The organism is Mycolicibacterium bacteremicum (genome assembly GCF_002086115.1).
GTDB lineage: Bacteria > Actinomycetota > Actinomycetes > Mycobacteriales > Mycobacteriaceae > Mycobacterium > Mycobacterium bacteremicum.
In genome coordinates this window covers 170,688-286,030 of sequence record NZ_MVHJ01000003.1, presented here as the reverse complement: position 1 = coordinate 286,030, position 115,343 = coordinate 170,688, and the positions used below count along the sequence as shown (strand labels likewise).

Here is a 115,343-nt window from a genome sequence, read left to right as displayed (position 1 = left end):
ACTGATCGGGGTGTCCAGCGGCAGGCTGCCCGCATCGACGCCCGCATCGCCGAGCGCGTGCAGGGCGATGCCCTCCAGATCGAGGTATCGCTTGAGCTCATCGTTGCGCCGGATCGCGTCGGCGTGGGTGTCGCCGATGACGAACGACAGTCCCTGGGCGAATGTGATGTCGGACGGGTCGCGCCCGTATTCGGCGGCCAGCGCCCGGGTTTCGGTGGTCAGCTGGTAGGCGTCCGCCGGCGACGGACTGCCGATGTAGACGCCTTCGGCATTGCGGGCGGAGAACAGCTGGCCGGCCGGCGAGGACCCGGCCTGGAAGAGCACCGGCGTGCGCTGCGGGGACGGCGAGGTGAAATGCGGCCCCTCGACGCTGTACCGCGGCCCGACGTGGTTGATCCGGTGGATCTTCGCCGGGTCGGAGTGCACGCTGCGCTCCTTGTCCTGTACCAACGCATCCTCGTCCCAGGAACCCTCCCACAGCTTGTAGGCGACGTCGACGTACTCGTAGGCCCACTCGTAGCGCTGGTCATGGGCCAGCGTGCCCTCATGGCCGAAGCTGCGGAACATGTTGGCGTTGAAGCTGGTGACGATGTTCCAGCCCAACCTGCCCTCGGTGTAGTGGTCCAGCGAGGACATCCGCCGGGCGAAGTTGAACGGGTGATCCTGGATGATCGAGCTGGTGAACACGATGCCCAGGTTCTCCGTCGCCGCCGCCAGCGCCGAGGCCAGCACCGACGGATCGTTCACCGGGATCTGGATGCCGGCTTCGACGGATTTGCGCCAGTTGCCGTTCCACGGCGCCCGCAGCCCGAAGACGTCGGCGAAGAACAACAGGTCATAGCCGGCCTTGTCGACCTCGGCGGCCAGTGACGTCCAGTGCCGCAACGAGTTGAACCGGTGGTTCTGCGCCTCCGGTGCCCGCCACAACCCGTGCAGCACATGGGAGGCGGTGTTCATCACGAACGCCGAGTAGTACAGCGGTTTGCGGTCGCGGGCCGTCATGAGCTGGCCCCGGGCCCCGCCGAGTCCGACTCGCCGATCGGGCCGAGGGTGTCGCGGATGAGCGCGTTGTCGGTGGTCTGCAGGAACTCCGCGATCTTGGGATCGGTGAAGGTGGCGATCAGCTTCTGCACATTCGGATCGTCGAGGTGCTTGTTGCTGACCACGAGTCCGCCTTCGCTGCCGACCGGCGCGGGATGCCGGTCCAGGATCTGGTCTTCGCGCAGCCCGGCGGCATAGACATCGGAGATGTGCACCACGACGGCGTCGACATCGGCGAGGCTGCGGGCCAGCTGACCGATCGGCACCTGGACGAACTCGTAGTTCTTCGGGTTGGTTGCGACATCGCTGAGCTGGGGCAGACCCTCGACGGTGTCCTTGCCGGGCTTGAGCGTGATCTGACCGGCCTCGGCGAGGTCCAGCAGGGCGATGGCCTGGCCGGCCGGGTCGTCGCGCAGCGCGATCTTGGCGCCGGCGGGCAGTTGGTCCCAGCTGTCGTACTTGTCGGAGTAGGTGGCCTGGTCCCAGGTGAACGTCGGTGCGGCCAAGGTCAACTCGAATCCGTTGGCGGCGATGGCGTCGTTGAGGAAGGGCTGGTGTTCGAAGAAGTTGCCGGCCACCGTCCCGGCATCGACGGCCCGGTTGATCTCGATCAGGTTGTCGATCTGGACCGGCTTGATGGTGATGCCGTGATCGGGTGCCACGTTCTCACTGATATAGGCCAGCAGGTTCTCGGCGGCGATGTCGGTGCTCCAGGTCGCCACTTCGAGTTCGGTGCCGAACGGCTGGTCGCGGTTGGACACCTGGCTGTAGGCGACACCGCCGGCCGCCACCACCACGGCCGCGGCGGCCACGGCGATCCACGGCCAGCGCTTGCGTTGCTTGATCTCGATGTCGACGCCGGGGGCGGCGCTGCTCTGGTCTGCCACAGTGTTCCTTCTGTTCTTGGTCGGGGTCAGCGGGTGAGGGTTTTGACGACACGATCACCGGTGAACTGCACCAGCTGGATGGTGAGGATCAGCGCGATCACGGTGGCGATCATGATGTTGTCGTCAAAGCGGTTGTAGCCGTACGTGATGGCCAGATGACCGACGCCGCCCGCGCCGATGGATCCGGCGATCGCCGAATACTCGATCATGGCGATGGTGTTGACGGTCAGTGCCCCGGCCAGGGCCGGCAGGGCCTCGGAGAGCTGTACCGACCGGATGACCTGGACATGGGATCCGCCCGATACCAGTCCCATGTCGGCGACATCGGAGCGGACTTCACGCAGCGCGTTCTGCACCAGGCGGGCGAAGAACGGGACACCGGCAACCGTCATCGGCACAATTGCCGCCGCGATGCCGATGGTGGTGCCCACGATGAACCGGGTGACCGGGATGATGGCGGCCATCAGGATCAGGAACGGCAGTGAGCGGCCGATGTTGACGATGGTGTTCAGTACGGTGAACACCCGCGGATTCGGGAACAGCCCGAACGACGAGGTGTTGTGCAGGACGATGCCCGCGGGTGTACCGATCAGCACGACGAGGGTCATGGTGACGCCGACCATCACCCAGGTCTGGCCGTAGGCGGGCAGCAGTAGATCGGGCACCCGCGACCAGGGGGTGCTGAAATCCTCGGCGGCGAGCAGGTTCACGCGGCTGCCTCGCCGCCGGCGGTGTCGACGGCACGCACGTGCAGGCCCCGGTCGCGCAGGTGCTCGGCAAAGCCGGCCGGCGCGGTGGGGGAGATGGCCAGCACCGCGCGCCCGACCGCGACCCCGCGGATGGATTCGACGCTGGCGCTGAGCACGCTGACCTGTGCGCCGGCCAGTCCCGGGGTGTATCCGATGGAGGTCAGCCAGTCCAGCGGCACGTCGCGCGAGGCATAGGACACCTCCCACACGTCACCTGCGTTGCGCACCGGCACACTGGGCCGGTCCGGCAGGAGTTCATGCGCCAGAGCGGAATTCGGGTCGAGGATGATGTCCTCGACCGAGCCGCTCTCGATGATGCGGCCGTTGTCGATGCGGGCCACCGAGTCGGCGATCTCGCGCACCACCTCCATCTCGTGGGTGATCAGGATGATCGACAGCCCGAACTCGTCGCGGAGATGGCTGAGCAGTCCCAGGATCGACTTGGTGGTGGCTGGATCCAGCCCGGAGGTCGCCTCGTCGGAAAGCAGGTTGGACGGTCCGAGCGCGAGCGCCCGGGCGATGCCGACACGCTGCTTTTGTCCGCCGGAGAGCTGGGCGGGGAAGAACTCGCGGCGGTCGCTCAGCCCGACCCGCTCCAGCAGCTCGTCGACACGTTTGGTCACCGAGGCCTCGGTCGCGTGCAGATATTGCAGTGGCAGCGCGATGTTCTGCGCGACGGTGCGGCGGCGTAGCAGTGGAGCGGTCTGGAAGATCACGCCGACGCTGCGGCGTGCGGTCAACAATTCGGCCCGGTCGAGCCGGGTGAAGTCCTTACCGTCGACACGGACGGTGCCGCTGGTCGGCCGCTCGAGGAAACTGACGCAGCGCGACAGGGTGCTCTTGCCGGCACCGCTGGGCCCGACCACGGCGAGGATCTCGCCGCTGCCGACCGACAGCGAGATGTCGTCGAGGACGGTGCGGTCGCCGAACCGTTTGGTCAGGTTCTCGATCTCGATCACAGGACTGCTCTCTCATGGGACGGTGTGGCCGTGCTCGTTGCACGGCTGTGTCACAACACACAGGTGCCGTGACACGCATCGAACCCGGCCGGGTGCACACCGAATGGCGTTGAGGTGGGGGAACGCCGGGCGGCGTCGGCCGGGGAACTCGCCAAAGGTACGCATCGCTGCGGCGCCGCGTAAGGGTAGCGATCTGGCTGATTCGAAATGCGTCGACGTTTTTCCAAAAGGCTTGTAGCTGATTACTTTTGTGTGGTGTCAGCGCAACGAGTGACCTCAGCGAAACCACGGTTCGGGGTGTGGGCCAATGTGCACGGCACGATGGCCGCGCTGGGCCACCCCGATGATCCGGTCGACGCGTCCTGGTCCCGGGTGCGCGACCAGATCCTGTTGGCCGAACGGCTGGGCTTCGACTCGACGCTGATCGCCCAGCACACCATGAACCCGTTGGGTGAGGACCTCGATCAGCTCGATGCCTGGAGTGCGGCCGCGGCCCTGGCGGCGCTGACCGAATCCATCGAGATCATCGCGGCTGTCAAGCCGTCGATCATCCACCCGACGATCCTGGCCAAACAGGCTCAGGGCATCCAGCAGATCAGTGGTGGCCGGTTCGCGGTCAACGTCGTCAATGCCTGGTGGATCCCGGACCTCGAACGTTCCGGGATCGGGATGTTGGAGCACGGGGAACGCTACGTCTACGGCACCGAATGGTTGCATGCGGTGCGCAAGCTGCTGTCGGGTGAGCGGACCACGCTGCGCGGGAAGTACTTTCAGATCGATGACTTCGTGATCCGGCCCGCTCACACGCGGCCACGGATCTACCTCGGCGGCGAATCCGAGCAGGCCCGCACACTGGCCGCCGCCGAGGCCGATGTGCTGTTCCTCAACGGTCAGGCACCCGAGCAAGCCCGGACGCTGCTCACCGATGTGCGGCGCAGGCCGCGAACGGGTGCACCGCTGCGATTCGGCCTGGCGGCCTTCGTCGTCACCGCGGCCACCGGCCGGGAAGCCGCCGAACTGATGCATCAGCACTGGGATCTGCAGCGTGCCGACAAGGCCGGCGCCGGTGACACCATCGACCGGTTCAGCCGTGACACCGATCCCGCCTCACCGATGTGGCAGCGCCTGAGTGCGCTGCCACATGTCGGCCCCAACGGCGGTACCGCGGCCGGTCTGGTGGGTGACTACGACACCGTCGCCCAGCGCATCGTGGACTGGTTCGCCGACGGGATCGAGACGTTCATGTTGGCGTTCCAACCGTTCGAGGCCGAGATGGAGCGCTTCGCCGGCGAGATCCTGCCGCGGGTCGATGCGCTGCTGAAGCGGGAGAGTCTGGCGTCATGACACTGAAGTTCCACTGGTATCTGCCCACCCATGGCGACACCACGACGATCGCGGACAACCGGGGTGACGCGGCGACCCGCGCGCAGTCGCATCTGCAGCCGACGCTGGAGAACCTGACCGCGCTGGTGCGTACGGCGGAGGATCTGAGATTCGAGGCGGCGTTGACACCGACCGGATCGCATTGCGAGGACTCGTGGTTGGCGACCGCGGCGTTGGCCCAGCACAGCGAGCGGCTCAAGTTTCTGGTGGCGTTCCGGCCCGGTGTGCTCTCGCCCACGCTGGCCGTACAGCAGGTCAGCACGTATCAGCGGTTCACCGGAAACCGCTTGGCGCTCAACATCGTCACCGGTGGTGACGACTCGGAGATGCGCCGGTACGGCGATGCGATCGACAAGGCCGCGCGCTACCGGCGCACCGCCGAGTTCCTCGCCGTTGTCCGCGGCGCGTGGAGCAATCCGGAGTTCACCTTCCGCGGCGAGTTCTATGACGTGCAGGCGGCCCGGACGGCCTACCCGGTGCAGACCCTACCGACGATCTATTTCGGGGGGTCGTCCCCGGAGGCGATCGAGGTGGCCGCCGAGCATGCCGATGTCTACCTGACCTGGGGTGAGCCGCCGGACCAGGTCGCCGAGAAGATCGGGCGGGTACGCGCCGCGGCGGCACGTCGCGGCCGCGAGCTGAGGTTCGGCCTGCGGCTGCACACCGTCGCGCGGGCCACCGAGGAGCAGGCCTGGCAGCGTGCCGATGAGCTGATCGCCGGCCTGGACCCCGCGGCCGTGCGCCGGGCACATGAGCGGTACCTCACCAGCGGTTCGGAGGGGCAGCGCCGGATGGCCGCGCTGACCAGCGGCGAGTTGGTCGACGCGCGGAGCCTGGAGGTGCATCCCGGACTGTGGGCGGGGCCGAGTCTGCTGCGCGACGGTGCCGGTACCGCGGCGATCGGCAGTTACGAGCAGGTCGCCGAGGTGTTCGCCGAGTACGCCCGGTTGGGGATCAGTGAGTTCGTGCTGTCGGGTTATCCGCAGGCCGACGAGATCCACCACGTCGGGCGGGGCGTGCTGCCGCTGGTCCGCGCGGGCGTGCCGGTCTGACTCAGAGCGCCTTCGCGGCGAACCTCAAGACGCCTTCGCGGAGGCGAACCTCAAGACGCCTTCGCGGAGGCGATGATCAAAACCACGAGAACTCGGCGCGCAGCCGGGTCGCGATCACGTCGAACTTCTCGCGCGACAGGATGGCGCCCTCGCGGCGGATCCCGTCCTCGGGAACGTCGAGTACCCGGTCCAGGCGCACCCAGCTCGGCCGGCCTTCGTAGTCCCAGCTGCCGGTCCCGATGCCGACCCAGTCCCCGTCCTCGGCGTGCCGGTCCTGGCTGGACAGCATCAGCCCGAGCAACATGCGGTGATCGCGGCCGACCACCAGTACCGGCCGGTCCTTGCCGCGGGTCGGGTCGTCCTCGTAGACCACCCAGGTCCACACGATCTCGCCCGGATCGGCCTGACCGTCCAGGTCGGGGGAGTATTCGATGCGCCGGGCCCGGTGCGCGGTCGGCACGCTGGCGCTGGTCACCGGGCGCCCGGCGGTGATCGCGGTGGGCTGCTGTTGGGCGGCCTGCGAGCCGGCCAACGCCTCCAGGCCGATCTTGAGACCCTGCTGCAGCACCCGCTCGGGCTTGGGCAGCTGGCGGATCAGCTTGGGGGCTTCCTTGAACACGATGTTCTCGGCCAGGCGTTGAAAGGCCTTCCATTGGGACGCCATGAGAACGAGCATAGGTCTTGCGATTGTGAAGCGAGCGCCTGCTGTCGATACGCTGGACCCACCTATCGCGCTTCGACCAGGAGATTCCCAATTAGTAGTTTCGCCGACAAGACGTTCACCGCGCCGGCGCAAATCCGGAACTTCTGCATCATCGCCCATATCGACCACGGCAAATCCACGTTGGCCGACCGGATGCTGCAGCTCACCGGTGTCGTCGACGACCGCTCCATGCGTGCCCAGTACCTGGACCGGATGGACATCGAGCGTGAGCGCGGTATCACCATCAAGGCGCAGAACGTGCGGCTGCCGTGGACGGTGTCGGCGGGCGACGATGCCGGCGGTGAATACGTCCTGCATCTGATCGACACCCCCGGCCACGTCGACTTCACCTACGAGGTGTCCCGCGCGCTGGAGGCCTGCGAGGGGGCGGTGCTGCTGGTCGACGCCGCCCAGGGCATCGAGGCGCAGACCCTGGCGAACCTGTACCTGGCCCTGGACCGGGACCTGACCATCATCCCGGTGCTCAACAAGATCGATCTGCCGGCGGCCGACCCGGATCGCTACGCCGCAGAGATCGCCCACATCATCGGCTGCGAGCCGTCCGATGTGCTGCGGGTGTCGGGCAAGACCGGCGCCGGTGTGCAGGAGTTGCTCGACGAGGTCGTCCGTCAGGTGCCCGCCCCGACCGGCGATCCGGACGCCCCGACCCGGGCGATGATCTTCGACTCGGTCTATGACATCTACCGCGGTGTGGTCACCTACGTGCGCGTCGTCGACGGCAAGATCACCCCCCGCGAGAAGATCGCGATGATGTCCACCGGCGCCACCCATGAGCTGCTCGAGGTCGGCATCGTCTCCCCGGAGCCCAAGGCCTCCGTCGGCCTCGGTGTCGGCGAGGTGGGCTACCTGATCACCGGGGTGAAGGACGTTCGACAGTCCAAGGTCGGCGATACCGTGACGACCGCGCGCAAGGGTGCGACCGAGGCGCTGACGGGGTACCGCGAGCCCAAGCCGATGGTCTACTCGGGCCTCTACCCGGTGGACGGCTCGGACTACCCGAATCTGCGCGAGGCGCTGGACAAGTTGCAGCTCAACGACGCGGCGCTGACCTATGAGCCGGAGACCTCGGTGGCGCTCGGGTTCGGTTTCCGGTGCGGCTTCCTGGGCCTGCTGCACATGGAGATCACTCGGGAACGCCTGGAGCGCGAGTTCAACCTCGACCTCATCTCCACCTCACCGAACGTGGTGTACCGGGTGGAGAAGGAAGACAACACCGAACTGATCGTCACCAACCCGTCGATCTGGCCCGAGGGCAAGGTCCGCGCGGTGCACGAGCCGGTGGTGAAGACCACGGTGATCGCGCCCAGCGAGTTCATCGGCACCATCATGGAGCTCTGCCAATCCCGCCGTGGCGAGCTGCAGGGAATGGACTATCTGTCCCCGGAGCGGGTCGAACTGCGCTACACCATGCCGCTCGGCGAGATCATCTTCGACTTCTTCGACTCGCTGAAGTCGCGCACCCGCGGCTACGCCAGCCTCGATTACGAGGAGGCCGGCGAGCAGGTGGCCGATCTGGTGAAGGTCGACATCCTGCTGCAGGGCGAGGCGGTGGACGCGTTCAGCGCGATCGTCCATAAGGACGGCGCATCGGCGTACGGCAACAAGATGACCACCAAGCTCAAGGAGCTCATCCCGCGCCAGCAGTTCGAGGTGCCGGTGCAGGCCGCCATCGGGTCGAGAATCATTGCCCGCGAGAACATCCGGGCCATCCGAAAGGACGTGCTGTCCAAGTGCTACGGCGGTGACATCACCCGTAAGCGCAAGCTGCTGGAGAAGCAGAAGGAGGGCAAGAAGCGGATGAAGACGATCGGTCGGGTCGAGGTACCCCAGGAGGCCTTCGTGGCCGCACTGTCCACCGATGCTGCAGCGGACAAAGCGAAGAAGTGACTCGGGCCGCGTCATCGGTAACAATGACGCGGTGAACACAGCTGTAGCGCCGCGCGTGCGGTATGCCCGTGATGCCCTTGTCGCCGTGGCCGTCGGCTGTGTGCTGCTCACGGGCTGCAGCAGCACGGTGAGCGGCCAGGCGGTCCGCGACCCGGATGCCACCGCCGTCGATGTGCCGCCGCTGCGGGAAAACGAGCTCGACGACGTGTTGCTGGCCATCGGCGACATCAACGACATCATGGGGTCCGACACCATGGAGGTCACCGGTGAGCTCGACCAGATGGTCGACCACTCCCGCGACGTGTCGAACCCGGATTGCCTCGGCGCGATCTTCGGTGCGGAGCAGCCGGTCTACGGCGACAGTGGCTACACCGCGGTTCGCGATCAGGTGTCCCGGGAACCCGATGCCGACAACGCGCACTGGGTCGAGCAGACCGCGGTGCTCTATCCCTCCGCCGATGACGCGCAACGCTTCTTCGATGATTCGCAGACGATGTGGGAGAACTGCGCGGGCACCTCGATCGGCATCGACGACGGTACCGACAACTACACCTGGCAGATCGGGGATGTGACGGTCGGCGACACCGTGCTCACCCAGGTCACGACCCAGGATGACGCCGATGGCTGGGAATGCCAGCACGCGCTGTCGTTCGTCTCCAACATCACCGTGGAGGCGTGGGCGTGCAGTTACGGCGCCGGCGACGAGGCGGCGGAGATCACGGCGAAGATGCTGGAGAACGCCGCCGGGTAACGGTCACCGGCCGCGCCCTCAGCGGCCCGGACGCTCGAAGTGCCGCTCGCATACCGGGATTGAGTTCGCGCCGCGTTTAACCCGTTTCAGATTGTGGAAGTGTCACTACCGTCTGCTCGGTGACTCGTGAAGTGCATCTGCTGGCCTTCGGTAACACCCGGTCGGCGGGGCCGTGGCGGCATCCCGATGCCGACCACAGCGTGGCGGGTGTACGGCGACGATTGATCGAGCGTGCCCAGATCGCCGAGGCCGGTACCTTCGATGCCCTGTTCTTCGCCGACGGGCTCAATTACGGTCCGCCCGCCACCTGGGCCTACAAGACCACCGAGGATTTCGAGCCGCTGACCACCACGGCGGCGTTGTCCTCGGTCACCGAACGGATCGGGCTCGTCGTCACCGGGTCGGCCACATTGGCCCACCCCTATCATCTTGCCCGTCAACTCCTTTCCCTCGACCACCTGAGCCTCGGCCGGGCCGGTTGGAATCTGGTGACCAGCTTCGCCCAGGCCGCCGCCGACAACTTCAGCGCCCGCGGTGTGGTCGACCACGACGAGCGCTATCAGATCGCTGAAGAGGCCATCGAGGTCGTCAAGAAGTTGTGGGACTCCTGGTCGGAGGACACCATCGTCGCCGACCGCGAGACCGGCGTGTTCAACGATGTCAGCAAGATCGCGGTGCCCGAGCATCACGGCAGGTACTTCGACGTCAAGGGGCCCATCGGCGCGGCCCGTTCCGCGCAGGGGCGGCCCGTCATCTTCCAGGCCGGATCCTCGGACACCGGAAGGGCATTCGCGGCCACCCACGCCGAGGTCATCTTCACCAGCCACGGCTCCCGCTCCCGCGGCCAGGAGTTCTACCGCCAGATCCACGCGCAGGCCCGCGCGCTGGAGCGGCCCACACCACCGCTCATCACCCCGTCGTTGCGCTATGTGATCGGGTCGACCGAGGACGAGGCGCGCCGCGCCGAACGCGAGGAGTACCGGTTTTTCAGCCCGGAGTATCAGGCCGGTTGGCTGCTGGAGGTCGACGTCGACGTCACCGGTGCCGATCTGGACGGGCCGGTGCCCGCATCGGCGTTCCCGGACAGCACCGAGACCCACCGGACGGCACTCGCCGGTTACCGGGCCCTGGCCGCTGAAGGAAACCCGACGGTCCGGGAGTTCCTGTACAAGACCGTGAACGGGTGGGGTGCCTCGGTGGTGGGCACGCCGGAACGCATCGCCGACGAGATCGAGGATTGGTTCGCCAACGGCGCCGCCGACGGTTTCGTCCTGCGGGACAGCGGCCTGCCCGGGCAGGAGGAGCTGTTCGTCGAGCAGGTGGTGCCGGTGCTGCGCAAGCGCGGCCTGTTCCGGCACGAATACGCCGGCAGCACCTTGCGTTCGCATCTCGGCCTGGACGTGCCGGTGTCGCATTCCCCGTCGGTTCGTCGGCCCGGCGCATGACAGACCCGTTCGTGCTGGCGGCCTTCACCATGTCGGTGCCCTCACACGGCAATTTCGGCCTGTGGCGGCATCCGGCGGACCAGACGTCGCGCTACACCGACATCCGTTACTGGGTGGCCCTGGCCGAACTGCTCGACGCCGGCGGATTCGACGCGTTGTTCATTGCCGACGCCCTCGGACAACTCGATGTCTACGGTGGGGACGCCGATGCCGCGCTGCGGCGCGGGGTGCAGACCCCGGTCACCGATCCGCTGCTGGCGGTCTCGGCGATGGCGGCCGCCACCACCGACCTGGGTTTCGGCATCACGGTGTCGACGACGTATGAGAGCCCGTACCTGCTGGCGCGCAAGTTCAGCACGTTGGACCATCTGACCGGTGGGCGGATCGGGTGGAACATCGTCACCTCGCTGCTCGACAGCGCCGCCCGCAACATCATCGGCCGCGACCGACAGATCCCGCATGACGAGCGGTATGCCATGGCAACCGAATTCCTCGACGTCACCTACAAGCTGTGGGAGGGATCCTGGGAGGACGACGCGGTACTGGGTGACCGGGCGAGCGGCGTCTACACCGATCCGGCGAAGGTGCACGCCATCGGTCACGAGGGAACATATTTCAGTGTGCCCGGAGCGCACCTGGTGGAACCGTCGCCCCAGCGCACCCCGGTGCTGTTCCAGGCGGGAACCTCGCCGGCAGGCCGCGAGTTCGCAGCCCGCAATGCCGAACTGGTCTTCGTCAGTGACCCGCGCCCGCAGGTGTTGCGCGCCAACATCACCGACATCCGGCGCCGTGCCGTCGCCCACGGCCGCCGCCCCGAATCCATCAAATTCCTCACCTCGGTCGAGATCGTCACCGACAGCACCGATTCGGCCGCCCGCGCCAAAGCGGCCGATCTCGCTCGATACCACGATCTGGAGTCGGGCCTGGTGCTGCTCTCGGCGTTGAGTGGCGTGGACTGGTCGGAATACGGCGTGGACCGGCCCATCGAAGAGTTCGACACGGACGCCAGCCGGTCCATCCTGTCCGCCGTCGACAGCGCAGGCGACCGACACCGGATCACCCTGCGCGACTATGTCGGCCAACTCGGCGGCTTCGCTGGCCATCTGTTCGTGGGTTCGGCGGTCACCGTCGCCGACGATCTGGAGTCCTACGCCGAGGCGACGGGTGTGGACGGGTTCAACATCAGCTATCACATCACCCCCGGCAGCTTCGCCGATGTGGCCGACCATCTGATACCGGAGTTGCGCCGACGCGGCCGAGCCCGCGAGGCCGCTGCGACAACCACCCTGCGACAGCGCCTGTTCGGGCGTTCGGCATTGTTGCCCGACGACCACCCGGGCGCCGGTTTCCGGGTGGTAAAAGAATCCCGCCGATCCGATGGGTGATGCCTGAGACCGTTCTCAGGCATCGTCTCCCTCATCTGAATCTCTCGTTGAAACGACTGTGCGTCAGATGATCTCGGGACGCGCGGCGCAGGAAGGCGGCATCATGGCCATATCCGACCGGGTCGAGCTGGGGGGCCGACCGCTACAGCAGGCCGAAGGACACGGGCTCGAACGTGACGCGCTCGGATTCTGGGGCGTCTTCGCCCAGGGCCTGGCTGCCGCGGCACCCAGCGTCGCGGTGGCCTCGGTGCCGTTCATGCTCTTCCTGGCCGCCGGTAAGGGAGCAGCGTGGGCCGTCATCATCGGTCTGGTGATCGTCGTGCTCATCGCCACGACCATCAGCTTCCAGGCCAAGCGCACGGTGTCCTCCGGATCGTTGGGCACCTACACCGGTAACGGTCTGGGTCCGGGCTTCGCGTACGCCGCCGGCTTCAGCCTGCTGGTTGGTTATATCGGCTTCGCCGTCACCGGCACCCTCGGTGGTGTGCTCTACCTCGACTCCTTCCTGGAATCCTTCGGAATCGGTTCGCAGGCAGTCTGGTTCAAGCTGATCCTCGTCGTGCTGATCGTGGGAGTCGGGGTCTACCTGCCCTACCGGGGCGCGTCCCTGGCGGCACGGTACGAGCTGATCTTCGAGATCGTCGCGGTGGCCACCATCCTGGTGATCATCGTCGCCTCCTACGCCACCTACGGTTGGCGGATCGATTGGGAGCAGTGGGATCTGGGACACCTGAGCACCAGCGCGACGTTCATCGCGGCGGTATCAGCGGTGGGGTCCTACGCCGGATTCGAAAGTGTCGCATCGCTGGGCGCCGAAGCCAAGGACGCCCACCGGACCATCGCCAGGTCGTTGCTGCGCGTGGTGCTGCTGCTCGGCGTGCTCTACATCATCGCGACCTACCCGCAGGTGCTGTTCTTCGACGGCATCAACGGTGACGAGGCGGTGTTGCCGCAACTCGCCGAGTCCAGCGGCGTCCCGTGGATCAACCATGTCATGAGTGGTGCGGTCGCCGTCGCGTTCATCGTCTTCGTCACCGCGGTCACCACCGCGGCCGCCCGATCGCTGTTCACCTTCGCTCACGAAGGTGCGCTGCCCAAGGTGTTCGCGAAGGTGCATCCGCGGCATCGCACCCCCTGGGCGGGAATCGTTTTCATCGGTGCGCTCGCATTCCTCTTCGCGGTGGTGGCCACCATCAGCTCGGCCGGCCGACTGGTCTTCGAGGTCTACGGCGGGTACGTGGCGACCTGGGGCTTCCTCGTCAGTTACCTGCTGGTGGTCATCGCGACGCCGATCTGGCTCTACAAGATCAAGGCGCTCACCCCGCTGCGGCTGATCGTGTCCGCCGCGGCCGCACTGGCATTGGGCTACGTCATCTTCAGCAACTTCTATCCGGTACCGGAGTTCCCGTTCAACATCCTGCCGTTCATCTTCGGCGGCATCCTGTTGGTCGGCCTGCTCTGGTACTTCTACCTCAAGGCCACCAACCCGGCGGTGGCCCGGCGGGTGGGTAGCATCCAGACCCTGTCGGAGGCCGAGCAACAGCGACTGGTGGACGCGGGCATCATCGATGTGCTGGCGCATCAGGACAGCGGGGATCCCGATACCGACGGTGATCCGCAGGCCCGCCATGACAAGGAACCGGTGGCGCCGTGACCATCGTGACCGATGCGTGGACGGTGCATCCGGCGACCACACTCGACCACCCGCAGATCGCCGATTTTTTGGCCACCACAACGGGTATCGCCGGCCGCAAGTTCGCCGCCGACTCCCGCGACGTGGCCGAACAGCTCGACGGCGCGTTCCCGCACGGGGTGCGGGTGGTGCGCGATGAGTCCGGGCTGGTGCGTGGCTACGCGGTACTGCACACACCACACGGTTCCGAACCCGAGATCATCGCGGACTTCGTCTTCGACCCGGCCACCCCCGATGTGGTGCTCGACGGTGTCGTCTCCGACACCGTCGACCGGTTCGCGGCCGAGGCCGTCGGAATTCCCGGAGCGTATCTACGGACCTTCATCGGAGCCGATCAGCAGGCCGCCATCGACGTTCTGGTCCGGCGCGGTGCACGGCAGGAGGGTCAGTTTATCCGCACCCGCAAGGAGCTCGGCAACGAGGACGCCGAACGTCTGTCGGCTGCCTCCATCACCGGTCTGACACTGTTGAGCTGGCCCGAGGTGATAGAGCGCGGTCTGGGTGAGCAGGTGCGCCAACTCCAGTTCGACACCTTCCGGGAGCACTTCGGCAATATGAGCAAGACGCCGGAGGTCTTCGCTCATCACATCCGAAGCCGTTCGTTCACACCCGATTTCAGTAATGCGGCGGTGACCGACGACGGTCGGGTGGTCGGCTACGTACTGGGCTCGACCTACAGCCATCTCACCGGTGGAATCGAGGAGCGCAGCGCGCACACCGACTACATCGGCGTACGCGCCGATCAGCGCAAACGCGGTATCGCCGAGTACCTGTTGGGCAAGGTCTGGTTGGCAGCGCTGCGCCGCGGCCTGCACCTGGCGTCGTTGGGAACCGACATCCACAACCGCAGCAACGCCCACGTCCTCTACGAACGGCTCGGCTATCAGGCCGTCGAGCACCAGTTCGCCTACCGCATCGACGCATGACAGGAATGACATGAGCACCGCCATCACTTATTTGGCCGCCCCGACCGCGGACCTCGACGAGCTGCGCGCACACTTCGAGCCGGTGTTCGCCAAGATCGCCGAGGGCAATCTGGAACGCGAACGCGCGCGGGTCTTCCCGCACGAGCAGGTCACCCTGCTCAACGAGGCCGGTTTCGGCCGGCTACGCATCCCCGTGGCGCGCGGCGGCTGGGGTGCGTCGCTGCAACAGGTCTTCCTGCTGCTGGCCGACCTCGGCACCGCCGACGCCAATGTCGCCCACATCTGGCGCAACCACCTCGCCTTCGTGGAGGACCGGCTCAACGCGCCGGTCTGGGAGTCCAACGATGTCTGGATCCAGCGGTTCCTCGACGGTCAGTTCGTCGGCGGGGGCTGGACCGAGGCGAACAATGTCACGTTGGCCAATCTGGTCACCACGGTGACCATCGACGGGGATGGCTACGCCGTCACCGGCGCCAAGTTCTACGCCACCGGCAGCCTGTACGCGGACTGGCTCGATGTGCTCGGCCGGGGCGAGGACGGCGAGCTGCTGACCGCACTGGTCCGAGCCGACGACCCGGGCGTTACCCTGGTCGACGACTGGGATGGCTTCGGGCAGCGCACCACCGCCAGTGGCACGGCGCGCTACGACAACGCCCGTGCCGAGGCCGGTGACGTATTCCCGGCCGTCGAGCGCTTCCCGTACCAGGGGCACTTCTACCAGACCGCGATGCTGTCGGTGCTGACCGGAATCACCCGGGCGGCGTTGCGCGACGGGTCGGCCGCGCTCACCGGACGCAAGCGCAACTATCCGCAGGGCCTGGCTCCGGTGCCCTCGGACGACGGTCAGCTGCTGGCGGTCATCGGTGAGGTGTCGGCCGACGCCTTCGCCGCCGAGGCCGCACTGTCGCAGGCCGGCGCGGCGCTGGACCGTATCCACACCGATGCCGCGAACACCAAGCAGCGCCTCGTCGACGCCGAGGTGGCTGTCACGCAGGCCCAACTGGTGGTCATCGCCGCCGCGTTGCGGGCCACCACTGCCGTCTTCGACGCCCTCGGTGCCTCCGGTGTCTCCGAACAGCGTGGACTGGACCGGCATTGGCGCAACGCCCGGACGCTGGCCTCGCACAACCCGCGGGTGTACAAGGCGCGCATCCTGGGCGACTACCTGATCAACGGCAAGGACCCGGTCTCGAACCTGGCGGCGATCGGCCGGGGCGGGCAGGGCAACTAGCCGGTCCGCTCCCCGCCGATGCGTTCGGCCCGTATGGGTGCCTGGGCATAGGCTGGGCCGGTGAGCGCGCAGGACCGCGACCGCTGGGATGCGGTGTACGGCGGACGGGCCACGCCGGCGCCCCCACGGCTGCCTGCGGTGTTCGCGGCATACCGATCTCACTTTCCCCGCTCGGGTGCGGCCCTGGAGATCGCCTGCGGGACCGGAGCGGCCTCGGTATGGCTGGCGCAGCGCGGGCTGCGCGTACACGGTGTCGACGTATCGGCGACCGCCATCGACGCGGCTCGCCGGCTGGCCAGAACAGCGGGCGTCACAGCACGATTCGACATGTTCGATCTCGATGGCGGGCTACCTCCGGGTGATCTCGTGCAGGTGCTGCTGTGTCACAAGTTCCGTGCCCCGACCCTGTACAACCCGATGATGGCCCGGTTGGCACCGGGCGGGCTGTTGGCGATCTGTGTGCTCAGTGCGGTCGGCGCCGAGCCCGGTCGGTTTCGTGCCGCGGCCGGTGAACTGCGTTCGGCGTTCGGCGGCCTCGATGTGATTGCGTCGGGGGAGGGCGACGGCCAGGCCTGGCTGCTGGCGCGTCGCCCCTGCTGACACCCCGGCCCACCTGCGACGAAACCCGCGTACCCGGGGGCCTCACGGCCGAATCAGCCCCGGGTACGCGGGTTTCGCGGGTAGGTCAGCCCGTGACCGCGATATTGGTGATGTCGCCGCTGTTGCCCAGCGACTGCCACGTCCAGTTGGTCACCCGATCGGAGGTGGGCACCGACTTGACCCGCTCGATCAACGGGAACCAGGCCAGGTCCTCGGTGGCGATCCGGTTCGCTTCCTGCCAATCCGGCGTGGGGTCCTCGGCCGCGAACGCCCGCGTCACCGCTGCGTTGAGGGCGGGATTGTCATAGGTCACGCCGTTCCAGGTGCCCCCTGGGGCGAACTCCGAATCCAGCCAGCCGCCGAGGGTCATCCGGGCGCTGTTGCCCTGCCAATCCGGGGTCCAGTTGGTGATCGCCAGATCCCACTGGTCCAGCTTCGACTCGTCGGCCAGGAAGGAACTGAACGCACCCCAGCCGTCACCCGGGATGGGGGTCAACCGCACGGTGATACCGGCCCGCTCCGCCGCCGCCTGCACCGAGGTGGCGATCTTCTCGAACTCCGGGGTGGTGCGATAGGCGACGTTGACCGTCAGATCCGACTTGCCCGCCTCGGCGAGCAGAGCCTTGGCCTTCTCCGGGTCACCCTTGTCCTCCGGTGTGGGGTAGGGGTTCTCGTCGTTGTAACCGACGATGGTCGACGTCAGGATCTCGTTACTGGGAATCGCCGAGTCCGGCCCGCCCAGTCCGCGCACCACATCGGCGCGGTTCAGCGCGTAATTGAAGGCCTGCCGCACCCTCAGGTCCTTGAACGCCTCCTGGGCAGGTGTTTTCGGTGCGTCCGGGTTGTTCCAGCTGATGAAGATCGCCGATCCACTGGCCGACTTGTGCAGATGATCCGGATCGGCCTGCTTGTACTGGGCGATGACGTTGGCGGGGTAGGCGCGCACGTACAGCCCGATATCGGCCGTGCCGGTCTGCAGCTGCTGAGAGGCGGCATCGGCGGAGGCCACCGTCGTGTCGAAGACGATCTTGTCCGCGTAGGCCTTCCGCGGATCGCCCTCGGCGTTGTAGCCCGGCACCTTGGCCAGCGTCAGTTGCTTACCAGGATCGTAGGACTCGATGAAGTACGGTCCGCTGGAGGCGTAGTTCTTCCGGAATTCCAGACTGTCGGCGAAGTACTTCGACACCACTTCCTGGGGCAGCGGTGTCACGAAGTTGAGCGTCAGGATGTCGAGGATATCGCTGGCCGGTTGGGTGAGCGTCAGCTGTAACGTCTTGTCGTCCAGCGCCTTGAGGCCGCTGATGTCGTGGGTGTTGATGAACTGGTCCACCGCGGCGAGATCACCGGTGGGCACCTTGGCGAACTCGTCGGAGTACTCGGTGAACCCCTCGAACAGCGCGTTGTAGTAGGTGATCGCACTGACCTGGGCGTTGGGGTCCGGGAACCGCTTCACGGCGTAGACGAAATCCTGCGCGGTGATCGGTCGGGTGCTGGCGCCGGAGAAGTTGATGTCATCGCGCAGATGGAAGGTGTACGTCTTGCGGTCGGGGCTGATATCCCAGCTTTCCGCCAGATCCGGTACCACCTCGGTGTCCTTGCCGATGCTCTCCTTGTTGCCGGCATAGGTGACCAGCTGACGCGTCGTGGCGCGGATCACCTGCCACGATTCGGCGGAGTACGCGATCAACGGGTCCAGCGCATCGACGTCGCCGACCGAGGCCACCTTCAACGTGCCACCCGACAACTCGGTCGGGTCGGTCGGGGATTGCGACTCCTGGTTGCCGCCGCACGCCGCCAGGATGAGCGCCGCGGTGCCGGCGAGCGCGATCAGCGCCCGCTTCGACGTTTTCATATGTGCTCCTTGCTATTTGCCGCTGCGGGCGTAGGTGATGATGTCGACGACCGAGGTGGCCACGACGAAGATGACGGCGCCCAGGAGGGTGCAGCCGATGACGACGGGGGCATCGCCGTTGTTGGCAGCGCTGACCGCAAGACGGCCCACCCCGTCGAGACCGAAGATCTGCTCGGTGATGATGGCGCCGCCGAGGATGGTGGCGAATTCGATGGCACCGAGCGTCAGGATGGGATTCAGTGCGGCCGAGAGCGCATGGTCGAAATACACACCGTTCGGGCCGACACCCTTGGCCCGCGCCGTCCGGATGTAATCCTTGCCGGCGACCTCCAGCACCGACGCGCGGACGACCCGCTGGAAGAGGCCGACCTGGGCGATCACCAGCGTCAGCCATGGCAGCAACAGATGTCGCGCCCATTCGGTCGGCGACTCGGTCAGTGCCACATAGCCACCGCTGGGGAAGAACTTCACCCCGGCCAGCGACAGCTGGTAGTACAGCACGAACAGCAGGATGACGCCGGTGACGAAGGTGGGAATCGACAGGAACAGATACGAGATTCCCGACGTGACGGTGTCGAACCAGCCGCCGGGCTTGCGCGCGGCGTACACCCCGAACAGGACCGACAGCAGGATCCAGGCCACCAGCGCGCCGACGGCCAGGCTGACGGTGGCGGGCAGCTTCTCCAGGATCAAGCCGGTGACGGGACGCTGCTCGCGGTACGAATAGCCGAGACTGGGCGGCCAGTTCAGCAACCCGGTGGGGGTGCCCTTGATGGCGGGTCCACTCACCACGTAATGCCACAGCTGGATGTACCACGGCTCGTCGAGGTGCAGGCTCCTGGTGATGGCGTCGACCGTCTCCTCGGAGGCGTTCTCCGGGGCCAGCATCCGGCCGGGATTCTGGTAGGCGACCTTGGTCAGGCCGAAGGTGACGAGCACGACGGCGAACACGGTCAACCCCATTCGGGACAGCCGCCAACCGATGAATCGGGTCCGGGTCACCTCAGCCCACCGATCCCGGGTCGAAGCGACTGCGCAGCCGAGTGCTCAGGATGTTGAAGCCCAGCACCGTGATGAACAGTGCCGCCGCCGGGGCGATGAGCATCAACGGCTGCGGTTGGTAGAGCGCCGAATCCTGCGCGTTGGCGATCATGGTGCCCCAGCTCGGGGTCGGCGCCTTGATGCCGACTCCCAGATAGGACAGTGATGCCTCGGCGATGATGTTGATCGGGAGTTGTACGGCCCAGTAGATGATGACCGTCGGCGCGATGTTCGGCAGAATCTCCCGGATGATCACCCGGCAATGCGAGGCGCCGGCACCGATGGCGGCCAGCACGAACGGTTTCGACTTGATCTCGATCACTGCATTGCGCACCAGGCGGGCGAAATAGGTCCAGGAGAACAACGCGACGACGCCGATCACGACCACCACCGGATCGACCAGTGTGGTGCCCGCGGTACCGCGGTTGAGGGTGACCACGCTCAGTGCGGTCACCAGGAATGGGAAGGCCAACGCGATATTGGTCAGCTCGGAGAGGACCGCGTCGATACGGCCGCCGAAGTAACCACCGATCAGTCCGACGACCACACCGACGACCATGGCGATGGTGGTGGCGGGAATGCCGATGCCCAGTGATACCCGGGCGCCGTAGAGGGTGCGGATGAAGACGTCGCGACCGCTGCCGTCGGCGCCGAGCAGGAATCCGTTGCCGCCGGTGATGGGTAGCCCTGCGGCGTCCAGGGTTACGTCCGGGAACTGCTCATTGGGGCCGTGTCCCACGATGGCGGCGATCAGCGGCGCGGCCAGGGCCGCGAGTACCACGAAGGCGACCAGTGCGGACCCGGCGACCAGCCCGGGATCGGCGAAAAAGGACCGCAGACGTCCGCGGCGCAGGGGCGGTGGGCCGGCCGCGCCGGTGGCGGGCCTGATCAGTAAATGGCTCACGAGGCGAAGGCCGTCACCCGGGGCACCGCATCGAGCAACGCGCGGGTGTACGCGGACTGTGGTGTGGTGAAAACTTGTGTGGTATCACCGGTTTCCTCGACACCATCGGGACCGAGCACGATGACCCGATTGGCGAGCGAGGACACCACGCCGAGGTCATGGGTGATGAACAGGAACGCCGTCTGCTGCTCTGCGACGAGTCGTCGGATGAGCTCGATGATCTCGGCCTGGGTGGTGACGTCCAGGGAGGACAGCGCCTCGTCGGCGACGATCAATTGCGGGGACAGCACCAACGCGCGGGCGATGGCCACCCGCTGCCGCTGTCCGCCGGACAGTTCGGCGGGCCGGCGGTCCAGAAGAGCGCCGGGCAGCCGCGCGGCATCGGCGGCCGCTGCAACCTTCGATCGGATCAGAGACCGGTCGGTTCCTTGAGCGAGCAGCGGCTCGGCCAACGATTGCGATACGGTGCGGCGGGGATTGAGGCTGGAGTACGGATCCTGGAACACCAGCTGCACGGCACGTCGGGTGGCCTGCGCCAGCGGCGGCACACCGTCATCGACGGCGGTCGGGTACCGGGTGCCGGCCAGCGTGATCTGCCCGGCGTCCGCGTACTGCAGTCCGGCAACGATCCGGCCCACCGTCGACTTGCCGGAGCCGGATTCACCGACAAGGCCGACGATCTCGCCGCGGCCGATGGTGAAGTCCAGTCCGTCGATCACCGTGCGACGCTCTTTGCGGGTGCGGTCGCGGTAGGACTTCCGCATCCCGGTCACGCGGAGCAGCGGCTCGTGGTGCGCCGGAGCGCGGTGCGGGATATCGGTGACATCGTGTAACCGCGACGCGGCCAGGAGCTGGCGGGTGTACTCCTCGTGTGGGGAACGGTAGATCCGGTCTCGCGGGCCCTGCTCCACGACGCGGCCGTCGCGCACGACGACGACGGTGTCCGCGATCTCGTGCACGACACCGAGATCGTGGCTGACGAACACGATGGCGGTGCCGTGATCGCGTTGCAGTCGGCTGAGCAGACGCAGGATGCCCGCCTGCACACTGACATCGAGAGCGGTGGTCGGTTCGTCGGCGATGATGAGCGCCGGGTTGAGGGCGATGGCGATGGCGATCATCACGCGCTGACGCATCCCGCCGGAGAACTCGGCCGGGTAGCTGTGGTAGGCGTTGTCCGGGTCGGCGATGCCGACCTCGTCGAGTAGTTCGACGACCCGGCGGCGCCGGGCCCCGCGGTCACCGAACCGGTGGATGCGCAACACCTCGTCGATCTGTGTGCCGACCGTCTTGAACGGATGCAGATTGCTCTGCGGATCCTGGAAGACGAAGCCGATGTCCCGGCCCAGCGTGCGCCGCAGTTCGCGCGGACTCAGCGTCAGCAGATCGCGGTCCCGGAACCGGACACTTCCTGCGACGTCGGCATTCTCCCCGAGCAGTCGGGTCGCGGCGAGCAACGAGACACTCTTGCCCGAGCCGGATTCCCCGACGATGGCCAGGGTCTCACCATCGTCGACGGAGAAACTGAAGGACTCGACGGCCCGCACCGCGCGCCGACCGGTGGCGCGGTTTCCGGTGTGCAGGGTGACGGCGAGTTCAGAGACGTCAAACAGAGCCATCGCACACCAACATGAAGAAGATGATCGCCCAACGTCGAAGCGCCGGCACCGGTTTGGCTCAGGACGAAGCTATTCGCCGGTTCAGAAATAAATGCCCGCGTACGGCGACTGGGGCACTGCGAACAGTTCGTCCGCCGCCGTCAGCGCGTCCGCGTCGTGCACCCGCACCAGCCCGGCCGCCGCGAGGTCGCGCCACGAGGTACCACCCAGCAGCGCGGCGCCCAACGCGGTGATATCGGCGTCCAGTTGTGCGGGTGCCGTAGTGATGTCGATGCCATCTGGGGAGATCGCATAGGTCGCGGAGTTGCGTGCCAACAGCGGATCTTCGATGCCGACGGTGACGGTGCGCGCGCCGGCATAGCTGCGGGCCCGCAGGGCGGCGGCCACATCGACAACCCGCAGCCAGGTTTCGTCACGCAATCCGGTGACCTGTGCGGCGCGCCGGTCCCGCAGCAACCACTGCAGCGGGCTGTCGGTCGGCGCTAGGGAGAACACCAGGCGGTCCACCAGATCCAGATCCAGCAGGAAGCGCAGCAGACCGATATGGGCCTGCTCGGTCGGGGCGAACAGGTCGTCGACGACGACGGTGCGCTGATCGCTGGTGAACCAGGCTTCCGTGTCGACCGGGTGGTAGCGCACGAACCCGGTCTCCTCGCCCGGGGACCCGTGCACGGCAACGAATTTCGCGCCCGGATTTGCCTCGGCGCGCAGCTGTTGGTTCAACCACCATGTCGCGTTGCGGTCGATGCTGCCGGGGCGGGGTCCGCGGTGGGTCGCGTAGATCCGGGGCAGCACGTCCCATTCCTGGCCGGGATCGAGCAGTCGCACCGGCCCGCCCGTGGCGACACCGGGGCGCAGGGCCGCGCGGTCGGTGCGGACCTCGATGGTGGCCGTGGTGGTGGCAACCGCGTAACCGAAGCGTTCGTAGATGGTGGCCTCGGAGGCGCGCAGGGAGGCGAGTACCTCACCGCGACCGGCGATATCGTGGAGTTGATGGTGCAACAGTTCGGTGGCGATACCGCGGCGGGTGTAGGACGGTAGCACCCCGACATGGGTGACCGCGGCGTGACTCACGCGGGCGCCACCGGGCACGGTCAGGGAGCTGGTGGTGGAATCCGCGGTGGCGGCCAGTCGGCCGTCGGCGAACAGGCCGAGGGTGCGGCCCGGCTCCAGAAGCTTGCCGATGAGCCCGCGCTGCTGTTCGTTGAGCGGCGGGAAACCGATCATGGCGGCGCGAAAGATGTTGCCCGCCTCGATGAGTTCGTCCTCGGAGGTCAGCACCCGGATATCGCGGCTCACACCAGACCCCGTTCGTGCAGCACGGCTTTCGCTCCCTCCGCGAACCAGAACGCCTCTTCGATGTGTGGTTGGCCGGACAGGATGAAGTGGTTGATGCCCAGCTGGTGGTATTCGGCGATCCTATCGGCCACCTCGGTGTGGCTGCCGACGAGTGCGGTGCCTGCACCGCCGCGTACCAGTCCGTAACCGGCCCACAGGTTCGGCGAGATCTCCAGGTCTGCGGTTCGGCCCCCGTGCAGGGCCGTCATCCGCTGCTGACCGACGGATTCCGTGCGGGCGAACATCTGCTGGGCCGCGGCGATGCGGTCGTCGCTGATCCCGGCGAGCAACCGATCGGCGTGTGCCCATGCCTGCTCGGAGGTGTCCCGGCTGATGACGTGCAGCCGGATCCCGAACTCCAGGGTGCGGCCGAATTCCGCGGCGCGGCTGCGGATGCGCTCGATACGTTCGGCGATCTGGCCGGGCGTCTCACCCCACGCGAGATACACGTCGACGTATTGTGCGGCAACCTCTTCAGCCGCCGGTGAGGCACCGCCGAAGAAGATCTGCGGGGGATCCCAGTCGCCGTAGTCGATATGCGCACCCTCGATGCGGTAGTGATCGCCGGCGAAGTCGAAGCTCGTGTCATCCGAGACACCGCGCAGCACGCGCAGGAATTCATCCGTGCGGCGGTACCGCTCGTCGTGGTCGAGGTGGTCACCGTAGCGGGCCTGTTCCACCGGATCGCCGCCGGTGACGATGTTGAGCAGCAACCGACCGCCCGACACCCGCTGGAAACTCGCCGCCTGGTGGGCCGCGAGGGTGGGGGAGATGAATCCGGGCCGGAATGCGACCAGGAACTTCAGCCGGGACGTGGTCTGACTGAGCGCGGCCGTCGTGATCCAGGCGTCTTCGCACCAGGTGCCGGTAGGGGTCAGCACGGCCTCGAAGCCGAGCAGTTCGGCGGTACGGGCCACCTGGCCGAGGTAGTCGATCGTGGGTGGGCGGATCCGGTTGGCCGAAGGGCCGGCAACCCGGTCCGAGTCATCGCCGGAACCGACGATCTCGCGGCTGTCGCCGTTGGTCGGTAGATACCAGTGCAGGTGGATACTCATCGCGACTCCACAGTATTGCGATACCGGGCGGCCGGATGGTCATCGCGTACCCGGGGCCGCCCGTACAGGCGTTCCCGCAGGGTGGCGCGGTGGTGCGGGCGCGGGCGCAACCGCCCGCGCCGGTCCAGTTCGGGGACAACGAGTTCGGCGAAATCCCGGTAGCTGTCCGGGTTGACGATATGGATGAGGTTGATGCCATCGGTACCGCTGTCGGCGAGCCAGCGCTCGAGCTGGTCGGCCACCGCGGCGGGCGTTCCGACCAGGGTGTGCGACCGGCCGAACTGGTGTGCCGGTGCCAGTGCCTGGCGCAGTGTCCACTGCCGATCGGCCCCGGCGAACATGTTCAGCAGAGACCTGTTGGAGTCGGTGTGGTGGTGGCCGATGGGCGTGTCGAGATCCTGGCCGGAGAAGTCGACTCCGGTGCTGGCCGAATAATGCGCCAGCGCGCCCTCGACGCTGAAATAGGACTGGTAGTCGGCGAGTTTGGCGCGCGCCCCGGGTTCGGTGTCGTCGACCACCACCGACAGCGCGCTGATGAAGTTCAGCGAGTCCGGATCGCGGCCGTGCTCGGCGGCCAACGCCTTCGTCCCCTCGACACTGCGGCGGATGCCCGCGGCGTCGGCGCCGGCCACGAAGACCGTCTCGGCGTGCTGTGCGGCGAACAACTGACCGCGCGGTGAACCGCCGGCCTGAAACAGCACCGGTGTCCGTTGCGGGCTCGGCTCGGACAGGTGGGCGTCGGGGACGGTGAAGTACCTTCCGTGATGGCCGATGCCGTGCACCTTGGCCGGATCGGTGTAGATGCCGCGGTCGCGGTCGCGCACCACGGCACCGTCCTCCCACGAGCTCTCCCACAGCTTGTAGGTGACCTCCAGGAATTCCTCGGCACGGTCATAGCGCTCATCGTGCGGTATCTGGCGGTCCAACCCGAGATTGCGTGCTGCACTCTCCAATTGCGAGGTGACGATGTTCCACGCGATCCGCCCGCCGGTCAGGTGGTCCAGCGTGCTGAACTTGCGGGCCAGCAAGTATGGATGCTCGTAGGTGGTGGACACCGTGACACCGAATCCGAGGTGGGTCGTGGCGGCGGCCATCGCCGACACCACCAGCAGCGGATCGCTGACCGGGGACTGGGTTCCGGTGCGCAGCGAGGCCGCGGCGCTGCCGGCATAGGTGTCCAGCAGCCCCAGCGCGTCGGCGATGAACAGGGCATCGAATCGGCCCTCGTCGAGGAGCCGGGCCAGCTCGGTCCAGTATTCGATGGTGTTGTACCGGTGGGTCTGATCGCGGGGATGCCGCCACAGCCCATAGTTCACATGTGACACCGCGTCCATCGAGAACGCGTTGAGGACGACGGGCTTCGAGGTGCTCGCCACGTCAGGAGACGACGGCGGCGGGCAGTACGCGTCGTCGCGTGACCAGGTCACCCCAGGCGGCGAAGGCCTCGTCGTGCCCGGCCGAGGATCCGCCGCTGGCGAGTGCGGCCAGTCCGGTGGCGATGGCACCGATACCGATCCCGGTATCGCGGACCACGCCGACCAACTCGTCGAAGGCGGCGCGGTCCGAGCAGCCACGCAACCCGACCAGAATGCCGACGGCGACGTCGATCTCCCGACGCGAGGTATGTGCGGTGGCGCGTTGACTCATGCGCTCCATGGTGAGGCTGCGGTGAGCAGCCGCCCATACTTCTGCGCGAGCAGACGCAAATACCCCCTATTTCTCGTGCAATAGGGGGTATTCACGCCTGCTCGCGGGTCCTAGACAGACCCCTGCGCGATGCGGCGGACCGCGTCGATGAAGACGTCGATCTCGTCGAAGGTGTTGTAGAACGCGAACGACGGCCGCACAGTCGCTTCCAGACCGAGCCGACGCAGGATCGGCTGGGCGCAGTGATGCCCGGCCCGCACCGCGATGCCCTCGGCGTTGAGCGCCTTGCCCACCTCCAGCGGTTCATGCCCGGCCAGCACGAAGGACAGCACGCTGGCCTTCTCCTCGGCGGTGCCGACCAGTCGCACACCCGTGATGTCGGCCAGTCGTGGTGTCGCGTAGTCCAGCAGTGCGTGCTCGTAGGCCGCGATGCGCTCGATGCCGATCCGCTCCACGTACCGCAACGCCTCGCCGAGACCGACGGCATCGGCGATGTTCCCGGTGCCCGCCTCGAACTTGTTCGGAATACCCTGATAGATGGCGCGATCCAGGGTGACATCGGCGATCATGTTGCCGCCGCCCTGCCAGGGCGGAGTCTCCTCCAGCGCCTCCTCGGTGCCGTACAGGACGCCGATCCCGGTGGGCCCGAAGATCTTGTGCCCGGAGAAGACGAAGAAGTCCGCGCCGAGCGCCTGCACGTCGAGCGGGATGTGCGGAATCGACTGCGCGCCGTCGATCAGCACCCGGGCGCCGTAGCGGTGCCCGAGCTCGACGATCTTGTCCACCGGTGTCACCGTGCCGAGCGCGTTGGAGACCTGGGTGGCGGCGACCAGTTTGGTCTTCGGTCCGAGCAGCTTCTCGAACTCGCCGAGCAGCAGATTGCCGGCATCATCGACCGGGGCGACCTTGAGCACCGCGCCCGATTGCTGCGAAAGCAACTGCCACGGAACGATATTGGCGTGATGCTCCAGGTGGGTGATGACGATCTCGTCACCGGGCCCCAGGTGCTTGCCGCCCCAGGAGTGGGCGACCAGGTTGATGGCCTCGGTGGTGCCGCGCACGAAGATGATCTGTTCGCTCTTGCCGGCGTTGATGAAGCGCCGCACCATGTCCCGGGCTTCCTCGTAGGCGTCGGTGGCGCGTGCCGCCAGCTCGTGCGCCGCGCGGTGGATGTTCGAGTTCTCGTGCGCGTAGAAGTAGGCCAGCCTGTCGATGACCGCCTGCGGCTTCTGCGTCGTCGCCGCATTGTCGAACCAGATCAGCGGTTTCCCGTTGACCGTTTCGCGCAGGATCGGGAAGTCGGCGCGGATGGCCCGGACATCGAAGATCTCATGGTTGTCGGGCAGCAGCGGAACAGGCTCGGCGGTCACGTGGTGCGTCTTCGTGGGCTGCAGGAAGTAGTACCCATCGGCATCGTGGGACGCCGGCGCGGCGCCCGTCCACCCGAGGTTCGGTATGTCCGGGACGGCGCCCGGCCAGGTGGGTGCGTGGCCGCGAGGTGCCACCGGTGCTGACGGGGGAGCGGCCAACACGCCGGGCGCCGTCGAAACGAGGCCGGTCGGGACCGCGAACCCTTCCAGTCCCCGGAAGGAGACGGCCGGGCTCGCGGCGTTGCCTCGCGGCGCCACCGGCGCCACGCCCGGCGGAAACGCTTCCGGGCCCGGCGAACTCGGTACCGGAATGTTGAACTCCGGCACCGTCACGAACTCGGCCGGGGTGCCGTGGTGCGCTGCCCCCGCGGCGGTGGAGCCCGCCGAGGCGGCCGTGGTGGTGTCCGGGGTGACCCCGCGCGGGGCGGGTTGCGTCACCACCGGCGGGCTGTCCGGGCCGGGCCGGATGCTCGTCGCGAACAGTTGGGTCGCCAGCGCCGCCAGCTCGGCTTCGCTTATCGGCAGGTCACTTTCGGCATCCAGCGATCGAATTTCGTGCCCGTCACTTGTACTCATGGAAGTGGTCCACTCCGACGTCCTCGAGAACCGCCAGCGCATCGTCGGTCAGCACTGCCAGCGACGAGTACAGGGTGACCAGGTAGGACGCGATCGCCGACCGGTTGATCCCGGTGAAGCGCACCGACAGGCCGGGGGCCTGTTCGCCGACCAGTCCCGGTTGGAACAGACCGACCACACCCTGGCGCTCCTCGCCGGTGCGGACCAGGATGAACTTGGTCCTGCCATCGGTGACCGGCACCTTGTCACTCGGGACGATCGGGATGCCACGCCAGGTGATGAACTGGGCGCCGAACAGGCTGACCACTGGCGGCGGCACACCCCGACGAGTGGCCTCACGTCCGAAGGCAGCCACGCCCAGCGGGTTGGTCAGAAAGAACGCCGGGGTCTTCCACACCTTGGTGATCAACGAGTCCAGGTCGTCCGGGGTGGGGGTGCCGCGCAGGGTCGAGATGGTCTGTTCCGGGGTGACCTGCGAGAGCAGGCCGTACTCGGGATTGTTGACCAGCTCGTACTCCTGGCGCTCCTTGATCGTCTCGATGGTGAGGCGCAGCTGCTGGGCGACCTGGTCGTGCGGGCTGGAGTACAGGTCCGAGACGCGGGTGTGCACATCGAGCAGGGTCGAGATGGACCGCAGCGTGTACTCGCGGGGACTGGTCTCGTAGTCGACGTAGGTCTCGGGCAGCGGGTCGTCGGTGCCGGCGCCCTCGTCGGCGTGGATCGCGACCCGGTCGGGGTTCACCACCCGGTTCACCCGGTAGATGCCGGCCTCGACGGGCACCCAGGACAGCAGGTGCAACAGGAAACGCGGGGTGATGGTCGAAAGCTGGGGAACGGTCTTCGTGGCGTTGGCGAGTTGCCGTGCGGCGAGATCGCCGAGTACCTGCGATTCGTTCTGGGCAGACGTCATGGTGCTACCTCCGACGGGGTTCTGTTGTGGTGATGCGGCGGCCACGATACGGCCTGAAAACGAAACTGACAGCCTTAGCGCGCACAGCGACGAAAAGTTCTCGGACTGGCATTTCGGCGGGTTTGCCGTATGGTTTGGGACATGACCCACGACGGATCGCTGCGCGCCGGTATCGCGTGCCGCTTCGTCGTGCCGTGTTGTTGTTGTTGATTTTCTGACGCCGGCCCCCGCGTCTCTGCCCGCCCATCTCCCGGCGGTGTGCGGATTCGCGTTGTTCACAGCCTTCAGGAAGCCAACAGCAATGCCCGTCCTCACCTTGCATGCACCCGCCGCCACACCGGTGGTCGTCCGCCGCAGCGTGCGTCGCACCGTCGACATCCCGCGGATGACCCGATACCGCGGCGGTACCTATTCACCGACCGTGGACACCGTCGTCTTCACCGATGGCAGCTCGGCGCGCACCGATCTGATCCGGCTGAACCCCGGCATCGACGCGTACTCCCTCGACTACGCCGGCGTCGCGCCGAGTCGGCCATCCCGGTATCGGCCGGCGAACTGGTCGGCCGTGCGCAACGCCGCAGCCCGCGCCTACGAAGCCGAGGTGGACTGGATCATCCGCAATTCGTTTCCGACGCTGGGGACGGCCGAGTTGAGTCGGCGGGTGCGGGCGGCCGGGCACCTGCGCGGCGGCTCGAACCTGGCCGAGCATGAGGCCATCGCCGCCACGCAGGCCGCCATCTGGCATTTCACCAACGGCCTACGGTTGGACAACCGGCCGCTCAACGTTCCGGTCGCGGTCACCGATGAGCCCGGCGTGCTGACCTTCGAGTTCGACGACGACCCGCAACTGGCCGGCTACGCGGTCGAGCTGACGACCGCGGGCGCGGTGTCGCTACAGCTGCAGAAGTCCCTCGACGGCACCACCTGGCGCGATGTGGCCGCATCGGGTCTGAACGTGCCGGCCGGGCACGGGACCTACCGGCGTCGGCTCGGGTTGGGCACCACCACCTCCGAGACGCGGCCGGGCCGGGCGCACCGCGGGTACCGGTTCTACCGGTTGGTGGTCGCCGGTGCCGAACATGACATCGAGATCGACGATGTGACCTTCACGCTGCACGGCTCGGGGCACTATCGCAACGCCGATCGTGTTGTCGCCCTTTACGATCACCTGGTCGCCGGCGCGGAGTCGGCGCGGCGATCGACCGTGGCACCCCGCTTGACCGCCGACCGTGTCGTCCTCGGAGGCGCGTCGATGGGCCCGTTCGGATTTCACGCCACCGACGCCGCCACGCTCACCGTGTCGACCGGCGAGATCGTCGATGACGCCGGCAGGCCCATCCAGGGACCGGTGTCACCCGGCACGGATATCCACCTGCGTGGCGCGGGACCGGGCACCGTCACCGTCACCGCCAGCGTCCCCGCCGCCCGGGACGGTTTCGGCGGGCGGGTCCTGACCGGCATCGCCTACGAGAACCATCGGCTGACCCCGGTGGCACTGGCCACCCCGACCCCGACCGTGGTCGACTTCGAGATCACCACTCGCACAACGTGATTTCGGTGAGGAAACGGGCGCTCACCGCCCGTTTCCTCACCGAAATCGCAAGCTACATGGGCGCGTTGGCGGGCTGGAACGTCCCGGTGCTGTCGGCTTCCTCCTCGGCGCGGATCACGTGCACCACCGCGTTGATGAGTGCCAGGTGGGTGAACGCCTGTGGGAAGTTACCCAGGTGCCGGCCGGTGCGCGGTTCGATCTCCTCGGCGTACAGGTGCAGCGGGCTGGCGAAGGACAGCAACCGCTCACACAGCCGCTTGGCCCGGCTCACCTCACCGATCTCGACCAGCGCGGACACCAGCCAGAACGAACAGATGGTGAAGGTGCCCTCCTCGCCGGACAGCCCGTCATCGGTCTCCTCGGTCCGGTAGCGCAGCACCAGCCCGTCCTCGGTCAACTCCTCGGCGATCGCCATCACGGTGGCCCGAATCCGCGGATCGTCCGAGGGCAGGAACCGGGTCAGCACCGCCAGCAGCAGCGACGCGTCCAGCGCGTCGTCGCCGTAACGCTGGGTCAGCACACCACGCGAATCGACACCGTGGGCCAGGATGTCGGCCTTGATCTCCTCGGCGAGCGCGCCCCACTGCTGGGCGTAGGACTTCTCACCCTGCAGCTCGGCGAGCTTGGACCCGCGGTCCAGCGCCACCCAGCACATGATCTTGCTGGAGGTGAAGTGCTTCGGTTCGCCGCGCACCTCCCAGATGCCGCGGTCGGGCTCCTTCCAGTGCTTGATGGTCTCCTCGACCTGATTTTTCAGCACCGGCCACAACGCCTCGGGGATCTGCTCGCGCGATTTGGCGTGCAGGTACACCGAGTCGAGCATGGTGCCCCAGATGTCGTGCTGCATCTGGTTGTAGGCGCCGTTGCCGATGCGCACCGGCCGGGAGTTGTCATACCCGGACAGGTGGTGCAGTTCCTCCTCGACCAGGCTGCGTTCACCGCCGACGCCGTACATCACCTGCAGCGGATGGCGTTCGCCGTTGGTGGCGCCCGACACGTCGGCGATGAACGAGAAGAAATCGTCGGCCTCGCGGTCCAGGCCCAGGGTGTAGAGCCCCCACAGTGCGAACGTCGAATCCCGGATCCAGGAGTAGCGGTAATCCCAGTTACGTTCGCCCTGAGGGGTTTCCGGCAGGGATGTACTGCTTGCGGCCAGCAGCGCCCCGGTCGGGGAGTACACCAGCCCCTTCAGCGTCAGCGCGCTGCGCTGCAGATAGGCCCGCCACGGGTGGTCCGGAAAGTCGCCGATGTTGATCCACTGCCGCCACGACTCGCTGGTCTTCCACATCTTGTCGGCGGCTTCCTCGAAGTTCTGCGGCGCCGGGTGCTTCGACCAGCTCAGCGCGACGAACACCTTGTCGCCTTCGGTGAGCCGGGTGCGGGCCCGTGCTTCATGGCCTTCCAGGCCGATGCGCAGATTGGTCGTCAGCCGCAGCGTCGGGTTGGCCTCGGGATCCTTACTGGCCCGCGCGATCGCCTCGCCGTAGGCCGCCGAGGAGTACTCCCAGGTGGCCGGGCTGCGTCCGTAGTCGAAGTTGGGTTCGCAGTTCATCACCAACTCGACGACACCGCTGACGCAACGCACCGTGCGCAGCAGGATGTGTTCGGCATCCCAGTCGGTGGGGGTGCGGCGGTGGGTGCGCGACCGGGTCTCGGTGTCATGCCAGGGCCCCATCACCAGCGCGTCGCGCACGATCATCCAGCCGGTGTGGGTCTGCCAGGTGGTCTCCATGATGAGGCTGCCCGGCAGATAGCGCCGCGCCGAGGGCACCGACACCCCGTACGGGCTCAACCGGAAATGGCCGGCGCCTCGGTCCAGGATGGCGCCGAACACACTGGGGGAGTCCGGTCGCGGCACACACAGCCATTCCACCGACCCGGCCGACGAGACCAGGCAGGTGTTCTCGCAGTCGGACAGGAACGCATAATCCGCGATGGGCGGGAACGGGTTTCGCAGGGCTCCGGACGGGGCGTACGCGATGGGAGCCGTCGCCGTGAACGGCGTCGGCGTCGGATCGTGCTCGGTGTGTTCCAGAACCATGCCGCCCATCATGAGTCCAGATCGCGCACACGTCTAGTCGCGGGCGTGCGGGCCTGCGCGCCGTGCGAACCCGGGGATGTGCTCGGGCAGCGGTCCGATCGCGATACCGTATCCGATGATGCTGCGCAGCAGCGCAATCCGGCTGACGATCCGCACCCCGGCCGGTGGTGACACCGGGCGGTCGTCGGCGACTGCGACGGCGATCACCCTGTTGTGGACGGTCTTCTGCACGCCCTGCACGATGACGGTCGGCAACCACCGGCGGATCTGCACGCGTCGCAGTTGTGTGGTCGACACCGAACCGGCGCGCAACGGAGCGGCCAGCAGGCGGGCGGCCGCCACCGCATCGGCGACGGCGAGGTTGATGCCGACCCCACCCACCGGCGACATCGCGTGCGCGGCATCGCCGATGAACAACAGCCCGTCGGTGTACCAGCGCGGCAGTCGATTCAGTTGGACGTCGAGCAGTTTCACATCGTCGAACGATGTGAGGGTGGTGATGCGGTCGGCGACCCACGGCACCACCGCGGTCATCCGTCGGTGCAGCGATTCGATTCCCTCGGAACGCAGTCGGGTATCAGACCCCTTGGGGATGACGAAGGCGCACTGGAAGTAGTCGCCCCGGTCGATCATCGCCACCACATGGCCCGCTCCCATCGCACCGGCCAGGCCCGCCGGGTCGGACTCGGAGCGCGGCAGCCGGAACCACCACACATCCATCGGTGCGCCAAAGCTCCGCGGTACCAGGCCCATCGCGTCCCGCAGTGTGGAGCCGCGGCCATCACAGGCCACCGTCAGCGGCGCGTGCAGCTCCCGGATCTCCCCGCCGGCGTCGCGGAACCGCACCCCGCCGACCGTGCCGCCGCGCAGTACCGGGCCCAGCACCTCGGCGCTGCGCAACAGCGTGAACGTCGGCTCCTGCTCGGCGGCCGAGGCCAGCAGTTCCAGGAAGTCCCATTGCGGCACCAGCGCGATGTGTTTGTGGGCTCCGGGCAGCCTGCGCAGGTCCACACTGACCGGGACGCCCTGCACCGAGAGCACCAGCGACTCGATGAGCCGGTGCGGTAACGCGGCGAACTGCGCGCCGAGACCCAGCTCGTCGAGCATCCGCAGCGTGCTCGCGTGCACGGTGTCACCGCGGAAATCACGCAGAAAATCGGCGTGCTTTTCCAGCACCGTGACATCCACCCCGGCCCTGGCCAGTAATAGACCCAGCATCATCCCGGCGGGTCCACTGCCGACGATCACGCATCCGGTGGACGGGGTGTTCTGCTGGGCCTGCGGCACCCACCAATGGTGGCACTACTGTGGGTCAGATGGGCGATTTCCTGAGCTGGTGGGATGGCGTCGAACTGTGGCTGTCGGGCCTCGGGTTTGTCGCGCAGACCGCCATCGTCATGCCGGTCGTGCTGATCCTGGCCTTCGGGACCGCGGTGGTACTCGACGGGGCGCTGGGCAACGGCATCAACCTGGTGCGGCGGGCCCGCCACAAGGAGGAGGAGCCGTCGTGAACCAGATGCCGCGCTCGCGGGTGACGCTGGCGCTGATCGCCCTGGTCATCCTGGTCATCGTGATGTGGTGGATCGCGCGCTGAGCGGGGCCGGCGCACAGCGACGAACTGCGGTTTTGCCTCGTCGGGCGGGGGCCGTCGATTCTGGTACTCTTCCGGCCATGCACGCAGCGACCGGCAACAAGAGCGGCCATGTCCTGGCCCTCATTGCCGTGAGTTTCTCCGCTGTTGCTGATGTCTGTTGTTGTCGCTGACTCCACACCCGTCTGCGGTTTGGCGTTGGTAGCGACATGAAATCGCGTCGCGCACTGATCCACCACCTTTCCGTACGTACGGGAGCCCTGCCCCCATCCCCGTCCTGGAAAGGTCATCAATGCGCAACCTCGGTACAACCACCCGGCGCGTACGTGCCATCACCGCACTCGCCCTGGCCTCCGCACTGGTCGCGGCGTGCGGCGGCGGCGCCAGCGACGTGGCCGGCGAGGGCGGCGTTTCCGACGCCGACACCACGCTGACCCTGGTGGCGTTCGCGGTGCCGGAGCCGGGCTGGTCCAAGGTCGCCCCGGTGTTCGCCGAGACCGACGAGGGCAAGGGCGTCGGCGTGACCGCCTCCTACGGCGCATCGGGTGATCAGTCCCGCGGTGTCGAGTCCGGCAAGCCCGCCGACGTCGTGAACTTCTCGGTCGAGCCCGATATCACCCGGCTGGTCAAGGCCGGGCTGGTCGACGAGGACTGGAACGCCGGCGCGCAGAAGGGTCTGCCGTTCGGTTCGGTGGTGACCTTCGCCGTCCGCGAGGGCAACCCGAAGAACATCCGCGACTGGGACGATCTGCTCAAGCCCGGTGTCGAGGTCATCACGCCCAGCCCGCTGAGCTCCGGTGCGGCCAAGTGGAATCTGCTGGCCCCGTACGCCGCCAAGAGCAACGGCGGCCAGGACCACGCCGCGGGCATCGCCTACGTCCAGGAACTGGTCAGCCAGCATGTCAAGCTGCGCCCCGGATCCGGTCGGGAGGCCACCGACGTGTTCCGGCAGGGCACCGGTGACGTGCTGCTGGCCTACGAGAACGAGGCGCTGCACTACAACCTGGAGCACGTGAACCCGCCGCAGACCTTCAAGATCGAGAACCCGGTCGCCGTCGTCAACACCAGCAAGCACCTCGACAAGGCCACCGCTTTCGTCAACTTCCAGTACACACCGGAGGCGCAGAAGGTGTGGGCCGAGGCCGGTTTCCGCCCGTCCGACCCGGCGGTCGCCGAGGAGTTCGCCGACAAGTTCCCGGCACCGGAGAAGCTGTGGAGCATCACCGATCTGGGCGGCTGGTCCGAGGTCGATCCGCAGCTGTTCGACAAGGACAACGGTGAGATCACCAAGATCTACAAGCAGGCCACCGGTTAGTCGAGGACGGCCGGAGAGCGAAGCGGATCGCCTATGACGACCACGAATCCCGAGACGAGTCGCCCGGAGCTCACTCCGGGCGACCCGCCTGTGAGCCGGCGGTCACCGGCCCGCCCCAGCGGCGCCACCCTGCAGGTCGGGGTGGCGGTGCTGTGGCTGTCGCTGATCGTGTTGCTGCCGCTGGCCGCGATCCTGCTGACCTCGGTCGAGGGCGGCGTGGACGCCTTCTGGTCGGCGGTGACCTCACCCTCGGCGCTGGCGTCGTTCCGGGTCACGCTGGTCATCTCGATCGGCGTCACGCTGGTCAACGTCGTGTTCGGTCTATTGATCGCCTGGGTCCTGGTGCGCGACGACTTCCCGCTCAAACGGGTGGTGGACGCGATCATCGATCTGCCGTTCGCGTTGCCGACCATCGTGGCCAGCCTGGTGCTGCTCTCGCTGTACGGTCCGGGCAGCCCGGTCGGCATCCACATCCAGCACACCGCGTGGGGTGTCGCGCTGGCCCTCGCCTTCGTGACGCTGCCGTTCGTGGTCCGCGCCGTGCAACCGGTGCTGCTCGAGCTGGACCGTGAGGTCGAGGAGGCCGCGGCCTCCCTCGGCGCCAACAACGCCACCATCTTCTTCCGGGTGATCCTGCCCGCGTTGGCGCCGTCGCTGTTCTCCGGCGCCGGGCTGGCCTTCTCCCGGGCCATCGGCGAGTTCGGCTCCATCGTGCTGATCGGCGGCGCCATCCCCGGTGAGACCGAGGTGTCCTCGCAGTGGATCCGCACCCTCATCGAGAACGACGACAGGGTCGGCGCGGCCGCGATCTCGATCGTGCTGCTGCTGATCTCCTTCGTGGTGCTGTTCATCCTTCGCTACTTCGGCGCACGGGCGGCCAAGCGCGAGGAGTCGGCCCGATGACACTGTCCCGTCCCACCCAGCTGATCCTGCGGATCATCGCCTCGGTCTACATCTTCGCGCTGCTGGTGGTTCCGTTGGGCGCCATCCTCTGGCGGGCGTTCGCACCCGGTATCGGCGAGTTCTGGGCGTCGATCACCACCCCCGCCGCCCAATCCGGACTGCAGCTGTCACTGCTGGTGGTGGCGATCGTGGTGCCGCTGAACGTCATCTTCGGTGTGCCGACGGCCATCGTGCTGGCCCGGCGCAAGTTCCGCGGCAAGAGTGCGCTGCAGGCCGCGATCGACCTGCCGTTCGCGGTATCGCCGGTGGTCATCGGTGTGGCACTGATCGTGCTGTGGGGCAGCGCCGGCCTGTTCGGGTTCGTGGAGAACAGCTGGGGCTTGAAGATCATCTTCGGCTTCCCCGGCATCGTGCTGGCCAGCCTGTTCGTCACCATCCCGTTCGTCATCCGGGAGGTCGAACCGGTGCTGCACGAGGTAGGCACCGACCAAGAGGAGGCCGCGGCCACCCTCGGCGCCAACTGGTGGCAGACCTTCTGGCGCATCACCCTGCCGTCCATCCGGTGGGGGCTGACCTACGGTGTGGTGCTCACCGTGGCGCGCACCCTCGGCGAGTTCGGCGCGGTGCTGATGGTCTCGTCGAACCTGCCGGGCCAGTCGCAGACGCTGACCCTGCTGGTGCACGACCGCTACACGCTGGGTAATCCGTACGGCGCGTACACCATCTCGGTGGTGTTGATGGCCGTCGCACTCATCGTGCTGGTGGCCCAGATTTTGTTTGACGCCCAACGTTCGCGCGTCAAGACTGAGGACTGAAGGAGACCGACCGATGAGCGAAACCGCTATCACGGTGAAGGGCGCGAACAAGCATTATGGTGACTTCGCGGCCCTGGACAACATCGACTTCGTGGTGCCCAAGGGTTCGCTGACCGCGCTGCTGGGTCCCAGCGGCTCGGGCAAGTCGACGCTGCTGCGTGCCATCGCCGGCCTCGACCAGCCCGATACCGGCTCGATCACCATCAACGGCCGCGATGTGACCGGGGTGCCGCCGCAGAAGCGTGGTATCGGCTTCGTCTTCCAGCACTACGCGGCCTTCAAGCACCTCACCGTGCGCGACAACGTGGCGTTCGGCCTGTCGATCCGCAAGAAGCCGAAGAACGAGATCAAGGACAAGGTCGACAACCTGCTGGAGGTCGTCGGGCTGGCCGGTTTCCAGAACCGGTATCCGGCCCAGCTGTCCGGTGGTCAGCGCCAGCGGATGGCGCTGGCCCGCGCTCTCGCGGTCGACCCGGAGGTGCTGCTGCTCGACGAGCCGTTCGGCGCCCTGGACGCCAAGGTCCGCGAGGATCTGCGGGCCTGGCTGCGCCGCCTGCACGACGATGTGCACGTCACCACCGTGTTGGTCACCCACGATCAGGCCGAGGCGCTCGATGTCGCCGACCGGATCGCGGTGCTCAACAAGGGGCGCATCGAGCAGGTCGGCTCACCGACCGAGGTGTACGACGCGCCGGCCAACCCGTTCGTGATGTCGTTCCTGGGCACGGTGTCGCTGCTCAACGGAATCCTGGTGCGCCCGCACGACATCCGCGTCGGCCGCAACCCCGACCTGGCCATCGCCGCGGGCGACGGCACCGCGGAATCCACCGGGGTCACCAAGGCCACCATCGACCGGATCGTGACGCTGGGCTTCGAGGTGCGGGTGGAGCTGACCAGCGCGGTCACCGGCACCCCCTTCACGGCGCAGATCACCCGTGGCGACGCCGAGGCGCTCGGATTGCGCGCCGGGGACACCGTCTACGTGCGGGCCACCCGGGTGCCGCCGATCGCCGGCGAACTGCAGAGCGCCGAGGTCCGCGCCGAGGCGCTCACCTAGCCGCGGGCGGTGCTACAGCGGCGCCACCCGGTCCGCCCACGGTGCGGCCTCCTCGAGCTGGGCGGCCAGCTTCAGCAGCAGGGGCTCACCGGCCAGCGGGGCGACGAACTGCACCCCCAGCGGTAGCCCGTCGTTGGTCCAGTGCAGCGGCAGCGTGATCGCCGGGCGGCCGGTCAGGTTGGCCAGCTGGGTGTAGGGCACCCAGCCGAGGTTCTTGTCGACCATGTCGTCGACGATCCTGGTGTGACGCAACAGCTTTGCGGTGCGGGTGCGGAGCAGCACATCGGCACCGCGTTGCAGCGGCGCGGGCAGGTCGAACTCGCCGATGCGCGGTGGCGGGGTGGCCAGCGTCGGCGTCAGCAGCAGATCGTAGGTCTCGAAGAAGGTGCTCAGCCGGCGGGTGTGCGCGTGCCGGCGCTGCACAGCGTCGACGTAGGCCACGCTGCTGGTGGCCCGCCCGAGCGCGGCCATGATCAGGGTGTCCCGCTCGAAGGCGTCATCACTGGCCCCGGAAAGGCGTTTGGCCTCGTCGACCTCCCAGGCCAGGTAGACGAACCAGGTGAGCAGGAAGTCGCGCGCCAGTTCGGCATCGTCGAACGGGGCCTGCGGTAACTCCTCGACGTGGTGGCCGAGGTCGGTCAGGGTCGCCACGGTCTTCTCGATCGCGGCGTAGGCCTCTTTGTGCGGTGTCGGGGTGATCGCCGAGGGCACCCGGACCCCGATGCGCAGCCGGCCGGGGTCCTGCCCGACGGCGGCGGCGTAGGACGACTCGGGCGACGCCGGCGAGTACGGTCCGAACGGTTCGCCGCCGGCGATGACGTCGAACATCGCCGCGGTGTCGCGCACCGTGCGCGATATGACGCCCTGCACGGCGGACCCGTGCATCGCCTCACCGTTGGCCGGGCCCATCGGGGTCAGCCCGCGGCCGGGTTTGAGTCCGACGAGCCCGCAGCAGGCGGCCGGGATACGGATCGATCCGCCGCCGTCGTTGGCGCCCGCGCAGGGCACGATGCCGGCCGCGACGGCCGCCGCCGAGCCGCCCGAGGAGCCGCCGGGGGTGTGGTCGGTGTTCCACGGATTGCGGGCCGGGCCCCACAGCTGCGGTTCGGACACACCCTTGGCACCGAACTCGGGCAGGTTGGTCTTGCCGAAGATGACCAGGCCTGCATCGAGCCAGCGCTCAACGATGGTTGCGTGCTCGGCGACCGGGATGTGCTGCAGCGACCGCGACCCGTTGGAACTGGGCAGGCCGGCGTAGTCCTGGGCGAGGTCCTTGATGAGAAACGGCACGCCGGCGAACGGACCGGTCAGCTCGTCGGTGGGCGTGGCGGGCACATCGCGGATGATGGCGTTGATCTTCGGGTTCACCGCGGCGGCCCGTTCGGTGGCCAGCTCCAGCAGCTCGGTGGCAGTTATCTGCTTGTCGGCCACCAGTTTCGCCAGCCCGGTCGCGTCGTGGCTGCGGTATTCGTCGAACCTCATGCCCCAAGACTAGGGGGAGGTGGTTGCGGTCGAAAGCTCTTTGGCCAGGGTGGCCGGCCGCTCGGTCCATCCGGGTGGTCGCAGCATGTAGCCGATCCGCCCCCGCCAGGTGGTGGCGCGCCACACGTCGCGGACCATCAGGGCGAACTCGTGGTAGTTGACCTTGACCGGGTTGTAGGTGTCGATGTTGTGGGTGAGCCCGTAGCGGATCTTCTCGGTCTCTTCGGCGTAGCTGTTGAACAGCCGGTCCCAGAGGATGAAGATGCCGCCGTAGTTCTTGTCGAGATAGGGATTGTTGGCGCCGTGGTGTACCCGGTGATGCGATGGTGTGTTGAACACGTATTCGATTGGCGCGGGCAACTTCCCGATGCGTTCGGTGTGCAGTGGGTATTGGAAGAGCAGGACGATCGCCTTGCTCAGGAAGATCATCCAGACCGGGATGCCGACGAGCGCCAGCGGGATGTACACCGTCGCGGTCAGGAACCGGCCGGGGATGAGCCACGGCAGGCGCACGGCGGTCGACATGTTGAAGTGTTGGCTGGAATGGTGCACGCTGTGCGCCGCCCAGAACAGCCGGACACGGTGTTGCACACGGTGTTCGGTGTAGTAGGCCAGGTCGGTGCCGACGATGGCCAGCACCCACACCCACCAGTCACCGGCGGACAGTGCGATGGGCGCCAGCAGCGAGGCCAGCACGATGATGGGTAGCTCGATGAAGTCTTCGGCCAGATTGGCGACCCGGCCGAGTCCATAGACGCCGAGGCTCGCCGAGGTGTCCCGCGCCGAGAAGCCGGCCTTGGCGCGGGGTTCGGCGCCGCGGCCGGCGCGTCGGTCCCGGCGCCGCTCCAGGTGATCGCCGAGGAACTCGATACCCAGCAGCAACGCGAATGCCGGGATCGCGTACAGCCCGATGTTGCCGATCCACTCCATGCGCGTTACCCCCCGCTCTCGTTCTTCTTGGGCATGCCGGCGATCTGCCGGCGCAGGGCCTCACCGAACATCTGCTCGGTGACGCGTTCCGGTTCGATGCGCCGTTGCCGGATGAGGCCGCCGAACATGGCCAGCGTGGTGGTGGCGAAATCGTCCACCGAGACCCGTTCGACGTCGACACCGTTGCGTTCCAACATGTTTGACAGAATTCCGCGGACGGAGTCCAGGGTCTTCGCCGACGCCGCTGCCTCGATCTTCATCAATTCCGGATTGCGCACCGCGTGCAGCCAGAACTCGGTGCGCAGCACCGCGACGTCGATCTCCTTGTCGGCCATCGCGATCAGCATCGCGCCGAGGGCGCGCAACGGATCCTGCGATTCGGCATGCGCATCGCCGATGATCTCGGCGACAGTGTCCATTCGGTTGACGGCACGGTCGGTCATCAGCGCGGAGAACAGGTCGTCCTTGCCCGCGAAGTTCGAGTACACCGCGCCCACCGAGAACCCGGCCGTCTCGGCGATCTCCTCGACGGACGCGGCGGCGTACCCGCGCCGGGCGAACACCTGCGCGGCGGCGTCGAGCAGTCGCTGTCGGGTCTGCTCCTTGCTCTCCGCGCGGGTCAGTCGGCGCGGCTTCGGATCATCGGCCATATCCAGATAGTAGCGGTTATTTGAATTGATGCCACTATCTCAGTGCTCGAAAGGGGGTTGACCTTCCCGTTACGGGAACCTGCACCGTGGTGCCATGACCACCACACCCATCCGTCCGACAATCGAAGGAGACGCCTGACGTGTACGAACAATTCGGCCGTTACGGCGCCTGGCTCAATCCCGTGCACGGCGATGCCGCCCGGATCGAATACGCGCCTGCACTCGAAGAGCTGGGTTATCAGACGATCTGGGTGGGAATCGGCGCGGGCCCCGTGGGGGACATGGCTCTGCTTGAGCAGATGATGGCCGAGACAACGACGGCGATCATCGCTTCGGCGATCATCAACATGTGGGACGACGACCCCCGTGACATCGCGTATCAGTACCACCGGATCGTCGACCGGCACGGACAGCGGTTGCTGCTGGGAGTCGGACTCGGCCACCCTGAGGGCCGGGACAGCTATGAACGGCCATTCGCACGGATGTCCCGCTTCGTCGATGCGCTCCTGGAGGGCGGCATCCCCGCTGAGGCGATCGTCATCGCCGCTCTGGGTGAGAAGACACTGCGGTTGTCCGGTGCGAAGACATTGGGTGCGCACCCCTATCTCACCGTCCCCGCACACACCCGCTATGCCCGTGAATTGTTGGGCAGCAATGTCTTTGTGGCCCCCGAGCACAAGGTCGTGCTGTGCGAAGACCCCGATCGGGCGCGCACGATAGGCCGGTCTCTGGTAGATGATCCCTACCTCGGTCTGCGCAATTACACCAACAACCTGCTCAGGCACGGGTTCACCCGGGCCGATACCGACCGTCCCGGCAGCGATGCACTCGTCGATGCCCTGGTTGCGCATGGTTCCCCGGAAACCATCTACGCCGAGATCGACAAGCACTTCTCGGCCGGCGCCGACCATGTCGGCATCCAGGTGCTCGCCGAGGATCTCAGCGGGTCGCCGGTAGCGGCCTTCCGCACGTTGGCCGCGCACCGGCCACCCCACCGACGCCAGGACGATCGCACTGCGTGATCGATGCGCGACAGGTGTTTGAGGCTCGGTGTCAGGCGGCGGCGGGCAGTGCCAGTGCGGCGTCGAAGCGGTCGAGCACCGTCTCGGCCACCAGGCGGTGTGCGCCCAGTGGGGCGGCCATCGGAATGCCCTGCGCTGCGGCGAAATCCGCCACCCGATCAGTGATCTTGCCGTGCGCCAGGAACCATGGCGCGATGACGATGCGGTCGGCGCCGCGCAGCCGCAGCCGCTGCACGGCCTCGGGTAGCGCAGGTTTGGGTCCGGTGGCGAACGCGGCGGTGACACCGGCCCAGCGGGTGTCCAGGCCCACCGTGGCAGCCACCGTCGCGGTGCGGGCATTGGCCGCCGGGCGTGACGAACCCACCGCCGCGACGATCACCCCGACATTCGAATCATGTGCGGACACACCGGCTTCGGCGATCCGTCGACGCAGCACCGCCAGCAGCTGATCATCTTCGCCGAGCACCTCGGCCTGGCGCGCCGCGACCCCGCTCTCGGCGATCATCGCCGGAATATCCACGCGGGCGTGATAGGCGTTGGCCAGCAGCAGCGGAGTGACCACCGCCCGGTCGCCGACCTGCCGCAGCACGTCGACCAGATTCGGCGCCGTCTGCTCACAGAACGCAGGGGTCACCTGCAGTCCCGGGCGCAGCCGTCGGATCGTGTCGGCCACCGCGTGGGTGGTCACCGCCGACCGGGGATCGGCGCTGCCATGGGCGGTGAGCACCAGGACCGGTGCGGTCACCTGCGAGCTCACGAGGCGTGCAGACCGCATTCGGTCTTCGACTGCCCGGCCCAGCGCCCGCTGCGCGGATCGGCACCCTCGATCGGCTTGCTGGTGCACGGTGCGCAGCCGATGGAGGGGTAGCCCTCATAGACCAGCGGGTTGACCAGGATGCCGTTGGCATCGATGTAGGCCTGCATGTCGTCGTCGCTCCAGGCCGCGATCGGGTTGATCTTCACCAGGCCGAACGCCTCGTCGAAGCTGATCAGCGGGGCGTTGGCGCGCGTCGGCGCCTCCACCCGGCGGATACCGGTGACCCAGGCCGAGTAGCCCTTGAGCGCCTTGCCCAGCGGTTGCACCTTGCGCAGCCGGCAGCATTCGCCTGCGTTGCGGGCGAACAGGTCCTTGCCCAGCAGCTTGTCCTGCTCGGCCACGCTGTGCTCGGGCGCGACGTTGTGCACCTTGACGTCGTAGACCGCCTCGACCGCGTCGCGGGTACCGATGGTCTCCACGAAGTGATAGCCGGTGTCCAGGAACATCACGTCGACACCGGGCCGCACCTTGGCGGCCATCTCGACGAGTACCGCGTCCTGCATGTTGGACGCCACGATGTAGTCGCCGCGGAAGTTGCGGTCGGTCCAGCTCAGCAGATCCATCGCGTCGGCGCCGTCGAGTTCGCGGGCTCCACGCTCGGCCAGCTGCCGTAGGTCCGTCTCCGATCGGGTCACTGTCGTCACCTGTTGATCACCTCAATCCACTCGTCGCGCGGGCGCTCATCGGAGATCGGCCTCCTCGGCGCGCACCGCCCACTGAGCGAAACGCTCATCGGGCTCGCGTTGTTTCACGAAGTTGCGAACGACCCGCTCGATGTAGTCACCGAGCTCGGTGGCCAGCACCTTGTGCTGGCGCAATTTACGACCGAACCCGCTGTCCAGGCCCAGGCTGCCGCCCAGATGCACCTGGAAACCCTCCTCGGGCCCGTTGCCGTCGTCGATCATCTGGCCCTTGAAGCCGATATCGGCGACCTGGATGCGCGCGCACGAGTTGGGGCAGCCGTTGATGTTGATGGTCACCGGCACGTCGAGCTGGGCGTTGATGTCCTCCAGACGCTTCTCCAGCTCGGGCACCAGCACCTGCGAGCGGCTGCGGGTCTCGGCGAAGCTCAGCTTGCAGAACTCGATGCCGGTGCAGGCCATCAGGTTGCGCCGCCAGTGCGACGGAGCCGACGGCAGGCCGAGCGCATCCAGGCCGGCCCGCAGCTCCTCGAGCTTGTCGTCGGGGACGTCCAGCACGATCAGTTTCTGATACGGCGTGAAACGCACCCGGTCGGAGCCGGCGGCCTCGGCCAGGTCGGCGACCTTGGTCAGGATGGTGCCGGTGACGCGGCCCGCGATGGGGGAGACCCCGACGGCGTTGAGCCCGTTCTTGAGTTTGGTCACACCCACGTGATCGATGGGCCGGGTGACCGGGGTCGGCGCCGGTCCGTCGAGCAGCGGGCGTTTGAGGTACTCCTGCTCAAGAACCTCCCGGAACTTTTCGACACCCCAGTCCTTGATCAGGAACTTCAGCCGGGCCTTGGCGCGCAGTCGGCGGTAGCCGTAATCGCGGAAGCCGCTGACCACGGCCTCCCACACATCGGGCACCTCGTCCAGCGGCACCCACACGCCGACGCGCTGGGCCAGCATCGGATTGGTGGACAGTCCGCCGCCGACCCACAGGTCGAAGCCGGGCCCGTGCTCGGGATGAACGACACCGATGAATGCGACGTCGTTGACCTCGTGCACCACGTCCTGCAGACCCGAGATGGCGGTCTTGAACTTGCGCGGCAGGTTCGAGTACTCGGGCTTGCCGATGTAGCGCTTGACGATCTCGTTGACCGCGGGCGTGCCGTCGATCACCTCGTCGGGGTGCTGGCCGGCCAGCGGCGAGCCCAGCACGACGCGCGGGCAGTCGCCGCACGCCTCGGTGGTCTGCAGGCCGACCTCATCGAGGCGGCGCCAGATCTCCGGCATGTTCCGCACGTCGATCCAGTGGTACTGGACGTTCTGCCGGTCGGACAGGTCGGCGGTGTCCCTGGCGAACTCGGTGGAGATACCGCCCAGGGTGCGCAGGGCGGCCAGGCTGAGGTCACCGCCGTCGCTGCGCACGCGCAGCATGAAGTACTCGTCCTCGAGCATGTCGGTGTTCTCGTCACCGGTCCAGGTGCCGTCGAAACCCGGCTTACGCTGGGTGTAGAGACCCCACCAGCGGAACCGGCCGCGCAGATCGCCCTTGTCGATCGAGTCGAACCCGTTCGGGGCATAGATGGTCTCGATGCGCTGACGCACGTTGAGCGGGTTGTCGTCCTTCTTGGCCTGCTCGTTGGCGTTGAGTGGCTCGCGATAGCCGAGCGCCCACTGGCCTTCACCACGGGGCCGCTTGGCGGGCTTGGCGGGCTTGGCCTTGTCGGGGGCGTTGGAGACCGTTTCGGTCATGTTGTCGGGGCTCCTTGTCGGGGAGCGGCTCACCGATCGCGCGAACTCGCCGGGGGCTGGCCGGCGGCGCAGATCCGGCGGCCGGCTCATGGGTGGGGCAGGCTGATTCCGATATCGACGCGGGTCAGGACAGACAACAACAGCTACAGATGCGCTTGAGGTCGACATGCCGCCGGACCACCAGCGCAATGCGGGTGGTGCTGTCAACGGCGGCGGTCACGCCCGACATTCTGCCACGACAGCCCCCACCTGCCCTAACCGGGCCAGATTTAGGATCGGGGTGAGCAAAACCGGCTCTGGGACAATTCCGGTATGACCAGCCCGCAGCCGGACACCGCCGGTCCCTTCGGCATCTATGTCCATGTGCCGTTCTGCGCCACCCGCTGCGGCTACTGCGACTTCAACACCTACACCCCCGCCGAGCTCGGCGACTCCACCCCGGCCGGCTGGCTGGCCGCCGTGCAGGTCGAACTGGAACTCGCCGCCCCGCGCGTCGGGTCGCGTCCGGTGGACACCGTCTTCGTCGGCGGGGGCACGCCGACGCTGCTGGGCGGGGACGGGCTGGCGGCGGTGCTGGACGCGGTGCGGGCGCACTTCACGTTGACCCCCGGCGCCGAGGTCACCACCGAGGCCAATCCGGAGTCCAGCTCACCGGCGCTGTTCGCCCGGCTGCGCGAGGCCGGCTACACCCGGGTGTCGCTGGGCATGCAGTCGGCGGCCACGCACGTGCTCAAGGTGCTCGACCGGGTGCATTCGGCCGGGCGGGCGCCGGCGGCCGCCCGCGAGGCCCGCGCCGAGGGGTTCGAGCACGTCAACCTCGACCTGATCTACGGCACGCCGGGGGAGAGCGATGACGACCTGAAGATGTCGGTGGAGACCGCGCTCGACGCCGGCATCGACCACCTGTCGGCGTATGCGCTGATCGTCGAGGACGGCACCGCGCTGGCTCGCCGGGTCCGCCGCGGCGAGCTGCCGATGCCGGATGACGACGTGCTGGCCGACCGTTACGAGTTGCTCGACGCCGCGCTGTCGGCGGCGGGTCTGCACTGGTACGAGGTGTCGAACTGGAGCGCCCCGGGTGGGGAATGCCGGCACAACCTCGGTTACTGGGACGGCGGGCACTGGTGGGGTGCCGGCCCGGGCGCGCACGGCTATCTGGACGCCACCAGGTGGTGGAATGTCAAGCATCCCAAGGCCTATGCGCAGGCTCTCGCCGAACGCCGGTTGCCGGTGGCCGATTCCGAGGAACTCGACGATGCCGCCCGGCACATCGAGGACGTCATGCTGCGGCTGCGGCTGCGCAGCGGGCTGCCGGACGCGGTGCTGACCGCGGCCGAGCGTGTGCGCGCCGAGGCCGCGGTGACCCGGGGGCTGCTGGTGCGCGCCGGTGACCAGTTGGTGCTCACCGATCGCGGTCGGCTGCTCGCCGACGCGGTGATCCGCGACCTGCTCGACGACTGACAGATCTGCGCCCGATCAGGGGCAGACGCCGACTTCCTCGGCCACCGGATCCTGTTGCGGGGACAACATTTCCACGATGCGCGCGGTCACCGCCGCGGCCGTCGGGTGCTCCCACAGCAGCGTCGGCGGCAGTGCCAGGCCGGTCTTGCGCTCCAACTGTTTGCGCAGCGCCACCGTCATGATCGAGTCGACGCCGATCTCGGCGAGCGGCAACCGTGGATCCACTCCGTCCTCGGACAGCCCGAGTTCGGCGGCGACGGTGGCCAGCACCAGCTCGGCGACCCAGACGGCGGTGTCCACCCCGTCGCGACCCGGCTGCACCGCGGCGGCGCCGCCGGTGTCCTGGGTATCGGCCGGGGCGATATCGGCCAACATCGGCACCGACGCGGCGTCGGCGTCGACCGGCAGCACCACCACATGCGCCTGGTCGGCGCGCATCGCGAGATCCAACGCGCGCATGGCGTCGTCGGGGCCGACGACCCCCATGCCGAGCGCGCGCAGCTGCGCCGCCACGAAGCTCGACGTCGACCCCATGCCCAGCCCACGCCACGCGGTCCAGGCCACCGCGGTGGTGCGGTCCCCGAGGCTGCGACGGTGCTGGGCGAAGGCGTCGAGGTAGGCATTGGCGCAGGCATATGCGCCCTGGCCGGGGAAGCCGGCCAGGTAGCCGCACGACGAGAACAGCACCAGCCAGTCCAGCTCGCCCGGCGGGAACACCTCGTGCAGGGTCAGCGTGCCGTCGACCTTCGGGCGCATGGCGGCGGCGAAGTCCTCGGCCGTGGTGGCGGGCAGCAGCGCGCCGGCCTCGACACCGGCGGCGTGCACGACGCCGCGCACCGGCGGCAGATCCCGCAGGGCCGCGCGCAGTGCGTCGGCGGCACCGGGCGCGGCGATGTCGACCGCGACCACCCGCACCGACACCCCGCGTTCCTCCAGCGCCAGGATGGTGCGCGCGGGCTCGGCCTCGACGTCCCAGGCCGAACGATCGGTGACTCCGCGCCGCGACAGCAGCACGATGCGCCGGGCGCCGAGATCGGCCAGCCGGGCCGCCACCCGGGCGCCCAGCGCGCCGGTGCCGCCGGTGATCAGATAGCTGCCCGCCGGTGAACAGCTCAGCGGCAAGCCACGATTGGACTCGGCGTGCGTCAGCCGTGCGGTCAACGCGATGTCGTCGCGGACCACGACGACCCCGTTGCCGGCCAGTTCTGCCAGGACACCGAGTGGCAGGCTGTCATCGGCCACATCGATGACCCCGCCCCACAGGCCGGGATGTTCGGCCGCGGCGATGCGGGAGAAGCCCCACAGTGGTGAGCCGCTGACATCGCTGCCCTCGTAGACGCCGCGGGTCAGGGCCCACAGCTGAACGTCCGAGTGACGCTGCAGCACGGTGGTCAACGTCGCGTGCACCGCGGTGACAGCGTCCAGCGGTGCATCCCCGGTCCGCGGCAGCACCAGCACCACCGCGCCGGGGGCCAGCGTCGCAGGGATCTCCTCCGGCGTCTTGCACAGCCGGTGTTCGACATCGGCGGCGGCCAGATCCCGCATGCACCAGGCCAGCGTCTGCGCATCGCCGCCGACCAGGATAACCTGCGGCGGGCGGGCCGCGGTCTGCCATGGTGTGGGATGCCAGGCCAGCTGCTGCATCATCCGGGTGACATCGTTGCCGCCCGGGTTCTCCAGTTCGTCGAAGTACATGCCGGTGATGGCGCCGAGCACGGTGCCGGTCGCATCGGCGATGCTGACATCGGCAAGTGTGCCGGCGCCACGTCGGATGTGCAGTACGGCGGTACCGATGGGGTTGGCGCGCAGCGCAACCCGGTCGATGCGGGCGGGCATGCGCAGCCGTAGCGGGGCATCGAAGATGATGGAGGCCGCGGAGGTGGCCGCGTCCAGCAGACCGGCCCAGGTGGCCGGTGCCGAACCGTCGGGCTCGGGCCGCACCACGGCCAACAGCTCGCCGTCACCGCGGCGTAGATCGGTGATCTCCCAACCGAAGCCCATCGCGGCCACCCCGAGACCGGCCAGGGTGTCGATCACGTGACCGGCGGGCAGCGTCTGGCCGCAGCGGGCACGTAACTCGGTCAGATCGAGGTCGGCGGGCAGCGGCACCGGTTCGGCGGTGACCGCGGTGCAGTGGGTCAGCCACCCGTCGGACGCAGCGCCGTCGGAGGTCTGGATGCTCGACGCCAGCGTCAGCGCGCGGTCCTGCAGGACCACCTGGATGTTGCGGGCCCGGCCGGGAGCCACCGGGGTGCGCAACCGGACGTCGGTGATGTCGCTGCCGGCTGTGCCGGATGAGCCGCTCGCGGCTGTGCTGGATGAGCCGCTCGCGGCTGTGCTGGATGAGCCGCTCGCGGCTGCGGTGCTAAATGCGCTGCCCGCAGCGGCCAGAAACGTGTTCAGCAGCACCGCGGCCGGGACGATCTCGGTGTCCTGGACCGGGTGATCACCGGGGTAGGGGCGGGTGGACATGTCCAGCTGGCTCTGCCACACCCTGGCCGGCACCGCCGCGGTCACCTCCAGGCGCCCGCCCAGCAGCGTGTTCGAGTCCTGATCGTGCACGGCGCCGCCACCCGGCGGGGTGGCCGGCGTGCGCCAGAACTGCCGGTGCTGCCACTGGTTGCCGGGCAGACCGGCGGCCCAGCGGGTGTGTGTGGGAGCGAGCGCGACGGGCGCGCCGTAGCAGTGCAGAGCGGCGATCGCCGTGGTCACCGAGCGCACCTCCGGCATGTTGCGTCGGTGCAGCGGCAGCACGCCGTGGTCGTCGAACCCGTTGTGCGACAGCGTGTCCACGATCGAATGCGAGACCACCGGGTGGGCGGCGATCTCCAGGAACAACCGGTGCCCGTCCTCGGCGGCGGCGGTGACGGCCTCGGCGAAGCGCACCCGGCCACTCAGGTTGGCCACCCAGTAGTCGGGGCCGCGCTCCGCGGTCGAGCGCGGATCGGCCAGCGCCGTGCTGTACAGCGGCACCGTCGGGGCCTGCGGGCGCAAGGTGGCGGTCAGCCGCGCCAGTTCGGGGGTGAGCGCGTCCATCGCGGGACTGTGGAAGGCCACATCGGTGTTCACCGCACGGGTGACGATGCCCAGCGCCGTCCAGTCCTCGACGACCCGGCCGACGGCGTCGGTGGTGCCGGAGATGACGGTCGATTCGGGGGCCGCGCTGATGGCGGCCACCACATCGGGATTACCGCGCAGACGCGATTCGGCATCGGCGAACGACAGCGCGGCCAGCGCCATCGCGCCCTGCCCCTGCACCGCGCGGAAGCCACGGGCGCGGTAGCAGGCCACCTTCGCACCACTGATCAGATCGAACACCCCGGAGATGACGCAGGCGGCCACCTCACCGACCGAATGCCCGATCACCGCGGCCGGAGCCGCGCCGCGCGAACGCAGCACCGCGGCCAGACCGACCTGCATCGCAAACGTCAGGGCCTGCACCTGATCGGTGCCGCCGTGATCACCGCCGGCCAACGCACGCCGGGCCGAAAAGCCGAGTTCGGTCGCGAAGACCGGCTCGATCTGGTCGATGACGGCGGCGAAAGCGGGCTCCTCGCGCAGCAATTCGGCGCCCATGCCGACCCAGTGCGAACCGTGCCCGGAGCACACCCACACCGCTCCGTGCTCGGCGCCGGGCACCACCGACCCGGTGGCCACCGAACTGTGGCGTTCTCCGGCGGCCAGCGCGTCCAAACCCGCGACCAGCTCCCGGTGATTCGCGGCGATGATCGCGGCGCGTACCGGTTCCGCGGAGCGGCGCCCCCACATAGTGCCCGCGACATCGGTGACGTCGTGATGGCCGGCACGCAGGTGGTCAGCCAGCGCCCCGGCGTTGACCGCCAACCGCCGGGTGGACCGGCCCGAGACCGGAATGACATGCAGCGCAGGGGTTTCTGATTTCGGGCCGGGGGAGCTCGGCGGAGCCTCCTCGAGCAGGACATGCGCGATGGTGCCGCCGTAGCCGTAGCTGCACACCGCGGCCCGGCGCGGTGTCGCGCCCCGCGGCCACGCCTCGGTCTCGGTGTTCACCCGCAGCCCGTTGGTGGTCCAGTCCACGGCGGTGGTCGGGGTCCGCACGCCGGCGGTCGGGGGCACTGCCTCGTGATGCAGCGCGAGCGTCGCCTTGACCAGGCCGACCACCCCGGCCCCACCCTCGAGGTGCCCGGTGTTGGGCTTGGCCGACCCGACCAGACAGGGCTGCCCGGCCGGCCGGCCGGCTCCGTAGACCGCCGACAACGCGGTGAGCTCCACCGGGTCACCTGTCGGCGTCCCGGTGCCGTGGGCCTCCACGTACCCGATGCTCGCCGGGTCGATACCCGCGGTGGCGCAGGTGCGTCGGAACATGTCCTCCTGGGCCGCACCGTTGGGCGACATGATGCCCACTGTCCTGCCGTCCTGGGCGACCGCACCGCCGCGCACCACGGCGAGCACGCGGTCGTTTTCCCGTCGCGCGTCGGCGAGGCGTTTGAGCACCACGACCGCCGCGCCCTCGCCGCGGCCGTAACCGTCGGCGGCGTCGTCGAAGGATTTGCACCGGCCGTCGGACGCGGTGGCGCCGGCCACGTCGAGCACCCGGGTCAGACCGGGGCCGATGAGTGCGCTGACGCCGCCGGCCAGGGCCAGCGAGGTCTCCCCGGCGCGCAGCAGCTGACAGGCCTGGTGCACCGCCACCAGGGAGGCCGCGCAGGCCGCATCGAGAGCGACGCTGGGCCCGCGCAGGTCCAGCAGATGCGATACCCGGTTGGCAATTCCGCACAGCGCGGTGCCGATTCCGGTCCAGGCCTCGATCCCGGGGAGGTCTTCCATGACGAGCTTGCCGTAATCATCGGAGTTGACGCCCATCAGCACGGCGGTGTCGGTGCCGGCCAGGGCGCGCGGCGGGACACCGGCGTCCTCCAGTGCCTCCCAGCTGACCTCCAGCGCCAGTCGCTGCTGCGGATCCATCAACTCGGCCTCGCGCGGCGAGACACCGAAGAACTCGGCGTCGAAGCCGGGCAGATCGGACAGGAAGCTGCCGAACGGGGTGGTGGCCTTCAGAATCGCGGCATTGCGCGGGTCGCGGCGCAGATAGGGCTCCCAGCGATCGGCCGGAACCTCGCTCACGGCGCTGGCACCGTCGAGCAGGAACCGCCAGAACTCCTCGGGGGTGTTGACATCCCCGGCCAGCCGGCACCCGATGCCGATGATGGCGATCGGCTCCAGGGTGGGTTCGGAGTCAAGCGTCACGGCTGTGGATCCCTCTCATGGTGGGCGTGTGCACCGATGGTGGCACGCATCGGCTCCGCACGGCGGGCTACGTTGTGTGCCGCGCAGCACACCGCAGGCCGAGAACCGCACTGCGTGAGTGCATTACCGATCACGATGAACTCAGCTGCGCGATGATCTGCTTCTTGTCGACCTTGCCGACCGCGGTCTTGGGCAGCGTCGGCAGCGCGGCCAGCATGTCGGGCTTGGTGTGGGCGGACACACCACGGGCGTCCAGGAAACTGTTCAGTTCGGCCAGGGTGATCGGCTTGCCGGAGAAAACGACTGCAGCGCAGATCTTTTCGCCCAGATACTCGTCGGGCATGGCGACCGCTGCCGCGGCGTAGATCCCCGGATGGGCGAACAGGTGCTCCTCCAGGTCGGAGGCCGACACCGTCTCGCCGCCGCGATGGATGACGTCCTTGATCCGGCCGGTCACCTCCACGTACCCGGCCTTGGGTCCGTCGGTGAAGATCCGGACCCGGTCCCCGGAGCGGTAGAACCCGTCCGGACTGAACGAACGGGCGTTGGCCTCCTCGGCGCGGTAGTAGCCGTTGATGGTGTACGGCCCGCGCACCAGCAATTCGCCCTCCGCGCCGGGGGCGACATCGGCACCGGACTCGTCGACGACCCGCATCTCGTCGTGCGGGGACATCGGCCGGCCCTGGGTGTGCAACAGCACCTCGACCGGATCGCCGGGCCGGGTGAAGTTCAGCATGCCCTCGGCCATACCGAAGATCTGGCTCAACCCGGGGGTCAGGTTGTCCAAGATGAACTTGGCCTCCTCGGCCGTCATCCGGGAACCGCCGACCTGGACCACCCGCAGCGAGGTCGGCAGCACCGGCTCCCAGTCGCAGGCCTGCGCCCACACCTTGGCCAGCGCGTTGACCAGCCCCGTCACCGTCACCTGGTGCTTGTCGATCAGCGCGAAGGCATTCTCCGGGCTGGGGTCGGTGGTGAAGACGGTGGCGGCACCGACGGTCATCGCGCCGAGCAGGCCGGGGCAGCCCAGCGGGAAGTTGTGCCCGGCGGGCAGCGCGACCAGGTAGGTGTCCGCACTGGTCATGGAGTACGCCTGCGCCGAGGCCACGGCGGTGTAGACGTAGTCGTCGTGGGTGCGCGCGATCAGCTTCGGCAACCCGGTCGTGCCACCGGAGACCAACAGCAGGGCGGGCCGGGCCGGGTCGAAGTCCGCGCGGGGCGCGCGGGCCGGCCGCGGACCGGGCTCGGTCAGCGCCGACCACGCCAGGTACGGACCAGGCTCGCCGTCGACGATGACGTGCTGCAGCGCGGGATGCTCGGCCTGCAACTGGGCGGCCATCTCGCGGAAGTCGAAACCGCCTGCGGTGTCCGGAATCAGCAGCCCCACCGCGCCGCTGATCTCGGCGAAGTGGCTCAGTTCGGCGGCCCGGTGCCCGGACAGGCACATCACCGGTACGACGCCCGCGCGCAGCAGTCCGAACAGGGCGACGGCGAATTGTGTGGTGTTGGGCAACTGCAGCAGCACCCGGTCGCCGGAGCGCAGCCCCAGCGCGGTCAGCCGGGCGGCCACCACGTCGGCGATGGCGTCCAGTTCGGCGAACGTATAGCTGCGCCGGGAATCGACGATCGCGCGGGCGTCCGGCCATCGGTCGGCTGCGTTGCCGAGAATGGAATCCAGCGGCGAACCCGTCCAATAGCCTGCCTCGCGATAAGCGGCGGCGCGATCAGCCGGAAACGCGACGAAACCGTCGGTCAGATCGTCGCGTTCCTTCGGAAAAACCGTGCTCATGCGGGATAAACCCTGTCTCTGGGTAGGTGCGATGCCGATACGAATATAGGGTAGCCTCACTGCAGTTAGGACAGCCTGTACTAAATCTGCGGAGGAATAGCGTGGCCGTCGCTGCGACGACATCGGAAACGGTTCGGGCCGAGGTGGCCGAACTTCTCGGGATCCCGGCGGATTCGCTGGACCCGAATGCTGATCTCATCGCCTCCGGACTCGACTCCATCCGGATGATGTCGCTGTCGGGCCGCTGGCGTAAACAGGGCATCGAGGTCGGGTTCGCCGCGCTGGCGGCCAACCCCACCGTGGCCGCCTGGCAGGCCCTGGTCGCCGAGCACGCGCCGGCGGCGCCGGTCGCCGATCCGGCGGTGGCCGACGGCGCGGACGACGATCCCGGTGCTCCTTTCCCGTTGGCCCCCATCGCCCACGCGATGTGGGTGGGCCGCCACGGCGAGCAGGAGCTCGGTGGGGTGGCCGCGCACCTGTACGTCGAATTCGACGGCACCGGAGTAGATCCCGAACGACTCCAGCGCGCGGCCACGAAACTCGTTGCCCGCCATCCCATGCTGCGCCAGGAGATCCTGCCCGACGGCACCCAGCGCATCAGCGACCGGGGTCTGCCGGTCACCGTCTACGACCTGCGGTCCGCGGCCGACGCCGACGAGCGCCTGGAGCGCATCCGCGACGACAAGTCGCATCAGCTGCTCGACGACGAGGTGCTGCAGATCGCGCTGTCGCTGTTGCCGGACGGGAAGACCCGGCTGCACGTGGACATGGACATGCAGGCCGCCGACGCGGTGAGCTACCGCAACTTCATGGCCGACCTGGCCGCGTTCTACCGCGGCGCCGACCTGCCCGAGCTCGGGTACACCTACCGCGAATACCGCAACCGGTTGACCGCGAGCACGCCGCCACCCTCGGAGGCCGACCGGCAGTGGTGGGCCGAGCGCATTCCGGATCTGCCGGAACCACCCGCGCTGCCGCTGGTTCCGCGCGCCGAGCAGCAGAATCCGTTGCGCAACATCAGGTTGTGGCACATCTTCGACGTGCCGACCCGGGACGCGCTGTACGCCAACGCGCACAAACGCGGCATCACCCCGGCCATGGCCGTCGCGGCCGCCTACTCCAATGCGCTGGCCCGCTGGTCGACCGACTCACGCTTTCTGCTCAACCTGCCGATGTTCGGCCGCGAGCCCTACCACCCCGATGTGGACAAATTGGTCGGCTGCTTCACCTCCTCGCTGATGCTCGACATCGATCTCACCGAGACCCATACCCCGGCGGCGCGCGCCCGCGCCGTGCAGGAGGTCCTGCACGAGACCGCCGCGCACTCGTCGGTGTCCGGGCTGAGCGTCCTGCGCGACATGAGCCGCCACCGCGGCACCCAGACGCTGGCGACCATCGTCTACACCAGCGCCCTCGGCCTCGGCGACCTGTTCGCCGGCGATGTGACCGACCAGTTCGGCGAGCCGGTCTGGACCATCTCGCAGGGCCCGCAGGTGCTCATCGACGCGCAGGCGACCCCGCTGGCCGACGGGCTGATGATCAACTGGGACGTCCGGGTCGAGGCGTTCCCGCCCGGCGTGCCGGAGGCGATGTTCGCCTACGAGGTGGCCGAACTGGCGCGGCTCGCCGCCGACGACGCGGCCTGGGACGCTGTCGACCCGCCGGCGGTGAGCGAGCAGTCGCGCGCCGTGCGTGCCGCGGTCAACTCGAACACGGCGGCCCCGAGCGGTGACAATCTGGTCGACGGCTTCTTCCGCAACGCCGAAGCGACGCCGGACGCCACGGCGCTGATCGCCTCCACCGGAACCCTGACCTACGCCGGGCTCCGGGACAAGGTGCTGGCGGTCGCCGGTTCGCTGCAGGCCCACGGTGTCGGCCGCGGCGACATCGTCGCGGTGCTCGGACCCAAGGGTGCCGAACAGATCCCCGCGCTGCTGGGCATCCTGACCGCCGGCGCGGCCTACCTGCCCATCGGGGTCGACCAGCCCGCCGACCGCGCCGCCCGCATCCTGGACACCGCGGGCGTCGCCTGCGCGCTGATCTGCGGCAGCCAGACACCCGAGGTGATCACCGGCGCCGGCCTGCCGTACCTGCACGTCGGTCAGGCAAGCGCTGCGACAACGGAATTCGAGCCCGTCACCGGGTCCCTCGACGATCTGGCCTACGTGCTGTTCACCTCGGGGTCCACCGGCGAACCCAAGGGGGTGGAGCTCACCCACGACGCGGTGATGAACACCCTGGAATTCCTCTACCGGCATTTCGACATCGGAGCCGACGCCCGGGCATTGGCACTGTCGCATCTGGAGTCGGACATGTCGGTCCCCGACGTGTTCGGCACGCTGCGCGTCGGCGGGGCCATCGTGATGGTCGACGAGGAGTATCGGCGTGACCCGGACACCTGGGCGCGGCTGATCGCCGAGCACCGGGTGTCGGTGGTGAACTTCCTGCCCGGCTGGCTGCAGATGCTCACCGAGGTTCCCGGCGATCTGTCGTCCCTGCGCGTCGTGCTCACCGGTGGTGACTGGGTGCGCCCGGACATGGTGCGGGCGCTGCGCGCCCGGGCGCCGCAGATGCGGTTCGCCGGTCTCGGTGGTGCGACCGAAACCGCGGTGCACGGCACCATCTACGAGATCGGACCGCAGGCCGAGATTCCGGCGACGTGGCCTTCGGTGCCCTACGGCGTGCCGTTCGACAACAACGCATGCCGGGTGGTCAGCCCGTCCGGTGCGGACTGTCCCGACTGGGTACCCGGCGAACTGTGGTTCGCCGGCCGCGGCATCGCCCGCGGCTACCGCGGCCGCCCCGACCTGACCGCCGACAAGTTCGTCGAGTACGACGGGCGGACCTGGTACCGCACCGGCGATCTGGCCCGGTACTGGCCCGACGGCACGCTGGAGTTCATCGGCCGCACCGATCACCGGATCAAGCTCAGCGGCTACCGCATCGAACTCGGTGAGGTCGAGGCCGCGCTGGCCCGGGTTCCGGGGGTGGGTGCGGCGGTCGCCGCGGTGGTCCCGGTGCCGGGTGGCGCGGATGTGCTCGGTGCGCTGGTGCGCGTAGACGACCCGGCCCACGAACCCGATGCCATCGCCGCCGCCTTGGCCGAACTGGTTCCGGCACACATGATTCCGCAGCTGATCGTGCCCGTCGACCGGATCCCGTACACGATCGGTGGCAAGATCGACCGCAAGGCGGTGGCGCTGCGGCTGGCCGAGGCCGAACTACCCGCCGAACGCGGCTACCGTGCACCGACGACCGCGCTGGAGACCGCGGTGGCCCGCATCATGAGCGAGCTGCTGGGTCGCGACAGCATCGGCATCGACGACGACTTCTTCGGCCTCGGCGGTGATTCGGTGATGGCGACCCAGGTGGTGGCGCAGGTGCGCGACTGGTTGGACACCCCGACGATCATGGTTCCCGATGTCTTCGCGACCCGGACGGTCGCGGCCCTGGCGCAGCGGCTGACCGAACGGGAGGCCGACGGTCAACGCCTGGAGCTGGTGGCCGAGCTGTATCTGGAGGTCGCCGACATGGACGAGGCCGCCGTCGAGTCCGAGTTGCACACCGCGGGAATGTCGTGAGCGACACCGACCTGACGTTCAAGCCCTGGGTCAAACGGTATCCGACGTCCGCACCCGGTGCCGGTGCCACGCTGGTATTCCCGCACGCAGGCGGGGCCGCGCTGGCCTACCGCTCCTTCGGCACCGCGCTGGCCGCGGCCGGGTCCGACGCCTATGTGCTGCAGTACCCGCAGCGCGGTGACCGCCTGACCCACCCTGCGCAGGCGACCGTGGGGGAGCTGGCCGCCGACCTGTTCGCCGCCGGTGACTGGGCCGGTCTGGGTCCGCTGCGGCTGTTCGGGCATTGCATGGGCGCGGTGGTGGCCTTCGAGTTCGCCCGGGTGGCCGAACAGCACGGTGCCGATGTCGCCGCCCTGTGGGTATCGGCCAGCGAGGCACCGTCGACGGTGGCGGACGCCCCCGATCTGCCGATGGCCGAGAGCGAAATCCTCTCCGAGATGGTCGATCTCGGCGGCACCGACCCACAACTGCTGGCCGACGACGACTTCGTCGAGCTGTTGCTGATGGCGGTGCGAGCGGATTACGCCGCGTTCAACCGGTATGCCTGCGGCGCCGAGATCCGCATCGGCGCCGACATCCACACCCTGGGCGGTGCGAGCGATCACCGCATCGACGAGAGCATGCTGCGGCGCTGGGAGGGCCACACCAGCGGGGCCTTCACGGTCTCGATGTTCGATGGTGGGCACTTCTACATCAACGACCACACCGCAGAGGTGGCGGAGCTCGTCAATGCCCTGTGATACGAGCGTGCGATGAGTGCTGAGAACAGCGATCCGGTGGTGATCATCGGAATGGCCGTCGAGGCTCCCGGTAATGTCGACTCGACCGACGGCTACTGGGACCTGCTGGCCGGCCGCCGCGAAGCCCTCGGACCGTTCCCGGACGACCGTGGCTGGTCGATCGCTGACCTGCTGGACGGATCCCGGCGCGACGGCTTCAAAAATATTCATGATCTCGGTGGATTCCTCACCGGCGCAGCTGCATTCGATCCGGCGTTCTTCGGGATCTCACCGCGGGAGGCCACCGCCATGGATCCCCAGCAGCGGGTGGCGCTGCGATTGGCCTGGCGCGCTCTGGAGCACAGCGGCATCAACCCCGACGAGCTGGCCGGCCAGGAGGTCGGGTGCTACATCGGTGCCTCTGCGCTGGAGTACGGCCCCGCACTGAGCGAATATTCGCACCACAGCGGGCATCTCATCACCGGTACCTCGCTCGGCGTGATCTCCGGCCGGATCGCCTACACCCTGGACCTGGCCGGGCCCGCGATCACCGTGGACACCTCCTGCTCCTCGGCGCTGGCGGCCCTGCACACCGCTGCCGCGGCCATCCGCAACGGCGACTGCGAGATGGCGCTCACCGGCGGGGTCTGCGTGATGGGCACCCCGGGCTATTTCGTCGAATTCTCCAAACAGCACGCGTTGTCCGACGATGGACATTGCCGGCCCTACAGCAGCGCGGCCAGTGGCACGGTATGGGCCGAGGGCGCGGGCATCTTCGTGCTGGCCCGTCGCTCGGCGGCGCTGCGCGACGGCCGACGGGTGCTGGCCGAGGTACTCGCGACCGGCGTCAACTCCGACGGCCGCACCGTCGGGCTGACCGCCCCCAGCGGCACGGCGCAGGAGCGGTTGTTCACCCGCGCCCTGCAACGCGCGGGCGTGCGTCCCGACGATGTCGGCATGGTCGAGGGTCATGGCACCGCCACCCGGCTCGGAGACCGCACCGAACTGCGCGCCCTGGTCAAGACCTACGGTGCCACCACCCGGCCCGGCACCGGCGCGCTGCTCGGCTCGGTGAAATCCAATATCGGGCACACCCAGGCCGCAGCCGGCGCACTCGGTCTGGCCAAGGTGATCGTCGCCGCCCAGCGCGGCGCCGTCCCACCCAGCCTGCACACCGAGCAGGCCAGCCGCGAGATCACCTGGGATGGGCAGGGCCTGCGGCTGGCCACCGAGCTCACCGAATGGCCTGCGCGCCAGGGTCGCCGGATCGCAGCGGTCTCGGCGTTCGGGATGAGCGGCACCAACACGCACGCCATCGTGGCCGTGCCCGACGACGGGGAGGCCGCCTGATGGCCGCGCCCGGCGACGGCACCGGGTGCCCCGACGGCCGGACTCCGGTGCTGCTGAGCAGCCATGCTGCAGACCTGATCGGTACCGACGCCGCCGCCATCGCCGGTTACCTGCGGCGCCGGCCCGCGATGAGCGATGTCGCCCGGGTGGCCGCCACCCTGCGGCGCACCCGCCGGGTGCGCAGGCACCGCGCGCTGATCCGCGCCGCCGACATCGCCGAACTCATCGGCGCGCTGGAGGCGGTGGCGGCCGGGACCGAGCACCCGCTGGTGACCCGCAACGATCGCAACGAGACCGGACGGATCGCGTTCGTGTTCCCCGGCCAGGGCAGCCAGTGGCCCTCCATGGGTGTCGAGGCGTACGCCGAACTGCCCGTCTACGCCGCCGAGGTCGACCGGTGCGCCGCCGCGTTCGACGCCGCCGGGTACGCCTCGCCGCTGGCCTATCTGATGGCCGATTCCGGCGCCCGCACCAATGATTTCAGCCAGGTGCAGATCCAAGGTGCCCAGTTCGTGCACGGCGTCGCCCTGGCCAGGGTGTGGCAATCCTTCGGTGTCACCCCGGATCTCACGGTCGGCCACAGCCTCGGCGAGATCGGCGCGGCCCACATCGCCGGAGCCGTGACGCTCGCCGACGCGGTGGCCGTCGTGCACGCCCGCGCCACGCTGTTGGACCGGCTGACCGGTCCCTACCGGGTGGCGGTGCTCGGTGTCGACCCCGAGCGGGCGCAGGCCGAGATCGACGCCACTCCCGGTTGGCTGGAACTGTCCGTCGTGAACTCCGCCTCCTCGGTCGCGGTGTCCGGTGACACCGACGCCGTGGCCGCGGTGGTCCGTCGCGTCGCGGCCGACGGGGCGTTCGCCCGCGAGATCGAGATGTGGTTCCCCGCGCACACCAGCAAGCTCGACCCACTGCGCGCGGACCTCCAAACACTGCTCCCGGCAGGGGCCTTCGGCGCCGCATCGGTACCGTTCATCGGTTCGGCCACCGCGCAGCCGATCAAGGCCGGTACCGATTTCGCCGAATACTGGTACGCCAACCTGCGCAGCACCGTTCGCTTCGACGATGCGATCCGCGCCGCCGTGCAGACCGGGGCGGGCACGTTCATCGAGATGTCGGCGCACCCCGCGCTGCTGTTCGCGATCGGCGACACCCTCGACGGACCCGACGGCGACGCGGGGGCGTTGGTGCTGGGCACCGGGCGCCGCGACGAACCGCTCGTCGAGCGGCTGGCGGCCAACCTGAGCGCAGTGGACGTGTCGGCCGGCCGGCAGCGATGCAGCGCCACGGTCGCCGGTGACCCCGCCCTGCTACCGGACTTCCCCTTCGCGCCCATGCACGAGCGGTACCACTGGGCCACCCCGGACCCGCTGCCGCCGATACCGGGCCTGCGGGTGCAGCGTGAGACCTGGGAAGCCGTGATGACCCCCGTCGCCGCGGCGCGCGCGGCCGCGGTGATCGATCTCGGTGTTGCGCCGGATCTGGTTGCGGCCCTACAAGTTCGGATGCAGACGGCGGCCCCCGCGGATGCCGAGCTGTTGATCCTGCTGGCCCCGGACACCGATGAGCTCGATGCCGCCGCCGCCGGGCGCGAGCTGGCCGCCCTCGTCGACGGCGGGCTGCTGGGCTACACCGCGCACGTCGGCGCGCGGGTTCGCGACATCTGGCTGATCACCGTCGGCGGTGAGCAGGTGCGCGAGGGTGAACCGGGACCGCTGCCCCTGCAGGCCGCGCTGGCGGCCATGCATCGCAGCATCGGGCTGGAACATCCCGATCAGCAGTTCGGTCACCTGGACCTACCGTCCTGGCAGCTCGACGACGCCACCGCCGCGCTCGCGGTCGACGCACTGCACGGCACACCGGCCGAACTGGCGGTGCGACATACCGACTCCGGGCCGGGGCTGTTCCGGCGCGGAGCGATCGAGACCGGGCTGCGGACCCCGCGGTGGAGTGCTGCCGGTTTCGACGAGGTGGTCATCACCGGCGGATCGGGTTCGGTCGGCACGCAGTTCCTGCGTTACCTGGCCGCGCACGGCGCGCGGCGCATCGTGCTGCTGGGCCGCGGTCCGGCCGATACACCGCACGTCGACGGCGTCGAGGTGCTCGCTGCGCGGTGCGATATCACCGATCCCGCCGCGCTCGCCACCGTCGCAGCCGAATTCGGCGGTGCCGGAGCGAGCCTGGTGATCCATGCCGCCGGTGCGGCGCGCATCACCGGGTACCGCGACCTCACCGGCGCCGATGTGGACGCCACGACGGCGGCGAAGGTCACCGGGCTGGCCAACATCGCCAGGATCTGGCCGCTGCGGGCCGATGCCCGGATCATCGTCTGTTCGTCGGTGTCGGGCCTGTGGGGCGGGGCGGGACATGCCGCCTACGCCGCCGCCAACCGGCTCGCCGACGTGCTGACCGCACAATTGCGGGCCGAGGGCAGACACGCCACCGCGGTGCGCTGGGGCCTGTGGCCGGGCAACGGCATCATCGACGCGCCCGAGATCGACCGCGTGCAGCGGTCCGGTCTCCGGCCGGTGGACCCCGAACGGGCCATCGAGTCGGTGCTGCGCGACATCGCCGGCGACCCGCTGGTGTTCACCGCCGATGCCGAACGGCTACACCAGTTCCTCGGCGATCACGCGACCGTGCCGGGCCCGGTGGCGCCCAGCCCGGTCGAGCCGTCGCTGGACGGGTTGGACGCGGCCGGTGTGCTCCGGGTGGCTCTGACCGCGGTGCTGAAGCTGCCGGAACAGATCACCCCGGAGCCCTCGGCTTCCCTGCTCGACCTGGGTGTCGACTCCCTGTTGGCACTCGACCTACGAAAGAAGCTCAAGAACACCACCGGCGCGAATGTGCCGCTGGCGGCGATCCTCGGCGGCGCGACCGTCGCCGAGGTGATCGAGCACATGCAACGAACCACAGAAGAAGGCACGCATCCGTGACTGACACATCCATGACCCCGTCGCTGCGCTCGCCCCAGGAATCCATGACCCCGTCGCTGCGCTCGCCCCAGGAATCGACCCCGTCGCTGCGCTCGTCAAAAGATGCCGCCGATCCGCGCCTGGAACTGATGCGGCGCAAGCTCGCCGAACGCGGGCTGGCGGCCACCCCGGCCGCCCCGGCCGCGCGGGCCGGACTGTCCGACGGTCAGCGCCGGATGTGGTTCGTGCAGTCCTTCGACCCGACCGGTGTGCTGCTCAACATCAGCCTGTCCTACCGGCTCACCGGGGCCCTGGACGCCGACCGGCTACACACCGCACTGCAGGCCGTCGCGCGCCGGCACCCGCTGCTGCGCACCACCTACAGTGCCGACGAGAACGGCGAGCCGCAGGAGACCCGGCACGAGGATCTGCAGCCGGCCTGGGCATTTCACGACCTCACCGCGATGTCGGAGCGGGCAAGGGGGCTGCGGCTGGAGGTGTTGGCGCAACGCGAATTCGGCACCGCGTTCGACCTGACGACCGACTCACCGCTGCGCATCACGCTGATCCGGCTGACACCGGACGAGCACATGATGCTGCTGGTCGCCCATCACATCGCCTGGGACGACGGGTGCTGGCGGATTTTCTTCGCGGACCTGACCCGCGCCTATGAAGGCGTCGCGCTGGGACCCACCCCCGCCGCGCCTCCCGTGCCCGCCGACACCGGCGACGAGGACCTCGCGCACTGGCGGGCGGTGCTGACCGACCCGCCTGAGCCGCTGGAACTTCCGGGCCCGACGGGGTCGGCGGTGCCGACCGCCTTCCGCTCCCAGCGCAGCACCCTGACCCTCGCGCCGGGAACCGTCGCGAAGGTCACCGACCTGGCGCGCGAGACCGGGTCGACCCCGTACATGGTGCTGCTGGCCGCCTTCGGCGCACTGATCCACCGCTATACGCACACCGACGACTTCCTGATCGCCACCCCGGTGCTCAACCGCGGCTCCGAGGACGCGTTGGGTTACTACGGCAACACCGTCGCCATGCGGCTGCGCCCGCGGGGTTCCGAGGGATTCCGGGATCTGCTGGCGGCCACCAGGGACACCGCCCTGGGCGCATTCGCCCACCAGCGCATCAACCTCGACCGTGTGGTGGCCGAGCTCAACCCCGACCGTCGGCACGGCGCCGAACGGATGACCCGCATCAGCTTCGGGTTCCGCGAACCCGACGGCGGGGGCTTCCGCCCCGACGGTGTGCACTGTGTGCGCGGTGAGTTGCGCGGCCACGTCACCCAGCTGCCGCTGGGCTTCATGGTCGAGTGGGACGCGAGCGAGAACGGCATCGTCACCGTCGAAGCCGAACACCTCACCGAGATCATCGGCGCCGACCTGGCGGCCCGGATGCTCGACTCGTTCGCCGTGCTGCTCGACGCCGCACTCGCCGACCCGGACCGTGCCCTGGCCCGACTGGATCTGTTGTCGCCCGCCGACGCCGAGTGGCTGCGCGCGGTGTCGACCGGCGAGCACTTCGAGACGCCGCCGTTGACCCTGACCCAGGCGGTCGAGAACCAGGTCGCCGAAACGCCGGACAACACCGCCGTGGTCTACGAAGGCCGCCACTACAGCTACCGCGAGCTCAACGAGACGGCAAACCGGTTGGCGCACTGGCTGATCGACAAGGGCATCGGGGCCGAGGACCGCGTCGCGGTGCTGATGGACAAGTCGCCGGAACTGGTGATCAGCGCGCTGGGCATCATCAAGGCCGGCGCGATCTACCTTCCGGTCGATCCCGGGTACCCCGAAGATCGGCTCGGCTACATCCTGGCCGACTCGGATCCGAAGGTCGTGCTGCGCGAACTGCCCACCGAGTTGGCCGGCCACCGCGCCGACAACCCGACCGACGCCGACCGGGTGCGTCCGCTACGCCCGGAGAACACCGCCTACCTGATCTACACCTCGGGTTCGACCGGCCTGCCCAAGGGTGTGCCGGTGCCGCATCGGCCCGTCGCCGAGTATTTCGCCTGGTTCGGCGACGAGTACCAGGTGACCGAGGCCGACCGGCTGCTGCAGGTGGCCTCCCAGGGTTTTGACGTGTCGATCGGTGAGATCTTCGGCATGCTCGCCGCCGGCGCCCGGCTGGTCATCCCCAAGCCCGACGGTCTCACCGACATCGGTTATCTGACCGACCTGCTGCGCACCGAGGGCGTCACCTCGATGCACTTCGTACCGTCGCTGCTCGGCCTGTTCCTGTCGCTGCCCGGTGTCAACGAATGGCGCACCCTGCAACGCGTCCCCATCGGCGGTGAGGCGCTGCCGGGCGAGGTCGCCGACAAGTTCCACGCGACGTTCGATTCGTTGCTGCACAACTTCTACGGACCGACCGAGACCGTGATCAACTGCTCGCGGTTCAAGGTGGAGGGCAAACAGGGATCGCGGATCGTGCCGATCGGCACCCCGAAGATCAACACCACCATCCACCTGCTCGACGACTACCTGCAGCCGGTACCGGTCGGTGTGATCGGCGAGATCTACATCGGCGGAACGCATGTCGCGCACGGCTACCACCGCCGCTGGGGGCTGACCGCGGAACGGTTCGTGGCCGATCCCTTCAACCCGGGTCAGCGTATGTACCGGTCCGGCGATCTGGCCCGCCGCAATGCCGACGGGGACATCGAATTCGTCGGCCGCGCCGACGAGCAGGTCAAGATCCGCGGGTTCCGCATCGAGCTCGGCGAGGTCGCGGCCGCGATCTCGGTCGACCCGTCGGTCGGGCAGGCCGTCGTCATTGCCGCCGATGTGCCGGGTCTGGGCAAGAGCCTGGTCGCCTATGTGACCCCGGCCGCCGACGGCGCCGCGGTCGAGATCGACCGGATCCGCAGCCGGGTCGCGGCCGCCCTGCCCGAGTACATGATCCCGTCGGCCTATGTCGAGATCGACGAGATCCCGATCACCGCGCACGGCAAGATCGACCGCACGGCCCTGCCCGAACCGGAGATCTCGGCGGCCACCGCCTACCGCGAGCCGGGCACCGACACCGAGCGGCAGGTGGCCGCACTGTTCGGTGAGCTGCTGGGCCGTGAGCAGGTCGGCGCCGACGACTCCTTCTTCGAACTCGGCGGACATTCGCTGCTGGCCACCAAGCTGGTCGCCGCCGTGCGCTCGCGCTGCCGGGTCGACGTGGGGGTGCAGGAGATCTTCGAGCTGGCCACCGTCGGCGCGATCGCCGGCCACATCGATGCCGTCACCGCCGCCGGGGGCCGCTCGGACCGCCCCCCGATGGTGGCGATCGGGCACGAGGGTCCGCTGCAGATGTCGGCGGCCCAGCTACGGCAGTGGTTCCAGTTCCGCATCGACGGGCCCAACCCGGTCAACAACATCCCGTTCGCGGCCAGGTTGACCGGCCCCACCGACCCGGCCGCCTTCGTCGCCGCGATCAACGATGTGGTGGCCCGGCACGAGATCCTGCGCACCACCTACCGCGAAATCGATGGCGCGCCCTACCAGATCATCAGTCCGGTGGCGGACGTCCCGGTGCGCCGCGCCCGCGGCGACGGTGAGGACTGGCTGCAGGCCGAGCTCACCGCGGAGCGCCGGTACTGCTTCGATCTGGAGAACGACCGGCCGATCCGCGCCGCGGTGCTCAGCACCGGCGAGCACCATGTGCTGTCACTGGTGGTGCATCACATCGCCGCCGACCACTGGTCGGCGGGCGTGCTGTTCACCGATGTGCTGACCGCCTACCGGGCCCGCAGTGCCGGGCAGGCACCGGAATTCGAGCCACTGCCGGTCCAGTACGCCGACTACGCGGCCTGGCAGGCGCAGCTGCTGGGTGGCCAGACCCCCAGCATCGAGGCGCAGCGCGACTACTGGGTCGAGCAGCTGTCCGGGCTGCCCGAGGAGAACGGCCTGCGCCCGGACTTCCCGCGGCCGCCGGTCCCGGACGGCGAGGGCGACGCGCTGCCGTTCACCATCGACACCGCTACCCGCGCCAAGCTCGCCGAGCTGACCCGCGAACTGGGCATCACCGAGTTCATGCTGCTGCAGGCCGCCGTCGCGGTCGCGCTGCACAAGGCCGGTGAGGGCACCGACATCCCGCTGGGCACCCCGGTGGCCGGGCGCACCGAGCCCGAACTCGACGGGCTCATCGGCTTCTTCATCAACATCCTGGTGCTGCGCAACAACCTGGACGGCAACCCGACCGTGCGGGAGGTGCTGCGCCGGGCCCGGGAGATGGCGCTCGGCGCCTACGCCCACCAGGATCTGCCGTTCGACCGGGTCGTCGAGGCGGTGGCGCCGGTGCGCTCGCTGTCGCGCAACCCGCTGTTCGGTGTCGTCGTGCACGTCCGCGAGGAACTACCCGCCGATCGGGTGATCGCCACCGGACCCGATGGTGCCGGCGAAACCCGTTTCACCGCATTGGAACCGACCTTCGACGTGGCGCATGCCGATCTGTCGCTGAACTTCTTCGCCGAGACCGCCCCCGACGGCAGCCCGGCGGGATACCAGGGCACGGTCATCTACCGCACCGAGCTCTACCGGCCGGACACCGCTGCGCGGCTGGTCAGCTGGCTGGGACGGGTCATCGAGGCGTTCGCGGACGACCCCGGTGCCACCCTGCGCGATATCACCATTGCAGGCGGCGATGACGCTGTCACACGGTTCAGCCGCGCCACCGCGCCGCGGCCGGGCCTGCCGCAGACCGCCGGAGCCGACCGGGTCTTCGTGCTCGACGAGTGGCTGACGCCGGTGGCCGTCGGTGTCGCCGGCGAGCTGTACTACGCCGGTGGCGCCATCGACGCGGCCGCCGCGTCCGCGTCGCCGGCTCTGGCGTGCCGCTACCCGGCCAATCCGTTCGGCGATGGACACCTCTATCGCACCGGCGACCGGGCGCGCTGGACCGCCGACGGTGCGTTGCAGTACCTGGAGAGCGGCGACCCCGCGGTGCAGGCCGCATTGGAGGCGGTGCCCGGGGTGGCCGCCGCGCTGACCCGGACCTGGGAGACCCGCAGCGGCCCGGTGCTCGGTGGATACGTGGTGCTCGCCGACGACGTCACGGAGTTCGACCGCAGCGCACTGCCCGAACACCTTGCGGCACTGCCGGTCACCGTGCTGGACGCGTTGACCGACGCGCTGCCCCGACCCGTCGTCACCGCGACCGCACCGAGCGAGCCGGCCCGCACCGACACCGAACGCGCACTGGCGGCCATGCTGTCCGACCTGCTCGCGGTGGAGGAGTTCGGTCGTCACGACGACTTCTTCACCCTGGGTGGCGACAGCATCCTGGCGGTGCAGTTGGCCGCGCGCGCCCGCGACGCCGGTGTGCCGCTGACCGCCCGAATGGTGTTCGAGCATCCGGTGCTGGCCGAACTCGCTACCGCCGTCGACGCCAAGGCGGGCCAGGCCGTCGCAGCGGACACCCACCACGCACCGATGGCGGCCTCCGGGCTGTCGCCGGACGAACTGGCCGCCCTGACCGCGGGATGGAGTAGCGACCCGCAATGAGCGACAAGCCGGCCATCATCGACGTGATGGCGCTCAGCCCGCTGCAGCAGGGGCTGTATTCGCTTGCCGGACTGACCGACAGCGAAGCGGGAGCCGACCCGTATTTCATCGCCATGGCCGCCGACGTGTCCGGGAAGTTGGACGCCGATCTGCTGCGGTCGTGTGCCGAGGCGATGTTGCAGCGCCACCCCAACATCCGGGTCAGCTTCTTTCAGGGCAACCTGAGCAGGCCGGTGGCCGTCGTGCCCGCGACCTTCGAACTGCCCTGGCAACACGTCGTGGTCGCCGATGCCGACGAGGCCGCCGCGCTGGAACTGCAGGCCCGCACCCGGCCTTTCGACCTGGCGCGCGGACCGGCCATCCGGTTCCTGCTGGCCGAACTTCCCGACGCGCGCTGGCGGCTGGTGGTCGTCGCCCATCACATCGTGATCGACGGCTGGTCGCTGCCGGTGTTCGTCAGCGAGCTCATGGCGCTCTACGGCGCAGGCGGCGACACCGCGGTGCTGCCCGCCGCCCGGCCGTACCGGGACTACATCGGCTGGCTGGCCGCGCGTGACCCGCAGGTCAGTCGGCAGCGCTGGCGCACACACCTGGACGGGCTGGACGGGCCGACGATGCTCACCCCGGCGCTGTCCGGCGAGTCCGCCGGCGGACTGCCCGAGCGCACCGAGACCGACCTCGACGAGCGGACCACCGAGCAGTTGTTCGAGGCCGCCCGCGCCCGCGGGGTCACGGTCAGCACGCTGTTCCAGATGGCCTGGGCCACCATCCTTTCGGCGTTCACCGATCGCGATGACGTGGTGTTCGGGGTGACGGTCTCGGGGCGGCCCGACGAACTGTCCGGGGTCGAGTCGATGGTCGGACTGTTCATCAACACGGTGCCGCTACGGATCCGGCTGCGCCCGGGCGAGCGGGCCGGCAGCCAGTGCCTGGCCGTGCAGCGCGAAGCCGCCGAGATGCGTGACCACAGCTTCCTCAGCCACGCCGAGATGCGCACCGCCGGCGGCATCGGCGAGATGTACGACACCCTGCTGGTGTACGAGAACTTCCCGCCCGGCGGTCTGGTCGGCAGCGGAGAGTTCGCGATGGGTGATGCGGTGATCCGGCCGGCGGCCTTGGAAAGCCTGTCGCACTTCCCGGTGACGATCGCCGCCCACCCCACCCACGGCCGGCTGACCGTGCTCGTCGAAACCCTGGACGGCGCACTGGGTCTGCTCGACCCGGCGACGCTGGCGCAGCGCGTACTGGTGGTGGTGCAGCGGTTGCTGGCCGGCTGGGACCGGCCACTGCGCGATATCGCCGTCACCCTCGACGGTGAGATCGATGTCACCGCGACTCAGTCCGTGCCGGCCGCCGACGGCATCCACACCGTGATCGCCGCGGTGGCCGCCGAGCGACCGGATGCCCCCGCGCTGAGCTGGGATTCCGGCACCCTGACCTACCGAGAACTCGACGCCGCAGCCGACCGGGTGGCCGCCGAACTGCAGCACAGGGGAGTGACCGACGAAACGCCGGTGCCGATCCTGCTGCCCCGCGGACCCGATTACGTGGTCGCGATGCTCGGCGTGCTCAAGTCCGGCGGGCTGATCGTGCCGCTGGATCCCGGGATGCCGGCCGAACGCATACAGGAGATCATCGCGCAGACCGGTGCCGACGTCGTCGTAAATGAGGCACTGCTGGCCGGCGTCGGTGACGCCGCGGGCTTGACCGATGTCACGGTCCGCCCCGGGCAGGGCGCCTACATCATCTTCACCTCGGGCACCACCGGAAAACCGAAGGGCGTCATCGGAACTCACCAGGCGGTGCTGGCCTACGGCGCCGACCACGCCGCCCGGATGCTGCGGCCGGCGCGCAACCGGCTGGGCCGCGACCTGCGGATCGCGCACGCCTGGTCGTTCACCTTCGACGCGGCGTGGCAGCCGCTGGTGGCCCTGTTCGAGGGGCACTGCGTACACATCATCAGCGATGGCGTGCAACGGGACGCCGAGGCGCTGGTCGCCGAGATCGGGCGGTTCGGCATCGACATGATCGATACCACCCCGTCGATGTTCAGCCAGTTGCGCGCGGCCGGTCTGCTGTCGACCGTGCCGTTGGCTGTGTTGGCCCTCGGCGGGGAGAACATCGACACCGCCGCGTGGCAGGGCATCCGCACCGAATGCGATCGCAGCGGAATGCGCGCGCACAACTGCTACGGGCCGACCGAGACCACCGTCGAGGCCGTCGTCGCCGCGATCGCCGACCACCCGCAACCCTGTATCGGGGAACCGACCGCCCCGACCACCGCCCACGTGTTGGATTCCTGGCTGCGCGCGGTCCCCGACGGGGTGGCCGGCGAGCTCTACCTGAGCGGCGGGCAACTCACCCGTGGTTATCTCGGCAGGCCCGGAGAGACCTCGGCCCGGTTCATCGCCGATCCGACCCACCCGGGCCGACGGATGTACCGCACCGGCGACATCGTGCGCAGGCTGCCCGACTCGGGCGCACTGCAGTATCTGGGGCGCAGTGATGACCAGGTGAAGATCCGCGGATTCCGGGTGGAGCCCGGCGAGGTGATCGCCGCGCTGTACCGCCACCCCGCGGTACGGCACGCCCATGTCGCGGTGCGCCGGCACCGCAGCGGGCCACGGCTGACGGCGTACGTGGTGCTCGCCGATCCCGAGACGGGAGCCGGCACGGGCGCAGTCAGCACCGCCGACCTGCGCCGCATGCTCACCGCGACGTTGCCCAGATACCTGGTGCCGCACCACATCATCGACGTCGAGCAGATTCCGTTGACCTCGCACGGCAAGGTCGACGACAGGGCGCTGGCCGCGCTCGATGCCGACCGCGGGGTGGGGGCGGCCGCGGAGTTCGCCGCGCCGGGCACCGAGACCGAGATCGTGATCGCCGAGGTGCTCGCCGAACTGCTGGACACCCGCATCGTCGACGTCAACGCCGACTTCCTGGATCTTGGGCTGGACAGCATCGTCGCATTGTCGGTGGTGCAGGCCGTACGCCGGCGCGGAATCACGTTGCGGGCCAGGTTGATGCTCGAATGCGCGACCGTACGGGAGCTGGCCACCGCCATCGACACCGATGTGGCGGCCGAGCCGATCGACGTCGACGATGCCGGCCCCATCCCGTTGCTGCCGGCCGGACACTGGCTGCTGGCCCACGGTGACGCCCGTCGGCTGGCCCAGACCGAGGCGATCCGGATGCCCGCCGATGTCACGCGGGAACGCCTGGAGATGTTGCTGGGCACTGTGATCGACGGTCACGAGGCGTTGCGCTGCCGGCTGGACCGCGCCACGATGAGCCTGGTCGAGCAGCCGCGGGAGGCCGGCGTGCTCACCGAGGCGAGCGTGTCCGGCGACCTGGCCGTCGCCGTCGCCGACCACACCGACGCGTCCATCCAGCGGCTCGATCCCGAGCGCGGCACGATGTTCGACGCGGTCTGGCTGCACCACGACAGCGGTGCCGAGGTGCTGGTGCTGACCGCGCACGTCCTGGCGATGGACCCGGCATCCTGGCAGATCGTGCTCGGTGAACTCGAAACCGGTTGGCACGCACTGGCTGCCGGGCACAAGCCGGCGCCGGTGCGCGAGCACACATCGCTGCGACAATGGTCCCGGTTGCTCGCCGAACGCGCCTTGAAGCTGGACACCTGCGAATTCTGGGAACGCCAACTCGATGGTCCGGACCCCGATCTCGGTGCCCGGCGGGTGCGCCCGGACACCGACCGGGCCGCCGATGCCGAGATCAGCATGGCGTTCGTCGGCCGCGCGGTCACCGCTGAGGTACTGGCCGCACCGGCGGGTGTGCCCGCGGTGCTGGCGGCCGCGACGGCACGGGCCATCACGGCATGGCGGCGCCTACGTGGGCATGCCACGCCCACACCGCTGCTGGCCATCGAAACCCACGGCCGCGCCGATATCGCCGTGTCGACCGGGCTGGCCGACGACTCGCGCCAGATCGACACCGGCGACACCGTCGGGCTGCTCAGTGCCATCTACCCGGTGCGGCTGACGGCGCAGGACGCCCTCGGGGTGGCGGCCGAACTGGACGCCGTCCCCGGCGACGGGATCGACTACGCGTTGCTGCGTCACCTGCGCACCGACACCGCCGAACGGCTTGGCGCACATCGCGATCCACAGCTCATGCTGAACTATCTCGGCCGGCTCCGGCAGGTGCCGGGACGCTCGGCGCTGACCGTGGACCGCGCCCTGCTCAACGAGGTGTCCCGGATACCCGAGCCGAATCTGGCCATCCGCCACGAGATCACGCTGAACGTGCTGATCATCGACAAGGACGGTGCGCCCGTGCTGGGAACGCAGTGGCGCACCCTGCCCGACATTTTTTCTGCCGACGACGTCGCCACCATGCAGGCGTTGTGGCAGGACGCTCTACGAGAGGTGATTTCATGATCGAGGTGTTCGCATGACCAAGACCCTTGCCGTCATCGGTGCCGGGGTGAAGGCCATCGCGGTGGCCGCCAAGGCGGCCGAACTGCGCGCGATGGGAGTGCCCGCTCCCGACGTGGTGGCCATCGAACGCACCGCGGTGGCCGCCAACTGGCAGGCCGCCGGTGGCTGGACCGACGGTCAGCACCGGCTGGGTACCGGGCCGGAGAAGGACATCGGCTTCCCGTACCAGTCCGCGCTGGTGTCGCGGCGCAACGCCGAACTGGACGAGCGGATGATGCGGCACAGCTGGCAGTCCTACCTGGTGTCCACCGGCCAGTTCGCCGAGTGGATCGACCGGGGCAGGCCGGCACCGACGCACAAGCGGTGGAGCCAGTATCTGAGCTGGGTGGCCGGGAACACCGGGATGTCGGTGCGTACCGGCGATGTCACCGAGATCGGGTTGCAGTACACCGATGACGGAACGCGCTGGGAACTGGGCACCCGCGAGGGCGCCGTGCACGCCGACGCCCTGATGATCACCGGGCCGGGCCAGGCCGAGCGCTCCATCCTGCCCGGTAACCCGCGGGTGCTCTCGATCGCGCAGTTCTGGCATCGCGCCGCCCAGCACGAGCTGATCGCCGCGGACCGCGTCGCCGTCATCGGCGGCGGTGAGACGGCGGGCACCATGCTCGACGAGCTGTTCCGGCACCGGGTTTCGACCATCACCGTGATCTCCCCGCAGGTCACGCTGTTCACCCGGGGCGAGGGGTTCTTCGAGAACTCGCTGTACTCCGATCCCATCCACTGGGCCGGGCTGACGTTGGCCGAGAAGCGCGATGCGATGAACCGCACCGACCGCGGGGTGTTCTCGGTGCGCGTGCAGGAAGGGCTGCTCGCCGACGACCGGATCCGGCATCTGCGCGGCCGGGTGGCCCACGCCGTGGCCCGCGACGAACGGATCCGGCTGACGCTGCAGACCGAGCGCGGCGGCGAACGGCTGGAGACGGTGCACGGTTTCGACCTCGTCATCGACGGCTCCGGAGCCAACGCCATGTGGTTCGTGCCGCTGCTGCGCCAGGAGGCGCTCGATGTGCTGGAGCTGGGCCTGGGCGGCCCGCTGACGGTCGACAGCATTCAGGAGGCCATCGGCTATGACCTGTCGGTCGACGATGTCGACCCCAAGCTGTTCCTGCCGGGACTCGCCGGGCTGACCCAGGGCCCCGGGTTCCCCAATCTCAGCTGCCTGGGCCGGTTGTCCGACCGGGTGCTGGGATCCGACCTCTTCGCGACCTCCGCGGCGCAGACCGACGATGCAAGGAAAGCCCATGAGCAACAACCCATTCGATGACGAGGACGGCGTCTTCTTCGTGCTGGTCAACGAGGAGGAGCAGTACAGCCTCTGGCCGACGTTCGCCGATGTGCCGCCGGGTTGGCGGGTGGTGTTCGGGGAGAGCACCCGCGCCGACTGCCTGGCCTACGTCGAGGAGACCTGGAACGACCTGCGCCCCAAGAGCCTGCGCGACGCCATGTCCTGAGCGCCTGATCGCTGGCGCGAGCTGGGGGTACCTCCCGCTCGCGGGGGAACGCATGTATACCCGCACGGCTGGGCAATAAGGGGTACATGAGTCTGCTCGCGGGTCATCGGATGCGGTCGGCCGCCGCACTGTGGATCCTCGGCGCGGCGGGCTACTTCGCCGCCGAGGTGCTGGCCGCGGCGGCACTGCCGGGCTATGGCTACGCCGGCGACTACATCAGCACCCTGGGCGATCCGACTGTCTCACCGCGCGCGGCGTGGATGAATGCGGCGTTCGCGTTCCAGGGTCTCTGCTTCGCCGCGGCTGCCCTGCTCGCCACCCGCGAATCGCGGCGCCGCTGGTTCTCGGTGTTCGCGGTGGCCAACGGCATCGGCAACATCCTGATCGCGTTCGTGCACAGCGGGCAGGGCAACACCTGGCATGTCATCGGGGCGGGGCTGGCGATCGTCGGCGGCAACGCCGCGGCCATCGCCGCCACCGGATGGCCCGAGCCCGGCTGGTATCACATCGCATCGGTGCTACTCGGCGTGGCCGGTATGGCCGCGCTGCTGATGACCGTCGTCGGCGCAGCGCCGGTCGGGGCGTGGGAACGCGGCAGCGTGTACCCGATCTTCGCGTGGCAGGTGATGACCGCCGGCCACTTGCTGTGCCGGCGGGGTCACGCCGGCAGCGGACCGTCCATGTCGTAGACCCGCGCGTGCAGCACGGTCCGGTTGCGCAGCGCGGCGCGCACCGCGCGATGCAGGCCGTCCTCGAGGTAGATGATGCCGCGCCACCGCACCGCGTGCGGGAACAGATCCCCGTAGAACGTGGAGTCCTCGGACAGCAACCGATCCAGTGCCAGCACGGTCGTGGTGGTGACCAGTTCGTCGAGCCGGATCTGGCGGGGTGGGATCTGCGCCCACTGCCGGTAGGAAAGGCCGTGTTCGGGGTACGGCTTGCCGTCGCGAACTCCCTTGAAGATCACCGGCGGGCTCCCATGCACGTGAGGTTAACCGCAAACCACCGGCGATGTTCGGCAATGTCCTTGCCTCCTCAAGGGCAGAACACGCCGCCCGCTGCCGCCGAGGTGAATCCGCGCAGTTGATATCCGTAAAATGGGTACAGATCCAGGGCAACGGACAGGTGAATTCCGGAGGTGAACCATGGGTAGTGCCGACGACCGTCGTTTCGAGGTGTTGCGCGCCATCGTCGCCGATTTCGTCGCCACCAAGGAACCCATCGGCTCCAAGACGCTCGTCGAACGGCACAACCTGGGCGTCTCCAGCGCGACGGTACGCAACGACATGGCGGTCCTGGAGGCCGAGGGATACATCACCCAACCGCACACCAGCTCGGGCCGGGTCCCCACCGAGAAGGGCTACCGCGAGTTCGTCGACCGTCTCGACGACGTGAAACCCATGTCGTCCGCCGAGCGCCGGGCCATCCTGAGCTTCCTGGAATCGGGCGTCGACCTCGACGACGTGCTGCGCCGCGCGGTGCGGCTGCTGGCCCAGTTGACGCGCCAGGTCGCGATCATCCAGTACCCCACTCTGTCGACGTCGACCGTGCGGCACCTCGAAGTCGTCGCGCTGACCCCGGCGAAGCTGCTGCTGGTGGTCATCACCGACAGCGGACGCGTCGACCAGCGGGTGGTCGAACTGGGCGATGCGATCAGCGAGCACGAACTGTCCCAGCTGCGCGAGCGGCTCGGTGCTGCGCTGGAGGGCAAACCGCTGTCGGCGGCCTCGATCGCGGTGGCCGACCTGGCCGGCGCGCTCGACGGGCACGGCGGACTCGGCGATGCGGTGGGCCGGGCGGCCACCGTGCTGGTCGAGACGCTGGTCGAACACACCGAGGAACGGTTGCTGCTCGGTGGCACCGCCAACCTCACCCGCAACACCGCCGACTTCGGCGGTTCGTTGCGTTCGGTGCTGGAGGCGCTCGAGGAGCAGGTGGTGGTGCTGCGGCTGCTCGCGGCGCAGCAGGAGGCCGGTAAGGTCACGGTGCGTATCGGGCACGAGACCGAGGCCGAGCAGATGCTGGGGACGTCGGTGGTCAGCACCACCTACGGCAGCTCGGGCAAGGTCTTCGGCGGTATGGGTGTGGTCGGTCCCACACGGATGGACTATCCGGGAACGATCGCCAACGTCGCCGCAGTTGCTCTCTACATAGGTGAGGTTCTGGGCACCCGGTAACCGGGTCCCCGACATTTTTGGGGCATACCGCCGACGGCGGTACGAGAGAGGTTTCAACCGTGGCACGCGATTATTACGGTCTGCTCGGCGTGAGCAAGGGCGCCAGTGATTCGGAGCTCAAGCGCGCGTACCGCAAGCTGGCCCGGGAGCTGCACCCCGACGTGAACCCGGATGAGGCGGCGCAGGCGCGCTTCACCGAGATCCAGCTGGCCTATGAGGTGCTCTCCGATCCGGAGAAGCGCCGCATCGTCGATCTCGGCGGTGACCCGATGGAGAGCGCGGCCGCCGGCGGCGGTGGGTTCGCCGGCGGTTTCGGTGGTCTGGGCGACGTGTTCGAGGCGTTCTTCGGCGGCGGCGCCGGCTCCCGCGGGCCGATCGGCCGGGTGCGACCCGGGTCGGACTCGCTGTTGCGGATGCGGCTGGATCTGGCCGAGTGCGCGACCGGCGTGACCAAGCAGGTCACTGTCGACACCGCCGTGCTGTGCGATCTGTGTCAGGGCAAGGGCACCCACGGCAATTCCACGCCGCAGACCTGCGGCACCTGCCACGGCCAGGGCGAGGTGCAGACCGTCCAGCGCTCGCTGCTGGGTCAGGTCATGACATCGCGGCCGTGCCCGGTGTGCGGTGGCGTCGGCGAGGTCATCCCGGACCCGTGCCACCGCTGCGGCGGCGACGGCCGGGTCCAGGCCCGCCGTGAGATCAGCGTGAAGATTCCGGCCGGTGTGGGTGACGGGATGCGGGTGCGGCTGGCGGCCCAGGGCGAGGTCGGCCCCGGCGGTGGCCCCGCCGGTGATCTCTATGTCGAGGTCCACGAGCAGCAGCACGACGTCTTCGTGCGCGACGGCGACGATCTGCACTGCACCGTCACCGTCCCGATGTTCGACGCGGCACTGGGCACCAAGGTCACCGTCGACGCGATCCTGGACGGCCCGATCGAGCTGGACATCCCGGCCGGCACCCAGCCCGGTGCGGTCACCACGCTGCGCGGGCACGGGATGCCGCACCTGCGCTCCGGTGTGCGCGGCAACCTGCACGCCCACGTCGAGGTGCTCGTCCCGACCCGGCTGGACCACACCGACACCGAATTGCTGCGCAAGCTCAAGGAGCACCGCGCCCGCGACGTCGCCGAGGTGAAATCGGCCAACGGCGCGGCGGCCGGCGCCGCGGGTGGACTGTTCAGCCGGCTGCGCGAGACGTTCTCCGGCCGCTGATCTTTCGATGAGGTCGCGAGCGAGCAGCGGAGCGGATCGCGGATGAGGTCGCGAGCGAGCAGCGGAGCGGATCGCGGATGAGGTCGCGAGCGAGCAGCGGAGCGGATCGCGGATGAGATCGCTGTTCTACGTCGACGCGCTGGCCGATGTCGGCGGCACCGTCGTCGTCGACGGTGACGAGGGGCACCACGCCGCGACCGTCCGGCGCACCCGGGCGGGGGAGGAACTCGACCTCGGCGACGGCGCCGGCGCCGTCGCGCATGTCGTCGTCGAGCAGGTGGCCAAGGGTCGCCTCGACGCACGGGTCCTCGCACTCACGGAGGTCGCGCGGGCAACGCCGACCGTGACCATCGCCCAGGCGCTGCCCAAATCCGAACGCTCCGAGCTGGCCGTGGAACTGGCCACCGAGGCCGGTGCCGACGGCTTCCTGGCCTGGCAGGCCGCGCGGTGCGTGGCGCGCTGGGAGTCCTCGGCCAAGATCGACAAGGGATTGGCGCGCTGGGGTGCGGTCGCTCGATCGGCCGCGCGGCAGTCGCGGCGCCCGTACATCCCGACCGTCGACGGCCTGGCGTCCACCCGGGATCTCGTCGCCCGGGCGGCGCACACCCGCACGCTGGTGCTGCACGAGTCGGCGACGGTGGGCATCGCCGATGCCGGCGTGGCCGACGCCGAGGCGTTGCTGCTGGTGATCGGCCCGGAGGGCGGGGTCGCGCCCGAGGAACTGGCGGAGCTGACCGCCGCCGGCGCGCAGCCCGTACGACTGGGACCGTCGGTGTTGCGTACGTCGACCGCGGCGGCCGTCGCGCTCGGGGCGATCGGCGTCCTCAGCAGCCGCTGGGACCTGCAGAACTAACCATTGGGACAGCTCGGCACCCGGCGGTAAACTTGACAGGCACCATTTCGAGAACCCAGAAAGCAGGCACGAAACTCCACGTGACGCCCCGCGAGACGACCGCTGGCCCGATCACCGGACCGGTACGAAGCAGCATCACTGTTCCGCCCGACACCATCGTGGGCCTGCTCGGCTCGGCCGACGAGAACCTGCGTGCCCTGGAAAAACTGCTGACCGCCGACATCCACGTCCGCGGCAACGACATCACCTTCAGCGGTGAGCCCGCCGATGTGGCGTTGGCCGAACGGGTGGTCACCGAGCTGACCGCCGTCATCAGCCGAGGCCAGCCGCTGACCCCCGATGCCATCCGGCACAGCGTGTCCATGCTCACCGGCGGGTCCGAGGCGTCCCCGGCCGAGGTGCTGACCCTGGACATCCTGTCGCGGCGCGGCAAGACGATCCGGCCCAAGACGCTGAACCAGAAGCGTTACGTCGACGCCATCGACTCGCACACCATCGTCTTCGGCATCGGCCCGGCCGGTACCGGCAAGACCTACCTGGCGATGGCCAAGGCGGTCGCCGCGCTGCAGGCCAAAGAGGTCAACCGCATCATCCTGACCCGCCCGGCGGTGGAGGCCGGTGAGCGGCTGGGCTTCCTGCCCGGCACGCTGACCGAGAAGATCGACCCCTATCTGCGCCCGCTCTACGACGCACTGCACGACATGATGGACCCGGCGGCGATCCCGAACCTGTTGGCGGCCGGGGTGATCGAGGTGGCCCCGCTGGCCTTCATGCGCGGCCGCAGCCTCAACGACGCGTTCATCATCCTCGACGAGGCGCAGAACACGACGCCCGAGCAGATGAAGATGTTCCTGACCCGGCTGGGGTTCGGGTCCAAGATGGTGGTCACCGGCGATGTCACCCAGGTCGATCTGCCCGGCGGTTCCCAGTCGGGCCTGCGTGCGGCCTCGGACATCCTCGCTCGCATCGACGATATCCACTTCGCCGAGCTGACCAGCGCCGACGTGGTGCGCCACCGGTTGGTGTCGGAGATCGTGGACGCCTACTCGCGGCACGAGGCGCAGCCCGATCTGCTGAATCGGGCGCAGCGGCGCAGCTCGGGTGGTCGGCCGAATAGATGAGCGAAGCTTGCGGAGCGAACAATAAAATTGCATGCGGAACCCGAGCCTGCGAGGGAACCGCATGAGTATCGAGGTCTCCAACGAGTCGGGCATCGACGTGTCCGAACAGGAACTGATCAGCGTTGCCAAATTCGTCATCGGCCAGATGGACGTCAATCCGGCCGCCGAGTTGTCCATGGTGCTGCTCGACGAGGCGGCCATGGCCGACCTGCACATGCGCTGGATGGACCTGCCCGGCCCGACCGATGTGATGAGCTTTCCGATGGACGAGCTGGAGCCCGGCGGTCGGCCCGATGCCGCCGAGCCGGGTCCGTCGATGCTCGGCGATATCGTGCTGTGCCCGGAGTTCGCCGCCAAACAGGCTGAGAAGGCCGGGCATTCGCTGGGGCAGGAGCTCGCGCTGCTCACGGTGCACGGGGTGCTGCACCTGCTGGGGTATGACCACGCCGAACCCGACGAGGAGAAGGAGATGTTCGCCCTGCAGCGTCGTCTCCTGGAGGAGTGGGTCGCCGACCAGGTCCAGGCCTACCGGCAGGATCTGCAGACCGAGAAGGATCGTCGCCTGCTGGACAGGTCGCGATACTTCGACCAGCAGTGACGGGCATCACGCCGCTGCTGGGCGCAGTGGTCCTGATTGCGCTCGGTGGCCTGTTCGCCGCGGTCGACGCGGCGATCAGTACCGCCTCGCTGGCCCGCGTGGAGGAGATGGTCCGCGATGAGCGGCCCGGTGCCATCCGGTTGGCCCGGGTGCTGGCCGACCGGCCGCGCTACATCAATCTGGTTGTGCTGCTGCGCATCACCTGCGAGGTGACCGCGACGGTGCTGCTGGTGTCCTATCTGGACGGCCCGCTCGGTGTCGGGTGGGGGCTGTTCACCGCGGCCGCCACCATGGTGGTGGTCAGCTTCGTGGCCATCGGGGTGGGCCCGCGCACCGTCGGGCGGCAGAACGCCTACACCATCGCGTTGGCCTCGGCCCTTCCGCTGCATGCCATTTCGGTACTGCTCACCCCGATCAGCCGGCTGCTGGTGCTGATCGGCAATGCGCTGACGCCCGGCCGGGGGTTCCGCAACGGCCCGTTCGCCTCCGAGATCGAACTGCGCGAGGTGGTCGACCTGGCCCAGCAGCGCGGTGTGGTGGCCGACGACGAGCGGCGGATGATCCAGTCGGTCTTCGAACTCGGCGACACCCCGGCGCGTGAGGTGATGGTGCCGCGCACCGAGATGGTGTGGATCGAGAGTGACAAGACGGTCGCGCAGGCGACATCGCTGGCGGTGCGCAGCGGGCACTCCCGGCTGCCGGTGATCGGCGAGAACGTCGACGATGTCGTCGGCGTCATCTATCTCAAGGATTTGGTGCAGCAGACCCGGCTGGAACGCGGCCGGATGGACATCCGGGTCGGCGAACTGATGCGCCCGGCGGTCTTCGTGCCCGATTCCAAACCGTTGGACACCCTGCTGCGCGAGATGCAACGCGACCGCAATCACATGGCCCTGCTGGTCGACGAATACGGTGCGATCGCCGGACTGGTCACCATCGAGGATGTGCTCGAGGAGATCGTCGGCGAGATCAACGACGAGTACGACGCCGACGAGGTGGCCCCCTGGGAGGAACTGGGCGACAAGCGCTTCCGGGTGTCGGCCCGGGTGCCGATCCAGGATCTCGGCGAGCTCTACGACGATCTGGAGATCGGCGAGGACCTGGAGGTCGACACCGTCGGCGGCCTGCTGGCCCACGAACTGGGCCGGGTGCCGCTGCCCGGCGCGCAGGTCAGCTGGAACGGGCTGCGGTTGCGCGCCGAGGGCGGGCCGGACCACCGCGGCCGGGTACGCGTCGGCACCGTGTTGATCAGTCCCGAAGAACGCAGTCCCGACAGTCAGGAGGACCACGGATGAGCCTGCCGGACGAAGACGCCAAGTTGGTGACGCTGGCCCGCGGCGCGATGGGCCGGGCCGAGGCGCCCGAGGGCGCGGCGGTGCGCGATCTCGACGGCCGGACCTACGCCGGCGCGCCGGTCACGCTGGCGGCGCTGCAGCTGACCGCGCTGCAGGCCGCGGTGGCCGCCGCGGTATCCAGCGGGGCGGCCGGCCTGGAGGCCGCGGTGCTGGTCGGCGGATCGGCCGACGACGCCGGCGTCGCCGCGGTGACCGAGCTGTCCCCGGATGCTGCCGTGATCGTCACCGACCGGTCGGGAAACCCGCTGGAGGCCCCGTGAGTACCGAATTCCGGTCCGGCTTCGTCTGTTTCGTCGGCCGCCCGAACACCGGCAAGTCGACGCTGACCAACGCCCTGGTGGGGCAGAAGGTCGCGATCACCTCCAACCGGCCGCAGACCACCCGGCACACCATCCGCGGCATCGTGCACCGGGAGGACTTCCAGATCGTGCTGGTCGACACCCCGGGTCTGCACCGGCCGCGCACCCTGCTCGGGCAGCGGCTCAACGATCTGGTCAAGGACACCTACGCGCAAGTCGACATCATCGGCTTCTGCATCCCCGCCGACGAGGGCATCGGTCCCGGCGACCGCTGGATCTTCGAGCAGATCTGCGCGGTGGCGCCGCGGACCACGCTCATCGTGGTGGTCACCAAGACCGACAAGGTGTCGCGGGAGAAGGTGGCCGCCCAACTGGTTGCGGTGCAAGAGGCCTTCGGGGACAAGGCCGCCGACATCGTCCCGGTCTCGGCCACCGCCGGTCAGCAGATCGATGTCCTCACCGATGTGCTGGTCTCCCATCTGGAACCGGGCCCGGCGTTCTATCCCGACGGCGAACTCACCGATGAGCCCGAGGAAGTGCTGATGGCCGAGCTGATCCGCGAGGCCGCCCTGGAGGGCGTGCGCGACGAGCTGCCGCATTCACTGGCCGTCGTCATCGACGAGGTCGACGAGCGCGAAGGACGTCCGGAAGACGATCCGCTGCTGGATGTGCGCGCCATCCTCTACGTCGAACGCGACAGCCAGAAGGGCATCGTCATCGGCAAGGGCGGGGCCAGGCTGCGCGAGGTCGGCACCGCCGCCCGGCTGCAGATCGAGAAGCTGCTGGGCACCAAGGTCTTCCTCGAGCTACGCGTCAAGGTTGCCAAGAACTGGCAGCGCGACCCCAAACAGCTTGGGCGCCTCGGCTTCTAGGGTGTCCAGCCGGGTACCTGGCCGAAGTCCCGGATATCGGAGGGCACCGGCGGCGCGCCGTCGCCCTTTCCATACACCGCGACGACGACGGTGCGGTCCAGCAGGCTCTCCGACCACACGCCGATGTCGACATTGGTGCAGTCGGCCATGATCGCGTAGTAGTCGGGCCGGTGGTACCACTGGTTGATCAGCTCGATACCGCTGATCGCCAGCGCCGGGTTGATCGCCACCGTCTCGGCCACCGCGCCCGCGTAGCCGGCGTTGCGCGCCCGGTCGGCGACCGTGGTTCCGTCCGAACCGATGTCCGCGTTGAGCGCCCGGTTGTGCAGCACATCGTTGGTGTGCCACTGCGCGGCCAGCCGCAGCTTCGGGTTGATCTTGACGTCGTTGCTACACCCGGCCTTGTGCTGGACGGTGTAGACGTTGGCCACCACACCATCGTTGAGGCGCCGGTTGTCGGCGTGGGCTCCCGGCGCGGTCAGTACCGCCCCGGCGGCCAGGGCGAGGACCGGCAGCGCGGTCACGCAGCGGCGGGCGTTGGTCATAGGGGACGACATTACGTCAGCGCCGGACCGCGCCACCAGGGATCGGGATGGCGGGCAGTCCAGCCGTTCATCGCCTCCAGCTGCCCGGCCAGCGAGATCAGCAGCGGTTCGCTGTCGGCCGGTCCCATCAGTTGCACGCCGATCGGCAGCCCGTCGGAGGTGAACCCGGCGGGCACGTTGATCGAGGGCCAGCCGAGCAGATTCCACGGCCAGGTCACCGGGCAGGCGCGGATCATGGCCCGGTCGGTGGCCAGCGGGCCGCGATCGTCGTACTCGTCGACCAGCGCCGGGGGCTGGGCGGTCGTCGGGGCCAGCACGACATCGGCGATGTTGAAGATCCAGCCGATCCGGCGCTGGGCATCGGCCTCGGCGGCGCGCGCCTTGCGCAGGGTGTGCTGCGACAGCAACCACCCGGTGCGGATATTGCTCACGGTGCGCGCATCGAGTTCGACATCGGAGCCGAACCGCTGCGACCACTGCACCAGACCCGCGGTGGACCGGGACAGGAAGTTCCACGACATCCGCAGGTTGTAGTCCGGATCCGCCCGGGTGATGCGGTGTCCGAGCTGCCCGAGCTGGTCGGCGACACCCTGCAGCGCCGAGGCGATCTCGGGGTGCAGGGTGGAGCGGAAGAAATTGAACGGGAAGGCGGTGGACACCGCGACCCGCAGCGCGCCCGGCGCCCGGCTGACGTAGTCCGAGACCCGCACCGGATCGGGTTTGTGCAGATCGCCGGGGGCGTTGCCGGCGGCGGCGTCGAGCACCAGCGCGGCATCGGTGACGGTGCGGGCCAGCACCCCGTTGACGGTGATCCCGTTGAACGCCTCGGGCAGCGGCCAGGTGGAGATGCGACCGCGCTGCGGTTTGATGCCGACCAGGTTGGTCCAGGCGGCCGGGATGCGGACACTGCCCGCCCCGTCGGAGCCGATGGCCGCGGGCACCAGACCGGCGGCCACCGCGGCCGCGCTGCCGCCGGAGGATCCGCCGGGGCTGTGCCGGCGCGACCACGGGTTGTAGGTGTGCCCGAAGCCGGGGCCGCTGGTGAACGGCCATTGTCCCAGCTCGCAGGTGTTGGTCTTGCCGACGATGACCGCCCCGGCCGCCCGCAGCCGGCGCACCACCTCGGCGTCGGCGGTGGCCGGGGGTGGATCGCCGACGGTCCCGAACCGGGTCGGCACCCCGGCCACGTCGACATCATCCTTGACCGCGATGGGAATCCCGAGGAGCGGAAGATGTTGCCCGGCAGCGCGTTTGCGGTCGGCCTCGGCGGCGTCGGCCAGCGCTTGGCCGGCGAGCACGACCCGGAATGCGTTCAGCGTGGGCTGGCTGTCCTCGATGGCCTTCAGGGACTCCCGTACCAGTTGTTCGGAGGTCGTGGCGCCGCTGGCGAGCCGGTACAGCAGCTGGGTGAGGGTGGGGAAGGAGGGGGTGGTGATCATGCGGGCGGGATTCTTCACAGTGGCGGACATACGAGCGTCGAGGATATCCGGCGTTGCGATTGGCCCGATGTCACCGCGCGGTGGGACACTGGTCCGATGCGGTTGTACCGGGATCGAGCGGTGGTGCTGCGCCAGCACAAGCTCGGCGAGGCCGACCGGATCGTGACGCTGCTCACCCGTGAGCACGGCGTGGTGCGCGCCGTGGCCAAGGGTGTGCGCCGCACCCGCAGCAAGTTCGGGGCGCGGCTGGAGCCGTTCGCGCACATCGACGTTCAGCTGCATCCCGGTCGCAATTTGGACATCGTCACCCAGGTGCAGTCCATCGACGCCTTTGCCGTCGACATCGTCAGCGATTACGGCCGCTACACCTGTGCGTGCGCGGTGCTGGAGACCGCCGAGCGCCTCGCCGGTGAGGAACGCGCACCCGTCCCGCAACTGCACGGGCTGACCGTCGCGGCGCTGCGGGCCGTCGCGGAGGGACGGCGGCCGCGTGAGCTGGTGCTCGACGCCTATCTACTGCGCGCGATGGGGATCGCGGGCTGGGCGCCGGCGCTGACCGAGTGCGCCCGGTGTGCCGCGCCGGGCCCGCACCGGGCCTTCAACGTGGCCGCGGGCGGCAGCGTGTGCGTGCACTGCCGGCCGTCCGGGTCGGCGACCCCCACGCAGGCGGTGCTGGACCTGATGACCGCCCTGCACGACGGGGACTGGGAGTTCGCTCAGGCGTCCACCGCATCGCACCGCAGCCAGGCCAGCGGCCTGGTCGCCGCGCACCTGCAGTGGCACCTGGAACGTCAGCTGCGAACATTGCCGCTGGTGGAACGGGTGTACCGCGTCGATAGTGCGGCCGTTGAACGCCGGACGGAGATGTTCGGGCAGGATATGGCCCATGGCAATCAAACGGGGCAAGACCACTTACCCGCAGCTGCCCCCGGCGCCTGAGGACTATCCGGAGTTCCCGGACACCTCGACGTGGCCGGTGGTCTTCCCGGACCTGCCACCCAAGACCAACGGCCGCTTCTCCCGGCCGCCGCAGCACCCGTCCAAGGCGGTGCCCCCGCAGATCCCCGCCGACCAGGTGCCCAACCATGTTGCGGTGGTGATGGACGGCAACGGGCGCTGGGCCACCCAGCGCGGGCTGGGCCGCACCGAGGGCCACAAGATGGGCGAAGCGGTGCTCATCGACATCACCTGCGGGGCCATCGAACTGGGTATCAAACATCTGTCGGTATACGCATTCTCCACCGAGAACTGGAAGCGCAGCACCGAGGAGGTGCGCTTCCTGATGGGCTTCAACCGCGAGGTGGTGCGTCGCCGCCGGGAGAACCTGGACGCGATGGGCGTCAACATGCGCTGGGTCGGGTCGCGCCCACGGATGTGGAGCAGTGTGATCAAGGAGTTCGACATCGCCGAGCAGATGACCGTCGGCAACGACGTCATCACCGTCAACTACTGCGTGAACTACGGTGGGCGCACCGAGATCGTCGAGGCTGCACGGCAACTCGCCGAGGAGGCGGTGGCGGGCAAGATCAACCCGGGCCGGATCAGCGAAGCGTCGTTCGCCAGGCATCTGCACCGGCCCGACATCCCCGATGTCGACCTGTTCATCCGGACCTCCGGCGAGCAGCGCGCCAGCAACTTCCTGCTCTGGCAGGCGGCCTACGCCGAGTATGTCTTCCAGGACAAGCTCTGGCCCGACTACGACCGTCGCGACCTGTGGGCGGCGTGCGAGGAGTACGTCCACCGCAACCGCCGTTTCGGACGGGCCTGATGGTCACCGGCGGGCAGGAGGGCAGCGACCGGGGAGTGTCACTGGAGGAGCGTCTCGCGGCCGTGGTCGAGGCGCTGCTACCCGCCACCCGCGAGGACGACGGCGCGCTGACCGTGCACCACGACGGCACCTTCGCCTCACTGCGGGTGGTCAGCGTCGGCGAGGGTCTGGACATGGTGTCGCTGAACCAGATCCTGGTCTGGGACCACCCACTCGACGACACGCTGCGCGGGACCGTCGCCGGGCACACCCGTGACACGCTGCTGGGCACGGTGTCAATGGTCGAGAAGAATGCGTCTGCAGATGTGTTGCTGCGCTACAACTTTCCGGCGTCCGGGCTCACCGACGAGGCGCTGGGCACCCTGATCATGATGGTGCTGGCCACCGGCGCCGACGTGCGGCGCACGCTCAGCGCGTGAACGGGGTCATCCACGTCGTCGCGGCGGTGGTGCTCGACGAACGCCATCACGTGCTGGTGGTCCGTAAACACGGCACGACGGCATTCATGCAGCCCGGCGGCAAGATCGAGCCGGGGGAGACGCCGGTGCAGGCGCTGCGCCGCGAGGTCGCCGAGGAACTCGGGGTGGGAATCGTCGCGGAATCGGTGCGCCCGCTGGGCCATCACGACGCGGCAGCGGCCAACGAGCCGGGCCATCGGGTCGCGGCCGAGTTGTTCCTGGCCGAGTTGGACGGCGCGCCGACCCCGGCCGCCGAGATCGCCGAGATGGCATGGATCGATCCGGATGCGCCCGGTGACATCGACCTGGCGCCGTTGACGCGGGACATCGTGCTGGAGTGGGTGCGCGTCAGCTAGACGCGGTTTTCAGCTCCCGCACGATCCGCACAGTCCGAAGATCTCGATGGTGTGACTCACATCGGTGAAGCCGTGTTCGGCGGCGACCTCGTCGGCCCACACCTCGGCGGCGCCGCCGTCGACCTCGACGGTGCTGCCGCACACCCGGCACACCAGATGGTGGTGGTGATGCGACGAGCAGCGGCGGTATACCGATTCCCCGGTGTCGGTGCGCAGCGTGTCGACCTGCCCGGCGGTGGCCATCGACTGCAGGGTGCGGTAGACGGTGGTCAGGCCGATGCCCTCACCCTGTTTGCGCAGCTCGTCGTGCAGTTCCTGGGCGGACCGGAAGTCCTCGATGTTCTCCAGCAGGGCGGAGATGGCCGCCCGCTGCTTGGTCGATCGCACGGGGGCGTTCACGCGATGTCCTCCGAGGCATGCGTGACCGCGGCGACCACGATCTCGGCCAGGTGATGGTCGACCAGGCGGTACATGACCTCGCGGCCGCTGCGTTCGCCGGCCACCACCCCGGCGGATTTCAGGATTCGCAGGTGCTGACTGACCAGCGGCTGCGGTACGTCGAGGGCGTCGACCAGTTCGTGCACGCAGCGCCTCGACTCGCGCAGTTGCAGCACGATCGCGATGCGCAACGGCGCGGCGAGCGCGCGCAGCAGGTCGCCGGTGGTGTCCAGCACCTCGCGCGTGGGTAGCTCGGGGAACGGCGCGCTCGGGTGGGCGTGCGCGGAATGGTCCTCGGCCGTGGCAGAATTGGAAATCATTTTCATTACGAGCCAGAATACATGCAGATCCATGCATGTCAACGGCTGACGGGTACCGGCCCCGCCTCCGGCGTGCGCAGGTCATCGCTACGCTGTTGACCCGTGGCTTCCATCATCGACACCGTTGCAAACCTGGCGAAACGCCGTGGCCTCGTCTATCAATCGGGCGAGATCTACGGCGGTACCAAGTCCGCCTGGGACTACGGACCACTCGGGGTGGAGCTCAAGGAGAACATCAAGAAGCAGTGGTGGCGTTCCGTGGTCACCGGCCGCGACGACGTCGTCGGCCTGGATTCGGCGATCATCCTGCCGCGGCAGGTGTGGGTGGCCTCCGGCCACGTTGCCGTGTTCAACGACCCGCTCGTCGAGTGCCTGAACTGTCACAAGCGGCACCGGCAGGACCACCTGCAGGAGGCCTACGCGGAGAAGAAGAGCACGCGCGACACCGTCGTGGACCCCGACTCGGTGCCGATGACCGAGATCGTCTGCCCGGACTGCGGCACCAAGGGCCAGTGGACCGAACCGCGCGATTTCAGCATGATGCTCAAGACCTACCTCGGCCCGATCGAGTCCGAGGAGGGGCTGCACTACCTGCGCCCGGAGACCGCCCAGGGCATCTTCGTCAACTTCGCCAACGTGGTGACGACCTCGCGCAAGAAGCCGCCGTTCGGCATCGGTCAGATCGGCAAGAGCTTCCGCAACGAGATCACCCCGGGCAACTTCATCTTCCGCACCCGCGAGTTCGAGCAGATGGAGATGGAGTTCTTCGTCGAGCCCTCGACCGCGCCGGAGTGGCACAAGTACTGGATCGAGACGCGGTTGAAGTGGTACACCGACCTGGGTATCCGGCCGGAGAACCTGCGCCTCTACGAGCATCCGCTGGAGAAGCTGTCGCACTACAGCGCAGGCACCACCGATATCGAGTACAAGTTCGGGTTCGCCGGCAGCCCGTGGGGTGAGCTGGAAGGTATCGCCAACCGCACCGACCACGACCTGTCCAGTCACGCAAAGGCATCCGGGGTCGACCTGACCTACTACGACCAGGCCTCCGACACTCGCTACACGCCGTATGTGATCGAGCCGGCGGCCGGTCTGACCCGGTCGCTGATGGCCTTCCTGGTCGACTCGTATCACGAGGACGAGGCGCCCAATGCCAAGGGTGGGGTCGACAAGCGCACGGTGCTCAAGCTCGACCCGCGACTGGCCCCGGTCAAGGCCGCGGTGCTGCCGCTCTCCCGGCATGCCGACTTGTCGCCCAAGGCAAAGGATCTGGCCGCCGAGCTGCGGCAGAGCTGGAATGTCGAGTTCGACGACGCCGGTGCGATCGGCCGTCGCTACCGGCGCCAGGACGAGATCGGCACGCCGTTCTGTGTGACGCTGGACTTCGACTCGCTCGACGACCACGCGGTCACCATCCGCGAGCGCGACGCGATGACCCAGGAGCGGGTGGCGATCTCGGAGGTGTCGAACTACCTGGCCGTCCGCCTCAAGGGCGCCTGACCGGGTCTGTTCCGTTCCCGGCGAGCGTGCGTGTCTGCGGGCCGACACGCCGCTCACCGGTACGAGTTCGCGCACCTTCGCGGGCGGCGTCGATCTCCACAGTTTCCGATTCGTCCACAGATCCGGCGCACGGCATGGTCTCGGTGATATCGCCGATCGACGATCGGGACCATGTCAGATCGCATCGCCGCACTGCTGGGGCGTCAGGGCGGGGTGGTGAGTACCGCGCAACTGCTCGCCGAGCTCGGTCGCAGTCGCCTCGAGACCAAGATCCGTACCGGTGAACTCATCAAGGTCTGGCCCGGGGTGTACTCGACCGAGGAGCCCGACAACCACATCCGGCTGAGTGGCCTCGATCTGCGGGCAGGCCAGCCGGTGGCCATCTGCCTCGGTACCGCCGCCGCGGCGTACGGCTTCGACACCGAAGATGTCGTCGACCTGCATGTGCTAAACCCGAACGGCCACCAACTCCGCGCCTCCGACGGCCTGGTCATCCACCGGCGCGATGGTGCACCGCTGGCCTACGTCGAGGGGCGGCCTGCGACGAGTGCTGCGTGGACTGCGGTCGAAGTCGCTCGCTCGCTGCGTCGTCCCCGGGCCATCGCCACCCTGGACGCCGCATTGCGTAGCGAAACCTGCACCCGCAGTCAGCTTTTCGATGCGGTGGTGGAACAGTACGGCCGACGCGGCATCGTCGCTGTCCGGCAATTGGTTGCGCACGCAGCCCCGCAGGCGGAGTCGCCGATGGAAAGCGAGGCGCGGCTGGTGATGCTGGACGCGGGTCTGCCGATGCCCGTGTTGCAGTATGAGGTGAGCGATCTTGCGGGCCGGGTCTGGCGACTGGATTTTGCCTGGCCGTCCAGCAAATTGGCTGTCGAGTACGACGGCTTCGACTGGCACAGCGATCCCGAGAGTTTTGCCCGCGACCGTCGCAAACGCGCTGCCCTGCAGGAGATGGGCTGGATCGTGATCTCGATCGTCGCCGAGGATGTCCGGCACTACCCACAGGATTTGATCGAACGGGTGCAGTCCGGCTTGGCGCGTTCGTACGCGGCATGAGCGTGCGCAGAATGCTGGGTGACGGCGGCGTGTCGCGGTGCAGACACGCACGCTCGCCGGGGAAAGTTATCCAACGTATTCCTTGACGGGAATATGTCCCTGGGCTTAGGGTGACTGCCATGCGGGCGGCGGTGTTCGTGGCGTTGGGCGAGCCGAGCCGGCTGCGGATCGTTGAACTGCTCAGGGGTGGGCCACAATCGGTGGGCACGATCGCCGATGCGCTCGGGATCCGGCAGCCGCAGGTGAGCAAACACCTTCGGGTTCTTGGTGATTCGGGCATCGTGAGCAGCCACGCCCGGGCCAGGCAACGGTTTTATCAGCTCGAATCGGGGCCGTTCGAAGACATCGGTCGGTGGGCCGAATCCTTCGAGCAGCTGTGGAACACCCGGTTGGACAACCTGGGCGCGTTCCTGGAATCGATGGCGGACAACGACGAGAAGGGAAGGCCTGCACCATGATCATGCAACTCTTCAAGAAGAAGAACTTCACCCTGAAACGGACCTACCCCGCACCGGTCGCCTCGGTGTGGGACGCCTGGACGCAGGCCGAGATGGTGCGCCAATGGTGGGGCCCGAAGAACACGTTCGTCCCGGAATGCCGTATCGATGCCCGCGTTGGTGGTGAGGTGCACATCGTCATGGAGGCAGGCGAGGGGATGGGCAAGTATGCGGGCACCCGCTGGTCGATGACGGGCACCTTCACCCGCGTCGATCCGGTCACCCGGCTGACCTACGACGCCCGATCCTGGACCGACGGTGAGGAATCCACTTCAACGATCCTGCATGTCAATGATGTGACACTGACCGAACACGACGGGCAGACGGAGCTGACCCTGGACGTGACGATCACCCAGATCGGCGCCAAGGCCAAGATGGCGGCATTCGGGATGAAGTGGGGCTACAAGGCCCAGCTCGACAAGCTCGCCGAGCGGTTGACCGCGCCGGCCGAGGGCGCGTAGCGCCGCTGGGAACTGCCGCGCCGACGGTATCGATCTACGACGGAGTGCTCCGATGAGAATCGCCCGGTACCTGACGGTGCTGCTGCTGTTGTGCGCGCTGCCCGGATGCGCGACGGGGGACAAGGCCCGTGACGAAGGAGGCCAGGGGATGCCCGTTTCGGCGGAGACCGCCGCGCAGTTCGGCGATGTGACACTGCCGGCGGGGGTCCAGGTGTTGGCCACCGACACCGATTCGGGTCGAGATACCCGCTACCGCCTGGCCTTGCAGATGAACGAAGCGCAACTGAGCGAATTCCTCGGCCAATTCCCGGAGCCGCCTGGTCCCTCGGACATCCCGAAATCGACATCGGTGCTCGCCGGGCCGGAACTCGGTTCGGCGCCCGATCCGCGCTACGTCCAGGATCGGGTCGCCACCGCCGCACACGGCACCGTGACCCGCGAGATCATCGTCGACGAGCGCGCGCCCGACGAGATCTTCGTACATCTGTCGATGTACACGACCTAGAAGTACACGGCCTAGAAGCGGCCGCCGCCCCCGCCGAAGCCGCCACCACCGCCGCCGAAACCACCGCCGGATCCGCCGAACGATGTCGACCGCCAACTCCCACCGCCAACGCTGCCCCCCAGCCCACCGCGCAGCGCCCCGGACAGGATGTTGCCGATGATGATGCCGCCCAGCACCGCACCGGTGTTCGAGCCGCCCCCGTAGTGCTGCGAGTTGTAGGCCTGGTGGGCGGCGCTGACGTCATTGTTGGCCAGCTGCTGGGCCTGCATGGCCAGCGAGGTCGCGCCGTTGGCATGCGCGATGGCCGTCGGCAGATCGGTACCTGCCTTCTCCTGTGCCGCCTGCAGCTGACGGACCGCCTCGGCCAGCCGGGTGCGGGCCTCCGGGCCGACACTGCCGCGTCGGGTGTCGATGAAATCGCTCACCCCGCGCACCCGCGACTGCGCGGCCGCCAACGCCTGCTCATAGGACCGCTGTAGGCGCTGCTGTGCCTCCCGCTCCTCCGCGACGACGGCCAGCAGCCGGTCCAGATCGGCGTCGGCCTGCGTGAGCGCCGTGAAAGCACCGAGCGGGTCGGTGTTTCCGGACGCCTGCGCCGTCGCGACCGCCTGGGCGGCGGCATCGCGGGCCGACTGCAGTTCGGCGACCTCGTCGAAACCGCCGCGGCTCAGCTGCGCGTCGGCGGCCGCGATACCGGCCTGCACGTCGGCGATCTCTTCGGGCAGGGTCGCGATCGCCCGGCTGATGTCACCGGCCGCGCTGTCGATGGCGTCGAGCATGGTGCGGGCCTGTCCCAGCGCCGATTCGGCGGCACGCATGGAGTCCACCAGTCCGGCCTGCTGACCGGCGGGCCGGGCCACCAGCGCGCGGGCGTTGCCGATGTTCTGGTCGGCGAACTCCAGCCGGTGCTTCGCGGTGTCGACATTGTCGATCACCGAATGCAGCGCGGTCGGCGCGAACTGCCGGTTCAGCTCGGCGAGGGCCTGTTCGGCGGGCGTGATGCGGGTGGTCAGGTCGATCATCTGCTGGGTCAGCACATCGAGGCGCGCCGGCGCGTTGATGACGAGGTCGCGCATCTGCGCGAACGCCTCGCGCTGGGTGTCGAGTTCGCGGTCGGCCCTGGCCGCGGCCACGATCACCCGGGTCAGCAGGTCGCGGCGCTGCGCGGCGGTCTCCGGCACGGTGTCGTCGAGGATCTGTCGCACGTTGAACGCCTGGGTCAGGGTGGTGCGGGCCGCGTTCACGGCGGCGGTGAACGGGGCGGTTTCCTGCTCGCCGAATTCCTCGACCGCCAACGTCAATTCGTTCTCGCTGGTGCGCACGGCGTTGTCGACCTCGACGACGATCGAGCGCGACAACTCGTCGAGGGTGTCCAGCGGCACCGCGGCGAGCGCGGTGGGGTTGGTCGGGTCGATCCGTTGCGCCGCGGCCAGATCGGCCTCGCGGCGCTTGCGCTTGCGCCGCCGCGACCACAACACCAGTCCCAGTACCGCGATCCCCAGCACCGCCAGCATGGCCAGCACGCCGAACCAGTTCAGTCCCGATGACGAGGTGGTGGCGCGGGCATCGAGGCCATCGGCGGCCGCCACGGCCGCGGCCGCCCAGTTCCCGTCGCGCAGCGCCGGCTCGATCTCATTGCGCCGCAGCGTGTTCGCTTCCGAATCGCTCGCCGCCGCCGATCCGGTCAGGAAGGCGTAGGCGCGATCGGCGGTCGCGACCGCCAGCAGCGCGTCGTATTCACCGAGGTCGCTGGCCCGCAGGGTCGCCTGCGCCCACGGCTCGGCGCTCTGCCCTGAGAAGGTGTCGACGAAGACCACCCACAGCCGCACCTGGCGGTTTGTGTAGAGCCGGTCGACGGCCTGGCTGACCTGGTTCATCCCCGCGCCGCCCAGCGCGTTCGACTCGTCGACGATCTGGCTGGGCAGCCGGAACGGCGGTCTGGCCGACGCTTCGGGCGCGGACAACAGCGCGATGGGCGCCGTCGACAGGCCCGCGGCGAGGACCACGAGCAACAGGGAAAGCAATCGGGCGAGGCGCATGCCCGTCAATCTAGTGACTTCCTCGACGTTCGGGCGGTAGTCATGTCCGATGTACCGGCGCCGGGCTGGCAGACTGTCAGCCGGTGGCCACGCAACGCAACACATCCGACTACGACGACTTCGACCGGCAGCGGCTGGTGTCGGAGTCGCCCAAGGGTGCCGGCCTGGGATCGTCGAAGCTGACCGACAGTGACATCGGGGCCACCGAGCACCGCACCGACTTCGCCCGCGACCGGGCCCGGGTGCTGCATTCGGCGGCGCTGCGCCGACTGGCCGACAAGACGCAGGTGGTCGGACCCCGGCATGGGGACACGCCCCGCACCCGGCTCACCCACTCGCTGGAGGTCGCCCAGATCGGCCGGGGGATGGCCGTGGGCCTGGGTTGCGATCCCGACCTGGTGGACCTGGCCGGCCTGGCCCACGACATCGGTCACCCGCCCTACGGGCACAACGGTGAACGAGCCCTCAACGAGATCGCGGCCCCGTTCGGTGGCTTCGAGGGCAATGCGCAGAACCTGCGTATCCTGACCCGACTGGAACCGAAAGTCCTTGCCGAGGACGGTCGTTCGGCCGGACTGAATCTGACCCGGGCGGCGCTGGACGCGGTCACGAAGTATCCGTGGTCGCGGGCGGAGAACCCCAGGAAGTTCGGCTTCTACGACGACGACATGGCCGCTGCGAACTGGTTGCGTGACGGTGCGCCGGCACATCGCCCGTGCCTGGAGGCCCAGGTGATGGACTGGGCCGACGATGTCGCCTATTCGGTGCACGACGTCGAGGACGGGGTCATCTCCGGGCGCATCGATCTGCGGGTGCTGGCCGACAACGACGCCGCCGACGCGCTGGCCCGCCTGGGCGCCAACGCCTATCCGGCGGTGTCCCACGACGACCTGCTGTCGGCCGCACAGCGGCTCTCGGAGATGCCGGTGGTGGCCGCGGTCGGTAAGTACGACGGCACCCTGGCGGCCTCGGTGGCGCTGAAGCACCTGACCAGCGAACTCGTCGGGCGCTTCGCCAACGCCGCGATCTCGCAGACCCGGGCGGTGGTGGGCGGCGCGCCGGTGCTCAAACGCTTCGACACCGAACTACACGTGCCCGCCGAGGTCCGCGCCGAGGTCGCGGTGCTCAAGATGCTGGCGCTGCAGTTCATCATGTCCGATCACCGGCACCTGCAGATCCAGACCGACCAGCGCACCCTCATCGAGGAGGTCGCGCTCGCGCTGTGGGCGCAGGCTCCCAGCAGCCTGGACCCGCAGTTCGCCGCGGAATTCGCCGTCGCCGCCGACGACGGGGCCCGGCTGCGGGTGGTCATCGACCAGATTGCCTCCTACACCGAGTCCCGGTTGGAGCGGGTGCACGAGGTGCGCTCACCGCGGCCGCTGTGACGGGCCGATAGACTGCGCCGATGGCCAATGAAGCGACGCGGGGCGGCCGGGGCCGCATCCCCGATCGCGATATCGCGGCCATCCGGGAGCGGGTCCGCATCGAGGACATCGTCGGCGACTACGTGCAGTTGCGCCGCGCCGGGGTGGATTCGCTCAAGGGTCTGTGCCCCTTCCACGACGAGAAGTCGCCGTCGTTCCACGTGCGGCCCAACCACGGGCACTTCCACTGCTTCGGCTGCGGTGAGGGCGGCGACGTCTACGCCTTCCTGCAGAAGATCGAGCACGTCAGCTTCGTCGAGGCCGTCGAACTGCTCGCCGACAAGGTCGGCTACACCGTCACGTATTCCGGCGGCGCGGCCACCAACGTGCAACGCGACCGGGGAAGTCGCAGTCGGCTGATCGCGGCCAACGCCGCCGCGCAGGAGTTCTATGCCGAGCAGCTGCGCTCGGAGGAGGCGGCGCCGGCCCGCCAGTACCTGATCGACCGGAACTTCGACGCCGATGCCGCCGCGAGGTTCGGCTGCGGATTCGCCCCGTCGGGGTGGGACAAGCTGACAAAACATCTGCTGCGCAAGGGATTCGAGTTCAAGGAACTCGAAGCGGCCGGGCTGTCCCGGGAGGGCAAGCGTGGTCCGATGGACCGGTTCCACCGTCGGCTGCTGTGGCCGATCCGGGTGTCCTCGGGGGAGACCATCGGGTTCGGTGCCCGACGGCTGTTCGACGACGATCACATGGAAGCCAAGTACGTCAACACCCCGGAAACCGTGCTCTACAAGAAGTCTCACGTGCTGTTCGGTCTGGACCTGGCCAAACGCGATATCGCCAAGGGGCATCAGGCCGTGGTGGTGGAGGGCTACACCGACGTGATGGCGATGCATCTGGCCGGGGTGACCACCGCGGTGGCCGCCTGTGGCACCGCCTTCGGTGACGAGCACCTGTCGATGTTGCGCCGACTCATGATGGACGACAACTTCTTTCGCGGTGAGTTGATCTACGTCTTCGACGGTGACGCGGCCGGCCGGGCCGCGGCGGTGAAGGCCTTCGAGGGTGAGCAGAACCTGGCCGGGCAATCCTTCGTGGCTGTGGCGGCCGACGGTATGGACCCCTGCGATCTGCGGCTGCGCTCCGGTGACGGCGCGCTGCGTGACCTGGTGGCCCGCCGCGCCCCGCTGTTCGAGTTCGCCATCCGCACCGCCCTGGCCGAACACGACCTGGACAGTGCCGAGGGGCGGGTGGCCTCGCTGCGCCGCTGCGTGCCGATGGTGTCGCGGATCAAGGATCCGACGCTGCGCGACGAGTACGCCCGGCAGTTGGCCGGCTGGGTCGGTTGGCAGGACGTCGGGCAGGTGCTGGGGCGGGTCCGCGAGGAGGCCGGTCGCAAGGGGCCCCGCACCGGCCGCGCAGCCAGTGCGCCCACCCGGCGCGGCGGCGCGGAGCCCGCGGACCGGCCGGCACCGGCGATCGCGCGGCCCAACCCGATGGACCCCACGCTGCGGCCACAGCGGGAGGCGCTCAAGTCGGCCCTGCAGTATCCGGTTCTGGCCGGGCCGGTTTTCGACAGCCTGGGCCAGGAAAGCTTCACCCACCCGGCCTATGCGGCGGTGCGGGCGGCCATCTCCGCGGCCGGCGGGGTCTCGGCCGGACTGTCCGGGGCGCAGTGGATCGAGGCAGTGCGGGATCTCGCCGGTGACGCGGCCGGTCTGGTCAACGAGCTCAGCGTGGACGCCATCAAGATCGACGACGACGAGCGGCTGGCCCGGTACATCTCCGGGGTACTGGCCCGGCTGCAGGAGGTCTCGGTCGGACGGCAGATCGCCGAGGTCAAGTCCAAGCTGCAGCGGATGTCGCCGGTGGACAACAGCGATGAGTACCACGCCCTGTTCGGTGATCTGGTGGCGATGGAGACCTACCGCCGCAGCCTGCTCGAGCAGGCCAGTGGCGACGACTTGACTGCATGATCGCGACGTAACCGTTATGGTTGTAGCGCAGCCAACTGTCTAGAAAGGCTCCACCGTGGCATTTCTGAGCAATCAGACACGCAAGTTCGTCGTCGCCGGCGCCTTCGCGGCCGCCGTCGCCGCGGCGCCGGTGCTCGCCCTCTCGACGGTTCCCGATGCCAGCGTCGAGGCCAAGCCGTGCCTGGCGTGGTTCGGCAACAAGGAAGACGGGCACTGCCTGTCCTATTCGAACGGCAACGGCGTCGCCGTCGGCACCCCGGGTGCCGGGTTGTGCGGCGGCGGAATCTGCACCGGGCCGGTGTTCCCCGGTAACACCTGGAACACCAACATCCCGATCGGCTGAGCCGGCCGTCTCCACACGTCCTCCGACCGCACAGTCGCGGGACAGTCGTTTCATAGCGGCCGCACAGGTCGCTGTCGCAGACTTTGCATGCCCGGTCGTGCTGACCCCCGACGGCCCATCCGGGTGTGCGGCGCGCGATCCCCGAGCTCGCGCGCCGCACCTGGGCACAGCCCGGTCATAGTGTGCGAATGGTCATCGTGTCGCGTCCCTTTCGTTATCTGCCGACGAGAGACTCATAGCCTCGATCGACAACTGGAGGGCCGGCACGTGAACGCTGAGGAGAGCTACGGCGCGATCCCGGCGACCAAGGGGGTCGGCGTCCTGGCCACCGCGGTGGTCACCACATTGGGTATCGCGCTCTACGGCGGCACTCTGGAGAACTCCGATCTACGGATACCGCGTGCCTCGGTCGAGCTGACGCCGAGTGAGGCGCCGATGGCCGGCAATGATCTGCCGACCGACATCGCCGCGTTGAGGTCCGAAGACAGGCCCTAGTCGGGGCGGCCGTTGCGTGGCTGCGCGTCGGGCTGTTCGGGATGCAGAACCGATGTCTCGGCGTCGATCGCCGTCAGCCGCACCATCTGCGGGTCGGGTGACACCCGGTCGGCCACCTTGCGGCGCCCGGCGTCCAGCACGGCCTTGGTCGCCGGGTTCTCGGTGACCGCCTTGTAGGTCGAGGCGATCTGCTCGTAGCGGCGGCGGCCGGCTTTCGCGCCCAGCACGTAACCGACCCCCAGTACGAAGACGAACCGGAACACGAGGCTCCTTCCACGGTGACAGCAGGACTGCCACCATCCTGCCTCACCCGCCCGCCAAGGTGGCGACGGGGCTTCTGACCAGTCGATTCTTCGACCGCGGGGTGTATGCGCTAGAGTCTGACCTCGGTTCATTCCCCTGTAGCTCAATTGGCAGAGCTCCCGACTGTTAATCGGGCGGTTATTGGTTCGAGTCCAATCGGGGGAGCTTCTCTTCCAGAGACGTAGGCTCGCGATATGCGGCTGACGCACCTTCCTCCAGATCCGCCGAGAGCGACGAAATGGTCGCTGCGACGGCCGAATCGCCGCCATTTCGTCACTTTCGCGCTGACCGCCGCGGCCCTGTCGCTCACCTCATGCGGCTGGAGTCCGCAGAATTCGGCCCCGCAGGCCACGTCGGACTGCGCCGCCTCGGACACCCCGACCGCCGAGACGGTCCGGGCCGCCATCGAGAAGGTCGGCGAGCGCTGGACCGAGACATCGCGTGGACACACCGGCGACTGCCGGCTGCACTGGGTGGTCATCGGTACCGGCGACACGGCTCCCGATGCGGCCGTGCAGGTGCTCTTCTTCGATCGGGACAAGCCGCTCGGCCCGCCGACACCGCGACCGCGCCCGTACACCACGGTGGTGCCGCTCAGCGACAGCACCGCCACCGTGCAGTATCAGTGGTTGCGGGGCACGGACAAGCCGTGTTGCCCGACCGGAATCGGTCAGGTCCGCTTCCAGATCGGCACGGACGGCACGCTCACGGCGCTGGATCCGATCCCGACGCCGACGCCGTGACCTTCAGCTCATAGAGCTCGATGAGGGTGTCCTCGACGTGTTGGAGGGGTTCGGCCGATCGGGTCGCCTGACAGATCGCGATGGCCCCCTCCACCGCGGCCGGTGGCCGGGCAAAGCCCGGCGCACCTGACGGGCTACTTGGGTTCGATGGTGCCGGAGCTGACGGCGTCCTGCTCCTGGTGCTCGTCGGCATCCGGGATGTGCTCGGGATGCAGCATCTCGGCATACCGCAGCTGCTCGGGGATCCCGAAGCCGTCGACCAGCAGTTCGGCGTGCGGACGCAACCGGCGGCAGCGGTCGTTGATGCCGCGGGTCACCGCCTTGGCGCGTTCGGTGGACAGGAACCGGTGCTCGACGAACCACGCCTTGTCGTCCTCGATCACCGACAGCGCGTACAGATCGCAGACCATACCGAGGATCTCGCGGGCGTCCTCGTCCTCGCAGGCGTCGATGCCGGCGACGAACGCCTCCAGGATGATCCGGTCGATATGCGCCTGCGCGGTGTGCAGCACGTGATCCTGCACCGAGTTGAAGGCGTCGAACGGGGACATCTCCTTGGCCTTGCTCTGCAGCCGGCGTGCGACCGAGGCAAGCATGTACTCCTCGCGGTCCTCGAACATCTTGACCTGGGTGCCTCGGTTGAACAGCGAGCCCTCTTCCTCGTTGTCCTCGCGGGTATCCACGATGGTCTGCATGATCGTCTGTGCCGCCGTGCGCTTGAGCACCCGCTCACCGGCGAAGTTGGCCGCGAAGCGCACCCACTCCACCGGGCTCATGCCCTTGATGTCATCGGCGTAGGAGGTCAGCAGTTCCTTGGCCACCAGCTGGGTGAGCACGTGGTTGTCACCCTCGAAGGTGGTGAACACATCGGTGTCGGCCTTCAGTGCGATCAGGCGGTTCTCGGCCAGATAGCCTGCGCCACCACAGGCTTCGCGTGCCTCCTGGATGGCGCGGGTGGCGTGCCAGGTGTTGGCGGCCTTCAGGCCCGCCGCGCGTGATTCCAGTTCGCGCTGCTCCTCGGCATCCGGATTGTCCGAGGTCTGCAATTCGTGGCACTTGGCCACCAGTTCGTTCTGCGCGAACTGCAGCGCGTAGGACTTGGCGATCAGCGGGAAGAGTCGACGCTGGTGCACCAGGTAGTCCATGATCAGCACCTCGTTCTCCGAACCGGGTGCCTCGAACTGCCTGCGCTCCAGGGCATACCGGGTCGCGATGTCGAGTCCCACCCGCGCCGCGGCGCCGGCGCTGCCGCCGACGGTGACGCGACCGCGGATCAGGGTGCCCAGCATGGTGAAGAAGCGCCGGCCCTTGTTCTCGATCGGCGACGTGTAGGTGCCGTCCTCGGCGACATCGGCATATTTGTTGAGCAGGTTCTCCCGGGGGACCCGCACCTGGTCGAACTGGATGCGTCCGTTGTCGACACCGGGCAGACCACCCTTGTAGTGGCAGTCCGAGGTGGTGACGCCCGGCAGGTCGTTGCCGGCGTCGTCGCGGATGGGCACCACGAAACAATGCACGCCGTGTCCCTCGCCCTTGGTGATCAGCTGCGCGAACACCGCTGCCACCCTTGCCGTCTCGGCCGCGCCACCGATGTAGTCCTTACGCGAGGACGGGGTGGGGGAATCGATGACGAATTCCTGGGTCTGCGGGTCGTAGGTGGCCGTCGTCTCCAGGGACTGCACATCACTGCCGTGACCGGTTTCGGTCATCGCGAAGCAGCCCAGCAGTTCCAGGTTGATGATCTTGCGCACATACGCGTTGTGGTGGCGTTCGGTGCCCAGATTCTCGATGGCGCCGCCGAACAGGCCCCACTGCACACCGGCCTTGACCATCAGCGACAGGTCGCTCATCGCGAGCATCTCGATCTGGGTGACGGCGGCACCGACATCACCGTTGCCGCCGTGCTCCTTCTTGAACCCGTCCTCGGCCGCGCCGCGCGCGGCCATGATCTTGAGCTGTTCGCCGACCTTGGTGCGGGCGATGACGGTGTTCGGCGTGTAGTGCGGCCGGAACACCTCGCCGGCGAGCTCGGCGCGAACCTGGTTTTTCACGTCACGCCAGCGGCCGTCGAGCGCGTTGCGGAGGTGATCAGCGGTAGTGGTCATAGCAGACGGTAACGTGCCCACCCGCGCGGCAAGGTAAACCTGAGTACAACCTCAGGAAATGCGCAGAGTTGAATGTCGCCATGACCGATCCGGTATCCCCGACCGGCCTGCCGCACGTCGCCAGCCACCGGCACGCCGATGTCACCGGCGGGTGGCTGCGGGCGGCGACCTTCGGTGCGATGGACGGTTTGGTGAGCAACACCGCACTGATCGCCGGGGTGGCCGCGGGCGCCAGTGCGAACGCGGTGGTGCTCTCCGGCATCGCCGGACTGCTGGCCGGCGCGTTCTCGATGGGACTGGGGGAGTACACCTCGGTGACCACCGCCAACGAGCAGATCGACTCCGAGGTGAAGGTGGAGCGACGGTCGTTCACCAAGGATCCCGAGGCCGAGCGGGCCGAACTGACCGCGATGTTGATCGACATGGGGATGACACCGCAGACCGCGGCGGCGGCGACCACCGAGATCCACCGGGACGAGAACCGGGCCCTGAACTTCCACCTCGTCCAGGAACTCGGCGTCGACCCGCGGGAGAAACCCTCGCCGTGGGTCGCCGCCGGGTCCTCGTTTTTGATGTTCACCCTCGGCGCGATCGTCCCGCTGATCCCGTATCTGCTCGGCTACGACTCGCTGTGGGCGGGGTTGCTCTGTGGCGGAACAGGTCTGGCGATCGCCGGCGCGACGGCGGCCAAGTTCACCCGGCGCGCACCGCTGTGGTCCGCGCTGCGGTTGCTCGGGCTCGGCGGTGCCGCGATCGCCGCCACCTACCTCGTCGGTTCCGTTGTGGGCGTGGCGGTCACCTGATCAGTTGCCGACGGTGACGGCGGTGGCCTCGTCGCTCAGCTCGTCCACCTCGTCCTCGGGCGCATCGATCCCGGCGAGGTGACCGCGCGCGGCGAACAGCAGTGCCGCACCGACGGCGACCGCACCCGCGCCCACCCAGTAGGGCAGATGGACGCTGACCTGCTCACCGAGCACGCCGGCCAGCCACGGCGCGACCGCCGCACCGCCGAAGCGCAGGAAGCTGTAGGCCGCCGACGCGACGCCCCGCTCGACCGGAGCGGCCTTCATCACTGTCTCGGTGATGAGGGTGTTGTTGATGCCGATGAACAACCCGGCGACCACCACACACGTGGCGAGCACCACCTTGTCGTTCGTGCCGATCGCCATCACGACCAGCGTCGCCGTCATCGCCAGCAGGTTGACCACCAGCGTCGGCACCGTGCCGAATCGGTGTTGCAGCCGCGGGGCCACCACCACCGACGTGAATGCCAGCGCCACACCCCATCCGAAGAAGATCAGCCCGATCTGGTGGGCGTTCATGTCCAGCGGGAACGGGGTGAAGGCCAGCAGCGTGAAGAAGCCGAAGTTGTAGAGCAACGCGGTCACCGAGACGGCCAGCAGACCACGGTGGCGCAGCGCACGGAACGGGTCGATCAGGCTGGTGGCCCGGGCCGGGCGTGGTGTGGTCGGCAGCAGGAAGACCGTGACGACCAGGGCCAGGGCCATCAGCGCCGAGACACCGAAGAACGGGCCGCGCCACGAGATGGATCCGAGCACACCACCGACCAGCGGCCCGATCGCGATGCCCAGTCCCAGCGCCGCCTCGTAGAGGATGATCGCCTGCGCCACCGAACCACGGGCGGCGTTGACGATGGTGGCCAGCGCGGTCGCGATGAACAGCGCGTTACCCAGCCCCCACAGGGCCCGCCAGCCGACGATCTCCATGACCGTCTCGGACATGCCCGCCAGCCCGGCGCCGGCGATGATGATCACCAGGCCGAGCAGCAGGGTGTTCTTCGGGCCGATCCGGCTGGACACCACCCCGGTGATCAGCATGGCCACGCCCATGACCGCCATATAGCTGGTGAACAGCAGCGACACCTGCGAGGGCGAGGCGTTCAGGTTGTCGGCGATGGGCTTGAGGATCGGGTCGACCAGGCCGATGCCCATGAAGGCAACGACGGAGGCAAAGGCAACGGCCCAAACGGCTTTCGGTTGACGCCACATGGCGTGCGGACTCCTTACTTCGATCGGCGGTCCTGCTGGGCATCGTCGAGCAGCCCGCGCAGCACCTGTATCGCCTCGACGAGCGCGTCGCGCTGGGCGCCGTCGAGGTGTTCCAGATAGGGGTTGATCGCGGCACTGCGATCGGCGCGCACCCGGTTCAGCGTGGCCCGGCCCTCGTCGGTGATGCCGATGAGCACGGCACGGGCATCGGCAGGATCCTCGATGCGCGAGACCAGACCGGCGTCCTCCAGGCGGCGCACCTGGGTGGTCATCGTCGGTTGTGAGCAGTGGTCGATCGCGGCCAACTCGGAGATGCGGGTCTGGCCCTGGTCTTCGATGGTGGCCAACAATCGGGCCTGCGCGAACGGCAGCGGCAGTTCGATCCGCTGGTTTGCCAGCCGGTTGATACGCGCGACGACGGCCAACAGGTCGGCGCCGAGTGCGGCCGGGTCCGTTCGATTCACCTGATCCAGGTTACATAGAATTGCTATGCATCGGCAAATCTGGTGGCGTGGCTACCGTCACAGTGCGGGCGTCCGAAGCACTCCGCTCAGCTGGCAGAATCGGGTGATGCCTCCCGGTCCGCCGCCCCCTCGCCGGGCCGGCTCGTTGTTGCCGGGGGAGTTGGCGCAGGCCTCGGTCATGGCCGCGCTGTCCGCGGCCATCGCGATCATCGCCGTCGTCGTCCCCTTCGCCGCCGGGCTGTCGCTGCTGGCGACGGTGCCCATGGGCCTGCTGGCCTACCGGTACCGGCTGCGGGTGGTGCTGGCCGCCACCGTGGCCGGCGCGCTGGTCGCCTTCATCATCGCCGGGATCGGCGGGCTGATGACCGTCCTGAACTGCGCCTATATCGGCGGACTGGTCGGCATCGTCAAGCGACGCGGTCGGGGCCTGCCGACCGTGGTGGCGGTGTCCGTCGCCGCCGGCGCGGTGTTCGGCGCGGTGATCGTGGTCGTCCTCACGCTGGCCACCCGCATGCGTGAACTGGTCTTCACCGCCATGACCGCCAACGTCGACGGCACCGTGGCGATCCTGAGCTATGTGCCCGACCTGCAGCCCGTCGCCCAGCAGGTCCGCGAGATCTTCGGGCTCCTGCTGGAGCACTGGCAGATCCTGATCTTCGGCTACGGTCTGGGCGCCATCGTCGTGGTCGGACTGGTCGGCTGGTGGGCGCTGTCACGCGTGCTGGCGCGCCTGGCCGGCGTGCCGGACGTGCACAAGTTGGAAGCCCTCGACGAGCCGGGGCCGGTTGCCCCGATGCCGTTGCAGCTGCGCGATGTGGTGTTCCGCTACCCGGGCACCGACCGCGATGCGCTGGGGCCGGTGTCGATGGCCGTGCACCCCGGCGAGCACATCGCCGTCACCGGCGCCAACGGCTCCGGTAAGACCACCCTGATGCTGGTGCTGGCAGGCCGGCCGGTCACCGACGGTGTCGTCGAGCGCCCCGGCGCGGTCGGTCTGGGCGCGCCCGGCGGCACCGCGGTGATCATGCAGCACCCGGAGAGTCAGATCCTGGGCACCCGCGTCGCCGACGATGTGGTGTGGGGCCTGCCCGCGGGCAGCACCGTGGACGTGCCCGCGCTGTTGGCCGAGGTCGGCCTCGAAGGACTCGAGGAACGTGACACCGGGGGGCTGTCCGGCGGCGAACTCCAGCGCCTGGCCGTGGCGGCCGCGCTGGCCCGCACACCGTCGCTGCTGATCGCCGACGAGGTCACCAGCATGGTCGACCAGGAGGGCCGCGACGGCCTGATGTCCATGCTCGCCGAGCTGACCCGGCGCCGGAACATGGCCCTGGTGCACATCACCCACTACAACGGCGAGGCCGAGGCCGCCGAGCGGGTGGTCAACCTGACCGGCGGCTCACCGATGGTGGAGTCGGCCGAGCCGCCCACGTCGACCGGCGCGGTCCACAACGATGTGCCGGTGCTCGAACTGTCCGGTGTCGGACACCGCTACGGTGACGGAACACCCTGGGCGACAACCGCTCTGCACGATATCGATCTGGTGGTCAACGAGGGTGACGGTGTCCTGATCCACGGTCTGAACGGCTCGGGCAAGTCGACGCTGGCCTGGATCCTGGCCGGGCTGACCGAACCCACCACCGGTACCTGCCTGCTGGACGGCAAGCCGGTGTCCGAACAGGTGGGCGCGGTGGCCCTGTCGTTCCAGGCGGCCCGGTTGCAGCTGATGCGCAGCCACGTCCACCGCGAGATCGCCTCGGCCGCCGGGTTCTCCTGGAAGGACCGGGCCAAGGTCGAGGCCGCGCTGGCCACCGTCGGACTGGAACCCGAACTTGCCGACCGCCGCATCGATCAGCTCTCGGGCGGCCAGATGCGTCGGGTGGTGCTGGCCGGGCTGCTGGCCCGCTCGCCGCGCGCCATGGTGCTCGACGAACCGTTGGCCGGTCTGGACGCCACCAGCGCCCGCGGGCTGCTGCGGCTGCTCGTGGACCTGCGCCGCGGCGGCCTGACCATCGTGGTGATTTCGCATGACTTCGCCGGCCTGGAGGAGCTCTGCCCGCGCACCCTGCACCTGCGCGACGGGGTGCTGGTGCCGGTGCCGACGGGAGCGCCATCGTGAGCGAACAGAAACGCCCGCTGGTCCTGTTGCGGCCGGTGCCCGGCGACACCGTCATCCATCGGCTCTGGGCCGGAACGAAACTCATCGCCGTCTTCGCGCTCGCCGTCCTGATGGTGCTCTACCCCGGCTGGATCCCGATCGCACTGATCACCGCGCTGCTGACCGCCGCGGTGCTGCTGGCCCGCATCCCGCGCGGTGCGTTGCCGACGATCCCGGGCTGGGTGTGGTTGCTGATCCTGTTCGGCGGGGTCACGGCGGCCTTCGCCGGTGGCACCCCGGTCGTCACGCTGGCCGGCCTGGAGCTCGAGCTCGGCGGCCTGCTGAAGTTCTTGCGTGTCACCGCGGTGTCCTTCGTGCTGCTGGGCATGGGCCTGATGGTCTCGTGGACCACCAACGTCGCCGAAATAGCGCCTGCCATATCCACATTGGGCCGTCCGCTGCGCTGGCTGCGCATGCCGATCGACGACTGGGCGGCCACCGTCGCGCTGTCGCTGCGGGCCTTCCCGATGCTGATCGACGAGTTCCGGATCCTCTACGCCGCCCGCCGGCTGCGCCCGCGCGAGCTCCCCGAATCCCGCCGCGAACGCGGTAAGCAGCAGGTGTCGGATCTGATCGATCTGCTGGCGGCTGCGGTGACGGTGGCCCTGCGCCGGGCCGACGAGATGGGTGACGCCATCACCGCCCGCGGTGGTGCCGGTCAGCTCTCCGCGGCGCCGTCCCGACCGAAGGCCGCCGATATCGTCGCGCTGGCGGTGCTGGCCGTCGTGTGCGGGGTGGCCGGCTACATCGAGGGGTTCACCTTCCTGGCCACCACCTAGGCTGCCCTGGTGATCACCTTGGATCGCCTGGTGAACGTGCTGGGCGGATACGGCGTGGTGACGCGGCCGGGTGCGGTGCCGCGCAGCACCGAGCTGCGCAGCGTGGTGTTGCCCGAAAACGCCGGCGGAAAGCCGGTATTCGGCGATGTGCTGCTGGCCATCGGCGCCGACTCGGTGCGCCAGGCGGTGGGCTGGGCGGTGGCGGCCGGTGCGTCGGTGGTCCTGGTCCGAGGCGGCCACGACGACGGCGCCGCCGAGCTTCCCGACGGTGTCGCCGTGCTGCTGGTGGACGATGCGCTGCCCTGGAGCGAACTGGCGGCGGTGGCCTACGGACTGGTGCTGGAGGGCCGCGAGACCGAATCGGGGCGTGGTCCCACCGATCTGTTCGCGCTGGCGGACAGCCTGGCCGCGGCCATCGGGGGCGCGGTCATCATCGAGGATCGGCATGCGCAGATGCTGGCGTATTCGCGCTTGCAACAGACGGCCGACGCGGCGCGCGTCGAGACCATCCTGCGTCGCGAACAACCCGCCCCGGTACGGGATGCGTTGGCCCGCCGCGGCGTCTTCGCCCATCTGCGCTCGTCCGACGAGCCGCTGTTCGTCGAACCGGATCCGGCGCACGGTCTGACCGGCCGGATGGTGGTGGCCGCCCGGGTCGGGCGGGAGTTGCTCGGCTCGGTGTGGGTCGCCTGCCCCGAGGCGTTGCAGGGGCCGGCGCTGACCGCACTGCGCACCGGTGTGCGCACCGTCGCCCTGCACCTGCTGCGCTCGCGCGCCAGCGCCGACCTGGAGCGTCAGGTGGAGTCGGAGTCGGTTCAGCGTCTGCTCGACGGGACCGCCGACGCCGTCGCGGTGGCCAGCCGGGTGGGTCTGCCGTTGGGGCCATTGCGGGTCATCGCGCTGCGCGCCCGGCTGGAACCCGACCGGCACACGGCGCTGCTGGTGACGTTCGAGAAGGCCACCGCGGGCTTCGGGTGGTCGCGACCGGGGCGCAGCGCGCTCGCCGAGAACACCGTGTACACGGTGCTGCCGGGGGAGCAGGCCGGTATCGCGCGGGCGTGGCTGGACGAGCTGCGCACCGTCCTGCCGGGCCAGGCCACCCTGATGGCCGGGATCAGTGGTGTCGCGGACGCCGCCGACCTGGCCGCCGCCCGGTGGGAAGCCGACGAATGCCTGGCCCTGCACGAGGCGGGAGCACCGGATCTGCCGCCGCCGGCCTACGACGAATCCTGGGACGATCTGGTCCTGCAGCGATTGCGCACCGCGGTGGACAACGGTCGGGGACCGAGCCGGGGGCCGGTGATCGATCTACTGCGCCACGACCGAGACCACGGCACCCCTTATGTGCGGACCCTGCGGGTATGGCTGGAATGCCAGGGCGACCCGGTGCGCACCGGGGCCGCCCTCGGTGTCCACGAGAACACCGTCCGGTACCGGTTGCGCAAGATGGCCGAGGTGGCGGCCATCGAGGTGAACGATCCGCGCAAGCGGCTGGCCATGATGATCGAACTGGCAACCCTCGACCGCTGATTGTCGAGACGCCACAATCGAGCCCTTTTCGGCTGTCGGATTTCGCAACTCCCCGCCATTCGAGGCGACCCATGATGGTCCTGTGAGGCGTCGGGACGCGACGCCGGACGAGTCAGGGAGGGTATCGAGATGGTCGGGGTCGATCGCATCGACGGCGGGCCGCGGCATGTCGTGGTGGTGGGCGCCGGCATCGTCGGCCTGTCCACCGCGTGGTTCCTGCAGGAGCGCGGTGTGCATGTCACCGTCATCGACCGCACCGGCGTGGCGGCCGGCGCGTCATGGGGCAACGCCGGCTGGCTCTCGCCCGCGCTGACCATCCCGCTCAACCAGCCCGCGGTGCTGCGCTACGGCCTCAAATCGCTGTTCAATCCGGCTGCGCCGCTCCATATTCCGCTGCGCGCCGACCTCGGTCTCGCGCGTTTCCTGGCGACCTTCGCCCGGCACTGCACCACCGCGTCGGCCGAGCGCGCGGTGCGGGCCAACCAGCCGTTCAACGCCGAATGTCTGGAGGCCTTCGAGGTGCTGTCCGGCAACGGCGTCGACGTACCGGTGACCGAATCGGCCATCACCGCACTGTTCGAGACCGGTGCGCAGGCCGAGGAACTGCGCGCCGAGATCGCCGCGCTGCAGCGCGCCGGCCTGACCGTCGAGATCAGCGAACTGCGCGGCGCCGACCTGCGGGACGCCGTGCCACTGACCTCGGGAGTGGCCACCGTCGCGGTCGCCGTCGACCGGCAGCGCTACATCGATCCGGGCCGCTTCGTGACCGCACTGGGGCGGGCAGTGGTCGAACGGGGCGCAGACCTGACGATCGACCGGGTCATCGACGTGACACCCCAGGGCAGCCGCGTCACCGTTCGCGGTGCCGGCGGCGCGGACCACAGCGCCGATGCCGTGGTCATCGCCACCGGGGCGTGGCTCAACGAACTCACCGAGCCCTGGGTCCGGGTGCCGGTCCGAGCGGGTCGCGGATACTCGTTCACCGTGCCGATCGACCGGCCGATGCCGGGACCGATCTACCTACCGGCCGAACGGGTGGCGTGTACGCCCTACCAGGGCGCGATGCGCGTCGCGGGCACCATGGAATTCCGCGAACCCGAGGCACCCATCGCCGGCGCGCGGGTGCGCTCGATCATCAGATCGGCCGCTCGCCTGCTCGACGGGGTGCGATGGGATGAGGCACGCGATGTGTGGGTCGGTCCACGGCCCGTCAGCGCCGACGGCCTGCCGGTGATCGGCCAGGTCGGTCCGAGCGTCTACGTGGCCGGCGGTCACGGCATGTGGGGTCTGGCCCACGGCCCGGTGACCGGTCGCATGCTCACCGAGCAGATCACCACCGGCAAGAAGCCGGAAGCGCTGCGCGCGTTCGACCCGGCGCGCTGAACAACTTCCCTCCCGTCGTCCGGGGCGGCGAGCACGTCGTCCCGCCCCTGACGACAATCCACCGATACGAGGAGTGTTTCCATGACCACAGCGACGCCGGTATGGCTGACCCCTGAGGCCCACGCCCGGCTGCTAAACGAGTTGGAGGTGCTGCGCCGCTGGGCGTCGGCCGGGGTCGACGGCGATGACAGCGATGCCGCCGACAGCAACGCCGTCGCGGTGCGGCGTGCCCAGCAGGGGCGCATCCAACAGATCCACGACATGCTGGCCGCCGCCGTGGTCGGGGAGGATCCGCCCAACGACGGGGTCGCCGAACTGGGCATGGTGCTGACCGTTCGTTTCGAGGACAGTGCCGCGGTACCGGGTGGCTCGGCCGGCGGCGACACCGAGACGTTCCTGCTCGGCGTGCGCGGAGCCGACTACGGCGATATCGAGGTGTACTCGGTGAAATCACCTCTGGGCGAGGCGATCTGCGGTGCACGCACCGGTGAGCGGCGGGAGTACCTGTTGCCGACGGGTGGGGTGCAGGCGGTCACCCTGCTCTCGGCCGTGCCGTACGGCCTGCACGCACGCTGACACCCGGGCCGCTACGGTGGGGGCCGTGACAGCCCATTCGGTCGATGCCGATTTCCTCGCCTTACCTCGCCGGGCGCTGGCGGATGCGGCCCTGTCGGCGGCGCTGGCCGCCGGTGCCAGTTATGCCGATCTGCGCATCCACCGGTTGAACACCGAAGTGATCGCGCTCCGTGACGGCGCGCTGGAGACGGCCGTGGTGAGCCGCGAGGTCGGCCTGGCCGTGCGCGTCATCGTCGACGGCACCTGGGGCTTCGCCTCGCACGCCGAACTCGACACCGATGTGGCGGCCGAGACCGCCCGTCGCGCGGTGCGGGTGGCCGGCACGCTGGCCCCGCTGAACGCCGAGCGCATCGAGCTCGCCGAGGAACCGGTATACGACGATCTGACCTGGGTGTCCGGCTATCGCATCGACCCGTTCAGCGTGCCGGCGGCCGACAAGATCGCGGTGCTGGCCGACTACTCCGAGCGGTTGCTCGCCGCCGACGGGGTGGACCATGTGTCGGCCGGCCTGCAGGCGGTCAAGGAGCAGACCTACTACGCCGACAGCTTCGGCACCTCCACCACCCAGCAGCGGGTGCGGGTGCAGCCGGCGCTGGACGCGGTGAGCGTGGATCCGTCGGTCGGCTCGTTCGAGACCATGCGCACCCTCGCCCCGCCGATGGGCCGCGGCTGGGAGGCCGTCGTCGACGAGGGCGTCTGGAACTGGAGCGCCGAACTCGCCGAGCTGCCCGCCCTGCTGGCCGAGAAGGTCAAGGCGCCCAGTGTCACCGCCGGACACACCGACCTGGTGATCGACCCGTCCAACCTGTGGCTGACCATCCACGAATCCATCGGCCACGCCACCGAATACGACCGCGCCATCGGCTACGAGGCGGCCTACGCCGGCACCTCGTTCGCCACCCCCGACAAGCTCGACAGCATGCGGTACGGCTCGCCGGTGATGAACGTGACCGCCGACCGGACGGTCGAACACGGGTTGGCCACCGTCGGTTTCGATGACGAGGGAGTGCGCGCACAGAGCTGGGACCTGGTGCGCGACGGCCTGTTCGTCGGTTACCAACTGGACCGGGTGTTCGCGCCGCGACTCGGGGTGGGCCGGTCCAACGGCTGCTCCTACGCCGATTCGGCGCATCACGTGCCGATCCAGCGGATGGCCAACGTCTCGCTGCAGCCCGGACCCGAGGACCTCTCGACCGCCGACCTGATCTCCCGGGTATCCGACGGCATCTACATCGTCGGCGACAAATCCTGGTCGATCGACATGCAGCGCTACAACTTCCAGTTCACCGGGCAGCGGTTCTTCCGGATCCGCGACGGCCGGCTGGACGGCCAGCTGCGCGATGTGGCATATCAGGCGACGACCACCGACTTCTGGGGGTCGATGGAGGCCGTCGGAGGCGCGTCGACGTGGCGCCTCGGCGGCGCGTTCAACTGCGGCAAGGCCCAACCCGGACAGGTCGCCCCGGTCAGCCACGGCTGCCCCTCGGCCCTGTTCCGCGGTGTCAATGTCCTGAACACACAGGAAGAAGCGGGCCGCTCATGATCGCGCCACAGGATGTCATCGACCAGGCGCTCGCCGAGGCGGCCCGGCTGGGCCGCGCGGCGGAGACCACCGTCATCGTCACCGATCGCGCCGATGCGTCGCTGCGGTGGGCCGGAAACTCCATGACCACCAACGGTGAATCCATCGGACGCAGCACCACGGTCATCTCGGTGGTGCGACGCGGCTCGTCCGCGCACGTCGGTTCGGTCAGCACCACCGAGGTCGACCCGTCGGCCATCGCGGCTCTGGTGACGGCCTCCCAGGACGCGGCGGTGGCGGCGCCGGCGGCCACCGACGCCGCAGACCCGCTGCCCACCGGGCCGGCACCCGTCGACTGGGACGCCCCGTCGCCGACCACCGGTGTCGACGTGTTCGCCGATGTGGCAACGGGTTTGGTACGCGGATTTCGGGAGGCCGACCAGCTCTACGGGTTCGCCCGACACGAGGTGGAGACCACCTATCTGGCCACCTCCGGCGGTGTGCGGCGGCGCTATACGCAACCGACCGGATCGGTGGAGATCAACGCCAAACGCGGCGGTGCCAGCGCCTGGGCCGGGGTCGGAACCCCGGATTTCGCCGGCGTGTCCACCGATGCGCTGCTTGCGGACCTGTCGCTGCGGCTGGGCTGGGCCGAGCGCGCCGTCGAGCTGCCCGCCGGCCGGTACGAGACGTTGATGCCGCCGTCCACGGTCGCCGACATGCTGATCTATCTGGGCTGGAGCATGGACGGTCGGGGCGCGCAGGAGGGCCGGTCGGCGCTGTCGGCACCGGGCGGGACGCGGGTGGGGGAGAAGCTCACCGACCTCGGGCTGACGATGTACTCCGATCCGGCGGCGCCGGGCCAGGAATGCCGGCCGTTCGTCGCGGTGCCGACGTCCTCGGAACAGTCCTCGGTGTTCGACAACGGAATGGACATCGGCCGGGTGGACTGGCTGCGTGACGGCGTCATCAACGCGCTGGCCTACCCACGTGCGGCGGCCGCGGAATTCGATGCGCCGGTGGCGGTTTCGGCGGACAACCTGTTGGTCACCGGCGGGACGGCCGCGCTGGGGGACATGATCGCCTCGACCGAGCGCGGGTTGCTGCTGACCACGCTGTGGTACATCCGCACCGTCGACCCCGCGGTGTTGCTGCTGACCGGGCTGACCCGCGACGGGGTGTACCTCATCGAGGACGGCGAGGTGATCGCGGCGGTGAACAACTTCCGGTTCAACGAGAGCCCGCTGGACCTGCTCCGGCGGGCCACCGAGGCCGGGGTCAGCGAGCCGACGCTGCCCCGCGAGTGGGGTGACTGGGCGACCCGGGCGACCATGCCGTCGCTGCGGATCCCCGACTTCCACATGTCCTCGGTCAGCCAGGCGCAGTAACGGACCCCGGCGAGCGTGCGTGTCTGCGGGCCGACACACCGTGTTCCGGGCGGAGTTTGCGCACGCTCGTGGGAGGGCCGGATTCGGTAATCGCGCGTCGCGGCGCCGACGGGGGGCGGATACTGCGGGTGTGCTCGATAACCTGACCGGCCTGATCGCGTTGTCCCCGAACGGCCTGACCCGCGACAACATGGTGCTGCGCACGGCGTGCGCCCAGGCACTGGGCCTGGAGCCACTGCCCTTCGAGGTCCCCACCGAACCGAGTTCGGAGACCGAGCCGATGTTGGCGGCCGTCGCCGAGCAGTTCAGCACCGATGTCACCGGCGTATCGGTGCAGCAACGCGGCGCGCTGGTGGCGGCGTTCGGGGCCGAGGTGCTCAGCGTTGCCTCGCTGCTGTTCGTCGCCGATTTCCTGCCGCGGGTGCGGGCCGGGCTCGGAGCCCTGGGGATCGAGTTCCCCGACCCGGACGGCTGGGACCACACCACGCATCCGGCCGATGCGCTGCTGAACACGTTCACCGGAGCGGTCGGGGCGCTGCGCGGACTGGATCCACTGACCACCGAGATCATCCGGTTGCGCGGAGCGGTGCAGCACAACTGCCGGTTGTGCCGGTCGCTGCGCGAATCGGCGGCGCTGGAGGTAGGCGGTTCGGAATCGTTGTACGCCGATATTGAGACGTATCAGAACTCGGAGAAGCTGACCGAGGCGCACAAGGCCGCGCTGGGTTATGTCGACGCGCTGATCTGGACGCCGTCGGCGGTGGACGATGCGGCCGCCGTTGTGCTCGAACACTTCTCGCCCGATCAGGCGGTCGAGATCACCTTGGACGTGATGCGCAACGCCACCAACAAGATCGCGGTCGCACTCGGTGGGGACGAGCCGCGGGTGGCCGAGGGGACCGAGGTGTACCTGTTGGGGGCCGACGGGATCCCGGTGTTCAGTTCGTAGCGGTCTTCTTCTTGAACACCAGCATCGGCAGCACGACGGTGGCCACGGCGGTGACCAGCCAGACGACGACGGTGGCGGCGATCCAGGAGCCGACGCCGCGGATGGACAGGCCGCTGGAGAACAGCGACGCGAGGAAGAGCGCAGCGAAGGTGGAGACCAGGCCGATCCCGCCGAGGAAGGCCGTGGCGTAGCGGCTGGCCATCTTCAGGAAGAACGGGGACAGGATCGCCTGGGCGACGGTGAAGATCACCACCGCGGTCAGGAACCCGAGGGGGCGCAGGGTCACGCCCGAGACCAGCCAGGATGCGACCAGCAGACCGATTGCCGAGGAGCCGAGGAAGACCGCGGTGTTCAGTAGGAGTCTGGTCACGGGCTGAGCGTAACCGCGGTGCCGGTCGTTGCGAGGCGCTGTGCGAACATAGGTGCCGCATCACGCGTCGGGGCGGTAGCTCAGTCGGTCAGAGCTGGGGACTCATAATCCCTAGGTCGCGGGTTCGAGCCCCGCCCGCCCCACTTCGAGCATTCGGCTGTCGGCGGCCGCACGCGCCGATCGGGCGCCCGACCGGACACGGTAGCCGGGATCGCTGCCCGCCGCTCCGATCGAACCTGTGGATTCCCTGCTAAATCCCTGTGGCCGAGCCATTTTCGGGTCAGCGGCTACCTGTTGTGAGGTCCGCTTGTGTACCGTACTGTCAACTAAGTTTATTAGCGTTCCTAACGGGATCTGCCGCTGCCGGCATCGGCCAACGCTGATGAAAGGGTGACGGATGCAACGTGTTTCCATCGGCAGCCAGTTGATGCGGCGGTGGACGCTCGTCACGGCGGTGGTGGTCATCGCGATCGCCGGATTCGCGGTGTACCGCCTACACGGCGTCTTCGCGTCCGAGGATGTCGTCTCCACCCCGAGCGGGGCGGCCGACGAGATCGTTCCGTTCAACCCCAAGCACGTGGTCCTGGAGGTGTTCGGCCCGCCGGGGGCGGCGGCCACCATCACCTACCTCGACGTGGATGCCCAGCCGCAACGCGCCGACAACGTCATCCTGCCGTGGGCCTATGACGCGACGACAACCCAGCCCGCCGTCGCCGTCAATGTGTCGGCACAGGGCACTGGCGACTGGATCGGCTGCCGCATCACCATCGACGACGCGGTCAAGGACGAGAGGACCATGAACACCGTCAACGCCTTCACCTACTGCCTGGACAAGTCCGGATGAGCGGCAACCGGATTCCCGACTTCATCCGGCGGTACTCGGTGCTGATCGCGCTGTTCTGGCTCGCGCTCGCGGTGGTCACCAACGTCTTTGTCCCACAGCTGGAGACCGTCGCCGAACAGCACAACGTCTCGCTG

Annotated in this window: 97 protein-coding genes and 2 tRNA genes (2 of these 99 cut by a window edge); 63 read left to right on the top strand and 36 right to left on the bottom strand. The window is 68.7% G+C overall.

Translation table 11 applies throughout. The features are described 5' to 3' along the window. The 4 genes in view from BST17_RS05395 to BST17_RS05380 are tightly spaced (at most 26 nt apart) and all read right to left on the bottom strand, a layout consistent with a single transcriptional unit that may run on beyond the window. Positions 1-1,002, bottom strand: partial view of an NtaA/DmoA family FMN-dependent monooxygenase gene (locus BST17_RS05395; protein WP_083055911.1) — the 5' portion only. 417 nt of this gene lie to the left of the window's left edge; only the first 1,002 of its 1,419 coding nucleotides appear in the window; its start codon is at positions 1,000-1,002; the stop codon falls past the left edge of the window. Continuing rightward, positions 999-1,928: a MetQ/NlpA family ABC transporter substrate-binding protein gene (locus BST17_RS05390; RefSeq protein WP_083055909.1), complete on the bottom strand. Its 930-nt coding sequence runs from the start codon at positions 1,926-1,928 to the stop codon at positions 999-1,001. The genes BST17_RS05395 and BST17_RS05390 overlap by 4 nt, the downstream gene beginning before the upstream one ends. 26 nt (positions 1,929-1,954) lie before the next feature. After that, positions 1,955-2,638, bottom strand: a complete 684-nt coding sequence (locus tag BST17_RS05385; RefSeq protein WP_083055908.1) for a methionine ABC transporter permease — start codon at positions 2,636-2,638, stop codon at positions 1,955-1,957. Then, positions 2,635-3,636 (bottom strand): methionine ABC transporter ATP-binding protein, encoded by a 1,002-nt coding sequence (locus BST17_RS05380; RefSeq protein WP_083055906.1) that lies wholly within the window; start codon positions 3,634-3,636, stop codon positions 2,635-2,637. Before BST17_RS05380 ends, BST17_RS05385 begins: the two co-directional genes overlap by 4 nt. A gap of 321 nt (positions 3,637-3,957) precedes the next feature. Between BST17_RS05380 and BST17_RS05375 the strand changes: the two genes are divergently transcribed. Together BST17_RS05375 and BST17_RS05370 are read left to right on the top strand one after the other, a co-directional pair. Continuing rightward, positions 3,958-4,980, top strand: coding sequence for an LLM class flavin-dependent oxidoreductase (locus BST17_RS05375; RefSeq protein WP_234807552.1), 1,023 nt, complete (start codon positions 3,958-3,960; stop codon positions 4,978-4,980). Next, on the top strand, positions 4,977-6,071 hold the full coding sequence (locus tag BST17_RS05370) for an LLM class flavin-dependent oxidoreductase (protein WP_083055903.1): 1,095 nt from the start codon (positions 4,977-4,979) through the stop codon (positions 6,069-6,071). The genes BST17_RS05375 and BST17_RS05370 overlap by 4 nt, the downstream gene beginning before the upstream one ends. 76 nt (positions 6,072-6,147) lie before the next feature. Here BST17_RS05370 and BST17_RS05365 read toward each other — a convergent pair whose 3' ends face one another. Further along, the gene (locus BST17_RS05365; protein WP_234807540.1) at positions 6,148-6,735 is read right to left on the bottom strand and encodes a type II toxin-antitoxin system PemK/MazF family toxin; all 588 of its coding nucleotides are present in this window, start codon (positions 6,733-6,735) and stop codon (positions 6,148-6,150) included. Between the two features lie 90 nt (positions 6,736-6,825). On the opposite strand from BST17_RS05365, the gene lepA reads away from it, so the two are divergent. The 8 genes from lepA to BST17_RS05325 all read left to right on the top strand — a co-directional run bounded on the left by lepA (position 6,826) and on the right by BST17_RS05325 (position 16,713). Continuing rightward, positions 6,826-8,682, top strand: a complete 1,857-nt coding sequence (gene lepA, locus BST17_RS05360) for a translation elongation factor 4 (RefSeq protein ID WP_083056082.1) — start codon at positions 6,826-6,828, stop codon at positions 8,680-8,682. Positions 8,683-8,713: 31 nt separating this feature from the next. Then, a complete protein-coding gene (locus BST17_RS05355; RefSeq protein ID WP_234807539.1) occupies positions 8,714-9,433 on the top strand; it encodes a sensor domain-containing protein in 720 nt (239 codons plus the stop codon). 119 nt (positions 9,434-9,552) lie between these two features. Further along, positions 9,553-10,878 (top strand): NtaA/DmoA family FMN-dependent monooxygenase, encoded by a 1,326-nt coding sequence (locus BST17_RS05350; RefSeq protein WP_083055900.1) that lies wholly within the window; start codon positions 9,553-9,555, stop codon positions 10,876-10,878. After that, positions 10,875-12,263 (top strand): LLM class flavin-dependent oxidoreductase, encoded by a 1,389-nt coding sequence (locus BST17_RS05345; protein WP_083055898.1) that lies wholly within the window; start codon positions 10,875-10,877, stop codon positions 12,261-12,263. Before BST17_RS05350 ends, BST17_RS05345 begins: the two co-directional genes overlap by 4 nt. 100 nt (positions 12,264-12,363) lie before the next feature. Next, positions 12,364-13,917 carry an APC family permease gene (locus BST17_RS05340; RefSeq protein WP_207573575.1) on the top strand — a complete coding sequence of 518 codons (1,554 nt, stop codon included), beginning with the start codon at positions 12,364-12,366 and terminating at the stop codon, positions 13,915-13,917. Continuing rightward, positions 13,914-14,882: a GNAT family N-acetyltransferase gene (locus BST17_RS05335; RefSeq protein WP_234807538.1), complete on the top strand. Its 969-nt coding sequence runs from the start codon at positions 13,914-13,916 to the stop codon at positions 14,880-14,882. The genes BST17_RS05340 and BST17_RS05335 overlap by 4 nt, the downstream gene beginning before the upstream one ends. A gap of 10 nt (positions 14,883-14,892) precedes the next feature. Then, positions 14,893-16,113 (top strand): acyl-CoA dehydrogenase family protein, encoded by a 1,221-nt coding sequence (locus BST17_RS05330; RefSeq protein ID WP_083055897.1) that lies wholly within the window; start codon positions 14,893-14,895, stop codon positions 16,111-16,113. Positions 16,114-16,173: 60 nt separating this feature from the next. Next, complete coding sequence (locus tag BST17_RS05325) at positions 16,174-16,713, top strand: class I SAM-dependent methyltransferase (protein WP_083055895.1); 540 nt, start codon at positions 16,174-16,176, stop codon at positions 16,711-16,713. Between the two features lie 85 nt (positions 16,714-16,798). On the opposite strand, the gene BST17_RS05320 is transcribed toward BST17_RS05325, so the two are convergent. The 10 genes from BST17_RS05320 to BST17_RS05275 form a co-directional block, all read right to left on the bottom strand. Then, positions 16,799-18,565, bottom strand: a complete 1,767-nt coding sequence (locus BST17_RS05320; RefSeq protein WP_083055894.1) for an ABC transporter substrate-binding protein — start codon at positions 18,563-18,565, stop codon at positions 16,799-16,801. 12 nt (positions 18,566-18,577) lie between these two features. Then, positions 18,578-19,567: an ABC transporter permease gene (locus tag BST17_RS05315; protein WP_234807537.1), complete on the bottom strand. Its 990-nt coding sequence runs from the start codon at positions 19,565-19,567 to the stop codon at positions 18,578-18,580. A 1-nt stretch (position 19,568) separates the two neighbouring features. Continuing rightward, positions 19,569-20,510 carry an ABC transporter permease gene (locus BST17_RS05310; protein ID WP_083055892.1) on the bottom strand — a complete coding sequence of 314 codons (942 nt, stop codon included), beginning with the start codon at positions 20,508-20,510 and terminating at the stop codon, positions 19,569-19,571. Further along, the gene (locus tag BST17_RS05305; protein WP_083055891.1) at positions 20,507-22,129 is read right to left on the bottom strand and encodes a dipeptide ABC transporter ATP-binding protein; all 1,623 of its coding nucleotides are present in this window, start codon (positions 22,127-22,129) and stop codon (positions 20,507-20,509) included. Before BST17_RS05305 ends, BST17_RS05310 begins: the two co-directional genes overlap by 4 nt. Positions 22,130-22,210: 81 nt before the next feature. Continuing rightward, positions 22,211-23,428 (bottom strand): GNAT family N-acetyltransferase, encoded by a 1,218-nt coding sequence (locus BST17_RS05300; RefSeq protein WP_083055889.1) that lies wholly within the window; start codon positions 23,426-23,428, stop codon positions 22,211-22,213. Beyond that, the gene (locus BST17_RS05295; RefSeq protein WP_083055888.1) at positions 23,425-24,522 is read right to left on the bottom strand and encodes an LLM class flavin-dependent oxidoreductase; all 1,098 of its coding nucleotides are present in this window, start codon (positions 24,520-24,522) and stop codon (positions 23,425-23,427) included. The genes BST17_RS05300 and BST17_RS05295 overlap by 4 nt, the downstream gene beginning before the upstream one ends. Continuing rightward, complete coding sequence (locus BST17_RS05290) at positions 24,519-25,898, bottom strand: LLM class flavin-dependent oxidoreductase (protein ID WP_264002075.1); 1,380 nt, start codon at positions 25,896-25,898, stop codon at positions 24,519-24,521. Before BST17_RS05290 ends, BST17_RS05295 begins: the two co-directional genes overlap by 4 nt. Position 25,899: 1 nt before the next feature. After that, complete coding sequence (locus BST17_RS05285) at positions 25,900-26,169, bottom strand: ANTAR domain-containing protein (protein WP_083055886.1); 270 nt, start codon at positions 26,167-26,169, stop codon at positions 25,900-25,902. Positions 26,170-26,279: 110 nt separating this feature from the next. Further along, the gene (locus BST17_RS05280; protein WP_083055885.1) at positions 26,280-28,115 is read right to left on the bottom strand and encodes a family 2A encapsulin nanocompartment cargo protein cysteine desulfurase; all 1,836 of its coding nucleotides are present in this window, start codon (positions 28,113-28,115) and stop codon (positions 26,280-26,282) included. Then, positions 28,102-29,025, bottom strand: a complete 924-nt coding sequence (locus BST17_RS05275; RefSeq protein WP_083055883.1) for a family 2A encapsulin nanocompartment shell protein — start codon at positions 29,023-29,025, stop codon at positions 28,102-28,104. The genes BST17_RS05280 and BST17_RS05275 overlap by 14 nt, the downstream gene beginning before the upstream one ends. Positions 29,026-29,326: 301 nt before the next feature. Here BST17_RS05275 and BST17_RS05270 point away from each other — a divergent pair, with 301 nt between their 5' ends. Further along, positions 29,327-30,577: a thioester domain-containing protein gene (locus BST17_RS05270; RefSeq protein ID WP_109750007.1), complete on the top strand. Its 1,251-nt coding sequence runs from the start codon at positions 29,327-29,329 to the stop codon at positions 30,575-30,577. Between the two features lie 52 nt (positions 30,578-30,629). Here the strand turns inward: BST17_RS05270 and BST17_RS05265 are convergent, their stop codons facing one another. Both BST17_RS05265 and BST17_RS05260 read right to left on the bottom strand, forming a co-directional pair. Beyond that, a complete protein-coding gene (locus tag BST17_RS05265; RefSeq protein WP_083056071.1) occupies positions 30,630-32,618 on the bottom strand; it encodes a glycoside hydrolase family 15 protein in 1,989 nt (662 codons plus the stop codon). A 33-nt stretch (positions 32,619-32,651) separates the two neighbouring features. After that, positions 32,652-33,839 carry an FAD-dependent oxidoreductase gene (locus BST17_RS05260; RefSeq protein ID WP_234807551.1) on the bottom strand — a complete coding sequence of 396 codons (1,188 nt, stop codon included), beginning with the start codon at positions 33,837-33,839 and terminating at the stop codon, positions 32,652-32,654. Between the two features lie 95 nt (positions 33,840-33,934). Between BST17_RS05260 and BST17_RS05255 the strand changes: the two genes are divergently transcribed. From BST17_RS05255 to BST17_RS05235, 6 genes are all read left to right on the top strand, one after another. After that, a complete protein-coding gene (locus BST17_RS05255; RefSeq protein WP_083055880.1) occupies positions 33,935-34,129 on the top strand; it encodes a hypothetical protein in 195 nt (64 codons plus the stop codon). A gap of 160 nt (positions 34,130-34,289) precedes the next feature. Further along, positions 34,290-34,382, top strand: a complete 93-nt coding sequence (locus BST17_RS29950) for an Ms4533A family Cys-rich leader peptide (protein ID WP_407937732.1) — start codon at positions 34,290-34,292, stop codon at positions 34,380-34,382. Between the two features lie 119 nt (positions 34,383-34,501). Then, positions 34,502-35,524 (top strand): sulfate ABC transporter substrate-binding protein, encoded by a 1,023-nt coding sequence (locus BST17_RS05250; protein WP_083055879.1) that lies wholly within the window; start codon positions 34,502-34,504, stop codon positions 35,522-35,524. Between the two features lie 33 nt (positions 35,525-35,557). Continuing rightward, positions 35,558-36,427 (top strand): sulfate ABC transporter permease subunit CysT, encoded by an 870-nt coding sequence (gene cysT / locus BST17_RS05245; RefSeq protein WP_109750005.1) that lies wholly within the window; start codon positions 35,558-35,560, stop codon positions 36,425-36,427. Continuing rightward, a complete protein-coding gene (cysW, locus tag BST17_RS05240; protein ID WP_083055876.1) occupies positions 36,424-37,242 on the top strand; it encodes a sulfate ABC transporter permease subunit CysW in 819 nt (272 codons plus the stop codon). The genes cysT and cysW overlap by 4 nt, the downstream gene beginning before the upstream one ends. Positions 37,243-37,255: 13 nt before the next feature. After that, on the top strand, positions 37,256-38,299 hold the full coding sequence (locus BST17_RS05235; RefSeq protein WP_083055874.1) for a sulfate/molybdate ABC transporter ATP-binding protein: 1,044 nt from the start codon (positions 37,256-37,258) through the stop codon (positions 38,297-38,299). Positions 38,300-38,311: 12 nt separating this feature from the next. Here BST17_RS05235 and BST17_RS05230 read toward each other — a convergent pair whose 3' ends face one another. Genes BST17_RS05230 through BST17_RS05220 form a run of 3 tightly spaced genes read right to left on the bottom strand, consistent with a single transcriptional unit; the run spans position 38,312 to position 41,361 of the window. Next, positions 38,312-39,781: an amidase gene (locus BST17_RS05230; protein WP_083055873.1), complete on the bottom strand. Its 1,470-nt coding sequence runs from the start codon at positions 39,779-39,781 to the stop codon at positions 38,312-38,314. Positions 39,782-39,790: 9 nt separating this feature from the next. Continuing rightward, positions 39,791-40,711, bottom strand: coding sequence for a sterol desaturase family protein (locus tag BST17_RS05225; protein ID WP_083055871.1), 921 nt, complete (start codon positions 40,709-40,711; stop codon positions 39,791-39,793). A gap of 5 nt (positions 40,712-40,716) precedes the next feature. After that, positions 40,717-41,361, bottom strand: coding sequence for a TetR/AcrR family transcriptional regulator (locus tag BST17_RS05220; protein ID WP_083055870.1), 645 nt, complete (start codon positions 41,359-41,361; stop codon positions 40,717-40,719). Between the two features lie 140 nt (positions 41,362-41,501). On the opposite strand from BST17_RS05220, the gene BST17_RS05215 reads away from it, so the two are divergent. Further along, entirely contained in the window at positions 41,502-42,383 is an 882-nt protein-coding gene (locus BST17_RS05215) for a TIGR03620 family F420-dependent LLM class oxidoreductase (protein ID WP_083055868.1), read from the top strand. A gap of 31 nt (positions 42,384-42,414) precedes the next feature. Here the strand turns inward: BST17_RS05215 and BST17_RS05210 are convergent, their stop codons facing one another. Genes BST17_RS05210 through BST17_RS05200 form a run of 3 tightly spaced genes read right to left on the bottom strand, consistent with a single transcriptional unit; the run spans position 42,415 to position 45,581 of the window. Next, on the bottom strand, positions 42,415-43,158 hold the full coding sequence (locus tag BST17_RS05210) for a sirohydrochlorin chelatase (protein WP_083055867.1): 744 nt from the start codon (positions 43,156-43,158) through the stop codon (positions 42,415-42,417). After that, on the bottom strand, positions 43,137-43,844 hold the full coding sequence (locus BST17_RS05205) for a phosphoadenylyl-sulfate reductase (protein ID WP_083055865.1): 708 nt from the start codon (positions 43,842-43,844) through the stop codon (positions 43,137-43,139). Before BST17_RS05205 ends, BST17_RS05210 begins: the two co-directional genes overlap by 22 nt. A 36-nt stretch (positions 43,845-43,880) precedes the next feature. After that, positions 43,881-45,581: a nitrite/sulfite reductase gene (locus BST17_RS05200; RefSeq protein ID WP_083055864.1), complete on the bottom strand. Its 1,701-nt coding sequence runs from the start codon at positions 45,579-45,581 to the stop codon at positions 43,881-43,883. A gap of 312 nt (positions 45,582-45,893) precedes the next feature. On the opposite strand from BST17_RS05200, the gene hemW reads away from it, so the two are divergent. Beyond that, positions 45,894-47,042, top strand: coding sequence for a radical SAM family heme chaperone HemW (hemW, locus tag BST17_RS05195; RefSeq protein WP_083055862.1), 1,149 nt, complete (start codon positions 45,894-45,896; stop codon positions 47,040-47,042). Between the two features lie 15 nt (positions 47,043-47,057). Here hemW and BST17_RS05190 read toward each other — a convergent pair whose 3' ends face one another. After that, entirely contained in the window at positions 47,058-52,268 is a 5,211-nt protein-coding gene (locus tag BST17_RS05190) for a type I polyketide synthase (protein ID WP_083055861.1), read from the bottom strand. Between the two features lie 130 nt (positions 52,269-52,398). Further along, positions 52,399-54,057, bottom strand: coding sequence for a (2,3-dihydroxybenzoyl)adenylate synthase (locus BST17_RS05185; protein WP_083055860.1), 1,659 nt, complete (start codon positions 54,055-54,057; stop codon positions 52,399-52,401). A 101-nt stretch (positions 54,058-54,158) separates the two neighbouring features. Here BST17_RS05185 and BST17_RS05180 point away from each other — a divergent pair, with 101 nt between their 5' ends. The 9 genes from BST17_RS05180 (at position 54,159) to BST17_RS05140 (ending at position 74,726) form a co-directional block, all read left to right on the top strand. After that, positions 54,159-57,638 (top strand): non-ribosomal peptide synthetase, encoded by a 3,480-nt coding sequence (locus tag BST17_RS05180; protein WP_083055859.1) that lies wholly within the window; start codon positions 54,159-54,161, stop codon positions 57,636-57,638. Further along, positions 57,635-58,378, top strand: a complete 744-nt coding sequence (locus tag BST17_RS05175; protein WP_083055858.1) for a thioesterase II family protein — start codon at positions 57,635-57,637, stop codon at positions 58,376-58,378. Before BST17_RS05180 ends, BST17_RS05175 begins: the two co-directional genes overlap by 4 nt. Positions 58,379-58,390: 12 nt before the next feature. Beyond that, on the top strand, positions 58,391-59,707 hold the full coding sequence (locus BST17_RS05170) for a beta-ketoacyl [acyl carrier protein] synthase domain-containing protein (RefSeq protein WP_083055857.1): 1,317 nt from the start codon (positions 58,391-58,393) through the stop codon (positions 59,705-59,707). Beyond that, the gene (gene mbtD, locus BST17_RS05165) at positions 59,707-62,643 is read left to right on the top strand and encodes a mycobactin polyketide synthase MbtD (protein ID WP_083055856.1); all 2,937 of its coding nucleotides are present in this window, start codon (positions 59,707-59,709) and stop codon (positions 62,641-62,643) included. Before BST17_RS05170 ends, mbtD begins: the two co-directional genes overlap by 1 nt. A 128-nt stretch (positions 62,644-62,771) precedes the next feature. Beyond that, positions 62,772-68,120: a non-ribosomal peptide synthetase gene (locus tag BST17_RS05160; RefSeq protein WP_234807550.1), complete on the top strand. Its 5,349-nt coding sequence runs from the start codon at positions 62,772-62,774 to the stop codon at positions 68,118-68,120. After that, a complete protein-coding gene (locus BST17_RS05155) occupies positions 68,117-72,523 on the top strand; it encodes a non-ribosomal peptide synthetase (RefSeq protein WP_083055855.1) in 4,407 nt (1,468 codons plus the stop codon). Before BST17_RS05160 ends, BST17_RS05155 begins: the two co-directional genes overlap by 4 nt. Before the next feature lie 13 nt (positions 72,524-72,536). Then, positions 72,537-73,850: an NADPH-dependent L-lysine N(6)-monooxygenase MbtG gene (mbtG, locus tag BST17_RS05150; protein WP_083055854.1), complete on the top strand. Its 1,314-nt coding sequence runs from the start codon at positions 72,537-72,539 to the stop codon at positions 73,848-73,850. After that, positions 73,828-74,037 carry an MbtH family protein gene (locus BST17_RS05145; protein WP_083055853.1) on the top strand — a complete coding sequence of 70 codons (210 nt, stop codon included), beginning with the start codon at positions 73,828-73,830 and terminating at the stop codon, positions 74,035-74,037. The genes mbtG and BST17_RS05145 overlap by 23 nt, the downstream gene beginning before the upstream one ends. A gap of 86 nt (positions 74,038-74,123) precedes the next feature. Then, positions 74,124-74,726 carry a DUF998 domain-containing protein gene (locus tag BST17_RS05140; protein WP_234807535.1) on the top strand — a complete coding sequence of 201 codons (603 nt, stop codon included), beginning with the start codon at positions 74,124-74,126 and terminating at the stop codon, positions 74,724-74,726. Here the strand turns inward: BST17_RS05140 and BST17_RS05135 are convergent. Continuing rightward, positions 74,696-75,004: a type II toxin-antitoxin system VapB family antitoxin gene (locus BST17_RS05135; RefSeq protein ID WP_083056067.1), complete on the bottom strand. Its 309-nt coding sequence runs from the start codon at positions 75,002-75,004 to the stop codon at positions 74,696-74,698. The genes BST17_RS05140 and BST17_RS05135 overlap by 31 nt on opposite strands. Positions 75,005-75,182: 178 nt before the next feature. Between BST17_RS05135 and hrcA the strand changes: the two genes are divergently transcribed. The 8 genes from hrcA to era all read left to right on the top strand — a co-directional run bounded on the left by hrcA (position 75,183) and on the right by era (position 82,523). Beyond that, entirely contained in the window at positions 75,183-76,214 is a 1,032-nt protein-coding gene (gene hrcA / locus BST17_RS05130) for a heat-inducible transcriptional repressor HrcA (protein ID WP_083055852.1), read from the top strand. Between the two features lie 59 nt (positions 76,215-76,273). Then, a complete protein-coding gene (dnaJ, locus tag BST17_RS05125) occupies positions 76,274-77,425 on the top strand; it encodes a molecular chaperone DnaJ (protein WP_083055851.1) in 1,152 nt (383 codons plus the stop codon). Positions 77,426-77,537: 112 nt separating this feature from the next. Next, complete coding sequence (locus BST17_RS05120; RefSeq protein WP_083055850.1) at positions 77,538-78,278, top strand: 16S rRNA (uracil(1498)-N(3))-methyltransferase; 741 nt, start codon at positions 77,538-77,540, stop codon at positions 78,276-78,278. A gap of 80 nt (positions 78,279-78,358) precedes the next feature. Then, complete coding sequence (locus tag BST17_RS05115; protein WP_083055849.1) at positions 78,359-79,399, top strand: PhoH family protein; 1,041 nt, start codon at positions 78,359-78,361, stop codon at positions 79,397-79,399. Positions 79,400-79,460: 61 nt separating this feature from the next. Next, complete coding sequence (ybeY, locus tag BST17_RS05110; protein WP_083055848.1) at positions 79,461-79,997, top strand: rRNA maturation RNase YbeY; 537 nt, start codon at positions 79,461-79,463, stop codon at positions 79,995-79,997. Further along, positions 79,994-81,292 carry a hemolysin family protein gene (locus BST17_RS05105; protein ID WP_083055847.1) on the top strand — a complete coding sequence of 433 codons (1,299 nt, stop codon included), beginning with the start codon at positions 79,994-79,996 and terminating at the stop codon, positions 81,290-81,292. Before ybeY ends, BST17_RS05105 begins: the two co-directional genes overlap by 4 nt. Next, complete coding sequence (locus tag BST17_RS05100) at positions 81,289-81,612, top strand: cytidine deaminase-like protein (protein ID WP_083055846.1); 324 nt, start codon at positions 81,289-81,291, stop codon at positions 81,610-81,612. Before BST17_RS05105 ends, BST17_RS05100 begins: the two co-directional genes overlap by 4 nt. Then, positions 81,609-82,523, top strand: coding sequence for a GTPase Era (gene era / locus BST17_RS05095; RefSeq protein WP_083055845.1), 915 nt, complete (start codon positions 81,609-81,611; stop codon positions 82,521-82,523). Before BST17_RS05100 ends, era begins: the two co-directional genes overlap by 4 nt. Here era and BST17_RS05090 read toward each other — a convergent pair. Both BST17_RS05090 and BST17_RS05085 read right to left on the bottom strand, forming a co-directional pair. After that, complete coding sequence (locus tag BST17_RS05090; protein WP_083055844.1) at positions 82,520-83,068, bottom strand: CAP domain-containing protein; 549 nt, start codon at positions 83,066-83,068, stop codon at positions 82,520-82,522. The genes era and BST17_RS05090 overlap by 4 nt on opposite strands. 11 nt (positions 83,069-83,079) lie before the next feature. Continuing rightward, complete coding sequence (locus tag BST17_RS05085) at positions 83,080-84,537, bottom strand: amidase (RefSeq protein WP_083055843.1); 1,458 nt, start codon at positions 84,535-84,537, stop codon at positions 83,080-83,082. Positions 84,538-84,603: 66 nt separating this feature from the next. Here BST17_RS05085 and recO point away from each other — a divergent pair, with 66 nt between their 5' ends. Genes recO through BST17_RS05065 form a run of 4 tightly spaced genes read left to right on the top strand, consistent with a single transcriptional unit; the run spans position 84,604 to position 87,089 of the window. After that, complete coding sequence (gene recO / locus BST17_RS05080; protein ID WP_083055842.1) at positions 84,604-85,446, top strand: DNA repair protein RecO; 843 nt, start codon at positions 84,604-84,606, stop codon at positions 85,444-85,446. Continuing rightward, a complete protein-coding gene (locus tag BST17_RS05075; protein WP_083055841.1) occupies positions 85,394-86,275 on the top strand; it encodes a decaprenyl diphosphate synthase in 882 nt (293 codons plus the stop codon). The genes recO and BST17_RS05075 overlap by 53 nt, the downstream gene beginning before the upstream one ends. A 35-nt stretch (positions 86,276-86,310) precedes the next feature. Then, positions 86,311-86,694 carry a hypothetical protein gene (locus BST17_RS05070; protein ID WP_083056063.1) on the top strand — a complete coding sequence of 128 codons (384 nt, stop codon included), beginning with the start codon at positions 86,311-86,313 and terminating at the stop codon, positions 86,692-86,694. Next, complete coding sequence (locus tag BST17_RS05065) at positions 86,691-87,089, top strand: NUDIX hydrolase (protein ID WP_083055840.1); 399 nt, start codon at positions 86,691-86,693, stop codon at positions 87,087-87,089. The genes BST17_RS05070 and BST17_RS05065 overlap by 4 nt, the downstream gene beginning before the upstream one ends. Before the next feature lie 9 nt (positions 87,090-87,098). Here the strand turns inward: BST17_RS05065 and BST17_RS05060 are convergent, their stop codons facing one another. After that, entirely contained in the window at positions 87,099-87,488 is a 390-nt protein-coding gene (locus tag BST17_RS05060; RefSeq protein ID WP_083055839.1) for a Fur family transcriptional regulator, read from the bottom strand. Next, on the bottom strand, positions 87,485-87,853 hold the full coding sequence (locus BST17_RS05055) for an ArsR/SmtB family transcription factor (protein ID WP_083055838.1): 369 nt from the start codon (positions 87,851-87,853) through the stop codon (positions 87,485-87,487). Before BST17_RS05055 ends, BST17_RS05060 begins: the two co-directional genes overlap by 4 nt. A gap of 96 nt (positions 87,854-87,949) precedes the next feature. Here BST17_RS05055 and BST17_RS05050 point away from each other — a divergent pair, with 96 nt between their 5' ends. The 5 genes from BST17_RS05050 (at position 87,950) to BST17_RS05030 (ending at position 91,869) form a co-directional block, all read left to right on the top strand. Beyond that, a complete protein-coding gene (locus tag BST17_RS05050; protein ID WP_083055837.1) occupies positions 87,950-89,347 on the top strand; it encodes a glycine--tRNA ligase in 1,398 nt (465 codons plus the stop codon). Between the two features lie 171 nt (positions 89,348-89,518). After that, positions 89,519-90,406 carry a type IV toxin-antitoxin system AbiEi family antitoxin gene (locus BST17_RS05045; protein ID WP_083055836.1) on the top strand — a complete coding sequence of 296 codons (888 nt, stop codon included), beginning with the start codon at positions 89,519-89,521 and terminating at the stop codon, positions 90,404-90,406. A gap of 119 nt (positions 90,407-90,525) precedes the next feature. Beyond that, positions 90,526-90,864, top strand: coding sequence for an ArsR/SmtB family transcription factor (locus BST17_RS05040; protein ID WP_083055835.1), 339 nt, complete (start codon positions 90,526-90,528; stop codon positions 90,862-90,864). Further along, entirely contained in the window at positions 90,861-91,364 is a 504-nt protein-coding gene (locus tag BST17_RS05035) for an SRPBCC family protein (protein WP_083055834.1), read from the top strand. The genes BST17_RS05040 and BST17_RS05035 overlap by 4 nt, the downstream gene beginning before the upstream one ends. Before the next feature lie 52 nt (positions 91,365-91,416). Further along, entirely contained in the window at positions 91,417-91,869 is a 453-nt protein-coding gene (locus BST17_RS05030; RefSeq protein ID WP_083055833.1) for a hypothetical protein, read from the top strand. An 11-nt stretch (positions 91,870-91,880) separates the two neighbouring features. On the opposite strand, the gene BST17_RS05025 is transcribed toward BST17_RS05030, so the two are convergent. Next, positions 91,881-93,908 carry a TPM domain-containing protein gene (locus BST17_RS05025; RefSeq protein ID WP_083055832.1) on the bottom strand — a complete coding sequence of 676 codons (2,028 nt, stop codon included), beginning with the start codon at positions 93,906-93,908 and terminating at the stop codon, positions 91,881-91,883. A gap of 83 nt (positions 93,909-93,991) precedes the next feature. On the opposite strand from BST17_RS05025, the gene BST17_RS05020 reads away from it, so the two are divergent. From BST17_RS05020 to BST17_RS05005, 4 genes are all read left to right on the top strand, one after another. Continuing rightward, a complete protein-coding gene (locus BST17_RS05020; RefSeq protein WP_083055831.1) occupies positions 93,992-95,293 on the top strand; it encodes a deoxyguanosinetriphosphate triphosphohydrolase in 1,302 nt (433 codons plus the stop codon). 20 nt (positions 95,294-95,313) lie between these two features. Beyond that, a complete protein-coding gene (gene dnaG, locus BST17_RS05015) occupies positions 95,314-97,251 on the top strand; it encodes a DNA primase (RefSeq protein WP_083055830.1) in 1,938 nt (645 codons plus the stop codon). Positions 97,252-97,306: 55 nt separating this feature from the next. After that, entirely contained in the window at positions 97,307-97,594 is a 288-nt protein-coding gene (locus BST17_RS05010) for a DUF7155 family protein (protein WP_083055829.1), read from the top strand. Positions 97,595-97,861: 267 nt separating this feature from the next. Then, complete coding sequence (locus BST17_RS05005) at positions 97,862-98,089, top strand: hypothetical protein (protein WP_083055828.1); 228 nt, start codon at positions 97,862-97,864, stop codon at positions 98,087-98,089. Here the strand turns inward: BST17_RS05005 and BST17_RS05000 are convergent. Beyond that, a complete protein-coding gene (locus BST17_RS05000) occupies positions 98,086-98,352 on the bottom strand; it encodes a hypothetical protein (RefSeq protein ID WP_083055827.1) in 267 nt (88 codons plus the stop codon). The two genes, BST17_RS05005 and BST17_RS05000, sit on opposite strands and share 4 nt — an antisense overlap. Positions 98,353-98,484: 132 nt before the next feature. On the opposite strand from BST17_RS05000, the gene BST17_RS04995 reads away from it, so the two are divergent. Together BST17_RS04995 and BST17_RS04990 are read left to right on the top strand one after the other, a co-directional pair. Beyond that, positions 98,485-98,557 (top strand) — tRNA-Asn (locus tag BST17_RS04995). Positions 98,558-98,586: 29 nt separating this feature from the next. Then, complete coding sequence (locus BST17_RS04990; protein WP_083055826.1) at positions 98,587-99,135, top strand: LppP/LprE family lipoprotein; 549 nt, start codon at positions 98,587-98,589, stop codon at positions 99,133-99,135. 134 nt (positions 99,136-99,269) lie between these two features. On the opposite strand, the gene BST17_RS04985 is transcribed toward BST17_RS04990, so the two are convergent. Further along, positions 99,270-101,240: an acyl-CoA dehydrogenase family protein gene (locus tag BST17_RS04985; protein WP_083055825.1), complete on the bottom strand. Its 1,971-nt coding sequence runs from the start codon at positions 101,238-101,240 to the stop codon at positions 99,270-99,272. A gap of 80 nt (positions 101,241-101,320) precedes the next feature. Between BST17_RS04985 and BST17_RS04980 the strand changes: the two genes are divergently transcribed. Further along, positions 101,321-102,043 carry a VIT1/CCC1 transporter family protein gene (locus BST17_RS04980; RefSeq protein WP_083055824.1) on the top strand — a complete coding sequence of 241 codons (723 nt, stop codon included), beginning with the start codon at positions 101,321-101,323 and terminating at the stop codon, positions 102,041-102,043. Here BST17_RS04980 and BST17_RS04975 read toward each other — a convergent pair whose 3' ends face one another. Further along, a complete protein-coding gene (locus BST17_RS04975) occupies positions 102,044-103,249 on the bottom strand; it encodes an MFS transporter (RefSeq protein WP_083055823.1) in 1,206 nt (401 codons plus the stop codon). It lies immediately after the preceding gene. Between the two features lie 14 nt (positions 103,250-103,263). Then, positions 103,264-103,713, bottom strand: a complete 450-nt coding sequence (locus tag BST17_RS04970; protein ID WP_083055822.1) for a MarR family winged helix-turn-helix transcriptional regulator — start codon at positions 103,711-103,713, stop codon at positions 103,264-103,266. A gap of 106 nt (positions 103,714-103,819) precedes the next feature. Here BST17_RS04970 and BST17_RS04965 point away from each other — a divergent pair, with 106 nt between their 5' ends. From BST17_RS04965 to BST17_RS04930, 8 genes are all read left to right on the top strand, one after another. Further along, positions 103,820-105,829 carry an ABC transporter ATP-binding protein gene (locus tag BST17_RS04965; RefSeq protein ID WP_083055821.1) on the top strand — a complete coding sequence of 670 codons (2,010 nt, stop codon included), beginning with the start codon at positions 103,820-103,822 and terminating at the stop codon, positions 105,827-105,829. Further along, a complete protein-coding gene (locus BST17_RS04960) occupies positions 105,826-106,647 on the top strand; it encodes a CbiQ family ECF transporter T component (protein ID WP_109750004.1) in 822 nt (273 codons plus the stop codon). Before BST17_RS04965 ends, BST17_RS04960 begins: the two co-directional genes overlap by 4 nt. 9 nt (positions 106,648-106,656) lie before the next feature. After that, complete coding sequence (locus BST17_RS04955) at positions 106,657-108,177, top strand: PucR family transcriptional regulator (protein WP_083055819.1); 1,521 nt, start codon at positions 106,657-106,659, stop codon at positions 108,175-108,177. A 129-nt stretch (positions 108,178-108,306) separates the two neighbouring features. Next, positions 108,307-109,560 carry an NAD(P)/FAD-dependent oxidoreductase gene (locus tag BST17_RS04950; RefSeq protein WP_083055818.1) on the top strand — a complete coding sequence of 418 codons (1,254 nt, stop codon included), beginning with the start codon at positions 108,307-108,309 and terminating at the stop codon, positions 109,558-109,560. 81 nt (positions 109,561-109,641) lie between these two features. After that, complete coding sequence (locus BST17_RS04945; RefSeq protein WP_083055817.1) at positions 109,642-110,136, top strand: GreA/GreB family elongation factor; 495 nt, start codon at positions 109,642-109,644, stop codon at positions 110,134-110,136. A 25-nt stretch (positions 110,137-110,161) separates the two neighbouring features. Next, positions 110,162-111,679: a TldD/PmbA family protein gene (locus tag BST17_RS04940; protein WP_083056061.1), complete on the top strand. Its 1,518-nt coding sequence runs from the start codon at positions 110,162-110,164 to the stop codon at positions 111,677-111,679. Continuing rightward, on the top strand, positions 111,676-113,046 hold the full coding sequence (locus BST17_RS04935) for a metallopeptidase TldD-related protein (protein WP_083055816.1): 1,371 nt from the start codon (positions 111,676-111,678) through the stop codon (positions 113,044-113,046). Before BST17_RS04940 ends, BST17_RS04935 begins: the two co-directional genes overlap by 4 nt. A 130-nt stretch (positions 113,047-113,176) precedes the next feature. Beyond that, positions 113,177-113,995: a carboxymuconolactone decarboxylase family protein gene (locus BST17_RS04930; protein WP_207573571.1), complete on the top strand. Its 819-nt coding sequence runs from the start codon at positions 113,177-113,179 to the stop codon at positions 113,993-113,995. Here BST17_RS04930 and BST17_RS04925 read toward each other — a convergent pair. Next, positions 113,985-114,365 carry a phage holin family protein gene (locus BST17_RS04925; RefSeq protein WP_083055815.1) on the bottom strand — a complete coding sequence of 127 codons (381 nt, stop codon included), beginning with the start codon at positions 114,363-114,365 and terminating at the stop codon, positions 113,985-113,987. The genes BST17_RS04930 and BST17_RS04925 overlap by 11 nt on opposite strands. Before the next feature lie 69 nt (positions 114,366-114,434). On the opposite strand from BST17_RS04925, the gene BST17_RS04920 reads away from it, so the two are divergent. From BST17_RS04920 to BST17_RS04910, 3 genes are all read left to right on the top strand, one after another. After that, a tRNA-Ile gene (locus tag BST17_RS04920) sits at positions 114,435-114,508 on the top strand. A 254-nt stretch (positions 114,509-114,762) separates the two neighbouring features. Further along, the gene (locus BST17_RS04915; protein ID WP_083055814.1) at positions 114,763-115,209 is read left to right on the top strand and encodes an MmpS family transport accessory protein; all 447 of its coding nucleotides are present in this window, start codon (positions 114,763-114,765) and stop codon (positions 115,207-115,209) included. After that, positions 115,206-115,343, top strand: the start of a protein-coding gene (locus BST17_RS04910; RefSeq protein ID WP_083055813.1) for an MMPL/RND family transporter. The gene runs 2,730 nt beyond the window's last position; 138 of the gene's 2,868 nt are visible here — the first part of the coding sequence; its start codon is at positions 115,206-115,208; the stop codon falls past the right edge of the window. Before BST17_RS04915 ends, BST17_RS04910 begins: the two co-directional genes overlap by 4 nt.

What these genes read in the sequence shown, in the direction of transcription:
- BST17_RS05285 (WP_083055886.1), bottom strand. Translation starts at nt 26,169, where the DNA reads ATGAGTCAACGCGCCACCGCACATACCTCGCGTCGGGAGATCGACGTC.
- BST17_RS05330 (WP_083055897.1), top strand. Translation starts at nt 14,893, where the DNA reads ATGAGCACCGCCATCACTTATTTGGCCGCCCCGACCGCGGACCTCGAC.
- BST17_RS05100 (WP_083055846.1), top strand. Translation starts at nt 81,289, where the DNA reads ATGAGCCTGCCGGACGAAGACGCCAAGTTGGTGACGCTGGCCCGCGGC.
- BST17_RS05280 (WP_083055885.1), bottom strand. Translation starts at nt 28,115, where the DNA reads ATGAGTACAAGTGACGGGCACGAAATTCGATCGCTGGATGCCGAAAGT.
- BST17_RS05145 (WP_083055853.1), top strand. Translation starts at nt 73,828, where the DNA reads ATGAGCAACAACCCATTCGATGACGAGGACGGCGTCTTCTTCGTGCTG.
- BST17_RS05200 (WP_083055864.1), bottom strand. Translation starts at nt 45,581, where the DNA reads ATGACCGAAACGGTCTCCAACGCCCCCGACAAGGCCAAGCCCGCCAAG.
- BST17_RS04980 (WP_083055824.1), top strand. Translation starts at nt 101,321, where the DNA reads ATGACCGATCCGGTATCCCCGACCGGCCTGCCGCACGTCGCCAGCCAC.
- BST17_RS05075 (WP_083055841.1), top strand. Translation starts at nt 85,394, where the DNA reads ATGGCAATCAAACGGGGCAAGACCACTTACCCGCAGCTGCCCCCGGCG.
- BST17_RS05090 (WP_083055844.1), bottom strand. Translation starts at nt 83,068, where the DNA reads ATGACCAACGCCCGCCGCTGCGTGACCGCGCTGCCGGTCCTCGCCCTG.
- BST17_RS05040 (WP_083055835.1), top strand. Translation starts at nt 90,526, where the DNA reads ATGCGGGCGGCGGTGTTCGTGGCGTTGGGCGAGCCGAGCCGGCTGCGG.
- BST17_RS05045 (WP_083055836.1), top strand. Translation starts at nt 89,519, where the DNA reads ATGTCAGATCGCATCGCCGCACTGCTGGGGCGTCAGGGCGGGGTGGTG.
- BST17_RS05085 (WP_083055843.1), bottom strand. Translation starts at nt 84,537, where the DNA reads ATGTCCGCCACTGTGAAGAATCCCGCCCGCATGATCACCACCCCCTCC.
- BST17_RS04935 (WP_083055816.1), top strand. Translation starts at nt 111,676, where the DNA reads ATGATCGCGCCACAGGATGTCATCGACCAGGCGCTCGCCGAGGCGGCC.
- BST17_RS05035 (WP_083055834.1), top strand. Translation starts at nt 90,861, where the DNA reads ATGATCATGCAACTCTTCAAGAAGAAGAACTTCACCCTGAAACGGACC.
- dnaG (WP_083055830.1), top strand. Translation starts at nt 95,314, where the DNA reads ATGGCCAATGAAGCGACGCGGGGCGGCCGGGGCCGCATCCCCGATCGC.
- BST17_RS05270 (WP_109750007.1), top strand. Translation starts at nt 29,327, where the DNA reads ATGCCCGTCCTCACCTTGCATGCACCCGCCGCCACACCGGTGGTCGTC.
- BST17_RS05375 (WP_234807552.1), top strand. Translation starts at nt 3,958, where the DNA reads ATGGCCGCGCTGGGCCACCCCGATGATCCGGTCGACGCGTCCTGGTCC.
- BST17_RS05370 (WP_083055903.1), top strand. Translation starts at nt 4,977, where the DNA reads ATGACACTGAAGTTCCACTGGTATCTGCCCACCCATGGCGACACCACG.
- cysW (WP_083055876.1), top strand. Translation starts at nt 36,424, where the DNA reads ATGACACTGTCCCGTCCCACCCAGCTGATCCTGCGGATCATCGCCTCG.
- BST17_RS05305 (WP_083055891.1), bottom strand. Translation starts at nt 22,129, where the DNA reads ATGGCTCTGTTTGACGTCTCTGAACTCGCCGTCACCCTGCACACCGGA.
- BST17_RS05210 (WP_083055867.1), bottom strand. Translation starts at nt 43,158, where the DNA reads ATGCGGTCTGCACGCCTCGTGAGCTCGCAGGTGACCGCACCGGTCCTG.
- BST17_RS05320 (WP_083055894.1), bottom strand. Translation starts at nt 18,565, where the DNA reads ATGAAAACGTCGAAGCGGGCGCTGATCGCGCTCGCCGGCACCGCGGCG.
- BST17_RS05225 (WP_083055871.1), bottom strand. Translation starts at nt 40,711, where the DNA reads ATGGAGTGGATCGGCAACATCGGGCTGTACGCGATCCCGGCATTCGCG.
- BST17_RS05030 (WP_083055833.1), top strand. Translation starts at nt 91,417, where the DNA reads ATGAGAATCGCCCGGTACCTGACGGTGCTGCTGCTGTTGTGCGCGCTG.
- BST17_RS04945 (WP_083055817.1), top strand. Translation starts at nt 109,642, where the DNA reads ATGACCACAGCGACGCCGGTATGGCTGACCCCTGAGGCCCACGCCCGG.
- hrcA (WP_083055852.1), top strand. Translation starts at nt 75,183, where the DNA reads ATGGGTAGTGCCGACGACCGTCGTTTCGAGGTGTTGCGCGCCATCGTC.
- BST17_RS05260 (WP_234807551.1), bottom strand. Translation starts at nt 33,839, where the DNA reads ATGATGCTGGGTCTATTACTGGCCAGGGCCGGGGTGGATGTCACGGTG.
- BST17_RS05155 (WP_083055855.1), top strand. Translation starts at nt 68,117, where the DNA reads ATGAGCGACAAGCCGGCCATCATCGACGTGATGGCGCTCAGCCCGCTG.
- BST17_RS05345 (WP_083055898.1), top strand. Translation starts at nt 10,875, where the DNA reads ATGACAGACCCGTTCGTGCTGGCGGCCTTCACCATGTCGGTGCCCTCA.
- BST17_RS05265 (WP_083056071.1), bottom strand. Translation starts at nt 32,618, where the DNA reads ATGGTTCTGGAACACACCGAGCACGATCCGACGCCGACGCCGTTCACG.
- BST17_RS05185 (WP_083055860.1), bottom strand. Translation starts at nt 54,057, where the DNA reads ATGAGCACGGTTTTTCCGAAGGAACGCGACGATCTGACCGACGGTTTC.
- BST17_RS05250 (WP_083055879.1), top strand. Translation starts at nt 34,502, where the DNA reads ATGCGCAACCTCGGTACAACCACCCGGCGCGTACGTGCCATCACCGCA.
- BST17_RS05140 (WP_234807535.1), top strand. Translation starts at nt 74,124, where the DNA reads ATGAGTCTGCTCGCGGGTCATCGGATGCGGTCGGCCGCCGCACTGTGG.
- BST17_RS05220 (WP_083055870.1), bottom strand. Translation starts at nt 41,361, where the DNA reads ATGGCCGATGATCCGAAGCCGCGCCGACTGACCCGCGCGGAGAGCAAG.
- BST17_RS05055 (WP_083055838.1), bottom strand. Translation starts at nt 87,853, where the DNA reads ATGAAAATGATTTCCAATTCTGCCACGGCCGAGGACCATTCCGCGCAC.
- mbtD (WP_083055856.1), top strand. Translation starts at nt 59,707, where the DNA reads ATGGCCGCGCCCGGCGACGGCACCGGGTGCCCCGACGGCCGGACTCCG.
- BST17_RS29950 (WP_407937732.1), top strand. Translation starts at nt 34,290, where the DNA reads ATGCACGCAGCGACCGGCAACAAGAGCGGCCATGTCCTGGCCCTCATT.
- BST17_RS05230 (WP_083055873.1), bottom strand. Translation starts at nt 39,781, where the DNA reads ATGAGGTTCGACGAATACCGCAGCCACGACGCGACCGGGCTGGCGAAA.
- BST17_RS04965 (WP_083055821.1), top strand. Translation starts at nt 103,820, where the DNA reads ATGCCTCCCGGTCCGCCGCCCCCTCGCCGGGCCGGCTCGTTGTTGCCG.
- cysT (WP_109750005.1), top strand. Translation starts at nt 35,558, where the DNA reads ATGACGACCACGAATCCCGAGACGAGTCGCCCGGAGCTCACTCCGGGC.
- mbtG (WP_083055854.1), top strand. Translation starts at nt 72,537, where the DNA reads ATGACCAAGACCCTTGCCGTCATCGGTGCCGGGGTGAAGGCCATCGCG.
- BST17_RS05120 (WP_083055850.1), top strand. Translation starts at nt 77,538, where the DNA reads ATGAGATCGCTGTTCTACGTCGACGCGCTGGCCGATGTCGGCGGCACC.
- BST17_RS04985 (WP_083055825.1), bottom strand. Translation starts at nt 101,240, where the DNA reads ATGACCACTACCGCTGATCACCTCCGCAACGCGCTCGACGGCCGCTGG.
- BST17_RS04990 (WP_083055826.1), top strand. Translation starts at nt 98,587, where the DNA reads ATGCGGCTGACGCACCTTCCTCCAGATCCGCCGAGAGCGACGAAATGG.
- hemW (WP_083055862.1), top strand. Translation starts at nt 45,894, where the DNA reads ATGACCAGCCCGCAGCCGGACACCGCCGGTCCCTTCGGCATCTATGTC.
- BST17_RS04950 (WP_083055818.1), top strand. Translation starts at nt 108,307, where the DNA reads ATGGTCGGGGTCGATCGCATCGACGGCGGGCCGCGGCATGTCGTGGTG.
- BST17_RS05170 (WP_083055857.1), top strand. Translation starts at nt 58,391, where the DNA reads ATGAGTGCTGAGAACAGCGATCCGGTGGTGATCATCGGAATGGCCGTC.
- BST17_RS04915 (WP_083055814.1), top strand. Translation starts at nt 114,763, where the DNA reads ATGCAACGTGTTTCCATCGGCAGCCAGTTGATGCGGCGGTGGACGCTC.
- BST17_RS04975 (WP_083055823.1), bottom strand. Translation starts at nt 103,249, where the DNA reads ATGTGGCGTCAACCGAAAGCCGTTTGGGCCGTTGCCTTTGCCTCCGTC.
- BST17_RS05235 (WP_083055874.1), top strand. Translation starts at nt 37,256, where the DNA reads ATGAGCGAAACCGCTATCACGGTGAAGGGCGCGAACAAGCATTATGGT.
- BST17_RS05365 (WP_234807540.1), bottom strand. Translation starts at nt 6,735, where the DNA reads ATGGCGTCCCAATGGAAGGCCTTTCAACGCCTGGCCGAGAACATCGTG.
- BST17_RS05275 (WP_083055883.1), bottom strand. Translation starts at nt 29,025, where the DNA reads ATGACGTCTGCCCAGAACGAATCGCAGGTACTCGGCGATCTCGCCGCA.
- BST17_RS05025 (WP_083055832.1), bottom strand. Translation starts at nt 93,908, where the DNA reads ATGCGCCTCGCCCGATTGCTTTCCCTGTTGCTCGTGGTCCTCGCCGCG.
- BST17_RS05160 (WP_234807550.1), top strand. Translation starts at nt 62,772, where the DNA reads ATGCGGCGCAAGCTCGCCGAACGCGGGCTGGCGGCCACCCCGGCCGCC.
- recO (WP_083055842.1), top strand. Translation starts at nt 84,604, where the DNA reads ATGCGGTTGTACCGGGATCGAGCGGTGGTGCTGCGCCAGCACAAGCTC.
- ybeY (WP_083055848.1), top strand. Translation starts at nt 79,461, where the DNA reads ATGAGTATCGAGGTCTCCAACGAGTCGGGCATCGACGTGTCCGAACAG.
- BST17_RS05255 (WP_083055880.1), top strand. Translation starts at nt 33,935, where the DNA reads ATGGGCGATTTCCTGAGCTGGTGGGATGGCGTCGAACTGTGGCTGTCG.
- BST17_RS05295 (WP_083055888.1), bottom strand. Translation starts at nt 24,522, where the DNA reads ATGAGTATCCACCTGCACTGGTATCTACCGACCAACGGCGACAGCCGC.